General features: G+C 72.4%; 103 protein-coding genes, 8 pseudogenes and 3 CRISPR repeat arrays. Of the genes and pseudogenes, 58 read left to right on the top strand and 53 right to left on the bottom strand.

Translation table 11 applies throughout. The features are described 5' to 3' along the window. Window positions 1–266: 266 nt before the first annotated feature. The 8 genes from ACGFWJ_RS19985 to casA all read right to left on the bottom strand — a co-directional run bounded on the left by ACGFWJ_RS19985 (window position 267) and on the right by casA (window position 11520). A complete protein-coding gene (locus ACGFWJ_RS19985) occupies window positions 267–626 on the bottom strand; it encodes a hypothetical protein (protein WP_392951222.1) in 360 nt (119 codons plus the stop codon). 407 nt (window positions 627–1033) lie between these two features. Beyond that, a CRISPR array of direct repeats spans window positions 1034–2037; the repeat unit is 29 nt; unit sequence CGGCTGACCCCCGCTCGCGCGGGGAGGAC. Between the two features lie 21 nt (window positions 2038–2058). Beyond that, window positions 2059–2379 carry a type I-E CRISPR-associated endoribonuclease Cas2e gene (gene cas2e / locus ACGFWJ_RS19980; RefSeq protein ID WP_392951219.1) on the bottom strand — a complete coding sequence of 107 codons (321 nt, stop codon included), beginning with the start codon at window positions 2377–2379 and terminating at the stop codon, window positions 2059–2061. A 28-nt stretch (window positions 2380–2407) separates the two neighbouring features. Further along, complete coding sequence (cas1e, locus tag ACGFWJ_RS19975) at window positions 2408–3331, bottom strand: type I-E CRISPR-associated endonuclease Cas1e (protein WP_392951555.1); 924 nt, start codon at window positions 3329–3331, stop codon at window positions 2408–2410. A 68-nt stretch (window positions 3332–3399) separates the two neighbouring features. Beyond that, window positions 3400–4056, bottom strand: a complete 657-nt coding sequence (gene cas6e, locus ACGFWJ_RS19970; protein ID WP_392951216.1) for a type I-E CRISPR-associated protein Cas6/Cse3/CasE — start codon at window positions 4054–4056, stop codon at window positions 3400–3402. Beyond that, the gene (gene cas5e, locus ACGFWJ_RS19965) at window positions 4053–4862 is read right to left on the bottom strand and encodes a type I-E CRISPR-associated protein Cas5/CasD (RefSeq protein ID WP_392951213.1); all 810 of its coding nucleotides are present in this window, start codon (window positions 4860–4862) and stop codon (window positions 4053–4055) included. The genes cas6e and cas5e overlap by 4 nt, the downstream gene beginning before the upstream one ends. Continuing rightward, the gene (cas7e, locus tag ACGFWJ_RS19960; protein WP_392951553.1) at window positions 4859–6019 is read right to left on the bottom strand and encodes a type I-E CRISPR-associated protein Cas7/Cse4/CasC; all 1161 of its coding nucleotides are present in this window, start codon (window positions 6017–6019) and stop codon (window positions 4859–4861) included. The genes cas5e and cas7e overlap by 4 nt, the downstream gene beginning before the upstream one ends. Window positions 6020–6097: 78 nt before the next feature. After that, the gene (casB, locus tag ACGFWJ_RS19955) at window positions 6098–6886 is read right to left on the bottom strand and encodes a type I-E CRISPR-associated protein Cse2/CasB (RefSeq protein WP_392951210.1); all 789 of its coding nucleotides are present in this window, start codon (window positions 6884–6886) and stop codon (window positions 6098–6100) included. Beyond that, the gene (gene casA / locus ACGFWJ_RS19950; protein WP_392951207.1) at window positions 6883–11520 is read right to left on the bottom strand and encodes a type I-E CRISPR-associated protein Cse1/CasA; all 4638 of its coding nucleotides are present in this window, start codon (window positions 11518–11520) and stop codon (window positions 6883–6885) included. Before casA ends, casB begins: the two co-directional genes overlap by 4 nt. 579 nt (window positions 11521–12099) lie before the next feature. On the opposite strand from casA, the gene ACGFWJ_RS19945 reads away from it, so the two are divergent. The 6 genes and pseudogenes from ACGFWJ_RS19945 to ACGFWJ_RS19920 all read left to right on the top strand — a co-directional run bounded on the left by ACGFWJ_RS19945 (window position 12100) and on the right by ACGFWJ_RS19920 (window position 19593). Then, window positions 12100–12225 carry a hypothetical protein gene (locus tag ACGFWJ_RS19945; RefSeq protein ID WP_392951204.1) on the top strand — a complete coding sequence of 42 codons (126 nt, stop codon included), beginning with the start codon at window positions 12100–12102 and terminating at the stop codon, window positions 12223–12225. An 822-nt stretch (window positions 12226–13047) separates the two neighbouring features. Beyond that, window positions 13048–13251, top strand: a pseudogene (locus ACGFWJ_RS19940) (CPCC family cysteine-rich protein); the annotation flags it as partial. 129 nt (window positions 13252–13380) lie between these two features. Continuing rightward, a complete protein-coding gene (locus ACGFWJ_RS19935) occupies window positions 13381–13647 on the top strand; it encodes a barstar family protein (RefSeq protein WP_392951201.1) in 267 nt (88 codons plus the stop codon). A 482-nt stretch (window positions 13648–14129) separates the two neighbouring features. Then, a CRISPR array of direct repeats spans window positions 14130–15073; the repeat unit is 29 nt; unit sequence CTCCTCCCCGCGAGAGCGGGGGTCAGCCG. A gap of 262 nt (window positions 15074–15335) precedes the next feature. Continuing rightward, window positions 15336–16397: direct repeats of the CRISPR family, unit length 29 nt; unit sequence CTCCTCCCCGCACGAGCGGGGGTCAGCCG. A gap of 173 nt (window positions 16398–16570) precedes the next feature. Further along, complete coding sequence (locus ACGFWJ_RS19930; RefSeq protein ID WP_392951199.1) at window positions 16571–17554, top strand: hypothetical protein; 984 nt, start codon at window positions 16571–16573, stop codon at window positions 17552–17554. Window positions 17555–17872: 318 nt separating this feature from the next. Further along, window positions 17873–17998 (top strand): hypothetical protein, encoded by a 126-nt coding sequence (locus tag ACGFWJ_RS19925; RefSeq protein WP_392951196.1) that lies wholly within the window; start codon window positions 17873–17875, stop codon window positions 17996–17998. A 287-nt stretch (window positions 17999–18285) separates the two neighbouring features. Next, window positions 18286–19593, top strand: coding sequence for a hypothetical protein (locus ACGFWJ_RS19920; protein WP_392951193.1), 1308 nt, complete (start codon window positions 18286–18288; stop codon window positions 19591–19593). A 9-nt stretch (window positions 19594–19602) separates the two neighbouring features. On the opposite strand, the gene ACGFWJ_RS19915 is transcribed toward ACGFWJ_RS19920, so the two are convergent. Together ACGFWJ_RS19915 and ACGFWJ_RS19910 are read right to left on the bottom strand one after the other, a co-directional pair. Beyond that, window positions 19603–19776, bottom strand: coding sequence for a hypothetical protein (locus ACGFWJ_RS19915; RefSeq protein WP_392951190.1), 174 nt, complete (start codon window positions 19774–19776; stop codon window positions 19603–19605). Between the two features lie 67 nt (window positions 19777–19843). Next, window positions 19844–20032, bottom strand: a pseudogene (locus ACGFWJ_RS19910) (hypothetical protein); the annotation flags it as partial. On the opposite strand from ACGFWJ_RS19910, the pseudogene ACGFWJ_RS19905 reads away from it, so the two are divergent. Further along, window positions 20031–20741 (top strand): annotated as a pseudogene (locus ACGFWJ_RS19905) (serine protease); the annotation flags it as partial. The pseudogenes ACGFWJ_RS19910 and ACGFWJ_RS19905 sit on opposite strands and share 2 nt — an antisense overlap. Before the next feature lie 201 nt (window positions 20742–20942). After that, window positions 20943–21671: pseudogene (locus ACGFWJ_RS19900) on the top strand (putative Ig domain-containing protein); the annotation flags it as partial. Between the two features lie 275 nt (window positions 21672–21946). Here ACGFWJ_RS19900 and paaK read toward each other — a convergent pair. From paaK to ACGFWJ_RS19875, 5 genes and pseudogenes are all read right to left on the bottom strand, one after another. After that, the gene (paaK, locus tag ACGFWJ_RS19895; protein WP_392951187.1) at window positions 21947–23299 is read right to left on the bottom strand and encodes a phenylacetate--CoA ligase PaaK; all 1353 of its coding nucleotides are present in this window, start codon (window positions 23297–23299) and stop codon (window positions 21947–21949) included. Then, window positions 23296–23415, bottom strand: a pseudogene (locus ACGFWJ_RS19890) (phenylacetic acid degradation protein PaaD); the annotation flags it as partial. The pseudogene ACGFWJ_RS19890 and the gene paaK, both read right to left, overlap by 4 nt. A 261-nt stretch (window positions 23416–23676) precedes the next feature. Then, window positions 23677–24813: a 50S ribosomal protein L11 methyltransferase gene (locus tag ACGFWJ_RS19885; RefSeq protein ID WP_392951184.1), complete on the bottom strand. Its 1137-nt coding sequence runs from the start codon at window positions 24811–24813 to the stop codon at window positions 23677–23679. Window positions 24814–24825: 12 nt separating this feature from the next. Then, on the bottom strand, window positions 24826–25800 hold the full coding sequence (locus ACGFWJ_RS19880; protein WP_392951181.1) for a radical SAM protein: 975 nt from the start codon (window positions 25798–25800) through the stop codon (window positions 24826–24828). 530 nt (window positions 25801–26330) lie between these two features. Then, the gene (locus ACGFWJ_RS19875) at window positions 26331–26543 is read right to left on the bottom strand and encodes a hypothetical protein (protein WP_392951178.1); all 213 of its coding nucleotides are present in this window, start codon (window positions 26541–26543) and stop codon (window positions 26331–26333) included. Window positions 26544–27007: 464 nt separating this feature from the next. On the opposite strand from ACGFWJ_RS19875, the gene ACGFWJ_RS19870 reads away from it, so the two are divergent. The 7 genes from ACGFWJ_RS19870 (at window position 27008) to ACGFWJ_RS19840 (ending at window position 36321) form a co-directional block, all read left to right on the top strand. Next, on the top strand, window positions 27008–27841 hold the full coding sequence (locus ACGFWJ_RS19870) for a Scr1 family TA system antitoxin-like transcriptional regulator (protein ID WP_392951175.1): 834 nt from the start codon (window positions 27008–27010) through the stop codon (window positions 27839–27841). Continuing rightward, on the top strand, window positions 27831–28046 hold the full coding sequence (locus ACGFWJ_RS19865; RefSeq protein WP_387867828.1) for a DUF397 domain-containing protein: 216 nt from the start codon (window positions 27831–27833) through the stop codon (window positions 28044–28046). The genes ACGFWJ_RS19870 and ACGFWJ_RS19865 overlap by 11 nt, the downstream gene beginning before the upstream one ends. 322 nt (window positions 28047–28368) lie before the next feature. Then, window positions 28369–32451, top strand: a complete 4083-nt coding sequence (locus ACGFWJ_RS19860) for an AAA domain-containing protein (protein WP_392951171.1) — start codon at window positions 28369–28371, stop codon at window positions 32449–32451. Between the two features lie 36 nt (window positions 32452–32487). Next, entirely contained in the window at window positions 32488–33009 is a 522-nt protein-coding gene (locus ACGFWJ_RS19855; RefSeq protein WP_392951168.1) for a hypothetical protein, read from the top strand. After that, complete coding sequence (locus tag ACGFWJ_RS19850; protein ID WP_392951165.1) at window positions 33006–33389, top strand: transposase; 384 nt, start codon at window positions 33006–33008, stop codon at window positions 33387–33389. Before ACGFWJ_RS19855 ends, ACGFWJ_RS19850 begins: the two co-directional genes overlap by 4 nt. 283 nt (window positions 33390–33672) lie before the next feature. Beyond that, window positions 33673–35655, top strand: a complete 1983-nt coding sequence (locus ACGFWJ_RS19845; protein ID WP_392951162.1) for a PIG-L family deacetylase — start codon at window positions 33673–33675, stop codon at window positions 35653–35655. Window positions 35656–35919: 264 nt separating this feature from the next. Continuing rightward, a complete protein-coding gene (locus tag ACGFWJ_RS19840; RefSeq protein WP_392951551.1) occupies window positions 35920–36321 on the top strand; it encodes a helix-turn-helix domain-containing protein in 402 nt (133 codons plus the stop codon). A 47-nt stretch (window positions 36322–36368) separates the two neighbouring features. Here the strand turns inward: ACGFWJ_RS19840 and ACGFWJ_RS19835 are convergent, their stop codons facing one another. The 3 genes from ACGFWJ_RS19835 to ACGFWJ_RS19825 form a co-directional block, all read right to left on the bottom strand. Next, a complete protein-coding gene (locus ACGFWJ_RS19835; RefSeq protein ID WP_392951159.1) occupies window positions 36369–37190 on the bottom strand; it encodes an SWIM zinc finger family protein in 822 nt (273 codons plus the stop codon). Next, entirely contained in the window at window positions 37187–40063 is a 2877-nt protein-coding gene (locus ACGFWJ_RS19830) for a DEAD/DEAH box helicase (protein ID WP_392951156.1), read from the bottom strand. The genes ACGFWJ_RS19835 and ACGFWJ_RS19830 overlap by 4 nt, the downstream gene beginning before the upstream one ends. Before the next feature lie 74 nt (window positions 40064–40137). Continuing rightward, window positions 40138–40776: a PadR family transcriptional regulator gene (locus ACGFWJ_RS19825; protein ID WP_387640842.1), complete on the bottom strand. Its 639-nt coding sequence runs from the start codon at window positions 40774–40776 to the stop codon at window positions 40138–40140. Window positions 40777–40905: 129 nt separating this feature from the next. Between ACGFWJ_RS19825 and ACGFWJ_RS19820 the strand changes: the two genes are divergently transcribed. The 3 genes from ACGFWJ_RS19820 (at window position 40906) to ACGFWJ_RS19810 (ending at window position 43318) form a co-directional block, all read left to right on the top strand. Continuing rightward, window positions 40906–41844 (top strand): ATP-binding cassette domain-containing protein, encoded by a 939-nt coding sequence (locus ACGFWJ_RS19820; RefSeq protein WP_392951153.1) that lies wholly within the window; start codon window positions 40906–40908, stop codon window positions 41842–41844. Continuing rightward, window positions 41841–42635: an ABC transporter permease gene (locus ACGFWJ_RS19815; RefSeq protein ID WP_392951150.1), complete on the top strand. Its 795-nt coding sequence runs from the start codon at window positions 41841–41843 to the stop codon at window positions 42633–42635. Before ACGFWJ_RS19820 ends, ACGFWJ_RS19815 begins: the two co-directional genes overlap by 4 nt. A 281-nt stretch (window positions 42636–42916) precedes the next feature. Next, window positions 42917–43318, top strand: coding sequence for a hypothetical protein (locus tag ACGFWJ_RS19810; protein WP_392951147.1), 402 nt, complete (start codon window positions 42917–42919; stop codon window positions 43316–43318). A gap of 76 nt (window positions 43319–43394) precedes the next feature. Here the strand turns inward: ACGFWJ_RS19810 and ACGFWJ_RS19805 are convergent, their stop codons facing one another. The 4 genes and pseudogenes from ACGFWJ_RS19805 to hcp form a co-directional block, all read right to left on the bottom strand. Then, entirely contained in the window at window positions 43395–43823 is a 429-nt protein-coding gene (locus ACGFWJ_RS19805; protein WP_392951144.1) for a hypothetical protein, read from the bottom strand. Window positions 43824–44038: 215 nt separating this feature from the next. After that, window positions 44039–44368: a hypothetical protein gene (locus ACGFWJ_RS19800; RefSeq protein WP_392951141.1), complete on the bottom strand. Its 330-nt coding sequence runs from the start codon at window positions 44366–44368 to the stop codon at window positions 44039–44041. Between the two features lie 131 nt (window positions 44369–44499). Then, window positions 44500–45063 (bottom strand): annotated as a pseudogene (locus ACGFWJ_RS19795) (2Fe-2S iron-sulfur cluster-binding protein); the annotation flags it as partial. Beyond that, a complete protein-coding gene (gene hcp, locus ACGFWJ_RS19790; RefSeq protein WP_392951138.1) occupies window positions 45060–46736 on the bottom strand; it encodes a hydroxylamine reductase in 1677 nt (558 codons plus the stop codon). The pseudogene ACGFWJ_RS19795 and the gene hcp, both read right to left, overlap by 4 nt. A 356-nt stretch (window positions 46737–47092) precedes the next feature. Between hcp and ACGFWJ_RS19785 the strand changes: the two genes are divergently transcribed. Continuing rightward, window positions 47093–47743, top strand: a complete 651-nt coding sequence (locus ACGFWJ_RS19785) for a DUF4232 domain-containing protein (protein ID WP_392951136.1) — start codon at window positions 47093–47095, stop codon at window positions 47741–47743. Window positions 47744–47755: 12 nt separating this feature from the next. Here ACGFWJ_RS19785 and ACGFWJ_RS19780 read toward each other — a convergent pair whose 3' ends face one another. Both ACGFWJ_RS19780 and ACGFWJ_RS19775 read right to left on the bottom strand, forming a co-directional pair. Beyond that, window positions 47756–48958: a C40 family peptidase gene (locus ACGFWJ_RS19780; RefSeq protein WP_392951133.1), complete on the bottom strand. Its 1203-nt coding sequence runs from the start codon at window positions 48956–48958 to the stop codon at window positions 47756–47758. A gap of 165 nt (window positions 48959–49123) precedes the next feature. Beyond that, a complete protein-coding gene (locus ACGFWJ_RS19775; RefSeq protein WP_392951131.1) occupies window positions 49124–49795 on the bottom strand; it encodes a hypothetical protein in 672 nt (223 codons plus the stop codon). Window positions 49796–49889: 94 nt separating this feature from the next. Here ACGFWJ_RS19775 and ACGFWJ_RS19770 point away from each other — a divergent pair, with 94 nt between their 5' ends. Further along, a complete protein-coding gene (locus tag ACGFWJ_RS19770) occupies window positions 49890–51110 on the top strand; it encodes an MFS transporter (protein WP_392951128.1) in 1221 nt (406 codons plus the stop codon). A gap of 429 nt (window positions 51111–51539) precedes the next feature. On the opposite strand, the gene ACGFWJ_RS19765 is transcribed toward ACGFWJ_RS19770, so the two are convergent. After that, the gene (locus ACGFWJ_RS19765; RefSeq protein WP_392951125.1) at window positions 51540–52790 is read right to left on the bottom strand and encodes a hypothetical protein; all 1251 of its coding nucleotides are present in this window, start codon (window positions 52788–52790) and stop codon (window positions 51540–51542) included. A gap of 281 nt (window positions 52791–53071) precedes the next feature. Between ACGFWJ_RS19765 and cobF the strand changes: the two genes are divergently transcribed. From cobF to ACGFWJ_RS19750, 3 genes and pseudogenes are all read left to right on the top strand, one after another. Next, complete coding sequence (gene cobF, locus ACGFWJ_RS19760; protein ID WP_392951122.1) at window positions 53072–53833, top strand: precorrin-6A synthase (deacetylating); 762 nt, start codon at window positions 53072–53074, stop codon at window positions 53831–53833. Window positions 53834–53859: 26 nt separating this feature from the next. Then, a pseudogene (locus tag ACGFWJ_RS19755) lies at window positions 53860–54162 on the top strand (hypothetical protein); the annotation flags it as partial. Then, complete coding sequence (locus tag ACGFWJ_RS19750; RefSeq protein ID WP_392951549.1) at window positions 54107–54370, top strand: hypothetical protein; 264 nt, start codon at window positions 54107–54109, stop codon at window positions 54368–54370. The pseudogene ACGFWJ_RS19755 and the gene ACGFWJ_RS19750, both read left to right, overlap by 56 nt. 52 nt (window positions 54371–54422) lie before the next feature. Here the strand turns inward: ACGFWJ_RS19750 and ACGFWJ_RS19745 are convergent, their stop codons facing one another. Together ACGFWJ_RS19745 and ACGFWJ_RS19740 are read right to left on the bottom strand one after the other, a co-directional pair. Next, window positions 54423–54575 (bottom strand): hypothetical protein, encoded by a 153-nt coding sequence (locus ACGFWJ_RS19745; RefSeq protein ID WP_392951120.1) that lies wholly within the window; start codon window positions 54573–54575, stop codon window positions 54423–54425. 326 nt (window positions 54576–54901) lie between these two features. Further along, the gene (locus ACGFWJ_RS19740) at window positions 54902–55549 is read right to left on the bottom strand and encodes a CAP family protein (protein WP_392951117.1); all 648 of its coding nucleotides are present in this window, start codon (window positions 55547–55549) and stop codon (window positions 54902–54904) included. Window positions 55550–55734: 185 nt separating this feature from the next. On the opposite strand from ACGFWJ_RS19740, the gene ACGFWJ_RS19735 reads away from it, so the two are divergent. Together ACGFWJ_RS19735 and ACGFWJ_RS19730 are read left to right on the top strand one after the other, a co-directional pair. Further along, window positions 55735–56406 (top strand): SMI1/KNR4 family protein, encoded by a 672-nt coding sequence (locus tag ACGFWJ_RS19735; RefSeq protein WP_392951115.1) that lies wholly within the window; start codon window positions 55735–55737, stop codon window positions 56404–56406. Between the two features lie 409 nt (window positions 56407–56815). Then, window positions 56816–58087 (top strand): response regulator, encoded by a 1272-nt coding sequence (locus ACGFWJ_RS19730; RefSeq protein ID WP_392951112.1) that lies wholly within the window; start codon window positions 56816–56818, stop codon window positions 58085–58087. Here the strand turns inward: ACGFWJ_RS19730 and ACGFWJ_RS19725 are convergent. Together ACGFWJ_RS19725 and ACGFWJ_RS19720 are read right to left on the bottom strand one after the other, a co-directional pair. Then, window positions 58076–59443 carry a carotenoid oxygenase family protein gene (locus ACGFWJ_RS19725; protein WP_392951109.1) on the bottom strand — a complete coding sequence of 456 codons (1368 nt, stop codon included), beginning with the start codon at window positions 59441–59443 and terminating at the stop codon, window positions 58076–58078. The genes ACGFWJ_RS19730 and ACGFWJ_RS19725 overlap by 12 nt on opposite strands. Then, window positions 59440–60192, bottom strand: coding sequence for a TetR/AcrR family transcriptional regulator (locus ACGFWJ_RS19720; protein ID WP_392951108.1), 753 nt, complete (start codon window positions 60190–60192; stop codon window positions 59440–59442). Before ACGFWJ_RS19720 ends, ACGFWJ_RS19725 begins: the two co-directional genes overlap by 4 nt. A gap of 235 nt (window positions 60193–60427) precedes the next feature. Between ACGFWJ_RS19720 and ACGFWJ_RS19715 the strand changes: the two genes are divergently transcribed. After that, window positions 60428–61489 (top strand): hypothetical protein, encoded by a 1062-nt coding sequence (locus ACGFWJ_RS19715; protein WP_392951105.1) that lies wholly within the window; start codon window positions 60428–60430, stop codon window positions 61487–61489. A 34-nt stretch (window positions 61490–61523) separates the two neighbouring features. Here the strand turns inward: ACGFWJ_RS19715 and ACGFWJ_RS19710 are convergent, their stop codons facing one another. Together ACGFWJ_RS19710 and ACGFWJ_RS19705 are read right to left on the bottom strand one after the other, a co-directional pair. Next, the gene (locus ACGFWJ_RS19710) at window positions 61524–63125 is read right to left on the bottom strand and encodes a multicopper oxidase family protein (protein ID WP_392951102.1); all 1602 of its coding nucleotides are present in this window, start codon (window positions 63123–63125) and stop codon (window positions 61524–61526) included. Beyond that, the gene (locus ACGFWJ_RS19705; RefSeq protein WP_392951100.1) at window positions 63118–63570 is read right to left on the bottom strand and encodes a hypothetical protein; all 453 of its coding nucleotides are present in this window, start codon (window positions 63568–63570) and stop codon (window positions 63118–63120) included. The genes ACGFWJ_RS19710 and ACGFWJ_RS19705 overlap by 8 nt, the downstream gene beginning before the upstream one ends. Before the next feature lie 158 nt (window positions 63571–63728). On the opposite strand from ACGFWJ_RS19705, the gene ACGFWJ_RS19700 reads away from it, so the two are divergent. The 6 genes from ACGFWJ_RS19700 to ACGFWJ_RS19675 all read left to right on the top strand — a co-directional run bounded on the left by ACGFWJ_RS19700 (window position 63729) and on the right by ACGFWJ_RS19675 (window position 71724). Then, a complete protein-coding gene (locus tag ACGFWJ_RS19700) occupies window positions 63729–64610 on the top strand; it encodes a LysR family transcriptional regulator (protein ID WP_392951097.1) in 882 nt (293 codons plus the stop codon). Between the two features lie 89 nt (window positions 64611–64699). Next, window positions 64700–65257 carry a TetR-like C-terminal domain-containing protein gene (locus ACGFWJ_RS19695; protein WP_392951095.1) on the top strand — a complete coding sequence of 186 codons (558 nt, stop codon included), beginning with the start codon at window positions 64700–64702 and terminating at the stop codon, window positions 65255–65257. Between the two features lie 35 nt (window positions 65258–65292). After that, entirely contained in the window at window positions 65293–65808 is a 516-nt protein-coding gene (locus ACGFWJ_RS19690) for an SRPBCC family protein (RefSeq protein ID WP_392951092.1), read from the top strand. A 51-nt stretch (window positions 65809–65859) separates the two neighbouring features. Then, window positions 65860–68193, top strand: a complete 2334-nt coding sequence (locus ACGFWJ_RS19685) for an ATP-binding cassette domain-containing protein (protein ID WP_392951547.1) — start codon at window positions 65860–65862, stop codon at window positions 68191–68193. A 73-nt stretch (window positions 68194–68266) separates the two neighbouring features. Continuing rightward, on the top strand, window positions 68267–68584 hold the full coding sequence (locus tag ACGFWJ_RS19680; RefSeq protein WP_392951089.1) for a trypco2 family protein: 318 nt from the start codon (window positions 68267–68269) through the stop codon (window positions 68582–68584). Window positions 68585–68586: 2 nt separating this feature from the next. Continuing rightward, on the top strand, window positions 68587–71724 hold the full coding sequence (locus tag ACGFWJ_RS19675) for an NACHT domain-containing protein (RefSeq protein WP_392951086.1): 3138 nt from the start codon (window positions 68587–68589) through the stop codon (window positions 71722–71724). A 39-nt stretch (window positions 71725–71763) separates the two neighbouring features. Here ACGFWJ_RS19675 and ACGFWJ_RS19670 read toward each other — a convergent pair whose 3' ends face one another. Beyond that, a complete protein-coding gene (locus ACGFWJ_RS19670; protein ID WP_392951084.1) occupies window positions 71764–72753 on the bottom strand; it encodes a helix-turn-helix transcriptional regulator in 990 nt (329 codons plus the stop codon). A 92-nt stretch (window positions 72754–72845) separates the two neighbouring features. On the opposite strand from ACGFWJ_RS19670, the gene ACGFWJ_RS19665 reads away from it, so the two are divergent. Both ACGFWJ_RS19665 and ACGFWJ_RS19660 read left to right on the top strand, forming a co-directional pair. Next, window positions 72846–73244, top strand: a complete 399-nt coding sequence (locus tag ACGFWJ_RS19665; protein ID WP_392951081.1) for a VOC family protein — start codon at window positions 72846–72848, stop codon at window positions 73242–73244. A gap of 204 nt (window positions 73245–73448) precedes the next feature. Further along, window positions 73449–74012 (top strand): GNAT family N-acetyltransferase, encoded by a 564-nt coding sequence (locus tag ACGFWJ_RS19660; RefSeq protein WP_392951078.1) that lies wholly within the window; start codon window positions 73449–73451, stop codon window positions 74010–74012. Here ACGFWJ_RS19660 and ACGFWJ_RS19655 read toward each other — a convergent pair. The 6 genes from ACGFWJ_RS19655 to ACGFWJ_RS19630 all read right to left on the bottom strand — a co-directional run bounded on the left by ACGFWJ_RS19655 (window position 73985) and on the right by ACGFWJ_RS19630 (window position 78375). After that, the gene (locus ACGFWJ_RS19655) at window positions 73985–74503 is read right to left on the bottom strand and encodes a GNAT family N-acetyltransferase (protein WP_392951076.1); all 519 of its coding nucleotides are present in this window, start codon (window positions 74501–74503) and stop codon (window positions 73985–73987) included. The genes ACGFWJ_RS19660 and ACGFWJ_RS19655 overlap by 28 nt on opposite strands. Before the next feature lie 116 nt (window positions 74504–74619). Next, window positions 74620–75159, bottom strand: a complete 540-nt coding sequence (locus ACGFWJ_RS19650) for a hypothetical protein (RefSeq protein ID WP_392951073.1) — start codon at window positions 75157–75159, stop codon at window positions 74620–74622. A gap of 370 nt (window positions 75160–75529) precedes the next feature. Further along, complete coding sequence (locus ACGFWJ_RS19645; RefSeq protein ID WP_387640749.1) at window positions 75530–75706, bottom strand: hypothetical protein; 177 nt, start codon at window positions 75704–75706, stop codon at window positions 75530–75532. A 53-nt stretch (window positions 75707–75759) separates the two neighbouring features. Next, window positions 75760–76986: a hypothetical protein gene (locus ACGFWJ_RS19640; RefSeq protein WP_392951070.1), complete on the bottom strand. Its 1227-nt coding sequence runs from the start codon at window positions 76984–76986 to the stop codon at window positions 75760–75762. A gap of 769 nt (window positions 76987–77755) precedes the next feature. Then, window positions 77756–78019, bottom strand: coding sequence for a hypothetical protein (locus ACGFWJ_RS19635; protein WP_392951067.1), 264 nt, complete (start codon window positions 78017–78019; stop codon window positions 77756–77758). A 5-nt stretch (window positions 78020–78024) separates the two neighbouring features. Beyond that, a complete protein-coding gene (locus ACGFWJ_RS19630) occupies window positions 78025–78375 on the bottom strand; it encodes a winged helix-turn-helix transcriptional regulator (protein WP_392951065.1) in 351 nt (116 codons plus the stop codon). A gap of 87 nt (window positions 78376–78462) precedes the next feature. Between ACGFWJ_RS19630 and ACGFWJ_RS19625 the strand changes: the two genes are divergently transcribed. Both ACGFWJ_RS19625 and ACGFWJ_RS19620 read left to right on the top strand, forming a co-directional pair. After that, window positions 78463–79104 carry an NADPH-dependent F420 reductase gene (locus ACGFWJ_RS19625; protein ID WP_392951545.1) on the top strand — a complete coding sequence of 214 codons (642 nt, stop codon included), beginning with the start codon at window positions 78463–78465 and terminating at the stop codon, window positions 79102–79104. A gap of 303 nt (window positions 79105–79407) precedes the next feature. Then, a complete protein-coding gene (locus ACGFWJ_RS19620) occupies window positions 79408–80004 on the top strand; it encodes an SMI1/KNR4 family protein (RefSeq protein WP_392951542.1) in 597 nt (198 codons plus the stop codon). A gap of 35 nt (window positions 80005–80039) precedes the next feature. Here the strand turns inward: ACGFWJ_RS19620 and ACGFWJ_RS19615 are convergent, their stop codons facing one another. Beyond that, window positions 80040–80234 (bottom strand): hypothetical protein, encoded by a 195-nt coding sequence (locus ACGFWJ_RS19615; protein ID WP_392951063.1) that lies wholly within the window; start codon window positions 80232–80234, stop codon window positions 80040–80042. A gap of 362 nt (window positions 80235–80596) precedes the next feature. Between ACGFWJ_RS19615 and ACGFWJ_RS19610 the strand changes: the two genes are divergently transcribed. Further along, window positions 80597–81523: a hypothetical protein gene (locus ACGFWJ_RS19610; protein WP_392951061.1), complete on the top strand. Its 927-nt coding sequence runs from the start codon at window positions 80597–80599 to the stop codon at window positions 81521–81523. Window positions 81524–81708: 185 nt separating this feature from the next. Here ACGFWJ_RS19610 and ACGFWJ_RS19605 read toward each other — a convergent pair whose 3' ends face one another. Next, window positions 81709–82107 (bottom strand): hypothetical protein, encoded by a 399-nt coding sequence (locus ACGFWJ_RS19605; protein ID WP_392951058.1) that lies wholly within the window; start codon window positions 82105–82107, stop codon window positions 81709–81711. Between the two features lie 14 nt (window positions 82108–82121). Further along, complete coding sequence (locus ACGFWJ_RS19600; protein WP_392951056.1) at window positions 82122–82712, bottom strand: TetR/AcrR family transcriptional regulator; 591 nt, start codon at window positions 82710–82712, stop codon at window positions 82122–82124. Between the two features lie 90 nt (window positions 82713–82802). Between ACGFWJ_RS19600 and ACGFWJ_RS19595 the strand changes: the two genes are divergently transcribed. Both ACGFWJ_RS19595 and ACGFWJ_RS19590 read left to right on the top strand, forming a co-directional pair. Beyond that, a complete protein-coding gene (locus tag ACGFWJ_RS19595) occupies window positions 82803–83486 on the top strand; it encodes a histone deacetylase (protein WP_392951053.1) in 684 nt (227 codons plus the stop codon). Between the two features lie 62 nt (window positions 83487–83548). Beyond that, on the top strand, window positions 83549–84811 hold the full coding sequence (locus ACGFWJ_RS19590) for an FAD-dependent monooxygenase (protein ID WP_392951050.1): 1263 nt from the start codon (window positions 83549–83551) through the stop codon (window positions 84809–84811). A 9-nt stretch (window positions 84812–84820) separates the two neighbouring features. On the opposite strand, the gene ACGFWJ_RS19585 is transcribed toward ACGFWJ_RS19590, so the two are convergent. After that, window positions 84821–85705: a LysR family transcriptional regulator gene (locus ACGFWJ_RS19585; protein ID WP_392951048.1), complete on the bottom strand. Its 885-nt coding sequence runs from the start codon at window positions 85703–85705 to the stop codon at window positions 84821–84823. A 91-nt stretch (window positions 85706–85796) separates the two neighbouring features. On the opposite strand from ACGFWJ_RS19585, the gene ACGFWJ_RS19580 reads away from it, so the two are divergent. Then, entirely contained in the window at window positions 85797–86534 is a 738-nt protein-coding gene (locus ACGFWJ_RS19580) for an SDR family oxidoreductase (RefSeq protein WP_392951045.1), read from the top strand. Between the two features lie 12 nt (window positions 86535–86546). On the opposite strand, the gene ACGFWJ_RS19575 is transcribed toward ACGFWJ_RS19580, so the two are convergent. Next, window positions 86547–87485: a carbohydrate kinase gene (locus ACGFWJ_RS19575; RefSeq protein ID WP_392951043.1), complete on the bottom strand. Its 939-nt coding sequence runs from the start codon at window positions 87483–87485 to the stop codon at window positions 86547–86549. A gap of 237 nt (window positions 87486–87722) precedes the next feature. Next, a complete protein-coding gene (locus tag ACGFWJ_RS19570) occupies window positions 87723–88568 on the bottom strand; it encodes an SAM-dependent methyltransferase (RefSeq protein WP_392951040.1) in 846 nt (281 codons plus the stop codon). A gap of 53 nt (window positions 88569–88621) precedes the next feature. Between ACGFWJ_RS19570 and ACGFWJ_RS19565 the strand changes: the two genes are divergently transcribed. Both ACGFWJ_RS19565 and ACGFWJ_RS19560 read left to right on the top strand, forming a co-directional pair. Further along, window positions 88622–89131: a MarR family winged helix-turn-helix transcriptional regulator gene (locus ACGFWJ_RS19565; RefSeq protein ID WP_392951038.1), complete on the top strand. Its 510-nt coding sequence runs from the start codon at window positions 88622–88624 to the stop codon at window positions 89129–89131. Between the two features lie 94 nt (window positions 89132–89225). Continuing rightward, window positions 89226–89585, top strand: coding sequence for a PRC-barrel domain-containing protein (locus tag ACGFWJ_RS19560; protein ID WP_387649843.1), 360 nt, complete (start codon window positions 89226–89228; stop codon window positions 89583–89585). A 27-nt stretch (window positions 89586–89612) separates the two neighbouring features. On the opposite strand, the gene ACGFWJ_RS19555 is transcribed toward ACGFWJ_RS19560, so the two are convergent. Continuing rightward, window positions 89613–89993, bottom strand: a complete 381-nt coding sequence (locus ACGFWJ_RS19555; protein WP_392951035.1) for a cyclase — start codon at window positions 89991–89993, stop codon at window positions 89613–89615. A 197-nt stretch (window positions 89994–90190) separates the two neighbouring features. Between ACGFWJ_RS19555 and ACGFWJ_RS19550 the strand changes: the two genes are divergently transcribed. The 3 genes from ACGFWJ_RS19550 (at window position 90191) to ACGFWJ_RS19540 (ending at window position 92298) form a co-directional block, all read left to right on the top strand. After that, window positions 90191–91231 (top strand): RNA polymerase sigma factor SigF, encoded by a 1041-nt coding sequence (locus ACGFWJ_RS19550; RefSeq protein ID WP_392951033.1) that lies wholly within the window; start codon window positions 90191–90193, stop codon window positions 91229–91231. A gap of 145 nt (window positions 91232–91376) precedes the next feature. After that, window positions 91377–91730, top strand: coding sequence for an STAS domain-containing protein (locus ACGFWJ_RS19545; RefSeq protein ID WP_387649835.1), 354 nt, complete (start codon window positions 91377–91379; stop codon window positions 91728–91730). A 100-nt stretch (window positions 91731–91830) separates the two neighbouring features. Next, complete coding sequence (locus ACGFWJ_RS19540) at window positions 91831–92298, top strand: ATP-binding protein (RefSeq protein ID WP_392951030.1); 468 nt, start codon at window positions 91831–91833, stop codon at window positions 92296–92298. Between the two features lie 119 nt (window positions 92299–92417). Here ACGFWJ_RS19540 and ACGFWJ_RS19535 read toward each other — a convergent pair whose 3' ends face one another. From ACGFWJ_RS19535 to ACGFWJ_RS19525, 3 genes are all read right to left on the bottom strand, one after another. Then, window positions 92418–92711, bottom strand: a complete 294-nt coding sequence (locus ACGFWJ_RS19535; protein ID WP_392951027.1) for a WhiB family transcriptional regulator — start codon at window positions 92709–92711, stop codon at window positions 92418–92420. A gap of 126 nt (window positions 92712–92837) precedes the next feature. Continuing rightward, window positions 92838–93029 (bottom strand): hypothetical protein, encoded by a 192-nt coding sequence (locus ACGFWJ_RS19530; RefSeq protein WP_387649827.1) that lies wholly within the window; start codon window positions 93027–93029, stop codon window positions 92838–92840. A 461-nt stretch (window positions 93030–93490) separates the two neighbouring features. Further along, a complete protein-coding gene (locus tag ACGFWJ_RS19525; RefSeq protein ID WP_392951024.1) occupies window positions 93491–94408 on the bottom strand; it encodes an oxygenase MpaB family protein in 918 nt (305 codons plus the stop codon). A 167-nt stretch (window positions 94409–94575) separates the two neighbouring features. Between ACGFWJ_RS19525 and ACGFWJ_RS19520 the strand changes: the two genes are divergently transcribed. The 3 genes from ACGFWJ_RS19520 to ACGFWJ_RS19510 all read left to right on the top strand — a co-directional run bounded on the left by ACGFWJ_RS19520 (window position 94576) and on the right by ACGFWJ_RS19510 (window position 98568). Continuing rightward, complete coding sequence (locus tag ACGFWJ_RS19520) at window positions 94576–95913, top strand: hypothetical protein (protein WP_392951022.1); 1338 nt, start codon at window positions 94576–94578, stop codon at window positions 95911–95913. Window positions 95914–95974: 61 nt separating this feature from the next. Then, entirely contained in the window at window positions 95975–97195 is a 1221-nt protein-coding gene (locus ACGFWJ_RS19515) for an AAA family ATPase (protein WP_392951020.1), read from the top strand. Continuing rightward, the gene (locus ACGFWJ_RS19510) at window positions 97192–98568 is read left to right on the top strand and encodes a VWA-like domain-containing protein (RefSeq protein ID WP_392951017.1); all 1377 of its coding nucleotides are present in this window, start codon (window positions 97192–97194) and stop codon (window positions 98566–98568) included. Before ACGFWJ_RS19515 ends, ACGFWJ_RS19510 begins: the two co-directional genes overlap by 4 nt. A gap of 13 nt (window positions 98569–98581) precedes the next feature. Here ACGFWJ_RS19510 and ACGFWJ_RS19505 read toward each other — a convergent pair whose 3' ends face one another. The 4 genes from ACGFWJ_RS19505 to ACGFWJ_RS19490 all read right to left on the bottom strand — a co-directional run bounded on the left by ACGFWJ_RS19505 (window position 98582) and on the right by ACGFWJ_RS19490 (window position 101466). Then, window positions 98582–99442, bottom strand: a complete 861-nt coding sequence (locus tag ACGFWJ_RS19505; RefSeq protein WP_392951014.1) for a biotin-dependent carboxyltransferase family protein — start codon at window positions 99440–99442, stop codon at window positions 98582–98584. After that, complete coding sequence (gene pxpB / locus ACGFWJ_RS19500) at window positions 99439–100077, bottom strand: 5-oxoprolinase subunit PxpB (protein WP_392951012.1); 639 nt, start codon at window positions 100075–100077, stop codon at window positions 99439–99441. Before pxpB ends, ACGFWJ_RS19505 begins: the two co-directional genes overlap by 4 nt. A 266-nt stretch (window positions 100078–100343) precedes the next feature. Beyond that, the gene (locus ACGFWJ_RS19495) at window positions 100344–100847 is read right to left on the bottom strand and encodes a DUF6114 domain-containing protein (RefSeq protein ID WP_392951009.1); all 504 of its coding nucleotides are present in this window, start codon (window positions 100845–100847) and stop codon (window positions 100344–100346) included. After that, window positions 100837–101466 carry a DUF6230 family protein gene (locus ACGFWJ_RS19490; protein WP_392951006.1) on the bottom strand — a complete coding sequence of 210 codons (630 nt, stop codon included), beginning with the start codon at window positions 101464–101466 and terminating at the stop codon, window positions 100837–100839. The genes ACGFWJ_RS19495 and ACGFWJ_RS19490 overlap by 11 nt, the downstream gene beginning before the upstream one ends. A gap of 649 nt (window positions 101467–102115) precedes the next feature. Here ACGFWJ_RS19490 and ACGFWJ_RS19485 point away from each other — a divergent pair. The 6 genes from ACGFWJ_RS19485 (at window position 102116) to ACGFWJ_RS19460 (ending at window position 106873) form a co-directional block, all read left to right on the top strand. After that, a complete protein-coding gene (locus ACGFWJ_RS19485) occupies window positions 102116–103090 on the top strand; it encodes a hypothetical protein (RefSeq protein ID WP_392951003.1) in 975 nt (324 codons plus the stop codon). Between the two features lie 149 nt (window positions 103091–103239). Then, window positions 103240–103914, top strand: coding sequence for a Tat pathway signal sequence domain protein (locus ACGFWJ_RS19480; RefSeq protein ID WP_387649802.1), 675 nt, complete (start codon window positions 103240–103242; stop codon window positions 103912–103914). A 125-nt stretch (window positions 103915–104039) separates the two neighbouring features. After that, the gene (locus tag ACGFWJ_RS19475; RefSeq protein WP_392951001.1) at window positions 104040–104654 is read left to right on the top strand and encodes a Tat pathway signal sequence domain protein; all 615 of its coding nucleotides are present in this window, start codon (window positions 104040–104042) and stop codon (window positions 104652–104654) included. Between the two features lie 135 nt (window positions 104655–104789). After that, window positions 104790–105479, top strand: a complete 690-nt coding sequence (locus ACGFWJ_RS19470; protein ID WP_392950998.1) for a Tat pathway signal sequence domain protein — start codon at window positions 104790–104792, stop codon at window positions 105477–105479. Between the two features lie 103 nt (window positions 105480–105582). Next, entirely contained in the window at window positions 105583–106206 is a 624-nt protein-coding gene (locus ACGFWJ_RS19465) for a Tat pathway signal sequence domain protein (RefSeq protein ID WP_392950995.1), read from the top strand. 67 nt (window positions 106207–106273) lie between these two features. Then, on the top strand, window positions 106274–106873 hold the full coding sequence (locus ACGFWJ_RS19460) for a Tat pathway signal sequence domain protein (protein WP_392950992.1): 600 nt from the start codon (window positions 106274–106276) through the stop codon (window positions 106871–106873). Between the two features lie 66 nt (window positions 106874–106939). Here ACGFWJ_RS19460 and ACGFWJ_RS19455 read toward each other — a convergent pair whose 3' ends face one another. Further along, the gene (locus ACGFWJ_RS19455) at window positions 106940–107551 is read right to left on the bottom strand and encodes a helix-turn-helix domain-containing protein (RefSeq protein ID WP_387649792.1); all 612 of its coding nucleotides are present in this window, start codon (window positions 107549–107551) and stop codon (window positions 106940–106942) included. Between the two features lie 71 nt (window positions 107552–107622). Between ACGFWJ_RS19455 and ACGFWJ_RS19450 the strand changes: the two genes are divergently transcribed. From ACGFWJ_RS19450 to ACGFWJ_RS19435, 4 genes and pseudogenes are all read left to right on the top strand, one after another. Continuing rightward, window positions 107623–109308: an FAD-dependent oxidoreductase gene (locus ACGFWJ_RS19450; protein ID WP_392950988.1), complete on the top strand. Its 1686-nt coding sequence runs from the start codon at window positions 107623–107625 to the stop codon at window positions 109306–109308. Between the two features lie 214 nt (window positions 109309–109522). Beyond that, window positions 109523–109996: a hypothetical protein gene (locus ACGFWJ_RS19445; RefSeq protein ID WP_392950986.1), complete on the top strand. Its 474-nt coding sequence runs from the start codon at window positions 109523–109525 to the stop codon at window positions 109994–109996. Between the two features lie 135 nt (window positions 109997–110131). Further along, on the top strand, window positions 110132–110917 hold the full coding sequence (locus ACGFWJ_RS19440) for an electron transfer flavoprotein subunit beta/FixA family protein (RefSeq protein WP_392950984.1): 786 nt from the start codon (window positions 110132–110134) through the stop codon (window positions 110915–110917). 38 nt (window positions 110918–110955) lie between these two features. Next, a pseudogene (locus ACGFWJ_RS19435) lies at window positions 110956–111428 on the top strand (electron transfer flavoprotein subunit alpha/FixB family protein); the annotation flags it as partial.

Raw genomic sequence — 111428 nt, 5'->3', positions numbered from 1 at the left:
CCATCGATGCACCCCACCCCACACGGAGGAGGTCGCGCCGTGTGGGGTGGAGAGGCCGAACGCCGGTCGAGGAAACGACTCGCTCTGTAAAAAGTCGGATGAGCCTGCCTCGGTCCAGGCACCCGACACCGCCCCCACTGCGCAGAGCGGCGCGGTCCTCGCCGAGCAGAGCAATGAAGTGCGCCGACCGCCACTGATTCCGTTCCGCGATACTCCACCGCTGTCTCCTCACGCAATAGAGGGAGACGAGAGCACCAAGACCGCACTCACCTCGTGACCTCAAACCGGATCATCGAGTGGCCGTCGATACACCACTCCCTGGCGGACGTGACCCGGGACAGGGTGTAGCGAGCCGACCGTAGCCGTCCCGCCATACTTCTTCCGTCGTTGCTCAGCCCGGCCGTCTTCGGGCCCGGGCGGCGCCGGTTCGCCGCGCACCACCGCAGGAAGTACGTCCACTGCTCGTCGTAAGTCTTCGAGGTGCGCTCCGGTCGGGCTCCGGCCATGTCGGCGGCGGCGTCCTCGGACAGGTCCTCGTCGCCCAGCAGCGCAAGCTGCCGGTCCGGCTCGTCGTCGAGCAGTTCGCCGTCCAACACGTCCAGGTCGCCATCGTCGATGGCGGTCACCCGCGCGGGCGGCACCTCCACACCACACTCTCCAATCTCGGTCGCTGCAGTCGCTGTCCCCGCGCCCCTCCACGGTCCGCGCCCCGGCCGCGCGAGCGGGGCCGGGACGGGGCGACGAGCGCTCAGTCCTCGGGCCGGTGTTCGCCGGGTGCGCCGGCCGAGGCCGCGTGGCGGTTGGCGCTCCGGTCAGTTCGCGGGGGGCGGTGATGGTGGTTCGGCGGCGGCGGAGGAGGCGGGCGAAGCGGGGCAGGTGGCCGTTGCCGTCGAGCCAGGTGACGGTGAGACCTTGGCACGGGCAACGGGCCCGCGGCGCACTTCGGTGCGCACCACCGCCGTGTTGAAGGCGACCTTTGCCATCCGCAACGGCTGCTCGACGAGGCCCTGGTCGTCTACCCGCACGAGGACAGCGGCTGACCCCCGCTCGCGCGGGGAGGACCGTGCCGCTGCCTGCCATGTACGACTAGCCGCCGGCTGACCCCCGCTCGCGCGGGGAGGACCCGGCTGGCACGGCGACTGGCTCGGCCGTGTTCGGCTGACCCCGCTCGCGCGGGGAGGACGCGCACGGCTCCGCGCCGCGCGCTGTGGCCCGCGGCTGACCCCCGCTCGCGCGGGGAGGACGGTCCAGGCGCCGCGGCGGCCCTCGACCAGGTCGGCTGACCCCCGCTCGCGCGGGGAGGACGGAGACCGTGCCGCGGAGTTCGGCCATGTTGACGGCTGACCCCCGCTCGCGCGGGGAGGACGCGAGTTCGCGATACGCCCTCTCCACGTTGGCCGGCTGACCCCCGCTCGCGCGGGGAGGACGCGCCCCGTGCTGTCGTAACGACAGGACATAACGGCTGACCCCCGCTCGCGCGGGGAGGACCGGCCCGACGAGGAGTGCCCGCGCAAGCTCATCGGCTGACCCCCGCTCGCGCGGGGAGGACCATCACCTGATCTGTCCGAAAACTGAGGCAACCGGCTGACCCCCGCTCGCGCGGGGAGGACGAGTCGTTCCGGCGTATCACCGTGCCAATGTCCGGCTGACCCCCGCTCGCGCGGGGAGGACGAGGATTCATGGCTTCGACGCCCGAGAGAATGCGGCTGACCCCCGCTCGCGCGGGGAGGACTTGAAATCGACGCCGTGACCCTTCCCGTTGCACGGCTGACCCCCGCTCGCGCGGGGAGGACGAGTTCGCCCGCCACGCGCGTCACCCCCTCGCCGGCTGACCCCCGCTCGCGCGGGGAGGACCGGAAGCCGTAAACGAGATCGTCGTACTGGAGCGGCTGACCCCCGCTCGCGCGGGGAGGACATGTTCGGCCTCCGCGTGATCCGGCACCGCACCGGCTGACCCCCGCTCGCGCGGGGAGGACTCGACTCCCCGAAACCGCGGGCCGAGCCCGCACGGCTGACCCCCGCTCGCGCGGGGAGGACCCTTTTTGACCTGCGCTTTCTCTACGCCTTTGCGAGTTCTTGACCTTTTGCTGGCGCGGCCCGCGCTTGGGCGATGAGCAGCAGTCCGTCGAAGTCGACGGGCTGGCGTCGTTGGGGGCCTGCTGTTCGCAGCGTGAAGCCCTGCTCGTTGTCGGTGGGGTGGACGAGCACGGCGACTCCGTCCGCGATGCAGTGGCTGACGGATGTCCAGAGTTCTTCCCGGACCTTGGCGGAGATGGTGCCGACGTACAGCTGGGGTGTGACTTCCAGCAGCCATCGCGTCAGGGCCCCGCGGAGGTGGTCCGGGACGGCGGTCATCGACAGGACGGTCAGGGACGCCACAGCGGCTCCCTACCGATCTGTGGACAGTTCACAGAGCTTCTCCCGTGCAGTAGTTGACGCCGCCGGGGACTGTTCCGACCACCGGGTCCCAGAGGTCGACGAGTTGCTCGTCCGGGTCCGGGACGGCGATGTCGGTGTCGGGCGCGAGCAGGCGTTGGACGTCGGTGACGACCCTGGGCAGGAGTTTGAAGAGGCGAAGCCCTTCCCGGAAGCCGCGGCGGGCTTCGGCTTCCGGTTCGGTGGAGGAGTGGAGGGAGAAGGCCATAGGGATGGTCAGCTCGGCCTTGTAGAGGTCGGCGATGTCGTAGACGAAGGCCTGCTGGTTGCCGCTGTGAACGAAGCCGAGGGCGGGTGAGCAGCCGAGGGCGAGGATCGCGGCGTGGACGATGCCGTAGAGGCAGGTGTTGGCGGCGGACAGGGCCAGGTTGACGGGGTCTTGGGTGTCCCAGGAGTCGGGGTCGTAGTTGCGGCGGAAGCGTCCGATGCGGTGTTGCTGGGCGAGGAGGCGGTAGTGGGCCTTGACGCGTTGGCCTTCCATGCCGCGGAGTTTGTCGAGGTTGATGTCGGTGGGCAGGTCGGTGTCGCCGAAGCGTTGGCGGTACATGGCGACGGCGATGTCGAGGCGTCGGCGGTCGTCGGCCCAGGCGCGGACTTGGCGTTCGAGCCAGGTGGTGCTGAGGGATTCGGGGAGGGCGGCGGCGTAGCAGCGGACGCCGCCGGATCCGGCGATGACGACGGTGGTGCCGTGGCGGGCGAGGGTGGCCAGGGCGCGGGCGGTGATGGAGGTGCCGGGTCCGAGCAGGACGCAGCTGAGGGCGGCGGTGGGGAGGTAGACGGTCTCGGTGCCGCGCTGGGCGGTGTTGATCTCGACGCAGACGCCGGTGTCGTCCTGGACGATTCGAACGAGGTCGAGGTAGAGGAAGGAGAGGGAGTCGGCGATGCGGGGCAGCATCGCCACGGTGGGTGCGGCAAGTTTGCGCCGGGCGCCGGCCGATGTGCCGGCGCGTGGACGTGGGGGTGTCATGGGGCTTCCCTGCGGGGGGCGATGCTGAGCATGCCGCAGCCGTAGGCCTTGCCGCGGCCGATGCCTTCGTGGATGCGGGTGCGCAGGAGGTCGGGGTCGGCGATGCAGGCGGTGCCTTCGAAGAGGGTGCGGGCGTGTTGGACGCGCTGGTTGTTCTGGCGGCGGTTGCCGACGGCGGTGTCCAGGGGGGTCGAGTGCAGGGTGGTGAGGGCGAGGCCGGCGGCTTCGGCCTGGCGGGTCCACCATTCGTCGGCGTGAGGGCCGTTGAGGGGGACGACTTCGGGGAGGCTGTAGAGGGCGCGGGTGGTGGCGCCGGGCTTGCGAACGGCGTTGGCGGCGATGCGGTAGCGCACGAGCAGGCCTTTGCGCAGGGCATCGAGGAGCGGGGTGAGGGGTTTGGCGGCGGCGGGGCCGTAGCCGGCGGGGAGTTGGGTGAGGTCGGGCTCCCGGTTGCTCTGCAACAGGATCCGGTCGCCGTCGCGGCTGGTCTCGGTGCGGAAGAGGATGCCGAGGTGACGGCGGGGTTCGGTGCTGGGGATGTCGTCGGGGAACAGCGACATGATCCTGTGGTGGAGGTTGACGGCGTCGGCGCTGTCGCGGTGGACGTCGCGGTGGCGCTGGTCGGGGATGATGCGGGTCAGCCACAAGGTCATGCCGGCGAGCCTTCGGGACGGGGCGGGCGGGGGGCGAAGTGGGCGGCGAGGGCCTTGAGGTAGTCGGTGCCCAGGCCCTGACAGCGGTCGGCGGGCAGGTGCAGGGTGCGCTGGTAGCGGGCGCGGCTCTGGTGGGCGCGGCGCTGGGGGTGGAAGGACAGCGGGTCGTCGTTGACCTGTCCCACCGGGTCGCTGCCGTCGGGGCCCTCGCTCACCGTTGCCAGGTGAGTGAGGGGCCGATCGCCGTGGAAGACCACCGGCACCGTGCCCATCATTCCCTGACGGAGGCGGGCCAGCGGCAGCTCCAGCAGGTGCTGCTGGACGTCGTCGAACTCACCCAGTAGCACTGGCCCTTCGGGCGGGCAGGAGCGTCGGCCCAGGTACGGCGGCCAGAACGGCTCGCGCAGCGCGGCGGCGCACGCTTCCAGCACATCGCCGGGGCCGGTGAGCGCCGCGGTGAACACTGCGTCCGCGAGGTAGTAGCGGTGGGAGAGCAGCGTCGCCGCGGCCGCAGGGCGCTTCTTGCCCTCCGCGGTGGTCACCGTGTGCCGGGCGGGCAGGCCGCCGCCGACGGTGTGCAGGTCGCGCAGCCGCACCCCCGGTCGGTCGGCGCGCACCGTCAGCGACAGCCGGGCCAGGTCGCCGATGTCCTCGCCGCGGCGGCGGCCGAGCGCGCAGGCGAGCAGGCCGATCACTCCGGAGCGGGTGGGGAAGGGCGCGGTGTCGCGTTCGTTGAACTTGCTGCGCTCGCCCCAGGACTGCAGCGGGCCGGCCAGCCTCAGCAGCAGGCCCGCCTCACCGCTCACCGGTCCGCCTGCGGGTAGGCAGCGGCGATGGCGGTGTCGATCAGCGCGGGGAACGATGCGGCGCGCTCGCCCAGTTCCATCGGGCTCTTCGGGTCGATGCCGGCCCAGCCGGACGCGACGATGCCGCGGTTGCCGAGCAGCGTGTTCGCGGCCGCCGCGTACTCGGCCAGCGCGTTGCGGGAGGGCGCCGAGTAGCCGCCCTCCTGGCCGGCGCGCACCGGCTCCTCGAACGCGGCGGCGAACGACAGCGGCCGGTCCGAGCGCACCGCAATGTGCACCAGGTCGGGGATGGTGTGCGGCGCGGTCGCGGTCTTCTTCGCCTGCGGCAGCGACAGGACGAACGCCTCCACGAAGCCGGCCGCCAACTCCCTGGCGGCGGCCAGGTCGCCGCCGAGGTTGCCCGCGAGCTCCTGCAGGTCGATCGTCGCGAAGCGGTAGAACACGCCGGCAGAGAACTCGGCGTGCCCCATGTGCGCACTGCCCGTGGTGTCGTTCCAGAAGTCGGTCACGTCGTCGACGGCCGAGAAGTAGTCCAGCTCGATGTCGGTGCCGTGAGTGGTCAGCGCGTGTGCGACCTGGACCGCCCCGTCCACTCCGGCGTCGTCGACCTCCGCCAGCATCCGCCCGAACAGGTTGATCACCCCGTTGCGCGAACGCAGCACCGCATCCACCCGGCCCTTGGGCAGGACGCTCTTGTCGCTCGTCTTCTTGATGTCCTTCGCCGCCTCCAGCCCGGCCCGGAACTCCTCCGCGAGATCGGCGAGTTCGGCGACCGCGCTGCCCGGCACGTACACCATCGCGTTCGTCGTCACCGCCGCGCTGTCGCCGTCGACCTCGAACTTGATGCTGCTGCCCGCCGCCACGTGCTGTCCCGCCCGCGCCGCCAGGGCGCCCGGCCAGGCGCGTTCCTCCTCCAGCAGCCGCGCCACCCGCTCGCCGATCCGCCGCGTACGCAGCGCCGCGTCGCCCATCTGCTCCTGGAAGTAGGTGCGGGCCGCGCGCTTCCACGACTGGCTGCTGACACGTGTCCGTTCGGTTCCGCCGTAGGCGACCGTCTTCACCGAGTTGTTGTCGTCCCGGTTCAGGTTCGCGAACGGCACGCTCTGCACCACGTGCACGTCCACGAACCGCGCGCCCGTGTTCGACTTCGCCACCATGCTCTTCTCCCTCAAGTCGTTTTCATGAACCTGCATCGGTTGGGTGTCGCCGGCGGGCGGCACCCAGCCCTGCACCCGCTACTTGTCGCCGCCGACGTTTTCCGCGTTGTCCGCCTCCCGCGCCGCCCGCACACCCGACCGGTGCCGCTCGCGGTAGAAGTCCTGCAGCCAGCGCCGCTTCACCTCGCCCCCGTACTGGCGCCAGCCGGCCAGGTCCCGCAGCAGAAGCGCCCAGTCCACCGGCGCGCCGGCCTCCCGCAACTGCCGCACCGCCCCCGGAAGGTGCCGGTGCAGGCCGTCCACGCTCTGCCGCGACAGCAGGTTCAACCGCGTCTCCGCCGAACTCTCCCGCAGCCCTCCGGACGCGACCGCCTGCGCGAACGACCGACCCAGACTCTGCCGGGGGCGCCATCGCGCTTCCGGCACCCCGTCCTCCGGCCCCGCCACGGCGGCACCCTGCGGCGCACCCTCGGCGTCCCGCACCGCCTCGACCGCCTCGGCCGCCCCGACCGCCCTGGCCTCCACGACCTCGCCCTCTGCGCCCGCGGGCACCGTGTACTGGCTGCGCCGCTGCGCGGCGATCATCGCCGCCATCGTGTAGTACGCCCGGTGCACGTCGTCCCCGGCACCGTCCGGAAGCCAGCGCGCCACGAACCGGTGCATCGACGGCACCCGGTCCAGGCCCTTGCCCGCACCGCGCCGCAGCGCCGACCGCACCCCCGGATCCGCCGCACACCGCTGCTCCACCCACGCCGTGAACGCCGCCTCCGGCCCCCTCTGCCGGCGACTGCCCCGCTGCGCGGGAACGCCGCCCCCCGCTGGCGTCACCAGCAGTTCCTGCTCGACCACCCTCACCGCTTCGCTCACCTCGCCACCTCCTTGCTCGCACCCCGACGGGCAGAGCCGCCCGCCGCCGGGGCCGGGATGCTCTTGCGCCGGCCGCCGTACAACTCGATCCGCGCCGCCTCACAGGCCCGCGCGCCCCGCACCGACACCACCGCCCGCGCGGTCACCGCCTCGAACGCCTCCTCCGCCAGCCGCCGGAACACCACGCCCGCGCCCTCGAAGTCCCGCCTCCCGAACCGGTCCCAGAACTCCGCTTCCGCGGCCGGCCAGTACCGAGCACCCGCGTCCACCGCCCACGCGCAGTCCTTCAGCTTCGGGGCGTCGGTGAACTGCTGCCACGCCTTCTTCACCGCCAACTCCAGCCGCCGCCCGTACATCTCTCCGACCGCCCGCAACTTGCTCACCAGCGCGGCGGAGTCCGGTGCCCGGCGCTCCGACAGCCCCAACACGGGCGGCGTCGAGGCGTCGACGAACTGGACGTCCTTCGCCTGGCCGTCCTGCTCGAACCCCAGCGCCCGCACCCGCAGCCACTCCGAGACCTCCGGCGCCGTCCGGAACACCTCCGGCCGCCGCGGCCGGCTCTCCCCCGGCAGCTCACTCAGCAGCAGCGCGTCCACATCCCGCCACAACGCCCTGCCCGAATCCGCCGGCCGCGGATAGGAGTTCCCCTCCTTGGAGAGCTGCCAGATCAGATACGGATCGCCCTCCCGCGCAACCTTCTCCCGCCACGCCCACGTGATGAACGCATCCCGCACCCGCCGCCCGTCCCCGTCCGGCACCAGCAGCAGCGCATGCTGCGAGCGCCCCGTCAACGACGAACACGGCCCCTGCACCCGTGCCGGCACCCCCAGCGGGTCGCTCAACTCCGCCTGCTCCCACGGACACAGGTCCTCCTCCCGCCGCACCTGCCCGCCCGGCTCCACCAGATTCGCCAGCAGCGTCTCGAACAGGCTCGCCCCCTGCGGGTGGTACGACAGGGTGCTGCGCAGCGGCCCGGCCTTCGCGTCTGCGGCCTTCACCGCGCCCACCGTCCGGCTCGAACACCGGCCCGACGCCCCGAAGTACTGCCACACCAGCAGGTGCAGCACCGCCTCCGCCGTCTCCGGCAGCACCGGCGCGCCCGCCGCCACATGCTCGAACCAGGCGTGGTTGTTGCCCGACGGCCTGGTCGTCACCAGCTTGTCCACCCCCGCCGTGTTCGACGCGTCGCACTGCTGCGCCAGCCGCGGGTCCTGCAGGAACGGCCGCACCTCATCGAACACGTCGAACCGGTGCCAGTACCGGTCGAGATACGCGCCGACGGCCTCCACATCGAACCGCCCCCCGTCCTGGACCCGCTCGCGCCGGACCCCCCACAGCCCCGGCCCGCGCTCGTCCAGTCCCGTCACCCGCGCCGTGATCGCCGCCAGCACCCGGTACAGTCCGGCGAGAGCCGGCGGCAGGCCGACGGCGATCTCCTCGATCTCGTGCGCGTCCACCAGCAGCCGCCGCAGACCCACCGCAGCGGGACGCTCCCCGCCCTCCGCGAGCGGCGGCAGGCCTGGAAGCCACCGCACCGGGATCCACGGCTCGTCGACCAGGTTGAACACCGCTGGCGCCTCGGGCACCGTCACAGCCCTCTCCTTCCTCTTCTTCTCGCCGACCACCGGCTCCCGCCGCGATGCCGCGCGCTCCTCCTGTGCTTCTGGTCCTGCGGCGCCGTCCCGGGACGCCGCCGCAGCAGCAGCTTGCGGCCGCTCCCCGGCCGTACGCGGAGCTGCCACGGCAGCCATCCGCGGCAAGGTCGCTGCGGCCCGCCGTAGCGGCTCGTCGACCGTCCAGCCCCGCGTCACCCCGACATCGGACAGCTGCAGTTCCTGACCCCCGACCCGGCCGATCCACCGGCCCTCGCGGTCCTCGCGCAGCACCACCACCCGCAGGTCGTTGAGCATCGCCGTCCTCGCCCACGGCCCCGCGAGCCTGTCGCCCTCCGACTCCCCCGCCACCCAGCCCGCCGGCAGCGGCACCGAATGCCGCAGCACCTCGACCGCATCCGCCCGCCCAACGCCCCGGCCCCGCGACCAGCCCGGCACCCGCAACCGACCCTCGCGATCCAGACTCACCCCACCCCCCGACCGCGCATACACGAACACCACCCGCGCCGTCTCAGCTCCCAACCGCGTCGCCAGCAACTCCTCCGACACCCCCTCGGGAGCATCCGTCAGCACCGACCAGTCACCGTCCACATCCCCCGGCGCCGGAATCCGCACCAGCTCCGCGAGCTGCGCCTCCGCCAACTCCCCCGCCTCGCGCCGCACGTCCCACCGCTCGAACTCCCGCCGCGCCGACTCCTCCAACCGCCGCCCGAAGTCCTCCTCGTACACCGCATCGACCAGCCCCTGCACATCCCCCGGCACCGCCACCGCCCGCCCGCCCAAACCCGCCAGCAGCGTGCTCGTCCGCACCAGCAACGACGCGTCGTACACCGACCCCCACGACCCCGGCACCCGCACCCCACCGTGATCCCCCACCGGCTCCAGCACCACCAGCCGCAGCTTCCCGCCAGCCCACCCCGGCCGCTCACCGCGCTTGTGCCGCCACCCGCGCCCCGCCCGCTGCAGCAACTGCGCCAGCGGCGCCAGATCCGACACCACCAGGTCGAAGTCCAGATCCAGCGACTGCTCCACCACCTGCGTCGCCACCAACACCGAACCCGCCCTCACCCCCCCACCGCTCCCCTTCCCGAACGCCTCCTCGCACTCCCCCGAAATCCGCTCCCGGACCAGCGCCGGAAACCGCGAGTGCAGCAGCCGCAGACCCCCCGCACGCCCCACCAACCCGGGAAACTCCTCCCGCAGGAACAAGAGCGTCCGCTGCGCCTCCTCGACGGTCGTGCAGCACACCAGCACGCACCCGCCGCCGTCCACCACCGGCGCCACCAGCTCCACCAACGCCGCCCGCCGCGACCCCGCCGCCGGCGCGCCATCCTCGTGCACGTCCCACCGCACCGGCCGCCGCTCCACCACCAGCTCCCGCGCCCGGTCACTGTCCACCGCCCGCGGCTCGCTCACCCGACCCGTGGCCGCGTCCACGAACAACCAGCCCGGGTAGGACGGCTCGACCACCGCCCGGTCCTCGAACCCCGCCCCGCGCCGGTACGCCTCCACCAACGACGACGCCGCTCGCCCCGTCAACGTCGCCGACAGCAGCACCACCGGCGCCCCCAACGCCCCCAACCACTCCAGCAACCGCACCAACAGGCTTTGCATCCACGGCCCGTACGCATGCGCCTCATCCACCACCACCACCTTGTTCGCCAACCCGAACAGCCGCAGAAACCCGTACCGCACCGGCAGAACACCCGTCAGCGCCTGGTCCACCGTCCCCACCGCCAACGGCGCCAACAACCCCCGCCGCCCCGCCCACAACCACTGCGCGGCCTCCGTCGACGTGCCCTCCTGCGAGGAGATCCCCCTGCTCTCCCGAACCTCCTCCTCGCCCTCCCCCGACTCCTGCGCCGGCTTGAACAGCGGGCTGAGGCGCGCCATCCCGTGCACCGGCATCAACCCCCGATCACCCTCGAGATTCCTGTCCGCGAAATCCCGCACCCGCCCGAACATCGCATCCGCCGTCGCCATCGTCGGCAGCGCGAAGTACAGCCCCCCGGCCCCCGACGCCCTCGCCAGCACCGACGCCGCGAACAACGCCGCCTCGCTCTTACCGTCACCCGTCGGCGCCGTCACCAGCACCAGGCCCGGCCCCGACACCAGAGCCGGCAACTCCCTCGCCAAACTCTGCTGCAAAGGATTCGCCTTCTCGAAGTCGAACATCTCCTCGATCGCCCGAGCGGGGAATACCGCCTGCCCCAGACCGGCCTCCGCCACCCACCCCTTTGCACCGGAAACCGCCACGTCGAAGTGCGCCCGCAACGCCCCCTCGTCCGCCACCCACCCCTCAACCGGAGTCCGACCCTCGATCACCTCGACCTGGCTCACCAACCAGTCCGCCACCACCACCAGACCCAGCACCACCACCGCCGCCCACCCCGACAGCCCCGCCACCGGCATCGCACCACCACCGACGATCCCCCGCACCGCCTCCGCGTGCGCCGCCCGCTGCTCCGCCCACCGCTCCGCCGTCCCCAGCCCGGGCAGGTACGCCGACGGGTGATCCAGCTCCTTGCGCTGCAGCGCCCGCTCGAAGCAGCCGTGATGACCACCGAGCAGCTGCGCGACCTGGTGCGCCGGCCACGACCGCACCCGACGCCCCTCTGCCGGGTAACCCCACCCCTGCAGCAGCTCCACCAAGCCCCAGTGCGTCGCCGCCTCGTGCCGCACAGACGCCGGGCTCGAGGCCTCCGCATAGCGGGGGTCGGATGCCAGCTTCGCGAACTCCTCCTCGACCAGCGCCTGGAATGACGGGCTGATCTTCCCCATGTCGTGCAACCCCGCCCACACCATCACCAACCGGCGCGCCTCGGCCTCCTCGACCCCCAGCTCCTCGGCCAGACGAACCCGCAGCGGAGCCCCCAGCACCGCATCCCACAGCGCGCCGGCCACCGCGGCGGTGTCGAGAAGGTGGCAGATCAGCGGATACGCCTTATCCAGCCCGTCTTCCTTCCCCCACAACAAAATGTCGATACCGCAGAACGGGCGGGCCTCGAACTCATTGCTCATGCCGAAGGAGGTATCAGCCCCCACTGACAAACCGCGAGCCACTCATAGAAATCGATCATAAATTGTCAAAGCTGATCAAAACAAATCAAACTTGCATGGCTACAGTTAGAATTCTCTCAATGTCCGCCAAGGTCTACTGAAAACAGCTGCGGGCTGCATTTGCCCCCCCGTGATGCCGCGCGGCGCGCGAAAAATCCGATGATCAGCCGCCAGTTCCGGGGATCTGACACCTTCTTCGGGCTTGGGCTTCCATGCCACCGTCAACGTGAGCGCCTTAACGGGAGGGTGACTATCCCGAGGGCCATCAGGGGCGCGATCTCCGCGCGGCACCATTCGGTCGGAGGTTGGCCTCCATGCGCAATCTCCCATCCGGGGCGCAGAATTGCTCCAGGCCAACACGGATCGGCCAAATTCGAACATCCGCCCCTTTTTGCAGATGCAAGCTCGGAAATATGATTTACGGCCCGCGAGTCGAGGCCTTCGTGCCGTAACCTCCGGTTGACCCTCGCCCAACCGCCCACCAGATGAGCCTGCCGACACCTGGATGGGAAACCGCGACGACAGGGAAAGGAGGGTGCCGTGACCGACTGGCTCACGCGCCTGTGGGAGGTGGTCCAACAGGCTGCCACCACCGGATATCCGGTGGTGGCCGTCGCGTACTACCTGATTTGCCTCACTGAGATGGTGTACCAGCACCTTCAGTGAACATCCCCGAGGGCCGCCCTGGAATCAACATACGGCGGCTCTCGGGCCCCATCCGGTGCGCCCGGGACAGGTGCCCCCTGTGGGACTGTGCGGACTGGACGAAGTCACTCCACAACCGTACGTGCTAAAGCGATCTCCCCGCCCATGGGCCCCTTAACTTGGCCTCTCGGCCTGCGAAACCAAAACCCTTGCGCTTCGCACAGAACCTTACGACTGCGATAACCTTCTGTCGTCATCGCTCACGCGTTGGTCTGCCCGTTCTGTGCGAAGCAGCAAGGGTCAGAGAACCTTCTCTCCGCGCAAGCGGAGGTCATCCGAGTTCATCGTCCGCCACTCGTTTGAGTGTCGGACTTTGCACAGGCGGCAATCAATCACCGGTCGAGCTCGTGCCAGCAGGTGCACACAAGAGGCTTCGGCCGTGCGCTTCTGGGAGCCCCTTCCTGCGCGAGCGGCACCAGCCCGCACGGGCGGGGCCTTGCCGACGTCTTGCAGGGCTTCTCCCCTGGCGAGCGCTTGCCGTCGGCGGATGCCGCAGTGGAATCCGCCGCCGAGTCCTCCCCGCGCGAGCGGGGGTCAGCCGCCGAGGTAGAGGGCATGGCGAAGCCGCGCCCCGTCCTCCCGGGATGTTCACGAGTGGTGCTGACCGGCGGCGTACCGAGCCGATCGAAGATCGTTTCCTGAGCGGCTGGTGATCGTTTCCCGAAAACCAGGTCGCCACGGGCCAGCTCTCCGGACCAAACTGCACCGGCAAATACCCGCCGGCCCTGCCCCTGCTGCGGTCACCTCGTCTTTGACCTCGACGACGGGTGGCCCGGCTCGTTCGCCATCTGTCCGGTCTGCTTCTGGGAAGACGACGCACAGCAGTTCCGCTGGCCGTTGATGCCTGGCGGTGCGAATCGCGTCTCGCTCGTCGAAGTCCAGGAGAACTTCCAAGCCTACGGAGCCTGCGATCACCACGGCCGTCGCTTTGTGCGACCGCCCCTCGAAGACGAACCCGTTGATCCAGCATGGCGCCCATCGACCTGACCCGGGACAAGGGACGACCAGGAGCAGGTGGGGCCCCGCCCCTGGCCCGACAACAAGTCAGTGATGTGCTGGTGGCTCCCGAGCTTCTGGGGACCATGCGACCAGCCGGAGCCGGGTGCGGATCGGTGTGTGGTGATCGACCTCGGTTCTGTCTGCAATGAGCGCGATCTCCATGCCCTCGTGAAGCGGGAACTCGGCTTCCCTGCGTTCTACGGCATGAACTGGGACGCTTTCTGGGACGCGATCACCGGTCTGATCGAGATGCCCGACGAACTGCGCTTCGCGTACTGGGCCGAGCTGGAACTTCGAGTACCGCAGGCAGCTTCTGCGCTTCGCCGCCAGTTTGCCGGATGCCACGCGGAGACGCACGGCTTCAACGTCGTCTACGACCGGTAGCGCCGGATTGCCGACTGCTGACAGACAGCCGGACTGCCTACTCGGGCGCACCGACGCCCGCACGTAGCGGACACGATGGCGCTCAGCCCTTGATCAGCAGGTCGTGAGGCTCGTCCTCGGGCGTGAAGATCAAGACGAAGGTCTGCCACCTGCCCGCCGACGTCCCGAGGGCGCCTCTCCGTCCTCCCTGCGCGAGCGGGGGCAGTCGCCACGGTCCGTGCGATGGCTGGCTTGCACGATGTCCTCCCCCGGGGGTCGGCTATTCGGAGGCGGGCGACTGCTGAAGCGCGAGGTCTTCTCTGTTGCCGGCAGGGGCGGCCGTAGGCGGGCGGCCGGGGTGACGACCGGAACCGTCCTGCTGCGGCGTCGTACCGCCGTGGCAGGATGCATCCGCGCACCGTTCCTTGGTATCTGAACCTCCACCAACAGCCGGACATGGCAAAGAAACTGCAAAGCCGTCATAGCGCTGCAGGTCGCGAAGTCTCCTCCCCGCGAGAGCGGGGGTCAGCCGGCGGTGTACTCCTCGCCGGCCACGGTGATGGACTCCTCCCCGCGAGAGCGGGGGTCAGCCGTTGGGCGCGCCCGCGACTTCCGGGCGCAGCGTCTCCTCCCCGCGAGAGCGGGGGTCAGCCGCCCTCGACGCTGGTGATCTCGGCCTGGATGGCCTCCTCCCCGCGAGAGCGGGGGTCAGCCGGACGGTCGGCTGCTGTACGCGGTGCCGGGGCACTCCTCCCCGCGAGAGCGGGGGTCAGCCGGCGATCAGGGCGCCGACCGCGAGGGCGGAGGGCTCCTCCCCGCGAGAGCGGGGGTCAGCCAGTAGTCCGAGCCGTAACGGGCCTCGTTCCACGCTCCTCCCCGCGAGAGCGGGGGTCAGCCGGTGACGCCCCGGCCCTCGCCGCGCTTGCGGTACTCCTCCCCGCGAGAGCGGGGGTCAGCCGCGCTTGCCCTGCCGTACGCCGCCCACCCCGACCTCCTCCCCGCGAGAGCGGGGGTCAGCCGGTCGCCCGCGCGGTCGGCCTGGTGGCGGCGGTCTCCTCCCCGCGAGAGCGGGGGTCAGCCGCTCCCCGAACGCCCCCCGGCCGGCCCCCGGTCCTCCTCCTCGCGAGAGCGGGGGTCAGCCGTGCTAGCTGCCGCCGGTGGGCAGGGCGCAGGCCTCCTCCCCGCGAGAGCGGGGGTCAGCCGGTCGCTTCCACGGACGACCGGACGTGCTGGACCTCCTCCCTGCGAGAGCGGGGGTCAGCCGCTGACGCTGGTCATGGAGGACGACGCCCAGCTCTCCTCCCCACGCGAGCGGGGGTCTGCCGCTGTCTATTCTGGGGCTCTGGGAGAACCCACGGTCCTCCCCGCGTGAGCGGGGGTCAGCCGTCGTACGCGCGGGCAATGCGTGTCTTCACCTCGTGCTCCCGGCGCGAGCGGGGGTCTGCCAGTCGGACGGCTGCGGTGCGGCGGGTTCTCCCTGCTCGCGTGGGGGCAGCCGGCGACCTGGTGCACGCAGCACTGTCCTCCCGGTTATCGGCAGGGGCGCCTGCAGGAGGGTGCCTGGGGCGACGACCAGAATCGTCCTGCTGCAGCGTCGTACCGCCGCGGCAGGATGCACCCGCGCACCGCTCCTTGATGTCTGAGCCCCACCAACAGCCGGACATGGCAAAGAAACTGCAAAGCCGCCATAACGCTGCAGGTCGCGAAGCCTCCTCCCCGCACGAGCGGGGGTCAGCCGAACCCGCCGCCGCACTGGCCCGACCCGGCTCACTCCTCCCCGCACGAGCGGGGGTCAGCCGTACGGGCTCGGCCCGCGGTTTCGGGGAGTCGACTCCTCCCCGCACGAGCGGGGGTCAGCCGGCGGAGGCCGCCAGCGCGATTGCGGCGGCGAACTCCTCCCCGCACGAGCGGGGGTCAGCCGGTGATGTTGGCGCCGACGGTGCGCGCGGTGTCCTCCTCCCCGCACGAGCGGGGGTCAGCCGGGCCGGCCCACCCGGGTGACGGGGTGTCCGGCCTCCTCCCCGCACGAGCGGGGGTCAGCCGGTCGCGGGCCTCGCGCAGGTGGGTGTCGGTGGCTCCTCCCCGCACGAGCGGGGGTCAGCCGCCGTACCCGCCGTACTTGACGCACGTCGCCAGCTCCTCCCCGCACGAGCGGGGGTCAGCCGCGGCCGGGCCGGCGGGGCGGGGGCCGGTCATCCTCCTCCCCGCACGAGCGGGGGTCAGCCGCGGCTGGCGGTGCTGGTGGGCACCCCGGACCGCTCCTCCCCGCACGAGCGGGGGTCAGCCGGCGGACGCGTTCTACCTGCAGGGGACGGCATCCTCCTCCCCGCACGAGCGGGGGTCAGCCCTTTTACGTGTTCGAGGCGCGGCAGGATGGCAACTCCTCCCCGCACGAGCGGGGGTCAGCCGCAGGAAGACCGGCCGCGGACCCGGACGTGCGACTCCTCCCCGCACGAGCGGGGGTCAGCTGCGGGCGCGGGGTCGGCGCCCGGAGGCGGACGACTCCTCCCCGCACGAGCGGGGGTCAGCCGCGGTCGTCGGCGGGGGTGTTCCTCGGTCATCGCTCCTCCCCGCACGAGCGGGGGTCAGCCGGCAGTCAGTTCGACACTTTGGCCACTCTGCCCCTCCTCCCCGCACGAGCGGGGGTCAGCCGCCGGCCTCGACGGGAGCGGCGACATTGCGCTGCTCCTCCCCGCACGAGCGGGGGTCAGCCGGCCTCCCACTGTCGGCGACGGCTTCGAACTCCTCCCCGCACGAGCGGGGGTCAGCCGGCTGTGGTGTTCGATGTCGGCTCTCGGTGCGGTGCCCATCGCCACCGGAACGCACGGGGACCCGCATGTCTCGGCTCATCCTGGCGGAGGATGCCCGTACGACCCGCGCACGATGCGACGGGGCGAGGCGGTGGATGAAGGTGTGGTTCCCACGACTGAGGAGGGAACCCGCGGTGGATCGATTGGACCGGGTGGGTCGGCCGGCTGCGTACGGGGCGGCGCTGGTGATGGCGCCCTATCTGTTGATCAAGGTCTCGTGGGTGGTCGGCGCGATCGCCGGACTCCTGCCGATCGGCGAGGGATTCGGCCTGGCCGGCTGGGTGGTGCTCAACACCGTGACCATCGTCATGGCAGGCACCGGGATCGTCATGGCCCTCGCCCTCGTGCGGCCCTGGGGAATGCGGATACCGGGGCCGCTGGTGGCGTTCGCTGCCTGGGTGGGTTCGGGATTCCTCGTGGCCATGCTGCCGTATGCCGCCCTGGCCTCGCTGTTGGGCGGGTCGGACGGTGAGCAACCGAGTGGCAGCGATGATCAATCGATGCCGGGCTGGGAAGCGGTGCTGATCGAGATCAGCTTCGTGGGGATGGGGCTGGGCCTCGCGGTCGCCCTGCCCGCATACCTTCGACGGCGTTGGCCGGATGCGTTCGCCGGCCGGGTCGGCGGGAACGGCGAGGTCGGCCCGCGCCGTGTGCTGTGGGCGGTCGGCGTCGGGGCGGCGGTCGGAACGGTCTGGCTCTACTGGGCGGCCGGCGGTCCGGCCGGTGTTGCGCACCCGTCGGCGCGGGACGCCAACTGGCACTTGCTGAACGGCGTCTGCGGACTGTGGGCGCTCACCGCTTCCGCTGCCACCTGGGCGGTCGGTCGAGGCCACCTCGTGCGGCTGCCCCGTTGGGTGCCCCTGACGTTCGGCTGGCTGGGAACGGGCTCGCTGTTCGCTTGGAGCGCGTGGAAGCTGCCGCTCACGTCGTACGTGGCGCTGGCAGAGCGTGCCGACACGTTGCCGCCGGAGAGTCTCGCGGTCGCGGCCGTCCTGCACGCCGCCGCAGTGGTGGCGGGGGCGGTCATGGCGCTGGTGCTCGTCCGCGCTTCGACTGCAGGGGGGATCCCGGGTTCGGCGGTCGGAGCTGGTCGGCCGCAGCCAATGCGAGGCGGATGACCCCTCAGCCTGCACGTCCTCGTCGACCACTTCACCGGGCCAACTGTCCTGCCACCACCTGGTGTTGTTCCGCCACGGGTACGTGACCCGGCCGCGAAGAGCCTTGTGGCTGGCTGCGCGGGCCCGGTCTGCCTTCGGCGAGCCCCTTGAACGGCGGACACTGCTGCTGCACAGCCGCGCAGCGCGGTAATGCGCGCGGTGGTCAGCGCCGCAGGTGTTCCTGACGGGAGGCGTGCGGCTCGATCGTGCTCGCCGCGCCCAGGTATGGGGTGGACCCTTTCAGAAAACGCGTCGTTCCGCTGGAGGATTGATTATCTGATGGCCAGTCAGAAACTCGCGGCCACCTGCACCGAGGCCTACGTCGAACGGGCCGCCTCCCACGCCGAACGCTGGTCCGACCATGCTCCCGTCACCGCAGTCTTCGACTTCGGCCAACTCCCGTAGCGCTGACGGCAGATGGCGAGCGCCCTGGTTAGGCCCCTCGGCCACAGCCACATCCGACCGGGGCAGAACCAGGGCGCTCGCCTGCCCATCACCCCACCGCAGACCACACAGCGGAGGTCGCACAGTTCACACCCGACGGGCCGGACACCGGCAAGGGAAACGACTCGATCTGTAAAAACTCGGAGCCTGCCTCGGTCCACCGCCCTCACCGCGCAGGAGGGCGTGTGGGTGGCTGCGTAGGTGAGAACGAAGAAGGTTTGTCGGCGGCATCCGAAAGGATGTCCGGCATGACGCTGCTTCCTGTTACCGCGCCCGCCTCGCTGGTCCGACGCCACGGCCTCGACCCGGAGGCCCACGACTGGGGCATGAAGGCGGAGCACGCGGTGGCGACCCCCGCCGGGGACGCCTACGTGCTGAGCATCCTGTGGCGGCACGACCGGTACCCCCGCGATCCGGCGGTGCCCCGCTTCAGCGAGCGGATGATCACCCGTTACGACGCCGACGGGACGCCCGTCGCCACCGCCGTGCTGGAGCAGCACTCGGACGGCCGGGTGGGGGCCGTCGGCTGGGGCAGCGACGCGAACCTGGCGGTGCTCCCGGACGGCTCGCTGGCGGTGAGCACCAGGCCGGGCAGCACCCACCTGGTCTCCCCCGGGCTGGACGAGGTGCGGGCCGGCTGGCCGATGCCCACAGCGGGCGTGCTCGCGGACGGGCCGGCGGGCGACCCGTTCGCCGCGTCGGTCGCGGTCACGCCCGGCGGGCGGCTGCTGTGCACGACCTCCGAATACAAGGTGGACAACTGGGCGGGCGCGATCCTCAACCTGGTCGCCGTCACCGAGCCCGGCGACGTGCTCGCCCCCGGGCACAAGCCGCAGCTGCGCGCGATCGCCACGCTGGCCTCCCGGACGCCCCGTCAGACCGGTGCCGACGCCCAGTCGCACGTCGTGTTCGGGGACGCGCCGGTGCTGGGGGCCAACCGCCCGTCGCCGTCGCTGGCCGAGGCCCTCACCGAGCTCACCGGGACGCACCGCAGCCTCTACGGCTACGACCGGTCGTTCATGACCCGGCCGTCCGCGCTCGGCGACGACCTGTTCGTCGTCCCGGTGTACGGCCACACCTTCCGCTCCGGCAGCCGCGGCCAGGAATTCAGCTTCGCGCTGCTCGACGACCGGGGCACGGTCCGCGGCCGCCTCGGCGGCCTGCATCTCCACAACGACAGCCCGTTCACCGGTTTCGACTTCACCGTCGCCGCCGACCCGTACCGCGCCCGCGCCTTCCACCTCAACCGCTACGGCCTGTACGCCTGGACCGCCGACGGAGCGCTGCGGGCCCGGGTGTCCACCGCCGACAAGCCGTTCAAGCCGCTGGTGCACTTCACCCTGCTCGACTGCACCCCTGCCGGCGAACTCCTCCTCGCCCACCGCAAGCAGCACTTCGTGCTGCGCGTCCCCGTCCCCGCCGACCTCGCCGACCTCCCCACCGCCGTCGAGGCCGCGCTGTCCGGCATCGCCAAGGCCCGCAACGCCGCCAAGAAGCGCTACCAGCCGGTGAATTGGCTCTGGGCGGAGGAGACCTCCACCGTCCACCGCCTGTGACCCGGTCGTTCAGGCCAGCTTCCCGACCGGCCCCGCCGTCGTGGTCTCGACCCAGTTCATCGTCCGGGCCGTCTCGTAGCCGAGCGCGTGGTTGATGCCGGTCATGTGGGTGCTGGTGGTGGTGCAGATCAGCTCCAGGTCCGGCCGTTCGGCGGCGATCAGCCACGTCTGACGGACCTTCACCCCCCAGGCCCAGCCCGCGCCCGCGGTGCGCGGCGAGCACCGAGGTGTCGTGGATGTAGCCGATCTCCCGGCGGTGCGGGTAGCTGCGGACGACGTGCACGCCGACCACCTGCCGGGTGCTGTCGTCGACGGCGACGACCACCCGCTGTTCGGCGCGCGGCCACGGGTTTCGGTCATGCGCGATTTGACGGTGCGTCAGAAGTCCGGCCCGACGGGGGCGTCTGCGGAGGGCTTCGATTGCGAGTTCCGTCGACATGGTTGACCGCATTGAAGTGGCCATGGCATTTTCGTGCGGCGCAGGCGTGCACCAACCGGTCGCACGTCCGCAATCCCCCACGAGGAGAGCCATGTTCAAGAGATTCGCCGCCGCGCTCGGCGCGGGCGCGGTCGTTGCGGGTGCCCTGACCTTCGGTGCCGCTCCCGCGCAGGCCGTTCAGGCGGGCGACCTGACCTCCACCATCGCGCTGAGCAACTGCTCCGCCTCGCTGGTCCGTTACCCGAGCTCGGTGGACACCGACCGGGCGATGATGCTGACCAACGGCCACTGCCTGCCCACCATGCCGTCGGCCGGTCAGGTCATCCAGAACGTGAGCGCCAGCCGCAGCGGCACGCTGCTCGACTCCTCCGGCACCTCGCTCGGCACCGTCCAGGCGGACAAGGTGCTGTACGCGACGATGACCGGCACCGACGTCGCGCTGTACCAGCTCACCGACACCTTCGCCGCCGTCACCTCCAAGTACGGGGCGACTGCGCTGACGATCAGCGACACCCACCCGGTCGACGGGTCCTCGATGTACATACCGTCCTCGTACTGGAAGCAGGTGTGGAACTGCTCGATCAACGGGTTCGTCGGCACCCTGCGCGAGGACCAGTGGACCTGGCACGACTCGCTGCGCTACAGCACGGGCTGCAACACCACGCACGGCACGTCCGGTTCGCCCATTGTCGACGCCGCCAGCAGGAAGGTCGTCGGCATCAACAACACCGGCAACGACGACGGTGCGATGTGCACCATGAACAACCCGTGCGAGGTGGCCGCGGACGGCACCACGACCGTCACCAAGGGCCAGAGCTACGGTGAGGAGACCTACTGGTTCACCACCTGCCTGGGCACCGGCCGGGTCATCGACCTGAACGTCAGCGGCTGCCTGCTGACCAAGCCGGCCGGCACGGCCGTGTCGGTGACCAACCCGGGTAACCAGTCCACTGCGGTCAACGGTTCGGTCAACCTGCAGATCCAGGCGTCCGGCGGCACCGCGCCGCTGAGCTACTCGGCCACCGGCCTGCCCGCCGGCCTGTCGATCAACGCCTCCACCGGCCTGATCAGCGGGAGCGCCACCACTGCGGGCGGCTCCTCGGTGACCGTCACCGTCAAGGACGCGGCCGGTAAGACCGCCTCCGTCACGTTCTCCTGGACGGTCACCACGAACCAGGGCACCTGCACCCCGGCGCAGCTCCTCGGCAACGCGGGCTTCGAGACCGGCACCGCGGCCCCGTGGACCACCACCTCCGGCGTGGTCGACAGCTCCGCCTCGCAGGCCGCGCACAGCGGTTCGTGGAAGGCGTGGATGGACGGCTACGGCTCCAGCCACACCGACAGCATCTCGCAGACCGTCACCATCCCGGCCGGCTGCAAGGCGTCGCTGAGCTTCTGGCTGCACATCGACACCGCCGAGACCACCACGTCGAGCGCGTACGACAAGCTCACCGTCACGGCGAACGGCACCTCGGTCGCCACGTACTCCAACCTCGACAAGAACACCGGCTACACCCAGAAGACCATCGACCTGTCGGCCTACGCCGGCCAGTCGGTGACGGTGAAGTTCAACGCCGTCGAGGACGCCTCGCTGCAGACCTCCTTCGTGATCGACGACACCGCGATCCAGACCAGCTGAGCCCCACGGCCCGGCGGATCCACCCGAACGCTTCCGGTGGATCCGCCGGGCTGAGTCCTCAGCGCGGCGGGGTCCGGGTGTCATGGCGCCCAGCACGGGGTGCGGCCCACGCCCAGCACGGGGTGCGGCCCGCGCCACGCCGAGCGACCCAACGAACCCCGTCGCCGGGCCCCGTCGCCGGGCCTCGGCGGGGGTCCGGTCGGGGACGGGGGCGCCGGGCCGGGGACGCCGTCGGACGGAGGACGGGTCATGCCATCAGGGTCCCGGACGTGTGGTCACGACTTCCGCGAGTCGACGACCCGGCGCAGCTTGCCGAGCGAGCGTTCCAGGGTGTCCTGGTCGACGACATCAACGCCGACGGTCATGCCGACGCCGTCCTTGACGCCCTTGGCGAGGGCTGCGGCACCGGCCTCGCGCTCGTCGGCGGTCGCGTCCGGCCGTGCTTCGACACGCACGGTCATGTGGTCCATGCGTCCGCGCCGGGTCAGTTCCAGCTGGAAGTGCGGGGCGAGGGCGGGGATGCGCAGGACGATCTCCTCGATCTGGGTGGGGAAGACGTTGACGCCGCGCAGGATGATCATGTCGTCGCAGCGGCCGGTGACCTTCTCCATTCGGCGGAAGGCGGGCCGCGCGGTGCCGGGCAGCAGCCGGGTGAGGTCGCGGGTGCGGTAGCGGATGATCGGCAGGGCCTCCTTGGTGAGGGAGGTGAAGACCAGCTCGCCGCTGTCGCCTTCGGGCAGCGCCTCGTCGGAGAGGGGGTCGACGACCTCGGGGTAGAAGTGGTCCTCCCAGATGTGGAGGCCGTCCTTGGTCTCGACGCACTCGCCGGCCACCCCCGGGCCGATCACCTCGGACAGGCCGTAGATGTCGACGGCGTGGATGTCCAGGCGCTCCTCGATCTCACGGCGCATCTCCTCGGTCCACGGCTCGGCGCCGAAGATGCCGATCTCCAGGGAACTGGTGCGCGGGTCGATGCCCTGGCGCTCGAACTCGTCGAGGAGCGTCAGCATGTAGGAGGGGGTGACCATGATGATCCTGGGCCGGAAGTCCTGGATGATCTGGACCTGGCGGGCCGTCATGCCGCCGGAAGCCGGTATGACGGTGCAGCCCGCCCGTTCGGCGCCGTAGTGGGCGCCGAGGCCACCGGTGAACAGTCCGTAGCCGTAGGAGTTGTGCAGGATGTCGCCGGGGCGGCCGCCGGCCCCGCGGATGCACCGGGCCACCATGTCCGCCCACATCGACAGGTCGTTCGCGGTGTAGCCGACCACGGTGGGGCGGCCGGTGGTGCCGCTGGAGGCGTGGATCCGGCGAACGTCCTCCCTCGGGACGGCGAACATGCCGAAGGGGTAGTTGTCGCGCAGGTCGGCCTTGGTGGTGAACGGGAAGCGGACGAGGTCGGCGAGTGTGCGGCAGTCCTCGGGCCGGACGCCGGCCTCGTCGAACTTACGGCGGTAGAACTCGACGTTCCGGTAGGCGTGTTCCAGGGTGCTCCGGAGCCGGGTGAGCTGGAGTGCCTTCAGCTCCTCGGGGTTCAGGCGCTCGCCCTCGTCCCGCAGACCGGTCGGGAGTGCGTCGCCCAGTCGCCGGGGCCCGCCGACGGGACGCGTCGTGCCGGTGGTCGTGCTCATCGTGTCTCCTTCACGTCCTTGAGGCTGCGGCTGCGGCCGCGGAACTCCGCGATCACCTCGTCGCCGCGCAGGACGGTGATGTCGTGGATGCCGCTGCGGCCGAATCCGGTGCGCTCGTGCCACTCGTGTCGCCCGACCGAACATTCGGTTACTGTCTCGATTTCGGCCAAGTAATCCAGCATCGGCAGTGCCTGTCAAGAGGTGAGCGCATGTCGCCGAACCTGGTGGTTCTCCTCGGCCCGATGCGCCACGTCCGCGCAGTCCTTCGCCTGTCCGACCTACCGTTCACCGGCAGTACAGGTCCCCAGGAAACACCGCCAAGCGTTCCTGGGGCCCTGCCCGGTCCGCGGTCACTGCCGGCGGACGCTCAGGGCGGCTCAGCCGCCGATCGTCTCCGACCAGCGGCCCCGTGACAGGTGGATCACGCCGTCGGGGTCGATGCGTGCCGTGCAGCCGAACAGCGGCAACCCGCCCTCGACTTCGCGCCAGTTCCTGATCCGCTCCAAGTCGTTCCACAGCCGGCGCGGGCCGCTCTGGTGGACGGTCGGCGGCTCGTAGCGCTCCGCCTCTGCCCGTGCCCACGACCCGTCAGGGTGCACGAGGTGGGCCACACGCATACCCGGTCGCTCTTCGAAGTCGATCTCGATGCCCGGCACCGTGATCGTGAGCATTGACCACGTTTCCCAGTGCTCACGGATGTCCGCCACCGGGTATCGGTACGTTCGTACCTCTTCACCCTCGGACTCCCGAGCGATCTTGAACAGGTGGTCCGGACCGGCGGGGTAGTTCGGACCGTGACGAGTGACCATGAACCCGGCCCAGTCCCGTTGGACATGGCCGGTGGCTCCGCCGTCCGGGTCCTTCCACGCGGTCAGGATCAGGGCGGTGTCGGCGATGGTGGTGACGAGCCGCCCGCCACGGCGGAGCGCCTTGAGCCACGAGACCGGTACGGGGCGTGCGGCCACCGTGGCGACGATCCGGTCGTAACTCCCGGGAATGGGCCCTGTGGCGTCCAGCGTGAGGAACTCCGGTGCCAACCCCATCGCGGCGAGACGGTCCGTCGCCGCACGGGTCAGGTACTCGTCCACGTCCACGCTCGTCACGTGCTCGGCGCCCAGCCTCCGACAGGCAATCGCGGTCAACCCGCCTGCCCCGGTGCCGATGTCGAGCAGGTCGTGTTCGGCGTTGATCCGGGCGTGCCTCAGCATCTTGACGACCAGCTCCGTGAGCGTGGCAGAACTCGTCGCGCGGCCCGTCGGAACGTCGTCCGGCGCCGCATGGTCCGCGTGGAGTCCACCCACACTGGTAACGACGGAGGTACTGCCGTACGCCCGCCGGAACCACAACTCCGGGTCCTGCGCGCCAACCTGGAGTCCCCAGCCACCCGCTTCGACCGGCTCCCACCATCGCGGCATCAGCAGATGCCGGGGCACCTCCGACACCGGCCGTCGCCAGCGGGAGTCGGGGTCGGTTGTCTGCTCGGCCAGTTCCTGCGCGTATTTCGTCCAGCTCATCAAGTGCCCCTTCTACAGACCGAACTGAGGGTTGCACGCCGGCTCGGTCGGGGCACAGGACTGGCTGTCGTTCGGCGGGCAGTGGCTCAGCGTCGTCGGCCCCGGTGCGACGTCGTACTTCGGGGCGCAGGCGGGCGTGTTGGACGGGTCGCAGTCGTTGCTGTCGTTCGGCGTGCAGGCTCCCGTGACGGTGCTGCGCTTCGGCGGGATGCCGGCAGCGATCTGCGCCCACGCCGGGCCGCTGAGGATGCGTCGGAGCCCGCCCGCGTCCTTGACGTTCTCCTTTCCCAGCCACCGGCCGATGACGCACGGGGCAACGGTCCCGTCGGGGAGGATGGCCACCCGGCCACGCGCGCAGTTGCCGCACAGCGCGTCCATGGTCGGCGCCTGCCCGTTGCCGGCCCGGCCGATCCCACGTGCGTCGTCCACGGTGATGTGGTGAACGCCCAGCGCAAGCAACTCCTGGCGAGCCTGCTCCACGAACTGCTCGTCGTGGCAGCGGACGATGCCGACCCGGAGTGGGATTCCGCGGTTCAACGCCGTGACGATGTTGGCCCTGGTCCGCCTGTGGCTCCCGGGAAGGCGGGTCACCCGGTCGTGCTCCCCGGCGTTGATGGAGTAGTACGAGGTGGCCAGCCGAACGCCAGGACGGGTGACGGTCTCCCACGCTGTTTCGGTGAGGTGGTAGAGGTTGGAGAAAACCTCCACTTCCAGGCCCAGGCTCAGCGCGTGGTCCACAAGGTCTCGCCACCCGGGGAAGGCGGTGGGCTCTCCACCGATCAACTGAACTACCGTTACTCCGAGTTCGGCGCACTCGGCGACCACCTTCATCCAGTCGTCGAGCGTCATCGTGCCGTGCGACTGGTGCGGGCCGGAGTCGTTGAAGCAGTGGCCACAGTTCAGCTGACACTTGTTGGTCAGCTCCAGCTCCACCGACTCGGGCACGATGAGCGCCATGCTCTGGGGACGTTCCATGATCGCGGTCACGGGGGACCTCCTTCGCGGTTGTGTGTGGGAAAGCCCCGCCCCGGCAACTGACTGCCCATCAACCACCGGGGCGGGGTACTGCCGATCCGGGCTGTCCGACGGCCGGATCGGCGCCGCCCGGCTCAACCGGGCGGAGTCTGTGGTGTGTGACTACGCGCTCAGGTCAACGAACGGGGGCGGCGGACCCACAAGGTGCACCGCCCACCCACTTCGCGCCGCTGACGGAATCCGGGAGCGTCGTCGTACTCACAGGCCCACCCGGCCGCGGATCGCGTCCCGGCACAGTGCCGACCCGTGCCGGCAGGCGCTACGAGTACGGACGCAGCCCCGCCTTCGACGCCACCGAGCAAGCCAGTCAGAGCCATACGCGCCGCCGATCATGGCGAGCGCGATGCCGCTGCACGCCCACACCCACCGACGGTCAGGGTCGCTGTCCACCAGGAAGAGCAGCGCAGCCGGCACAGCGGGGCCGGCGCTCACCGCGACCGTCACAGCCCGATCTGCGAGTGCGCGGCCGGTTGTTGCGGGGTTCACGTCGTACCTTCCGGTTCGGCGGACAGCTGCGCGGCCAGGATCGGGCGGACCGACGCCATCGCTTTCCTGTCACAGCTGTCGCAGCAGCCCAGCGGCCTCCACCCGGCCCGCATCCCGACCGGAGCTGCCTTGGCCGCCTTCTCGGGGCTGTAGTCGGACAGCGGGTCGTAGTTCGGGGGGAGGACGTACCTCTCCCACTTGGCAGTCACGACGCTTCCCGCCCCGCCGCGTTGATCCGGCTGCCGAGCGACCGGGCCCGGAGTTGCTGACCCAATCCCGACGCCGCCGGCTGCCCGGCCAGCCTGCACCTCGCGGGATCGGCGGACCACTCCCGGCCGCCACGCGGCGGGCGCAGCCAGACCTCACCGTCAAGTTGGCCGGCGTACTCGCCGATTCGGCCGTCGGGGTCCTGCACGAGGGTGCCCTTGGCCAAGCCGTCAGGGAGTTCCGAGAGCGGCGGACCCAAGGGATCGGGGCTGGACTGACTGAACGTCATGACTGTTGCTCCGTACTGCGATTGCACTCCGCGATGGTCACCGTCTGTGCATCAAGCGTCGCGGTTCGGCGCTACCCTGAACAGGCGCGGCACGTTCCAACCGGGTCTCGGAACGCACTGGGGCTCTGGGCCCCGGCGCGTGGAACGTGTGGAACATGAAGGGGAGAGGGAGCGGCCATGGCCTTTCAGAAGCAGCGACCTGATCCGACTCGGAGTGCGCGCCACTTCTACGGGTCCGAGGTCTTGAGGCTTCGGGAGGAACGTCGTTGGTCCCTCGCTCGTCTGGCAGCTGAGGCGCACTCCTCCCCCGCCTCCCTGTCCCGGGTGGAGAGCGGGGATCACCGCGTCCCGGAGGGCCTGTCCGAAGAGCTGGACAGGGCATTCGAGACAGGCGGTCACTTTGTACGCCTGCTGCCGCTGGCCCGCCAGGAAGACCACCCTGCGAAGTACCGCGAGATCCTGACTCTTGCCGACAGGGCCACGGTGGACGAGTCCTACAGCCCTGGTATTCACGGCCTGCTCCAAACCGAAGCGTGCGCCCGGCACATCCTCCGCTCCGGCATCCCCTACGGTCCGGAAGAAGAGGTTGAGCAGCGGGTACGCGCGCGGATCGGGAGGCAGATCCGCATGCGGGAGAGCACAGAGTGCCGGTACTGGTTCATCCTCGACGAAGCCGCGATCCGTCGCCAGGTCGGCACCCCGGCCGAGATGGCGGAGCAGCTGCACACAATGCTCGCGGCAATGCGGCTTCCGAACGTCGTGGTGCAGGTGCTCCCCTTCGCCGCCGGCATCCACTCCGAGACCTCATCCATGTCCATCCTTGAGCTGGAGGACGGCCAGCAGGTTGCGTACGAGGAGAGCACGCGGACCGGAACGCTCTTCGTGGAAAGCCATGAGGTTGCAGAGCGCAGGGCACTCTACGATCTGCTGAGGGCTCAGGCGCTGTCCATGGCCGAGTCCGAGCGACTGATCAGAGCTGCGCTGGAAGGACGAGCCCCCGATGGCCCATGACGACCCCAAGTCACCTGCTGAACGCCGCTGGCGTAAGAGCAGCTACAGCAATTCCGACGGCGGCCAGTGCATCGAGGTGGACGACCTGCACCCGGGCCATGTCCGGGACTCCAAGGACCCGAGCGGACCGCACCTGGAGTTCGCCCCCGCCGCCTGGGCGGCCTTCGTAACTGCCACTGTGGCCGGCGAGTTCGGCGACGTCTGACCGCGGACCGCTCTGGAGACCCCACTACCCACCCGAGTAGTGGGGTCTCATCGTGTCAGGAAGCACTTACCCGCTCGCGCCGAACTCCGCACCCGCACGGGCGGGTTGACGGGAACGGCCGCGATCCGGCCGGCCAGCTCGGCCGCCACGCTGTTGAAGATCTTGGCAGGCAGAGGCGCGGCCTGCGACGAGAGCAGGGTCTCACGCGGTGGGCCAAGGCCCCACGCGCGACGATCCGTACAGTGACCGTCCGGTAGATTCGGCAGGCAGCTGATCGACACAGGGGCGGCCACGTGCCGCACGTTCAACGCGGGGGCAGTGGGTGCGGAGCGGACACGCGCAGGACCGTCGCCGGGAGGCCCTGCTGGAGTGCTGGCGCGCGATCGAGCTGTTCAGCCCGCCGGCCATCCCTGCGCTGCCGCGCCGGCGCCGCGCCGCACGCTCGGGGCCCGCGGACGAATACGTCGTCGACACGGATCCCCAACCGGGCCGGGAACGGCTGCCGTTGCCGTGGGATCCGCAGCACCCGGACACCGCCAAGCGCCGGGCCCCGTACGGCAAGATGTGGCGCCACGAGGTGTACGGGGGCGTCTTCGACCTGGAGCTGCTGCGCCAGGCAATGATCGCGATGCTGCCCGAAGGAACCGACCCGGATCCCGGGGTACCGCAGGCCGAGCTGGTGTTGCCGGGGCAGAGTGCGATGTTCGCGTTGGTCCTGGACGACGAGGGCCGGCCGATCGAGGACACGTCGGTGATCTCCGCGTGCGCGTGGGCGACCGGTCGACTCTTCGATCCCGGACCGTCCGTGCCGGGGTGGCTGGACGGCTTCGAGGAGCTGAATGACGCCTTCGGCAACGCGATCGACGCGCTGGCCGCCATCCCCGTTCCCTACACCTCGGGCTCCGGACCGGTGCCTGAGCACCAGCCCGACCCGCAAGCCCCGGCGGCTCCCGCACCGGCGTCGACGGCCTCCGGATGGCGGGAGTTGCTGGCCGAGATCCTGGGTGGCGCCGCCGTGGGCGCGGTGGGGGCACTGTTCGGCGAGGTCGCCGGCGCCGCGCTGAAGGGCGCGACCGAGCCGCTGGTACGGCGCGCCGCCGACTGGGCTGCTGCCCGCCGTGTCGCCCCGGAGTGCACGGACGACGGCCGACCGGGCCAGACCGAGCGCGGCTCCTCCGTCGTGCCTGCGGCACCCGACCCTGCGGCACCCGCCCCTGGCCCGCCGGCCGGGGAGGATGCCCCGGGTCCCAGGCCTGTGGGTCTTGCCGACCTGGTGGCACTGACCGCGCAGATCGCGGACCTGTGCGGGGTGGAAGCACACCTGCGTCCGCGGGTGATCCGCGTGCGCAGCCGGCTGGTCCACCGTCCGCGTGATCCTCGGGCAAAGGTCGCCGCCGCCGCGCCGTTCCTGAACAGCCTTCTTCCGCCCGACCTGGCCCGGGTGCGCGCGGCGGCCGGCCAAGGGCTCGGGCCTGCGCTGGACGCCTACCTGACCGAACAGGGTTCGGTGGACATGGCGGCGCGCACCGATGTACGGCAGGTGCGCGAGGCCGTCCTGGCCGGGGTGGCTCCGGCTCTGGTTCCGGCCGGGCGGTGGCCCTCACCGGCTCGTTTCCCCCTCGCGTTGAGCCAGCAGTTCGCCGTGGACCGGATGCTCGCCGACCGCGACGGCACCGAGGGCGGGCTGTTCTCGGTGAACGGTCCGCCGGGCACCGGCAAGACCACGATGCTGCGCGACCTGGTGGCCGCCCTGGTGGTCGAGCGTGCAACGGTGATGGCCGGCTTCGACCGACCCGGGCAGGCATTCACCGGCCGTACCTGGCGGGGCCTGGACCGGCAGGGCAAGCACCGGCGTTACGTCGCCCGGCTGGACCCGCGGCTGACCGGGTTCGAGATCGTGGTCACCTCTTCCAACAACGGCGCGGTGGAGAACATCACTGCGGAATTGCCAGGGCTGGACGCGCTCGCCGAGCCCTGGCGGGGCGGCCCGGACCACTTCTCCGATCTCGCCTCGGCACTCCTCCGCGGCGCTCCGGCATGGGGCCTGGTGGCAGCCGTGCTCGGCAACAAGACCAATCGCAAGGAGTTCGGCGAGCGGTTCTGGTGGGGCCGCCTGCCGGAGAACGAATCCGATGCCCGCACCGCTGCCGGCCTGCCGCCGCTCAGCGGCATGAAGGCGATCCTCAGCAGCTGGATCCCGCCGAACTCGCCAACCCCCGGACAGCGCCCGGCCGCTGGGACCGGCGCTGCCGCGACCGCGGCCCCGACCATGGCCCCGGCCCCGACCATGGCCCCGGCCCCGGCCCCGGCCCCGGCCCCGACTGCAGCCTCGACCGCGGCCCCGGCCCGGCCCGTGCCGTCGTGGAGCGAGGCCGTCGCCGCGTTCCGCGCGGCCGAGGCCGAGGTGGAGCGCCTGCGCGGTCAACGAACCCGCCTGGCCACCGAGTTGGAGGCCGTCGAATCCCCGCGCGCCCGGCAGCGGATCACGGATCTGGACGCCGCGATCGCGCCGGCCGACGAACGGGTGGCCACCTCCGTGACCCGCCTGGCTGCGGCCAACGCCGCCGTCGCCTCCGCCCGTGCCGCCACCGCGACGGCCGAGGCCGAGCTCCGCGCGGCCGGCGGACTGGTACCCGCAGCCCGCCAGGAGCTGGCAGCCGCCCGCGCACGGCTGTCCGGCGCGCGGGAACGGGCCGCGCACCACCGCGAGTACATGGACGCGCTGACCACCCGCTACGACGCTCCCCCGACCGTCGAACGCGGTGTGCGCGGCGGACTGCGCCGACTGCTGCAGAGCACCGCCGACCGGCAGGCCGCCGAGCAGCATCGCGACCGCACCCAGGCCGAGATCCTGGACCTGCTCGTCCAGCAGCGCCGCGCCCTCGACGACGCCGTGGAGCAGGTCGCCGACGCCGTCCGCTCCGAAGCCCTGGCCGCCGGCCTGCACGCCGACGCCGACCGCGTGGTCGCCGACGCCGCGACCGCACTCGCCAACGCACAGACCCGCGAGCAGGCCGCCCTCGCCCGGGAGAACGCGGCCACCACCGACCTCGCGGGCGCCCGCACCGCCGCGACGGCGGCCCGGCGCGACCTGGACGCCGCCGTCGCCGACCTCAGCGTCCGCCACCGCCAACTGCGGGGCGCCGCGTCGACCTTGCCCTCCCTGCCGCTCGGCTGGCTCCACCTCGACGAGCGCGAGCAGGAACTCGGCTCGCCGTGGTCCGACGAGGCCTGGTCGATCGCCCGCAGTGACCTGTTCCTGCGTGCCCTCGACCTGCACCGCGCCCTCGTCGCCGGGGCAGCCAAGCAGGTCCACGGGAACCTCCAGGTCCTCATGGAGCTGATGACGAACACCAACGGGCCGATCCCCGACGAGGAGGTCGAGCGCGCCTGGCAGACCCTCTTCCTCCTGATCCCGGTCGTCTCCACCACCTTCTCCTCGATCGGCAGCATGTTCGCCCGTCTCGGCCAGGGCACCATCGGCTGGGTCCTCGTCGACGAAGCCGGCCAGGCCACCCCGCAGGCCGCCGTCGGTGCCCTGTGGCGCGCCCGCCGCGCTGTCCTCGTCGGCGACCCCCTCCAGCTCGAACCCGTCGTCACCATGCCCACCGTCCTGCAACGCCGGCTGCTCGGTGCCTACGGCGTCGACGACCAGTGGCTGCCCTCGGCCACCTCCGCCCAGGCCGTCGCCGACCGGACCAACCGTTACGGCACCTACCTGCCCGCTCCTGACGGCGACGACGAACACGTCTGGGTCGGCTCACCCTTGCGCGTCCACCGCCGTTGCGGGGAGCCGATGTTCACCATCAGCAACGAGGTCGCCTATGGCGGCCTCATGGTCTACGGCACGCCACCCAAGGCCTTCCCCGACGAGGAACGCGACGGCCTGCTGCCGAGCCGCTGGCTCAACACCGACGACCCCACCCGGCCACCGGACGCCCCCTGGGGAGAACGCGACCGCCGTGCCTTCGAGTTCGTCCTCGACCGCCTGGACCAGCACGGCATCGATCTCACCCGGCTGCGCATCATCGCCCCCTTCCGCTCACTCGTCTCCGAGTGCAAGAAGATCTGCGGCGATCGCCCCGGCTGGACCTTCGAGGTCCTCGACGAACGCTGCGCCACCGTCCACCGGGCCCAGGGCAAGGAAGCCGACGTCGTCATCCTCGTCCTCGGCGGCGGCCGGCCCGGCGCCCGGGGCTGGGCCGCCCGCACCCCACACCTGCTCAATGTTGCCGCCAGCCGCGCCAAACACCGCCTGTACGTCATCGGGGAACGGACCCTGTGGGCCCCACTCCCCCACTTCGACGTCCTGTCCGGCGAGGTCGAGGAGTTCGACCACATCCGCGACCGAACCGCCTGGCCTTCGGGGGCAGTCGGCCAGGGGCTTGTCGGTGGGACTCGCTAGCGTTCGCCTCTTGATCATCAGTTCGAGGAGAGGGGCGTGCCTGTGCGGCGCTCGGAGTTCGTCGAGGGCGGCCCGGACAGGGCCGTCGGCCCCGAGGACGAGGACGTCTTCGTCATGCCGGACGCCTGGCGTCGGGCCCTGATCCCGCGCCGGGGCGGCATTCCCCGGAAGCCGTCCGCGCCGGGGAAGAGCCCGGTGACCTCGTACCGCGACGGGCTGCGGCAGACGGGGGACTGGCTGGAGCAGGCGCTCACCTCGGAGCACAGTGACCCGGAGCTGGTCGCGGCCGCCCGCGCCCACCGGTCCGGCAGCCGGGACCCGCTCGGTGCGGCAGTGCTCGCCGCCGTGTTCTCGTATCCCCGCTGCAACGAGGTCGGCGTGGCCGTGGACGCCTGGGTGGCGGAGTTCGGCCTGCCGTTCGCGGCCAGGGCCACCGTCGAGCTGTTCACGACGGCTGAGGAGGTGTCGGATGCGGAGTGGGCGGTGGTGCGGCCGCTGCTGTCGTTGCCGGGCTGGGTGCGCGGGCCGAGCAGGATCCGGAGCCGAGCGCGGGCGTGATCGACTCCCAGTCGGTCAAGGCGGACGCCGTCGTCGGCCCTGACAGCCGCGGCCTCGACGGCGGCAAACGGGTCAACGGCCGCAAGCGGCACGCGATGGTCGAAACCCTCGGCCTGCTGCTGGGGGTGATGGTCACCGCGGCGGACATCGGCGACCGCGCCGCCGCCCGGGTGCTGCTCGGCCGAGTCGCCGCCGCGCACCGCCTGCTGGCGCTGGTCCGGGCCGGCGGCGGCTACCTCGGCAGCCCCCGGCGGGCGGTGGGCGACGTGCGCGGGAGTCCTTTCGCCGGGCGCAGAGAAACCCTTTGCCCGCATGGTTCGCGTGACGAAGAAAATGGCGGCGCTCCGTTTCCCGGAGGAGGAGAGCCGGGAATGCGCTGAGAAATCCAGGAGCCCGCTCGCCATCCGCCATGCAATCACCTTCGGCCCGCATTCCGCCAGGAGGAACATCAGGCGGAAACCATGGGGAAGTTCCAGCAGAAGCCGCACTGAACAGGAAAGATCGGCGAGAAACAGCCGGAGTGGCTTGATCGTACGTCAGTTGACTGTCGCGCCTGACGGGATTTGCGATATACCGTCCCGGGCACTTCCTGCCCGGCAATCCGCCAATCTCCTCCTGGCGTGATCACCTGCCGACCTCGAATCTCGAATGAGGGGAAATCACATGGCAATCGGACGACGGCAACTCCTCACCTCCGTCGCGCTGACCGCCCTCGCCGCACCCGTCCTGGCCAAGGGGAACACGACCCGCGCCTCCGCGGCCACGGCCACGGATACGGGCATGGGTACGGGCACGGGCATGGGTACGGGTACGGCCGCGCGGATGGCCGCCGGCTCCGGGCCGCTGTTCATGCAGGTCGTCGCCCACGAGGACGACGACATCCTGTTCATGAACCCGGACCTGTCCAACGCCCTCGCCAACGGCACGCCGTCCGTCACGGTGTTCGTCACCGCAGGGAACATCACCGGCGACCCGTGCGCGGGCGGCTGCTGGGACCCGGCCGGCGACCCGCTGCGCACCTGGAACCGCCAGATGGGCGCCGTCAACGCCTACTCCCGGATGAGCGGGGTCGGCGACAACGACCCGGCGACCGACGAGATCGGGCACTGGGTGGTCGAGGCGTGGACCGTCGCGGGCAAGCAGGTCGAGCGGTACATGCTCAGGGACCGGTCGGTTCACCTGATCTTCCTCAACCTGCACGACGCCGGGCTCGCCAACGTGCTGAACGGCGGCACCGACACCACGGTCGTCCCGAAGGACAGCCCGCTGTCCGGGCCGTCGGCCTACACGGCGGCGGACGTCGTCGAGGTGCTGCGGCAGATCATGGTGACGTACCGGCCGACCGTGCTCCGGGCCCAGGACGAACTCCCGGACACCCGCTACAAGGACGACCACTCGGACCACATCGCCGCCGCGAAGTTCGCAGGCATGGCGGCGAGCCAGTACGGCGGCTCGCTGATCCAGGTGAACTACCGGGACTACAACATCAGCGACTGCCCGGTGAACCTCGACCCGGCGACGGTCGGCGCCAAGGGCGTGTTCGTCTCCGAGTACGCCAGCCACGACCACTCGGGGAACTACGAGACCGCCTGGTTCTCCCGGATGTACTACCGCTGGTCGCGGGGCACCTCCTGGGCCGGACTGAACCAGGACGGCCGGCCGCAGGTCTTCGTCGTCCGGGCGGGCTCCCTCTACACGTACTGGCGCCAGGGAGACGGCAGTTGGGGCGGCCCGGCGCGGTTCGCCGACCCGGGCGGACGGCTGGCGCCGGGCATCGCCGTCGGCACCAACGCGGACGGCCGGATGGAGGTCTTCGCCCGCCGCCTGACCGACCACCACATCGTCTCCGTCCCGCAGACCACGCCCAACGGCGTGTGGCGGGACAGCTGGGCCGACCTCGGCAACCCCAACGCCGGACTCAGCAACGCGGGCCAGGTCGGCGTGCCCGCGGTGGTGGCCTCCCAGGACGGCCGGCTGGAGCTCTTCGTCAAGAACGGCGGCGGCGGCCTCAGCGCGATCCGGCAGACCAGCCCGAACGGCGCCTGGACGACCACTTGGGACGACCTGCACGGCACCGACATCCAGGACCCGGTCACCGCGATCCGCAACGGCGTCGGGAGGATCGAGGTCTTCGCCAGCACCCGCGACGGGGTCGTCAACTGGTGGCAGACCGCTCCGAACGACGCCTTCAACGGCCCGGGCCCGATCCCGAACTCCCGGCCGGCCAGCCCGCCCAGGGCCGCGCTCGACCAGGACGGCCGCATCGAACTCGCCTACCGCGAGGCCGGCACCGGCGCGATGCTCGTCAGCTACCAGACCCAGCCCGGCGGACCGTGGAGCCAGTCCCCGACCAGCCTCGGCGGCCACCAGGGCGTGGGCGAGCCGGCGATGGCCAACCTCGGCGGGCGGGTCGTCCTGTTCGAACGCAACGGCGGCGGCGGCGTGAGCACCACCGCCCAGACCGCCCCGAACGCCGGCTACGGCGCCTGGCAGGACCTCGGCGGCACCGTCCTCGACTACCCGACCGCGCTCGTCGACGGCGCCGGTGTCCTGTACGTCTTCGCCATCGGCACGGACGGCCGCGTCTACTACCGCACGGGCACGACGCCCACCAGCCTCGGCGGCTGGCAGGCCATGCCCCTGTGACCGCCGGTCCCGCCGACCGGTCGGGCACCTTCCCGACCGGCCGGCGGGCCGGGTCCGCGGAAGCGCCGGTGGGAGCGCTCTCACCGTTGCTGAGAGGCCGTCACGTCCCGTTGTTCCTTGCTGAACCAGTGGCGCGTGTCGCGGCTGACCTGGACATTAGGTGCTGCTACGCTCCCGATCCGTGTGGGATCGCTCCCATACATCACCAAGATTCTGGGGGGTGACGTGTCGAAGGCACAACAAGGGGATTCGGCATTCGGGGGCATGCTGAGGGCGCTCCGTCGTGAAGTGGGATTCACACATGAGGAACTCGCCCGGCGTTCCCGGGTGAGTGTGAGGACGATCAGCGACATCGAGCGGGGCCGGGTGCGCCGACCGCAGCGCCGCTCCGTCCAGCAGCTCGCGGAGGCGCTCGGCCTGGGGTCCTCGCGATTGGAATGGTTCCTCCGCGCCGCACGAGCCATTCCCGGCAGCGGGCTCGATCAGCCGGACGGGAGCCGTCACGAGACCCCGGCCGCCGGGGAGGTCGGCGAACAGCCGTCCGCAGTGGTCGTGATGGTCCTGCCGTTGAACGCGATCGGCGAGAGCGGTCCGTGCTGTCGGCGCCGCCGACGCTGTCCGCAACCCCGCCCGGCCGGCCCCCGCCACCTGCGCCGGGCGGGCTGACGGCCGTCCACGACCTGGAGTGGGCAACTGAAGCGCCCCGGCCGTGGCTACCCGGGGGCCCCGGCCCGGTCGTCCAACCCGTGGGCGTACGCCAGCAGTTCGCGGGCCCGCACCGCCGCGTCGGCGACCAGCCGCTCCAGCGGGTCGGCCGCGTCCTGCCGGGCGGGCGGGGCGGGCAGCGGCGGCAGGTCGGGCAGCGGTGCCGGCCGGCGGCCGAACACCTCCTCGGCCGGCGTACCGTCCGGCAGCTCGACCTCCGTCTCTTCCTCCCCCAGGCTGCCGACGATCGCCTGCATCAGCACGGCGGCCCGGACTTCCTCCCGCACCTGCTGCGCGCCGCGCCCGCGCAGCAGGAGCAGCAGCGTCGGGTCGTCGTCCAGCAGCCAGGACAGCTGGTAGCAGAGCGCGGCCGTGTGCTCGCAGGGGTGGTCGAACGCGTCGCAGTCGCAGTCCGCTTCCAGGTCGCCGTAGCCGGGCAGCAGCCGGACCCGGGCGTCCTCGGCGGCTTCCAGCAGGTCGGGCGGCAGGTCTCCGGCGAGCAGCTGCTCGATGACGTCCGGCCGGTCGGCGGCCTTCTCCCAGAGCAACTCCCAGTCGTCTTCGTCGAGTTGCTCCAGGGTGAGCACCGTCGTGAACGCGGTGTCGCCGTCGTGGCCGGTGGTGGAGAGGCGCCCGGGGCTGACGGTGATCGGCCCGAGCCGGCCGGTCCGCGCGCAGGCCCGGCCCTTCTTCAACGTGCGTTCTCCGAGGGAGGTGTCCTCCAGCGCATCCGCCCAGGCCCGGCCCCACCAGGACTGGCCGCGTACCTGGCTGCCCCGGCGCGCGGTGAAGGCCGGGAAGCCCCGTGCGCCCGTGTCGTTCCCGCTCATCCCGCACTCCTCAGTTCGACCAGGTCGGCCAGCTCTTCGTTGGTCAGCTGCGTCAACGACTGTTCCCCGGAGCCGAGTACCGCGTCCGCCAGGCCCTTCTTCGCTTCGAGCAGGGCGGCGATCCGGTCCTCGACGGTGTCCTCGGCGATCATCCGGTGGACCTGGACGGGGCGGGTCTGCCCGATGCGGTGGGCGCGGTCGGTGGCCTGCGCCTCCACGGCCGGGTTCCACCAGCGGTCGTAGTGCACGACGTGGTCGGCGCGGGTGAGGTTGAGTCCGGTGCCGGCGGCCTTGAGGGAGAGCAGGAAGACCGGCACCTCGCCGTCCTGGAACCGGCGGACCATCTCCTCCCGCCGCGGCACCGGGGTGCCGCCGTGCAGCAGCAGCGTGGGAACGCCGCGCTCGCGCAGGTGTGTCTCCAGCAGCCGCGCCATGGTGACGTACTGGGTGAAGACGAGCGCTGCTCCGCCCTCGGAGATGATGGTGTCGAGCAGTTCGTCGAGCAGTTCCAGCTTTCCGGAACGGCCGGCCAGTGGGGTGCCGGCCGGTTCCTTGAGGAACTGCGCGGGGTGGTTGCAGATCTGTTTCAGGCCGGTGAGCAGTTTGAGCACCAGTCCGCTCCGGGCGATGCCGTCGGTGGCCGCGATCTGTGCCATGACCTCGCGGACCTGGGTCTGGTACAGGGTCCGCTGCTCGGGGGTGAGGGCGACCGGGCGGTCGGTCTCGGTCTTCGGCGGGAGTTCGGGGGCGATACCCGGGTCCGACTTCTTGCGGCGGAGCAGGAACGGCCGGACCAGTTCGGCCAGCCGCTCGGCGGTGGGACCGTACTCCCCCGGCTCCGCCTGGTACTCCCCCGGCTCTGCCTGGCACTCCCCCGACTCCGCCTGGCACTTCGCGCGTTCGGCGTCGATGGCGGCGATCCAGCGCCGGCGGAACTGGCCGTGGGCGCCGAGGAGTCCGGGGGTGGTCCAGTCGAGGACGGCCCAGAGTTCGGAGAGGTTGTTCTCGACCGGGGTGCCCGTCAGCGCGATCCGCGCGCCACCGGGGATCAGCCGCAGCGCCTTCGCGGTGTCGGAGTGCGGGTTCTTGACGTGCTGGGCCTCGTCCGCGACGACCGCGCTCCAGCGGTGCGCGGCGAGCCGCCCGGCGTCCAGGCGCATCGTGCCGTAGGTGGTCAGGACGAAGCCCGAGTCGGCGCCGTCCAGCGTCCGCTCGGGGCCGTGGTAGCGGCGGACGGGCGTGCCGGGCGCGAACTTCTCCACCTCGCGCTGCCAGTTGCCCAGCAGGGAGGCCGGGCAGACCACGAGGGTGGGGCCGGCGCTGTCCGGGTGCTGCTGGCGCAGCAGGTGCAGCGAGATCAGCTGGACGGTCTTGCCGAGGCCCATGTCGTCGGCGAGGCAGCCGCCGAGGCCGAGCGAGGTGAGGCGGTCCAGCCAGCGCAGGCCGCGCAGTTGGTAGTCGCGCAGGGTGGCGGCGAGCGCGGCGGGCGGCTCGACCGGCTCGGTGCCGCCGTCGGGTTCGGCCAGCCGTCGGCGCAGCGCGAGCAGCCAGGGGCTGGACGCGATCCGCACCTGCGTGCCGCCGATCTCGGTGTACCCGGTGAGGGCGACGGCGAGTGCCTCGACGGCGGTGAGCGGCGGTAGCTCGCGTTCGCGGATCTTGCGGGCGAGGTCGGCGTCGATGAGTACGCACTGGCCGCGCAGCAGGGCCAACGGCCGTTCGCTGGTGGCGAGTTCGGCCGTCTCCTGCTCGGTGAGGGGTTCTCCGTCGAGGTCGAACTGCCAGCGCAGATCGACCGTGCCGTCACCGCCGAAGAAGGCTCGCGGGTCGGTGGGCGCGGCCCGCTCGCCGCCGAGGACGGCACGGGCGGTGAGGGAGCGGACGGCGTGCTCGGGCCACTGCACCTCGACGCCGTGGGCGCCGAGCAGCTCGGCGGTGTCGCCGAGCAGCTCCTGCACCTCGTGGTCGGCGAACTCCACGGCGGAGGGCACCGGCAGCAGGCGGGCGAGCGGCTGCCAGGTGTCGGCGGCCCGCCGCAGGGCGAGCACGGTGTCGGCCTGTGCCCGGGGCCCGAACCCGGCCGCCCCGACCCCGGTGAACAGCTCGTGCACGTCGGCGCGGACGGTCGGATCGGCCAGGCTGGACACCTGCGGCACCACCCGCAGGCCGGTCTCCCCGCCGCCGGACACCACGTCCAGGCGCAGCGTCAGCCGGATTCCCGAGTCGAGGCCGGCGGAGATCTCCTCGGCCCAGCCGCGCAGTTGGGGCACGTACTGCGGTTCGACGGCGGCGAACGCCCGGCGGCCGGCCAGCGCGGGTGCGTCGGCGGTGCGCGGCAGCGTGTCGGCGACCGCGTCGACGAAGGACCGCAGCAGGCCGTCGATGTCGGGCAGCAGCAGCGGCCCACCGGGCGGCACGGGCAGCGGAACGGCGAGCGCCTCCGCCGGTGCCGCCGCGGCCAGTTCGCGCAGGCGCCGGACGTCCTCCGGGTCGAGCGGGCCGACCCGCCAGGTGTCGTAGCCGGCTTCGGACACGCCGGGGAGCAGCCGTTCGCGCGCGACGAGGTGCAGGGCGAGGGCGGTGGCGGCGCCCCAGAACGCGGCGCTGGGCGTGCTGGATTCGCCGTGCGGCCGGCGGGCCAGGGTGAGCGCGGGCAGCGCCTCGGCGACGGTCAGGCGCAGCACCGGGCAGCGGCGCACCGCGAGCGCGCCGCCGTCGTCCGTGACCAGGTCGGCCTCGCCGGGCTCTCCGAACGTCGGCCGCGCACCGGCGTACCGGTACACGAGCCTCCCGGTGCGCGCCGGATCGCCCGGCTCGAAGGCCACCGCGCACTGCGCCAGCAGCTCCGCCTGCTCGCGCGTCATCCCTGTCATCCGTTCCGCCCCCTGGTTCCTTGCGACATCAACTTCCACCGCCCGCACAGCGGTTGGCCCTTATCCCGGCCCGGTTACTGCGGGTCCTCGGGGTGCGGACCGGTCGCGTACGGGTTCGGCTCGCCCTCGGCGAGCACCCCCACGAACGGTTCGCCCTCCCCCGCGAAGGTGTACGCGCCGCCCTCGATCCGCCCGATCAGGCCGTGCGTCCATTCCGCTTCGCTGTCGGCCGAGTGCACCCACATGTTCATGATTTCGCCGATGTGGCCGAGCTGTTCGGGCCCGTCCTGCGGCACGTAGTACCCGGTGACCTCGGCCCGCCACCGCTCCAGCCCCGCGATCCGCTCCCGGAGCAGCGCGACGGCCTCGTCCCGCGGCAGGTCGACGATGAATCCGATGGCGGCCGAGAGCACGTCGAGCTTCTGGTCGTACGAGGTCAGCGCCTCGCGCAGCAGCTCGAAGTACTCCGCGGTGCCCTGCTCGGTCATCTCGTACTCGACCCGCGGCGGTCCGCCGACGGCGCTCGGCGCGACCTCGTGCGCGACCAGCAGCCCCTGCTTCGCCATCTGCTTGAGCGCGTGGTAGATCGAGCCCGGTTTGGCGCTCGACCACTCGTGCGCCCCCCAGAACTCCAGGTCGTTGCGCACCTGGTAGCCGTGCGCCCGTCCGTGCTGACGGACCGCACCGAGCACCAGTAGCCGGATGGCGGACATGAGTGGCTCCTTCCTCGCCGGGACCAGACTAATCAAATTTGACCAGCTGCGCGCAACAGATTACCGTCCCGGGCTAGTCAAGTTTGATTACTGCACTACTGCCTGGATCACTTGCTGGAGGGGAACGCTTTGAACGACCACGACCCAGCGATCGCCGTCGAGGACCTACGGAAGAAGTACGGACCCAACCAGGCTCTCGACGGCCTCGACCTCACCGTCCACCGGGGCACCGTCCAGGGCATCCTCGGCCCGAACGGCGCCGGCAAGACCACCGCCGTCCGCATCATGTCCACCCTGCTGCGCCCCGACACGGGCCGGGTCCAGGTCGCGGGAATCGACGCCCTGACCCGCGCCGCCGAGGTCCGCTCGCGCATCGGCCTCCTCGGCCAGCACACCGCCGTCGACGAGGAACTCAGCGGCCGGCAGAACCTGGAGATGTTCGGCCGCCTCCACCACCTCGGCACCCACCGCGCCGCCGCCCGCGCGGCAGAACTCCTCACCCGGTTCGAACTCACCGACACCGGCCCGAAGGCCATCAAGCACTACAGCGGCGGAATGCGACGCCGCCTCGACCTGGCCGCCTCCCTCATCCGCGACCCCCAGGTGCTCTTCCTCGACGAACCCACGACCGGCCTCGACCCCCGCGGCCGCACCGAGGTGTGGAACGCGGTCCGCTCCCTGGTCGACGGCGGCACGACCGTCCTGCTGACCACCCAGTACCTCGAGGAGGCCGACCAACTCGCCGACCGCATCGCGGTGATCGACCACGGCAAGGTCATCGCCCAGGGCACCCCGGACGAACTCAAGACCACCACCGGCGGCGACCGCATCGACGTCGTCCTCCGCGACCCCGGCCAACTCGCCCTCGCCGCCGCCCTGTTGCCCGGCGAGACCACCGTCGACGAGGACCGCCGCCTGCTCAGCGCCCCGGTCCGCGACCGGATGGCCGCCCTGACCGAGGCCGTGCGCGCCCTGGAAGCTGCCGGCATCGTCGCCGAGGACATCGCAGTACGGCGGCCGACACTCGACGAAGTCTTCCTCCACCTGACCAGGACGGAGACGGCATGAGCACGGTAACGAACCTCCACTGGGCCACCGCCGACTCCTGGACCATGACCAGGCGCGAACTCGCCCACTGGGCACGCCAACCCGTGCGGGTGGTCGTCGGGTTGGCCTTCCCGGTGATGATGCTGCTGATGTTCCACTACCTGATCGGCGGCGGCCGGGGTGTCGAGGGCGAGTTCAAGAACTACCTGCTGCCCGGCATGCTCACCATGACCATGGCCTTCGGCCTCGAATCCACCATGCTCTCCGTCACCCAGGACCTCGGCAAGGGCATCATCGACCGCTTCCGCTCCATGCCGATGACGCCCGGCGCCGTCCTGATCGGCCGCAGCATCGCGGACATGCTCCAGTCCGCCCTCGGCCTGACCGTCATGCTCGCCGTCGGCTACGCAATCGGCTGGCGCCCGCACAGCACCCCCGCCTCGTCCCTGGGCGCGGTGGGCCTCCTCCTGCTCCTCCGCTTCGCCATGCTCTGGATCGGCATCCACTTGGCCATGCTCGCCGGCAAACCCGAACTGGTGCAGGCCGTACAGATCCTGGTGTGGCCCGCCAGCTTCCTCTCCAACGCCATCGCCTCCCCCGACTCGATGCCGGCCTGGCTGGGCGCCACCATCGAATGGAACCCCATATCCGCCACGGCCACCGCAGTCCGCACCCTGTTCGGCACCCCGCCCGGGGCGGACGGCTCCTGGGCCACGACCCACGCCGAACTGCTGGCGGTGGCCTGGCCGTTGGCCCTGATAGCGGTGTTCCTCCCGCTCGCGGTGCGGCGCTTCAGGGGCCTGAACCGGTAACTGCCCGACAGGGGGACAGTGACGGGCCCTCGGAGTACCCCGAATACCACGAGGCCCGTTACTGTCCGCACTTCGCCTCTCTTACTGCGGCGCGGGCTGCCGACCGCGCGCCGCTGTCCCCACTGGCCGTCAGCCCTGTTAGCCCGGCCAGGCAGCGGTGTTCCACCGACCGAGTCACCGCCGCGGCCGTCCTCGCAGCCGGGCGGGCTTCCGGGTACGCATCGGGCTCGACGGGGACCGCCCCGTCCGACACACCCCACCCAGAACCTCAGGAGGCCGCCATGGCCCGCACCAAGCCCCGCGTCCTGATCGCCCTCGCCGCCCTCGGCGTCCTGGCCGCAGGCGCCGCGACCGCCGCCGTCGCCGGGGCCGTCGACAAGCCCGCCGGCAAACCCGCCATTGCCGCCCCCGACACCCCGGCCGCCCGGGATCGCTCGGCCCAGGCCAGGTACGACCAGGTCGTCAGCGACTTCGTCGACGTGGCCGGTTCCCACGGGAACGCATTCGCCACCGCGACCTGCCCGCCCGGCGAGGTACCCATCGGCGGTGGCGCCGCGACCAGCGACATCGACATCTTCCTCACCGACTCCCACCCGAACGGCGACTCCTGGATCGTGGCGGGCACCAACACCAGCTCCCAGACCGAGTCCATCCGCGCCTTCGCTGTCTGCACCACTCCCTGACCCACGAGTCGGACCGCCCCGGGCCCGACGCCCGGGCCGTCCGCCAACCGCGCAGGCCGAACGTGCACCGGCACGGTCAGCGAGGACCGGCGACCGGCTCCAGGCAGCCGGTCTCCAGGTCCATCAGGTAGGACAGGGCACGGCGGTCGGCGCCGAGCACACCCAGAAAGAGATCGACCGCGCCGTCGACGTCCTCGTACGAGCGCTCCACCGCGAGCTCGACAAGCTGGTCGGGATACATCAAGCGGCTGACCATGAACTTGACGCCCTTGATCCCGAAGCCGGCGCCCTCCACCTCGCCGAGGTCGTCCCAGCCGTGTTCCAGCGTCAGCCGCAGGCGCTGGACGACTGCCTCCATCGGCACCCGCAAGCACGCCACGAGCCGGTAGTTCCGGGAGGCGAGGACCAGCAAGCTCTGCTGGAACGCCGGATTCCTGCCCGGGTAGGGGCCCCGAACGGCCGGCTCCCACTCCCGTTTCGGCCCGGGAATCTCGATCTCCGCCATCGCCAGGCTCCCCCTTCTGCGACCTGCTCCAGCTCAACGCGCCAACGGTAGCCGTGAGCCGGCATTCCACGACAGGTCAGCCTGCCGGACCGGCCGGGCAGCCATCCCCGCGCTCGTCGGCATTGCTCCCTCGACGACGAGACTGCCCTGGAGTGCCTGCGGCCACCTGACGCCCCGGGCTGTGGGTGCCGGGCCCGTCAGGTGGCCGCGGGCTTTCAGGTGGCCAGGAAGCGTTCGTGGAAGACCTGGCAGTCGGGGGCGGCGCGGCGGACCGCGTCGACCATGGGTGGGGGGCCGCAGGCGTAGAGGTCGGGGGCGGGGCCGGTGTGTTCGGCGAGGGCGGCGGCAAGCAGGTCGGCGGGGGTGCCGACCGGGCCGGTCCAGGTGGGGTCGGGCTCGCGGACGCAGAACTCGTGGCGGAACGCGGGGAGTTCGGCGGCCACTGCCTTGAGCTCGTCCTCCCCGAACAGCTCCTCGGGCGTGTTGGCGCCGAGGAACAGCCGGGCCGGCTGCGGGTCCTGCCACTCGGCCATCTGCCGGGCCATGGCGAGGAGGGGGCGAGGCCGGTGCCGCCGGCCAGCAGCCAGCGCGGGCGCAGCCCGGTCTCGTGGAGGCCGAAGGCGCCTTGCGGGCCGTGCACCGTCAGCGGGTCGCCGGGGCGGACGCGTTCGGCGAGTGGTCCGGAGAACGCGCCGTCGGGGCGGAGCCGGATGTAGAACTCCATCCGGCCTTCCCAGTTGCCGTTGTTGGCGAGCGAGTAGGCGCGTTTGACGCCGGTGCCGGGCAGTTCGAGTTCGGCGAACTGGCCGGCGTCGAACTGGCAGTCGGGGCTGTCGGTGAGGGTGACCTCGAGCCGGACGGTGTCCCGGGCGACGGTGGTGATCGACGCGACCTCGGCCAGCCGTTCCGGTACGCCGCCGTACAGGATCCGCGACTGCGGGTACGGGAGTTCGGCGGTGAGCGGCCCGCGCGGAACGGTGCGGCACAACAGGACGCCGCGGCAGGCGAGTTGGTCGGGCGGGAGGGCCTGGTCGCTGTGCGGGCCGAGGTCGTACTCGCCGGAGGTGACGGTGGCGTGGCAGGAGCCGCAGGTGCCCTGCTTGCAGGAGGCGGGCAGTGCGGCCCCTGCCTCGGCGGCCGCCTCCAGGACGGTGCCGCCGGGCGGGCAGTTCAGCTCCAGCCGGGCGCCGTCGGTGGTGGTCAACACCACTTGGTGGCCTAGAATCTGACGGTCAGTCATTTTGCGGCCGGTTCCAGCGCGGCGGCGAGGTCGGCGGCCGGGTCGCCGATCAGCCGCAGGTCGAAGCGCTGGACCAGCGCGTCCACCAGGTTCGGGGTGAGGAAGCCGGGCAGCGTCGGGCCGAGGTGGATGTTGCGGATGCCGAGGGCGAGCAGGGCGAGCAGTACGGCGACGGCCTTCTGCTCGGTCCAGGAGAGGACCAGGGTCAGCGGCAGGTCGTTGAGCTCGCAGTCGAAGGCCTCGGCGAGGGCGGCGGCGATCCGGATCGCCGAGTGGGTGTCGTTGCACTGGCCGAGGTCGAGCAGCCGCGGGATGCCGTCGATGTCGCCGAAGTCGTGCCCGTTGAAGCGGTACTTGGCGCAGCCGAGGGTGAGTACCACGCTGTCGGCGGGCGCGCCGACCGCGAAGTCGGTGTAGTAGTCGCGTCCGGGGGTGGGCCCGTCGCAGCCGCCTACCACGAAGAAGTGGCGGATGGCGCCGCTGCGCACGGCGGCGGTGACCCGGTCGGCGACGGCGAGCACGGCGTCGGCGGCGAAGCCGACGGTGAGCATCCGCTCGGGCTCCTCCTCCGGCGAGGCGGGGAAGCCGGGCAGTGCGCGGGCGGCTTGCAGGACGGGGCCGAAGTCGCCCTGGGCGAGGTGGCGCACACCGGGCCAGCCGACGGGGCCGGTGGTGAAGATCCGCCGCCGGTAGCTGCCGTGCGGTTCGATGATGCAGTTGGAGGTCATCAGGATCGGGCCGGGGAACGCGGCGAACTCGCGCTGCTGGTCCTGCCAGGCGCCGCCGTAGTTGCCGACCAGGTGCGGATAGGCCTTCAGCAGCGGATAGGCGTGCGCGGGCAGCATCTCGCCGTGGGTGTACACGTTGATGCCCTGGTCGGCGGTCTGCTTGAGCAGCTGCTCCAGGTCGTGCAGGTCGTGGCCGCTGACCAGGATGGCCTTGCCCGCGACGGGCGTGGTGCGCACCGCGGTGGGCTGCTGGGCGCCGTACGCGCCGGTGTTGGCGGCGTCGAGCAGTTCGATGGTGGCCAGGTTGAGCCGGCCCAGGCCGACGGCGCGCTCCACCAGGTCGGCGACGTCGGTGGGTTCGCCGGCGAGGTGGGCGAGGGCGCTCTCCACGCCGCCGAACACCTCGGCGCTCTCCTTGCCGAGGACGTGCGCGTGGTGGGCGTACGCGCAGATGCCCTTCAGCGCGTACAGGTGCAGCGCGCGCAGGCCGACCACGTCCGGTCCGACCAGGGCCAGGCCGGCGTCCACGCCCACCTCGGCGGCCTGCCGCAGCAGCGCGTCCGGGTCGTCGGCGGGCTGCCAGGCGGCGGGGCCGGTGAGTTCGCGCGGTTCCTGTCCGGCGGCCCGGGCGGCCTCCTCGTAGGCGGCGCGGGCGCGTTCGCGGTGGGCGACGGCCTGCTGGATCAGCGCGCCGAACCGCGACGGGTTGAAGTTCACGTTGGTGAGCGTGGTGAACATCGCGTACAGCACGAACCGCGACGCCTCGTCGTCCGCCGCTCCGAGGGTGCGAGCCTCCGCGGCGTACTGGGCGATGCCCTTCGCCGCGTGGATCAGCAGATCCTGCAGATCGGACGTGGCGGCGTCCTTGCCGCAGTTGCCGATCGCGGCCGCGCAGCCGGGAACCGTCCCGGTGCGGTCGGTCTGCTCGCACTGGTAGCAGAACATGCGGTCCTCCTGGACTCTTGCCTCGCGCCCCGGGGCCGACGGACCCCACGCACGGTCGTGCCTCCACGCTACGAACCCCGCCCGCGCCGCCGCAGGTCCCGTACGTCCCCGCGCCCCGGGCCTTCCGGCCCCTTTCGGCTGGCTCGGCCGGGCCGCAAGTCCCTTGCCGCGAACGGCCGGTGGCAGCCGTTCGATTCTTCCCGGGCCGGGCGTCCGATCGCTGTTGATCCGTTGTTGATCGGCGGGGGCCAGCATGGGGGACGTGCCGGTCCCGGGGGTGGGTTCGAGTGGTGATCGGCCATCAGTTTCGGCGCGGCCCCGCTGCGGGGCCGCCGAGATCACGGGTGGAACAGATCATGCGTGTCCGTCAGCTCTCCGTCGCCGCCGTGGTGGCGGCCCTGGGTGTGTCCCTCGCCGCGTGCGCCGACGACCGGCCGTCCGGCCCCGTCGCCCCGGCCGCGCCCGCCGGGCCCGCCGCCCCGGTGGCGCCCGTCTCGGCGGAACTCCCGGTGTCGCCCGTCCTGGCGAACGCGCCCAGCACGCCCGCCACGCCCGCCACGCCCGCCACGAAGGGGACGCGCCCGTGCGCGGCGGCGGACCTGCGGGCGACGGTGGCGGCGGGCTCGGTGGTGTCGGCCGCGGACCGGCCCGCGGTGGAGCGGATCGAGCTGGCCAACCGCAGCGCCGCCACCTGCACCATGCAGGGCTTCCCGGGCGTCGACCTGGTGAGCGACGGGACGACCTGGAGCCTGCCGCGCTCCCGTTCGACGCAGGCCCGGCAGGTGACGCTGCCGCCCGGCGGGACGGCGTACGTGCTGATCGACTACCAGCCGTACCGGGGTCGCGGGCAGCGCGGCCAGTCCGAGTTCAAGGTCACCTCGATGGTGCTGACCCCGCCGAACGACACCGGCAGCCTCACCGTCCACTGGGAGGGCGCCAACCCGCAGGACCACCGCACCACCACCCAGCCGGACACCCAGGTCCGTCCGGTCACCGCCACCCGCTGAACCCGCAGCCGGTCAGGACGCGGACGGGGACTCAGGGTCCGGACGGACCGCGCCGAGGATGGGGAGCATGGTGATGGGCGCGAGCTTGATCACCGTCCCCGGGTGCGGGGCGTGCACGACGGTGCCGCCGCCCACGTAGAGCGCGACGTGGCTGGCGTCGTTCTGGTAGATGATCAGGTCGCCGGGCCGCAGGTCACGCAGCGGGATCCGGTGCAGCGCCGCCCACTGCTCCTGGCTGGTGCGCGGGACGGGGACGCCGGCCGCCAGCCAGGCCTGCGAGGTGAGGCCGGAGCAGTCGAACGCGTCGGGGCCGGTGCCGCCCCACAGGTACGGCTTGTCGCGCTGGCCGAGCGCGAAGGCGATGGCCTTGCGGCCGGCCTCGGACGCGCTGCCACCGGGGCCGAACACCCCTGCGGCGAGCATCTGCTGACGGGACTCGTCGGCGCGGTCGTAGTCCAGCTGCTCCAGCAGTTCGAGCTGGTCGGCGGGGGTGGAGTCGAGCAGCTGGGCGGTCCGGGCGGCGGCGGTGCGGGCCTGCTCCACGGCCTGCTGGGAGTCCTGCGCGGCGGCGGCCGCCGCCTCCTCGGCCTGCCGTGCCTGCTCGGCGGCCAGCACCAGCCGTCCGCGGGCCTCGCGCACTTCGTTCAGCACGTCGGCGGCGCTGTGGGACCGTTCGAACGCCTGGTGCTGGTGGCCGAGGAAATCCTCGGCCCGCTCGGAGAGGAACAGCCGGGCCAGCGGGCCGAGCGACCCGAGCGGACCGTTGCGGTACTGCTCGGCGACCAGCCGCGCGGCCTGCGTCTCCGCCTCCTCGACCCTGGCCCGCTGATGGTCGGCCTCGGCCGCCGCGTCCGCCGACTCCTTCTTCCTGCGCTCGAGTTGGACGCCCGCTGCGGTGGAACGCTGCTCCGCCGTCTCGGCCTCGTGCCGGACCTTGGCGAGGTCCTTGCCCAACTGGTCGAGCGCCGCCCCGGCCGGCTGACCGGCCACCTCCTCCCCCGCTGCCTCGCCACCGGCCACCTCCTCCCCCACCGACTGGCCGGCCTCCTCGCCGGCCTGCTCGCCCGCCGTCTCGCCGTCGGCCGACTCCTGGACGGTCTCGTTGTCCGGAACGGGCAGCGGCTCGGCGACCGCGGGTGCGGCGATCGTCAGCAGCAGCGCCACGACCAGCGCCAGCACTGTCGCTCGCCAGGACCGGGAGGTGCCACGGGACATGAGAGTCCACCGCCCTCGTTCAACTGCACCGGACGCGCCACTGACCGGTCGGGCCCCCTGAACCCACCGGCCGCCGCACATCCATCGGATGATCGGAACCCGGCCACTCTGCCACCCGCCCCACCCAGTCCCCCGCAGGCCGGGCCCCGAATCCCCGAGTCTCACTCACCCGGCGGCAGCCTCCCCCACGACGGCCCAACCCAGCTCGCGGGCCTGCCCGGCGACGATGTCGAAGTCCGCCGAAGCCCGGAGCGACGCGACGACGGCCCGGGTCAGCGGGGCGCCCGCCAGGACGGCTGCCACCGTGTCCCGATCGACGGACCGCTCGTAGTAGTCCTCGGCGAAACCCACGAAGGCGTCCGGGCTCCCGTCCACGACGAGGTCGAACAGCCAGCCGCCGCCGTCCGACTCGTGGGGGCCGAACTCCACCGGCCCGCACCGCCAGGCGCTGTCACCGGCCTCGCGCCACGCGCACACCGAGGCGTCGAAGAACCCCTCGAACTGGAACTCCGGCTCCTTCGCGTAGCGGGCGAGCGAAGCGGGCAGCCCGTCGAGCAGCCCGGGCCAGTGCGCGCGGTCCTCCTCCCGCCACGGCGTCGCGTCGCTCTCGTGGTCGAAGCCGTAGAGGAACACCCCGGCCGGGTCGAACACGATCGCGTACAGGTCGCCCCCGCCGTTCTCCATCCGCGCCAGATCCACGCCCTCCCGCCAGCCGGGCACGAACGTGTGCATGAGTTCGTACCCGTCGAGGATCACGTCGAGCATGGCGATCGCCCGGCAGCGGTCGCGCAGCACAGCGGGTTCGGGCAGCGCGGACACCAGTTCACGAACAGTCATGGCGCCCATTCAACAGTGCGTCACCGACACCCCTGACCTGCGCCTTCGCTCCGCCCGGGAGCGGGGGCGGCGGGCCCGTGGTTTCGTGGGGCGCATGACCGGTCGTCAGCGTTGGGGGTACCTGGGGGCGGCGGGCGCGTTCGCCGTCTGCATGGCGGGCACCACGCTGCCCACGCCGCTGTACGGGCTGTACCAGGAGCAGATCGGCTTCTCCGAGCTGATGGTGACGGTGGTGTTCGCCGTCTACGCGTTCGGGGTGATCGGCGTGCTGCTGCTGGTCGGCAACGTCTCGGACGCGGTGGGGCGGCGCCCGGTGCTGCTGGTCGGGCTCGGCTGCGCGGCGGCGGCCGCGGTGGCGTTCCTGGCGGAGGGGGGTCTGCCGCTGCTCTTCCTGGGCCGGCTGCTGTCCGGACTGTCGGCGGGCCTGTTCACCGGCACCGCCACCGCGTACGTGCTGGAACTCGCCCCGCCCGGCCGCCGGGCCCGCGCCGGGTTCGTGGCCACCGCCGCGAACATGGGCGGCCTCGGCCTCGGCCCGCTGCTGTCAGGGCTGCTCGCCGAGTACACCTCCCACCCGCTGACGCTGCCGTACCTGGTCCATCTGGCGCTGCTGGCCGCCTCGTTCGCCGTCACCTGGTCGCTGCCCGAGACGGTGCCGGACGCCGAACCGCTGCGTGCGGCGCGCCCGCGCCGGCCGAGTCTGCCGCCGCAGGTGCGCGGGGTGTTCGTGCCGGCCGGGATCGCCGCGTTCGCCGGGTTCTCGCTGCTCGGGGTGTTCACCTCGGTCAGCCCGGCGTTCCTCGCCGAAAACCTGGACGTGCACAACCACGCCGCGGTCGGCGCGATCGTCTGCCTGGCGTTCTTCGCGTCCACCGGCGGCCAGCTGCTGGTGCCCCGACTCGGCGCGGCCCGGGCGATCCCGCTGGGCTGCCTGGTGCTGATCGCCGGACTCGGCCTGCTCGCCCTGTCCCTCGCCACCGACACCCTGACGCCACTCGTCCTGGCCGCGCTGGTGGGCGGCACCGGCCAGGGGATGGGGCTGCGCGGAGCCGTCGGCGAAGTGGCGGACGCGGCCCCCGCCGAGGAGCGCGGCGGGGTGCTGTCGGCGCTGTTCGTGGTGGCGTACTTCGGCATCTCGGTACCGGTGATCGGCATCGGCCTGCTCAGCGGCCCGCTCGGCCTCACCCACGCCGGCCTGGTCTTCGCCGCCTGCATGGCCGCCCTGGCGGCCGCCTCCGGCATCTACCTGCTGCGCCGCAACGTCCGCCCGCCCGCGGTACTGCGGAATCACCGCGACGAGGACGCCAGGCGATGAGCGGTCGGGGACAAGCGGTGGCGGCGGCGCCACCCGCCCGACGCCCCGTCAGTGAACCGCCTCCGGGAAACCCTCAAGACGCTCGCCGACCCGCTTCCCGCGGCATCGGCCCCGCCGGACAACCGCCAGCAGGACCCGACCTGCCGCTGACCACCGTCACCACCCACGCCGGCACAGCCCCCGCCGCACCGCCAGCCCCTCGGCGCAGGCGAACAGCGGCTCCGCACGGTCGACGACGACACGCGCGGACGTCAGCACCAGCCGTCCGCCGTCCGCCGACCGCGTACCAGGACCCGGGGCCGCCCGTCCCGTTCACTCCGGTGAGCCGAAGCCGTTCCACTCATGCCCGCTGAAACCCGTTCCCGCTGTGGGAACCGTGGACCCGCGCGCCGGCCCCGCAGGTGAGAGACCGGCGCGCGGGGCGGAGGGTCAGGAGGTCTTGGTGATGAGCAGCACGGTGTACGTCCCGCACTGGGAGCCGTTGACCTGGTTGCTGACCACCCAGCCGACCGGGATCGGGGACGGGCCGCAGACCACCATGCTGGTCTGGGTGGTGACCTTCGTCAGCGTGTACACGGTGTAGACCCCGCACAGCCCGGAGTTGCCGAACGCCTGGGTGATCACCCAGCCGGCGGGGATCGGCGACTGTCCGCAGACGGTCAGGCTGGTCTGGGTGGTGACCTTCGTCAGGGTGTTGACGTTGTAGGTGCCGCAGGCCGAATTGTTGCTCTGCACCTGGGTGATGACGTACCCGGACGGGATCGCGGACTGGCCGCAGACCTGGAGCGTCGTCTGGTCGGCGACCTTGACCAGCGAGTACCCGGGGTAGCTGCCGCAGCCGGCGCCGCTCTGCATCGTGGTGATCACCCAGCCGTCGGGGATGCGGGAGTTGGAGCACACCTGGAGCGAGGTCTGGGTGGTCACCAGCGTCACGGTGTACGTCCCGTAGGTGCCGCAGGCGGGCGAGTTGGGCTGGATCGCGGTGATCACCCAGCCGGGGAGGATCGCGGACTGGCCGCAGTCCTGGAGCGTGGTCTGGGTGGTGACCTTCAGCAGGGAGTACTGCGGGTAGTTGCCGCAGCCGGCGCCGTTCTGCGAGGAGGTGATCACCCAGCCGTCCTGGATCGGCGACATCGCGCAGGCCTGGTACGAGGTCGCCGTGGGCGGGATCAGCGTCACGGTGTACGTCCCGTAGGTGCCGCAGGCGGGCGAGACGGTCTGGACCGCGGTGATCACCCAGCCGGGGAGGATCGCGGACTGCGCGCAGTCCTGGAGCGTGGTCTGGGTGGTGACCTTCAGCAGCGAGTACAGCGGGTAACTGCTGCCGCAGGTCGGGCCGGTCTGCATCGCCGTGATCACCCAGTGGTCGGGGACGAGCGAGTTGGAGCAGGCCTGGATGGTGGTGGCGTCGCCCAACTCCGTGATGGTGAACAGCCCGTAGCCGCTGCACCCGGCCCAGTTCTCGCTGGTGATCACCCAGCCTGCGGGGACGGGGGTGTACCCGCAGATGGTGGTCGTCGCTCCCTGCGACACTGCCGGAGCGGCCGGTGCCACTGCCGGAGCTCCCTGTGCCACTGCCGTGGCGGCCTGCGCCGTCGGCGCGCTCACAAGCGTGACGGCGCCCAGCAGGACGGCCATCACCGCGATCCATCTGGTCAGTATCTGCCGAAGTCCTGTCATCTCCGTTGCCCCTCCTGGTCGGTGTCCGGCGCGGTGAGCCTGGCAGGCCGCCGGGTCCGTGAACAGACCGCGTCCCACCTGCGGCGTTACCGCCGGATCGGGGCCGAAAACCGTTCGCCCACCCCTGCACCGCCGTGGTCCACCGCGCCCCTCGGGATCGGCCCCCGCGGAAGGACGACACCCGGCCGAGCTCGAAGGCGGCAGCTGGTTGACGGGGCATCCGTTCCCCAACGTGCCTCCCACCTGCGGCTGCGCGGGAGGGACCAGGCAGAATCGGCGTCATGCGTACCCTTCTCGTCATCGGCATCGGCGCGGGCGATCCCGACCACCTCACTCTGGAGGCGGTCAAGGCGATCGGCCGCACGGATGCGTTCCTGCTCCTGGACAAGCCCGAGGAGCGCCAGGACCTGATCCGGTTGCGGCGACAGATGATCGCCGAGCACGGGCGGCCCGGGCACCGGGTGGTCGAGTTGATCGACCCCGCGCGCGACCGGAGCACTGCGGCGTACCGGGAGGCCGTCGAGGAGTGGCGGGAGCGGCGGGCCGATCTGGTCGAGCAGGCGGTGACGGAGGAGCTGGCGGACGGCGAGACCGGTGCCCTGCTGGTCTGGGGCGACCCGGCGCTGTACGACAGCGTGACCGCCGTGCTGGACCGGATCCTGGCGCGCGGCCGCACCGAGTTCGAGTACACCGTCATCCCCGGCATCAGCAGCATCTCGGTCCTGGCCGCCCGCCACCGCACCACCCTGACCCGCACCGCGCGGCCGGTGCGGATCACCACGGGGCGCCGCCTCGCCGCCGAGGGCTTCGGGCCGGGCTCGGAGGACGCGGTGGTGATGCTGGACGGGCAGGCCGCGTTCACCAAGATCGACCCGGCGGGTGTGCACATCCACTACGGCGCCTACCTGGGCACCGAGGACGAGATCCTGGCCTCCGGTCCGCTCGCCGAACAGGCGGACCGGATCGCGGAGTTGCGCGAGCAGGCGCGCGAACGCAAGGGCTGGATCATGGACAGCTACCTGCTGCGCCGCACCGAGGACTGACCCCGCACACCCCATCGAGCGGACGGGTGCGGAGCCCAACTCCCTCACCCGTCCGCTTCCTGGACGAACCGGCGCTCGTCCAGGACCGCACCCCGGCCGAACTGAACGCCGCCGCCCGCGCGTTCCGCGACTCAGCGCGCCGACGGACCGTCCGAAACTGCTGGTCGCCTCGTACTCCCGACCGACTCGGCGAGGCCCTGCCGGTACTTGCCGAATCCCCGGTCGAGGGTCTGGCGCTGGACTTCACCGGACCGGCCCCCGGCAACCTCGCCGATCTCGCCGCGGCCGGCGGCCTGCCCGGCAAGCGGCTGGTCGCGGGCGTCATGGACGGCCGCAACGTGTGGATCAACGACCTGGAGAAGTCGCTGGCCACCCTCTCCACCCTGCTCGGCCTGGCCGAGCACCGCCGTCCCCGCCGAGCACCTGTGGGTCAACCCCGAGTGCGGCCTGAAGACCCGCGGTTGGCCCGGGACCCGCGCCGCGCTCCACAGCCTGGTCGCCGCCGCCCACACCCTCCGCGCGGAGCTGACGGGCTGACGGCCCGTCCGGCTGACGACCCCGGTGGTTCAGACGTCGAACCGGACGCCGGTCAGCCGCTCCGACAGCTCCCACAGCTCCCACAGCCGCCGTCCGGCCTCGGCGTCCACGGCCGGCGGGCGGCGGCGAGCGCCGTCGGCCAGCCGGCGCGGTGGAGGTGGGCGAGCAGTTCGCGGTGCAGGTGTTCGAGCACGGGGGTACGCACCCAAGGCCGCCGTGCACACGCTGGTGCAGTCGCTGCGCTACCAGGTGCAGGCCGACACGCCGTCCGTGCGGGTGCAGGAGGTGGTGTTGCCCTGGTCGACACGGCGATGACGGCTGGCCGGACGGGCGCGGTCCGCAAGCTGTCGGCCGCCGAGGCCGCCACCGCGATCGTCCGGGGCATCGAGCGTGGCCGCCCCGTCGTCGCGGTGGCGCCTCCCGCGCCCTGCTGGCGCTGCTGCGCGTGCACCCGCCGATCGCCCACCGCATCCTGCGGGACGGCTGAACACCGCCCTGGTTCTCGGCCGGAATTCAGCTCTGACGACCGCCCTACGACCTCACCACCGGCAGGACGTTCTCCCGGTACGACTTGCCCGGGTCCTTCGGATCCGTCGCGGAGTTCCCGCGCGGTGCGAAGTCGCACGCGATGTACGTGTCGAACCAGAAGTAACCGTCCTTGTCGGGGCCGCCGGCGCGCAGTCCGCCCACCCGGGCGCAGCCGATCTTCGTGGTGGACTTCCACACCAGCTGGGTGAAGTTGCCGGTCTCGCGGGAGAAACCGGGCTTGCTGTAGTCGTAGGACGCGGCCCCCGCGTACCAGGAGTCCACCGCGTCCTTGCAACCGTCCGGCGTATAGCCGCCTTCGGGGTTGTCGCCGGCGAACGAGCTCCAGCTCAGGGTCTCGCCGTACGCACGGGCCAGGCCGTCGTGCTGGAAGCCGCCCGGCTCGGAGATCTTCTGTGCGCGGGACTTGGCGTACTCCACGATCTCCGGATCGATTGCGAGCGGAGGCGCCTGGTGCTTGGCGCGGTACGCGTTGATGGCCGTGAGGCAGTCGCTCTGGAACCCGTTGTCCGTCCGGTCGGCGAACGCACGCCGCACCGGACCGGCAGCCGTCGCGGGCTGCATCACCGTCATCATCGCCACGGCCGCCGCAGCCGCCGCCAGGGCAACCCTGCGGACCTGAGGTGCAATCAAGGAGTCCTCCTACTCACGCTGATCCAGCTGCCCTGCTTAACGCCCTCACCTCCCCCAGGGCACGGCACCCGGCCGACGGTGCGGCGCGCACCCGGACCTGCGCAATCGTTGTTACAGCCTCGGTACGTCCGCCCAGTGTGTCGGTGGCGGGCGCTACAGTCCGCCCGTCGTCGAGTAGGAGCGTCGTGAACAGCAGGATCGACTGGTCGTCAGTCCGGGAGCGGGTCATCGCCGTGGAGGAGGCGGCTCGGCGTGCGCGTGGCCTCGCGCCATCTCGGCATCCGACGTTCGAACCCGTCCTGACTCCCGACGAGATCGCGGAGGTCGAGGCGCAGTGCGGTGTCGAACTCCCCGCCGACTACCGCTCGTTCCTGGCCGAGGTCGGGGTGAACGGCCCAGGTCCGTGGTTCGAGCTCACCTCGTTGCGCCGAGTCGACGGCAGGTGGGGGTGGGTCTGGGACGACGACGAGACCTTGCGCTGGCTGCTGGACTCCAGCGGGCCGTTCGTCGAGACCGAGGACTGGCCGACCCGCCAGGCGGAAATCCTTCGAGCCGCCGGATACGAGCCCACGCCCCAAGGCGCAGACGACGGCTCCGACTTCCGCAGGGCCTTCGGCAGGGCCGGCGACGAACGCCGGTACCGGGAGCGCGGGCGGGGTGCGATCCACATCAGCAACGACGGGTGTGGGGCAACCGGCTGGCTCATCGTCGTCGGCCCGCATCGCGGGGAACTCCGCGACCGGGAGCAGGGCATCAACCCGCCCTTCGAGCCGTACGTCGACGCGGCGGGAAACCGCCACACCTTTGGCACCTGGTACCTCGAGTGGCTCGAGCGGTGCGAGTCGGCGGCTCAGTGATCAAGGGCACCCTGGACGCACTGGGGTGTTTACAGGTGACGTGCATTCCGGGGCTCGGGAAGGGCGGTGCGGAGCGGGCGTTGATCGAGGCGGTGCGGGTTCGGGCGGAGCCGCGCCGCTCACGTGAACGGCCTCGCAGGCTCTCCGCCCTCGCCCGTACGGATGAACACGCGGGGCGCGGAAAGCGGCGGACCCGACAGCTGGTTGACGGCTCGTCAATCTGACACCGCCTCAAAATCGCGGGACACCAGTCCTGTTGCCGGTCCGGCGCGTCCGCGTGTTGCGGGGCGCGCAACACCCTCACGATCCGGCATGCTGCTGTCCACCCCGGCGCAGCGGCGGCCGGGGTTGGCGCGACCGGCCCGTGATGGGCCGGCGGGTACGGGTGGAGGATTCGGGTGCGGCGTACATGGCGACCCGGCGGATCGACGAACGGCCGACGGGGGTGTGGAGCGTGATGGCGGGGCCTGTCCGGGACGGCGGGCTCCTGCCGCTGGATCGTGAACTGAACAGGGAGTGCCGGGAGTTCGCGGAGACGTTGCGGGAGCTGTTCCTGGAGCTCGGTATCTCGGTGCGCCGGTACGCCACCCGGTGCTATCTCAACCCGGGCACGCTGTCCCGGTATTTGGCGGGGTCGCGGATCGCGCCGTGGCAGTTCGTCGAGGAGTTGCTGCACCATCTCGACGAGGACTGCGGAACCCGGCTCGACCCGCCTGCCCTGGAGGGGCTGCGCCGCAGGCATGTGGCGGCGCTGAAGACGGCGGCGTCGATCGGCCGGGCGGTGCAGCAGTTGGAGGGCCAGTTGCAGGCGGCGGACCGGGAGGCCCGCCGGGCGGGGGCGCGCGAGGAGCAGCTGGACCACGCGCTGGACGACACCCGGCAGACCATCGCCGATCTGGACGCCCGGCTGGTCCGCCTGGAGTCCCGGCCCCTGCTGCCCGCACCGCCGGACCGCCCCGAGCCGTCCGCGCCGCAGGAGCACACCGAACCACCCGCGACGCCCGACCGCGCCGACCTGCTCGCCGAGCGCGACGCGCTGGCCCAGGAGGTGGAGCGGCTGGCCGAGGAGCTGGCCCGCGCCCGGGAGCGGGCGGCCTGCGCGGAGACCCGGTGCGACCTGTTCGAGCGTCAACTCGCCCTGGTGGAGCAGCAGCAGGGCCTCGCGGACATCCCCTTGCAGCCGGCCTGCCCGCTGGAGGAGGGTCCGCCGCCGAAGGTGCTGCTGGTGGACGACCGTCCGGACAACCTGATGGTGCTGGAGGCCGTCCTGGGGCCGAACGGCCACCGGCTGGTGCGGGCCGCGTCCGGCCCGGACGCGTTGCGGGCGCTGCTGGAGCCGGACGAGTTCGCGGTGATCCTGTTGGATGTGCAGATGCCGGGGATGGACGGCTACGAGACCGCTGCGGCCATCAAGCGCCGGGCCCGGACCCGCGACATCCCGATCATTTTCGTCACCGCGATCGGCACGGATCCGGACCATTCGATGCGCGGTTACGCGGCGGGCGCGGTCGACTTCATCCCGAAGCCGGTCGATCCGTGGGCGCTGCGCGCGAAGGTCGCCGTGCACGTCGAGCTGCACCGTGAGCGGCGCCGCCACGCCACGCTCCCCGCACCGACCCGGCACACCATCGCGAGCACCACCGCCGTGATCCCGAAGGCCGGTGCGCCGTCAGCGAGTTGATGGTCTGTCAGGTAGCCAGTTGCCGTGCAGTCCGAGCGGCACCCGGACGGGCAGGTGGATGCGGGCGACGGGTTCGCCCGCGAAGTCCTGCGCGGCGAGGATGACCAGGTCGGCCGCGCCGCGTTCGGGGTCGTGCGCGTACGCCATGAGGTAGCCGTCGTCCTCGGCGGTGGGTGATTCGGCGGGGACGAACATGCCCTCGCCGACGGCGCCGAACCGGCCGAACTCGTGGGCCTCGACTGTGCCGCGCAGCAGGTCGTGCTTGAGCAGGGCGCTGCTGAACCCCTCGTTGGGGCGCGGGTCGTCGGGGCCGGTGGGTGCGGCGTACAGTTCGGCCGCGGCGGCGTACCCGTAGCGGTGCGGGCGGCCGACCCGGCGGGGGTCGACGCGCGGGAACTCCTGGGTGCGGTCGTCCAGTCGCTCCTCGCGGATCCTGCCTGCCGCCAGGTCGATCCGCCAGCGGTCGAGGGTGGGGCGGCTGCGGCCGAAGTCGCGGATGGTGAAGTCCTCGGGGTGGCGGACCACGTCGATCACCACCTCGGTGCCGTCCTCGTACGCGTTGAGGGTGTGGCCGACCAGGCAGGGGGCGACGTCGAACCAGCGCACCGGCCCGCCGCTGCGCGGCATGATGCCGACGCGGGCCTGGTGGGTGTCGTCCCAGGTGAACGGCACGCCGGTGGGCAGGTGGGCGGGGCTGAACACCACGGGGGCGTCGAACAGGACGACGTGGTGCTCGGTGAGCGCGAAGTCGTGCATGTACGGGTTGCCGGGGGTGTGGATCAGCGTGGTGCGGCGTACGGTGCCATGGTGGTCCATCACGATGTGCTGGACGTGCTCGGTGCCGTACCGGAATGCGAGCGAGTGCAGTTCCCGGGTGTGCGGGTCGTAGACGGAGTGCGCGTTGGCGCTGTAGCCCTCGGGGGTGGCGCCGAGGTCGCAGGGGCCCAGGGTGTCGAGTTCGTAGCCGAGTTCGTAGGGGCGGATGCCGCCTTCGATCAGCGCGAAGGTGCGGCCGTCCAGCCCGGCGACCTGGACGTTGGGCGCGAAGTCCAGCCGGGGGTCGACGGGGGTGCCGCGGCGCGGTTCGCCGAGGTGGTCGGCGACGGCGGCCGAGCGCACCCAGCGGTTGCGGTACCACTCGGCGCGGCCGTCGCGGATCCGGACGCCGTGCACCATGCCCGGGCCGAGGGTCCAGATGTGCGCGGCGGGGTCCTCGATGCCCAGCGCGTTGGGGCCGTTGCGCAGGTAGCGGCCGTTCAGGTGGGCCGGGATGCGGCCGGTGACGGGCAGGTCGTGGGCGGTGATCTCTTCGGTGACCGGGGCGAAGCTGCCCGTCAGATAGCGGTTGATCGTCATGCCGGCTGTCCTTGTCCGTGCGGTTGGGCGGGGGGATCTTCGACGGCGGAAGGTCCGTATGCCGGCCGTCCTTGTCCGTGCGGTTGGGCGGGGGGATCTTCGCTGGCGGAAGGTCCGTTCGGGCCGCTCGGAAACCGTCCGTGCGGTTCGGCGAGGAACGCCCGGCCCACCGCCGCCATCAGTGCGTCGAAGCGGTGGGCGGCGCTCTCCGGCGGGAAGTGGCCGGCGAGTTCGAGGCTCACCGCGCCGTGGGCGGCCGCCCAGAGGAGCTTGGAGATCTCGTTCGCGTCGCCGGGCGCGAAGACGCCGGCGTCGATGCAGTCCTGGACGGCCGCGACGGAGGCGTCGAAGGCGTGGTCGGCGTCGGCCAGCGCCTCCGGTCCGGGCCGGTAGCCGGGCACCGCCTGCTCGAACATCACCCGGTAGTAGGCGGGTTCGGCGAGGGCGTGCGCACGGTAAGCGGCGCCGAGGTCGTTCAATACGGTCAACGGGTCGGCGGCGCGCGGGACTTGCTGCTGAGCGCGGCTCAGCCGGGCGAACCCCTCCCGGTAGAGCGCGTCGGCCGTGCCCTCCTTCCCGCCGAACATGGTGTACAGGACCTTGGTCGAGGCACCGATGCCGGTGGCGATCCGGCGCATCGTCAGCGCGGCGGGCCCCTCGGTGACCAGGAGGTCGATGGCGTGGTCGAGGATCGCGGTCCGCACGGCACTCTGGCCGATGCGTTGGGCGTCCTGGTAGGGCGTGTTCACGGGCAACACCGTAGCCCGCCGGTAACAGCGTTACCCACACTTTCCGACAATCCGTTGCGTCGTCAGCCTGCCTTTCCCGTACGGCAGTTCGCGGTGGCGACTTATCCGGACTTACTGGTAGGAAACTTTCCTTTCACCTAATCTCCGAAGGAAACGGCTCGGCGCGGCCCACCCATGGTGTAGGGCCGCATCCCCTCACCGCCGGCCGGCGCATCCCGCCCGAAGGGAAACCCTCATGACAACCGAGACCACACCAGGGGACGTATTCGACGCCACCCAAGACACCGGCTCCGCACCGGACTTGACGGAGCGGCCGACGGCCGCGGCCCGCCTGGTGGTCCTGGTGGTGGTCGTGGTCACGACGCTCGGCGCCGCACTCGGGTTCGCCCTGCACACCTGCCACCGCGACGGACCGCACCGGATCGTCCCCGCCGACGCCACCTTCACCCTCGACGAACCCGGCCTCTACTACCGTGACGCCGCCTCCGGCCGGATCGCCCGCACCCCGCGCGGCGGCGACGGCCCGACGACGGTCGGCGGCCCGTCCTGCGAACGCTTCTACGCCGCGGGAGACCGCGCCCTGTGCCTGCGCATCAAGCCCGGCCGGCCCGCCTGCACGGAAGCGGTGATCTACGACCGGCACTTCCACCGGCTGCACACCCTCGTCCTCCCCGGCGTCCCGAACCGGGCCCGGGTCTCCCCGTCCGGGCACGTGCTGTCCTGGACGACCGTCACCCGAGGCACCCACGCCACCGCCGGCTACGCCAGCCGCACCTCGATCCTCGACCTGCGCTCCGGCTACCTGGCCAAGTCCGTCGAGGACATCCGGCTGACCGTCGACGGCGTCCCCTCCCACGCCACCGACCTCAACTACTGGAGCGTCAACGTCGCCGCCGACGACAACCACTTCTACGCCACCGTCTCCGCCGACGGCCACACCCACCTGGTCGAGGGCGATCTGAAGACCTGGACGGCACACACCCTGCGGGAGAACGTCGAATGCCCGACGCTCTCCCCGGACGGCACCCGGATCGCCTTCCGCAAGCGCGTCTCCGCCGGCCCCGCCGACCCCTGGCGCCTGTACGTCCTCGACCTCGCCAACCTGCACGACCACCCCGTGGCCGAGACCCGCGCCGTGAATGACCACGCCACCTGGCTGGACGCCCGAACGCTCGGCTACGCCCTCCCCGCGAAGAGCGGCCACGGCACCGACCTCTGGTCCGTCCCGGCGGACGGCACCGGCCGACCCCACCTGCTGGTGGCCGGTGCCTCCTCGCCCGTGATCATCGCCAACTGACGCCCACCGGCTCCCTCCGCTGCCCGCAGGCGTCTCACCGCACCTCCAGGTTCGCCATCATCCCCATGTCCTCGTGCTCCGCGTTGTGGCAGTGGAACAGGTACCGGCCGCGGTAGCCGTCGAAGCGGGTGATGATCTCGGCGGCCTCGCCCGGCCGCAGCGAGACGGTGTCCTTGAGCCCGGCGTCGTGCGGCAGCGGCGCGCGGCCGCCCCGGCTCAGGATGCGGAAACCGACCAGGTGCAGGTGGATGGGGTGGTGGACGTCCGCGATCAGGCGCCAGACCTCCAGATCGCCGAGCCGGACGCCGACGTCCTCCCGCGCCGGGTCGAACGGGCGCCCGCCGATCAGCCAGCCGTGGCCCTCGCCCATCCGTCCGGCGCGGAACGCGAACTCCCTTGTCCGAACGGCCTCTTCGCGCCGCCACTCGGGCAGGTCGGTGGCCAGCGCCTGCGGCACCCGGGTGTCCTCCCGCTGCGCCCGGACCACCCGGAACGCCATCACCTCCCGGGTCCGGCCGCTGCCCAGGCGGTTCAGCAGCCGGACCGTCCCGCCGACCGGCACCGGGCCGAAGTCGACCAATAGGTCGTACCGTTCGGCCGGCGCGAGCGGCAGTCGGCGGTGCGTCACGGGCGCGGCCAGCAGGCCCTGGTCGGCGCCGATCTGCACCAACTCCAGTGCCCGCCCGTCCTGGTCGACCGCCTCCAGCTCGTAGTGGCGGGCGTTGGAGCCGTTGAGCACGCGCAGCCGGTGCCGCACCGCCGCCACCTCGTGCACCGGCCACGGCGCGCCGTTGACCAGGACCACATCGCCCAACACCCCTGCCATGTAAGGCTCTTGCACCCCGGGGCGGTCGCGCAGCGCCGGGTCCAGAGACGGGTACACCAGGCTGCCGTCGGCGGCGAACGCCCGGTCGGTGATCACCAGCGGCAACTCACGCTCGCCGTCCGGGAGTTCGAGCGCCTTCTCGCTGTCCTCGCGGATGATGTGCAGCCCGGCCAGTCCGCGCCAGATCGCGGGGGCGGTGTAGTCCATCCGGTGGTCGTGGTACCAGAGCATGGTGGCGCGCTGCTCGTTGGGGAAGGCGTACTCGCGCACGACGCGGCTCTGCACGGCCCGCGGGTCCGCCATCCCGCCACCATGACCGCCATGTCCCCCGTGGCCGCCGCTCTCGGGCCAACTCGCGGGCAGCACAAGGTCGGTGGGGTAGCCGTCGAACTCGGCGGGGGTACGTCCCCCGTGCAGGTGGACCACGGTGGGGACGGGCAGTTCGTTGCGGTGCGTGACCACGGTGGGGCGGCCGCGGCGGGCCTCGATGGTCGGGCCCGGGAAGCTGCCGCCGTACGTCCACACCGGGGTGCGCACGCCGGGCAGGATCTCGGCGACGGCCTCCCGCTGGGTGATCTCGTACCGGTCGACGCCCCCGCTGGTGGACACCGGCGCCAGCACCTGCGGCCTGGGCAGCGGCACGTGGAACGCGGGCGGCAGCCCGATCCCGCTGCGCAGCAGTCCGCCCGTCCCGGCGGGCCGGTGCGCGAGCGCCGCGGCCGAGGCCAGGCCGCCCGCCGTCAGCAACCCGAACGCGCCGCCCAGTGCGAGCAACCGCCGCCTGCTGACCATGAGTTGGCGCTCACTCACCGGACACCTCCGGCGCCCGGCCGGGCAGCGGGGCGCGCAGCAGGCCGACGGTGAGGACGGTGAGGCCGGCGATGGTGGCCACGCCGAGCGGCAGGTGCAGCCACAGCGCGCCGTCGATCCCGGCGAAGTACTGGACCGTCTCGGCGATCACCACCAGCGCGGTGCCGGTCAGCGGCCAGCCGACCCGGCGGCGGTACCAGAACACCATGGCGGCGATCAGCTGCGCATAGCCGAGGCTGGTGACGGCGTTGGCCCCGGCCAGGTGCCAGCCCAGGCCGTCGTACGAGCCACTGAGGTAGACGCCGGCGAACACCGGCTGCCCGTACACGGCCACCATGTGCACGGCGGCCAGCACGCGCAGCACCTGCCCGGCGGGACCGGTCCGGTCAACACGGCCGGCGCGGTCGGCCGGTTCGGCGTGTTCGGGGACGGCTGACACAGCCATGACGGTGTACTCCCTCAATCCTGGTACGGGGTACGGAACTTGCACCTCCTCGACGCTATGTCCCCGCGGCTATCCCGTCTAAGATCAATATTGCTATGGGGTTATGCCGTTCCCGGCATGGAGGGCGATGACCCGTTGCAGCAACACGGGGGGCGGCCATGGACCTGCACGCACTGACCCAGTTCCTGGTGGTGGCGCGGCTTGAGCACCTGAGCCGGGCCGCCGAGGAACTCCGGGTCGCCCAGCCCTCGTTGAGCCGCACCATCGCCCGGCTGGAGGACGAGCTCGGCACCCCGCTGTTCGACCGCGGCGGCCGGCTGCGCCTGAACGAGGCGGGCCGGCTGTTCCGCGGCTACGCGGAGCGGGCCCTCGGTGAACTGGAGGCCGGGCGCCGGGCCGTCGCGGAGGCGGCGGGCGACGGTTTCGGGACGGTCCGGCTGGCGTCCGAGACCTTCCTGACCTTCACCGCCCCGCTGGCCGCGTACAAGCGCGCCCACCCGGCCGCCGAGATCGACCTGCGGCAGCTCCCGGCCGACATGATGGGCCGTCAGCTCCGCGCGCACGAAGTGGACTTGTGTGTCGCCTCGCAGCCGGTCCGCACCGAGGGCCTGCAGAGCGCCCAACTCCTGGACGAGCCGGTCTGGTTGGCCGTGCACCGTGACCACCCGCTGGCCGGCCGCGGCTCCGTCGCCCTCCCCGACCTCTCCGCGCTCCCGTTCATCACGGCCCGGCCCGGCCACTGGAACCGCCGCCTGCTCGACCAGCTCTTCGGCCCGCTGGGCCACCCGCCCCGGATCGTCTGCGAGAGCGACGAACTCGCGGCCATCGCCGACCTGATCACCGCCGGCCTCGGCGTCGGTCTGATCCCCGCCGTCGGCCGCCAGATCGCCACCCGCCTCCCCCTCGCCCTCCTCGCCGTCGACCACCCCGCGTGCCGGCGCACCCTCACCCTCCACTGGTCCGAGTCAGCCCGCCTCTCCCCCGCCGCCACCCTGATGCGCGACACCCTCCTCAACTGGCGCTGGCCGACCGGCCCCTGAGGATTCCGCTACGGCTGTTGCGTAATGACGCCGCTCCCACTAGCCTCATCCTCATTACGAGACACGCGTAGCGGAATCGAGGTGGGGACATGGCCAGGCCGCGGGACACCGCCGTCGACGCCAAGGTGCTGGAGGCGGCGCGCGTGCTGCTGCGCGAGCGCGGCTACGCGGGGTTCGCGCTGGACGAGGCGGCCGCCCGCGCCGAGGTCGCCCGCACCACCGTGTACCGGCGCTGGCCCACCAAGGACCACCTGGTGGTCGCCGCCTTCGCCACCATGTTCGAGACCGCGCCGATCCGGGAGACCGGCGACGTCCGGGCCGATCTGACCGCCACCCTCACCGCGATCGCGGCCGGCCTGCGCCTGCCCGCCACCCGCGCCCTGGTGGCCGAGCTGATCGCCGCCGGCACCCGCCACCCCGAACTCGGCGACGCGCTGCGCCCGTTGTGGACGCAGCGCCGCACCGCGGCCGCCGAACTGCTCGTCCGGGCCACCGCCCGCGGCGAGTTGGCGGCCGACGCCGACCCGGCGCTGATCATCGACCAGCTGGTCGGCCCGCTCTACTACCGGGTGCTGATCAGCGGCGACCCGATCGACGACCGGTTCGCGCGCGCCCTGGTGGACACCACCCTCGCGCGCCACCACTGACGCCCAACGACCGAATCACCACGGGGGAAACCATCATGAGCCTGTTCACCTGCGAGGTCAGCGCCGAAGCCGAGTTCCCGGGCACCCCGGAGACCATCTGGCAGCTGCTCACCGACCACGACCGCTACCCGCAGTGGCACCCGGTGGTGGTCCGGGTCGAGGGCGAACTCGCCGCCGGCGCCCGCCAGACCGAGGTGGTCCGCACCGCCTCCGGCCGCGAGCTGACCTTCCACCCGGTGCTCACCGTGGTCGACCCGGGCCGCGAACTCTCCCGCGCCGGACGCCTGTTGGCGCCCGGGCTGCTCGACAACAAGCACTCCTACCTGATCACCGACCTCGGCGACGGCCGGGTCCGGGTCGTCCAGTCCGAACGCTTCACCGGCCTGCTCGCCGCCTTCTTCCACGGGCGCACCGCCCGCGACACCCGGGCCCGCTTCGCCACCGCGCTCGCCAACCTCGCCCCGCTCGCCGCCGTCGGCGTCACCGTCGCCGCCGCCTCCGACCAGGCGGCCCCGGTGGCGCAGCCCGCCGCGGGGTGCGTCGCGGGGTAGCGTGGCACGGTGAACGGCACGGAGATCTTCAGCGGCGGCAACGACGACGGCATGGTGCGGGTGCGCGGCGCGCGGGTGCACAACCTGCGGGACGTGGCGGTGGCCGTGCCGCGCGGGGCGGTGGTGGCGTTCACCGGGGTGTCGGGTTCGGGGAAGTCCTCGCTGGCGTTCGGGACGCTGTTCGCGGAGGCGCAGCACCGGTACCTGGAGTCGGTCTCGCCGTACGCGCGGCGGCTGTTGCGGCAGGTGGAGGCGCCGCAGGTGGACTCGGTGACGGGGATGCCGCCGGCGGTCGCGCTGGAGCAGCGCCGTTCGGTGCCGTCCTCGCGTTCCTCGGTCGGGACCATCTCCACCATGTCGAACCTGCTGCGGATGCTGCTGTCGCGGTGCGGCGACTACCCGGCGGGCGCGGCGCGGCTGGATTCGGACGCGTTCTCTCCGAACACGCCGGCCGGTGCCTGCCCGGAGTGTCACGGGCAGGGGGTGCTGCACCGGGTCACCGAGCAGTCGCTGGTGCCGGATCCGTCGCTGTCGATCCGGCAGGGCGCGGTCGCGTCCTGGCCGGGCGCGTGGCAGGGCAAGAACCTGCGGGACATCCTGGGCGCGCTCGGCCAGGACCTGGACCGGCCGTGGCGGGAGCTGCCGGCCCGCGACCGCGAGTGGATCCTGTTCACGGACGAGCAGCCGGTGGTGACCGTCCATCCGGAGCGCGAGCCGGGCCGGATCCAGCGTCCGTACCAGGGCAAGTACAGCAGTGCGCGCCGCCTGGTGCTGAAGGCGTTCTCCGAGTCCCGCAGCGAGGCGACCCGCGCCAAGGCAGCCGCGTTCATGACCCAGTCCCCGTGCCCGACCTGCCACGGCCGCCGCCTGCGCCCCGAGGCCCTGGCGGTGACGTTCGCGGGCCTGCCCATCACCGAGCTCGCGGCTCTGCCGGCCGACCAACTCGCTGCCCTGCTGCGTCCGTTCACCGCCGGCGAGGGCCCGACCGGTCTGCTCACCACCGACCTGACCGACCGGCTCGCCGCCCTGCGACGCCTCGGCCTCGGCTATCTCTCGCTCGACCGCGCCGCCCCCACCCTGTCCACCGGTGAGCTCCAACGCCTGCGCCTGGCAAGCCAGTTGCGCTCCGGCCTGTTCGGCGTGGTGTACGTGCTGGACGAGCCGTCGGCGGGCCTGCACCCGGCGGACACCGAGGCGCTGCGCGAGGTCCTCACCGAGCTGCGCGCCGCCGGCAACACCGTCTTCCTGGTCGAGCACGACATGGCGGTGGTGCGCGGCGCGGACTGGCTGGTGGACGTCGGCCCGGGCGCGGGCACCGGCGGCGGCCAAGTGCTGTACAGCGGACCGGTGGACGGCCTGCGCGAGGTGCCCGGCTCCGCGACCCGCCGCTTCCTCTTCGACCCGCCGCCCCCGCCCGCGTCCCGGGGCCGCACCCCAACTGGCCTGCTGCGCCTGCGCGGTGTGACCCGGCACAACCTGCGCGACGTGGACGTGGACGTGCCGCTGGGCGTCCTGACCGCGGTGACGGGCGTCTCCGGCGCGGGCAAGTCGACGCTGCTCGGCGCGGCCGCCGACGCGGCGGCCACCGACCCGTCCGTGGGCCGGGTGGTGACGGTCGACCAGACGCCGCTGGGCCGCACCCCGCGCTCCAACCTGGCCACCTACACCGGCCTGTTGGACACCGTCCGCAAACTGTTCGCCGCCACCGACGAGGCCCGCCGGCGCGGCTACGACGCGGGCCGGTTCTCGTTCAACGTCGCCTCCGGACGCTGCCCGACCTGCGAGGGCGCGGGCGCGATCGAGGTCGAGCTGCTGTTCCTCCCCACCGCCTGGAACCCGTGCCCCGACTGCCACGGCAGCCGCTACAACCCGCAGACCCTGGAAATCACCTACCGCGGCGCCACCATCGCCGACGTCCTCGCCCTGACCGTCGACGCCGCCGCCCCGTTCCTCGCCGACGTCCCCGCCGCCGCCCGCATCCTGACCGTCCTCCGGCAGGTCGGCCTCGGCTACCTGCGCCTCGGCCAGCCCGCGCCCGAACTCTCCGGGGGCGAGGCCCAACGCGTCAAACTGGCAGCGGAGTTGCACCACGCCCGCCGCCACCACACCCTCTACCTCCTCGACGAACCCACCACCGGCCTGCACCCCGCCGACAGCGAAGTCCTCACCGCCCAACTCCACCGCCTGGTCGACGCCGGCGCCACCGTCCTCCTCGCCGAGCACCACCTCCCCCTGATCGCCACCGCCGACCACCTCATCGACCTCGGCCCCTCCGGCGGCGAGGCCGGCGGCCGCATCCTCGCCACCGGCACCCCGCCGGTGGTCGCCGCCACTCCCACCAGCCCGACCGCGCCCTACCTCGCCGCGTACCTCGGCTCAATTTGACCCAACCGCACCACCGTTGACATCCTCACCCCCTACGCTCGGCCCCGAACACTCCGAGCCGTGGGGGCGAACAATGGACCGTCATGACATCGAACTGGCCGACGCGATCGAGGCGATCCGGCTCGAACTCCTCGACGCCTCCGAACGCGGTCGCGGCCAGGCCATCCAGTTCGAAGTCGGCCCCGTCACCCTCGACTTCACCGTCGAACTGAAGCGCGACGCCCGCGCCAAGGCCGGCATCAAGGCCTGGGTCCTCTCCGCCGACACCGAGGCGGGCGTGGCGGGCACGCGGACCCACAAGGTGTCCGTCACCCTGACCCCGAAGGACGCCGACACCGGCGGCAGCGTCAACATCTCCAACGACGACCTGGGCAGCCGGGACGGATTCTGACCTTGGCTCTTCGCCCCCACCACGTGGCGGCCGTCCGGGGCGCCACCCAGGGCAGCGGCTTCCTGCTCAGCCCGAGGCTGATCCTGACGGCGGCCCATGTCGGCGGGCCGTCACCGGAGGCCGCCGTTCTGGGCAGCGGCACCGGCTGGACGCCCTGCACCACCGTCTGGCGGTCCGCCGGCTTCGACGCCGCCCTGCTGCTCGCCGATCGCGACCTGCTCCCCGCCGACGCGGCAGCACGCTTCAGACCACTGCGCTGGGGAACCCTCGATACGCTCGATCCCTTACTGGGCTGCCATCTGACAGGCTTCCCGCTGGCAGGGCGTGACCAGGAGGGCCGCCTCGACACGGTCCAGGTACTGGCCACCCTGACCCCGGCCGCCGGAACGCGAACCGGCCGCCAGGTCCTGGTCGTCCAGCAGCACCTGCCGCGGGCCCGACGCGGCATCGGCTCACCGTGGCTGGGCCTGTCCGGTGCCGGCGCGGTTGCCCGGGACCACCTGCTCGGCATCGCCGTCCAGGACCGAATGCCGGCCATCTGGGAACACTCCCAGTTCGAGCTCGTCACGGTGACGGCGTTGCTCAGCCACCCCAGTTTCTGCGAGGCGCTGTACGAACACTTGGGTGAACTCCCGCGTGCGGAAGGCCTCTCCGTGACCGAGATCGCCGACCGCAGGTTCGAACGCGACTACGCGAAGGCCATCGAGGCGGACTACGGCCGCATCCGCATCTTCGGCCTTCGCCAGGCGACCGGCCACGGCCGCCGCGGCTGGGACCTCACCACCTCCTACCTGAGCCTGGAGATCCGGTCCACGACCACCGGTCCCGACCTCGGCCCCCAGCGCGCCGAGCGGATCCTCGCGGGCCGCCGCCGGGTGCTGATCCGCGGCGAGGCGGGTTCCGGCAAGACCACCCTCGTGCAGTGGCTGGCCGTCGGCGCGATGAACGGCACCCTCGGCAACGACCTCGCCGCGTTGAACCACCGCATCCCGCTGGTCCTCCAACTCCGCAAGCTGCACCGCAAGGGCGTCATGCAACCCCGGCCCGAGCAGTTCCTCGCCCTCGACGACCGAATGTGCGCCGACCGCCAACCGGCCGGCTGGACCGACCGCCAGCTCCGCCGCGGCCGCGCCGTCCTGCTCGTCGACGGCCTGGACGAGGTGCCGAACGAGCAGCGCGACGAGGCACTGAGCTGGCTGGAACGCCTCCTCGACCACTACCCCGACCTCCTGACGGTGGCCACCGTCCGCCCCTCCGCCGTCCCCCGCGACTGGCTCGCGCACCTCGGCTTCGACGAACTGCTGCTCTGTCCGATGAACAGTCAGGACCGCCGCGAGTTCATCGAACGCTGGCACCGAGCCGCCCTGCGCGAACTCCTCGCCTCCCCGCACAGCGACGCGGAGGAGCGGCGCTGGCAGCAGGAGGTCGAACAGGACCAGGCCGATCTGCTCCGCGCACTGGAGTCGGTGCCGGAACTCTCCCTGCTCACCGACAGCCCACTGCTCTGCGCGATGATCTGCGCCCTGAACCGGGAGTCGGACGGCGCACTGCCGCGTCACCGGATGGCGCTGTACCGCGACGCGATGGCGATGATGCTGGTCAAGCGCGACGAGGGCCGCAAGGTGCAGGGCGCGGAGCAGCTCCAGGCGTCCGAGGAGGAGCAGCTGGCGATGCTCCGTCGGATCGCTCACTGGCTGGTGCGCAACAACCAGTCCGAGGGCCATCGCCGCGACGCCGTCGCCCAGCTCGCCAAGGCCCTGCGCGACCTGCCCGCCGTCGCCCGGCACACCGACGCCGAGCCGGCCTACATCCATCTCCTCAACCGCACCGGCCTGATCACCGAAACCGGCCCCGAGACCTTCCAGTTCATCCACCGCACCTTCCAGGACTACCTGGCCGCGATGGAGTTCCGCGAGGAACGCGACTTCGGCCTGCTGGCCGGCCACGCCGCCGACGAGCAGTGGGGCGACGTCATCCGCATGACGGTCGGCCACTGCGGCCGCCGCGAACGCGCCGAACTCCTCACCGCCGTCCTCGCCGCCGCGAAGGCCGCCCCCGACCATCTCAGGCCCGCCATCCATCTCCTCGCCGCCACCTGCCTCCCGAGCGCCCCGGAACTCGACGGCGAGGTCCGCGACACCGTCCTCGCCCGGCTCCGCGACCACCTCCCCACTCTCCTCACCGGCGAGGTCGCCGCCCTCCAGCTGGCCGGCGTCGGAGAGGAACTCGTCCCCCTGCTACGGGAGATCGCCGAGCACGACCCGGATCTGCTGGCCGAAGCACACCCCCTGGTCCCGAACGTCCTGGGTCTCATCGGCGGGGCCGACGCACTCGCCCTGCTGGCGACCCTGGCCGAGCAGGAGGACCCGCTGCCGAATGTGATCGACCAGTGGCCGCACTTCGAGGTCGACACCTTCGCCCGGCAGGTGGTGGACCGGGCCGATCTCTCCGGCGTCCCTGTGCAGCTCCGGTCGCCCGCGCAAATCGACGCACTGGTCGGCCACCCGACACTGCGTCACGTCTGGCTCGGCGGACCGGCCATGCCCGTCGATCCACGGCGATGGAGCCAACTGGCCGACCGGATCGAATACTTGACCCTGTCGACGCTCCCCGGGCTGCGGGACATCTTCTTCCTCCGGCAGTGGACGCGCCTCAGCAGTCTCGGCCTCTACCAGTGCCCGGAGCTGGACGACCTGACTCCGCTGCGCAGCCTGCCACTTGAGGCCCTCGCCATTCGCTCCGTCCGGGCCGAGCAACGGTTCGACGAGCTGTGGGCGATCCTGCGGAACATGCAGAAACTGCTGGTCCTCACCCTGCTGACCCCCGACCCCGCCGCACTGCCCGGACGAGAACCACTGACCGGTGTCGGTCACCTGACGCTGATCGACGTCCCTTCCGGCTACCCGATCGCCCACCTTCGCCGCCTGTTCCCCGACCTGGAACAACTGACCCTGGTGGCCGACCACAACTGCACCTCGCTCGACCTGACGCAGCTCCCCCACCACCTCCGGCTGCACCTCACCATTCCCGACGCGACGGCCCCACCCCACCTGGCGGGCCGGGAACACTTCCCGCCCGACCACCTCACCGTCCACCAACTGGGCAGCCCCGCACACCTGCCCAGGCCCGGCCGTGGCTGATGCCCATCCACACCTGCGGCTGAGAAGATGCCTCAACTGTCAGGTCTGGCGGGCGTGGGACGCGAGGCGGTCGGCGAGCGCGATGACGCGGTCGCGCAGTTCGTCGGGGCGCTCGATGACGAATGGCCGGTCGAGCACGGCCAGTGTCCGCGGCACCCAGTCGAGCCGCTGCGCCCGGATCTCGACGCGCCACCAGCGCTCGACAGCCGGGTCCTGGCCGGCCGTGGGCTCATGCTCCTCCAAGCTCGCGACGGCGGCGGGGAGGTGCGCGCGGATCTGCTCGGCTGTCCCGTGGATCCGCAGGGTCACCTCGTGCCGGTACTCGGCCGTGGCGAATCCTGACAGCACCCGCTGTACCGGCTCCGGACCAGCCGGTGCTTCGAACGAGCCGGGCAGGGTCCTCGCGGCGGCGATGCGATCGAGTCGGAGGGTCCGGTCCTCGCCGATCCGGGCATCCCGGCCCGTCACGTACCACCGGCCGCCATGGGCGACGATCCCGTACGGGTGCAGTGTGCGTTCGCTGTGCCGTCCCTCGCGGTCGGTGTAGCGGATGGCGACGGGTCGGCAGTAGCGCACCGCGTCCGCGAGGGTGAGCAGGATCCCGGCGTCCGGACGGTCCGGCTCGCCGGGCTCATCTGTGAAGGCGAGGGCTTCCAGAAGTGCGTCGAGCCGGTGGGCGGTGTGTTTGGGCAGCACCCGCCGGATCTTCGCCGACGCCGTCTCGCTCGCCGTACGCTCCGCCGTGGTGAGTCCCGCCCGGCGGCCGGCGGCCAGGCCGAGCAGCACGGCCAGCGCCTCGTCTTCGCTGAGCATGAGCGGAGGCAGGCGGTAACCGGGCGCCAGCCGGTATCCGCCGTAGCGGCCTCGCACCGATTCCACAGGCACGTCCAGGTCGATCAAATGGTCCACGTACCGCCGTACGGTGCGCCCTTCGACGCCGAGACGGTCGGCGAGTTCGGCCACCGTGCGGGTGCCGCCCGACTGCAGTAGTTCCAGGAGTGTCAGCACGCGGCCGGTGGGTCGGGGCATGTCCGCAGCCTAACGCGAATACAGGACCGATTCTGTCCACTATTTCTCCTAGCCTCCGACGTGCACGCCTCAGCACGGCCAAGGAGATTTCCATGAACTTCGTCTCGATCCGCATCATCACCGGCGACGTCGCGCGACTCGTCGGCTTCTACGAGCGGGCCACGGGAGTGCGGGCCGTATGGGCCACCGAGGACTTCGCCGAGCTCACGACCGCGGGCGCGACCCTCGCGATCGCCGGCACCCGCACCGTCCCACTGTTCGCCCCCGGCTCCGCCCGCCCGGCGGACAACCACAGCGTGATCACCGAGTTCCTCGTCGACGACGTGGACCGTGTCCACCGGAACCTGACCGGCTTCGTGACCGACTTCGTCAGCGGCCCCACCACAATGCCCTGGGGCAACCGGTCGCTGCTGTTCCGCGACCCGGACGGCAATCTCGTCAACTTCTTCACCCCCGTCACCCCGGAGGCCATCGAGAAGTTCGCGCGCTGACGCCACGCGCAGCCGCCGCTCAGCCGGAGCTCCCGGCCGGCACCGCCCGAAACGGTGCCGGCCGCCGGCGCCACCGCGTCCGCGCCCACCGCGTCCGCGCCCACGGCGTCCGCACCCACCTCCCCCGCCTTGACCCCTCGCGAACGACATCGGCATCACCCCCGAGGAGATCCTCGCCTGCCGCCGCATGGTTAAGTCACCCGCATGTCACCCACTTCACCACCACCGCCCATTCGACTCGCCACACCCACCGACCTACCGTCGCTGCCCGCCCTCCAACTCGCCGCCGGCGAAGCCTTCCGCAGCATCGGCATGGCGGAGATCGCGGACAACCCGCCGCCCCGCGCGGAGGACTTCGCCCCGCACCAGCAACTCGGGCAGCTGTGGGTCACCGTGGACGACTCCGACCGCCCGCAGGGGTTCGTACTGGTCCGGCTGCTGGACGGCTGTGCCCACGTCGAGCAGGTCAGCGTCCATCCGGCGGCCGCCGGCCGGGGGTTGGGCCGCGAGCTGATCGACCACGTTGCGGGGTGGGCGGCCGGGCGCGGGCTCGCCGCTCTGACGCTGTCGACGTTCCGGAGCGTTCCGTGGAACGCGCCGTACTACCGACGCCTCGGCTTCCGCGAACTCCCGCACGAGGACCTCACCCCCGGGCTGCGCCAAGTCCTCACCGAGGAGGCCGCGTTCGGCCTCGACCTCTCCGACCGGGTGTGCATGCGCCGCCCGGTGACCGCGGCCGGTCAGGAGTCCGTGCGGAGCAGCGAGTAGATCACCTGGTCGTGCCACCCACCGTCGCGCCACTGCGCGGAACGCAGGACGCCCTCGCGCGAGAAGCCCGCCTTCTCCAGGGCCCGCTGTTCTGCAAGGTTGGCGCAGTCCGTCCAGGCCTGGAGCCGCTCAGCACGCGTGTGGGCGAACAGGTAGTCGGCGAGCAGACGTTGGGCCCGGGTGCCGACACCACGCCCCTGCGCCGCCGGGACCAGGCCGATGGCGAGCGTCCAGCACGCGGACGTCTCCGGCCGCCCCCAGCTCCCGGCGAACCACTCGACCCGCCCCACCGTCCGCCCGGCCTCGGCAACGGCGAGTACGCCACCGTCCGCACCGAGCAGGCCGTTCTCCGCGAAGCGCCGCCGCAACCCGTCCGCCGAACGGAAGCCGAACCACTGGTAGGCGCCGACACCTTCCGGCCCACCGAACTCACGCTCGAACAGGTCGAGGTCGTCGGCGGTGACGGGGCGCAGCGCGATCTCGTCCGGCATGGGGTCAACTCCTTGATCGTCTCGGCTCGCCCTCACCTTACGACGGCCCATCTCCCGCCCTGGCAACCGGTCCTGGCCACACTCCGGAAGCCCCGAGCCCGGACCCGCAGCAGACTTCAGTCGACCGTGAAGCCTCCATGGGCCGCCGTCTCGCGCAGCCACCCGAGCCACTCGCGCCACAGATCGCCGGTCTCCAACTCGGCTCGCTCGTCGGCCGGTTCCTCCTCGTAGCGGTCCAGTGCCTGCGTGATCTCCTGGGAGCCGACCAGCCACGGGCCGTTGCCCAGCAGCTTGAACTCCGGAATCCCGGTGTGCCCGGCCACGGTCTGGGCCGAGGCGGCCCGCTCGGCCGCGTTGTAGGCGTCCCGGCGGGCCTGGTCGGCCGACCGCCAGTCCTCGATGTCCTTGAACGGCCAGGCGGGAAAAGGCTGTTGCTCGGCCGGGTAGGTCATACCGGTGCGGCGCATCACGTCCCGGCAGACCGCCATCCCGGCGAGGTTCAGCTGGAACTGAAACGGCGCCGTGAGCGAGAAGTAGGACTCCGAGCACCTCGGAACGTGATCGCAGGTCAGACCACGGGCGGTGCAGGACTCCCACCGAGTCCGTGCTTCCGCTGCCGCTTCGGGCAACTCCACCCACTCCAGGTCATAGCTCATGTGTTCCCCATCGGACGGTCCAAGGCGGCCCGCACAGAATGCCAGGCCATGACCTGCCACGACGACCAAAAATCGCCCCTGGCCGCAGCCCGCCAGGGCGCCTCAGACCTTCCGGCCGATCTGCGGCGTCGTTCGCACCTCCAGCGCGGTGAGGAGTTCACCGACCGGGTCGTCATGCTGCCGCGGTGCGGAACTTGCGGTGGCACGCAGCCCTGCGGCGACGCGGCGGTGGGGGCCGGCCGGGGCGATGCCGCCCGGAACCGCGTCCGCACACCTCGGCCCGGACGCCGCGCTCGCCCGAACTGCCGCAGGAACGCGGGAGGCCCGCACCGTCCGACGGTGCGGGCCTCCAACCTCCGTCCGCGGGGCCTCAGTTGGCGAGGCCGAAGTCGCCTGTCACGGGGGCAGCGATCTCGTTGACGCCGACGACGGTGACCTTCTCGAGTTCGGTCCCGGGCAGGTCGGCCACCGAACTCTGGCCGCTCCTCGGCGAATTGGCATTGCCGCCACCGAACTGCCCGTCGGCGTTGCCGCCCCGAACCCGCATCCGCAGGTCCCCGGCGGCTCCTCCGTGGACGGGACTACCGGGCGGCCAGTACGTCAACGGCCGGGCGCGGCGGCGGCACGCTCGACGGGTTCGCCGTGGACGAGTCGGCCGGGCGGCGGCAGCGCGGGGTAGACCTTGTCAACGGGCCGGAGCGCGACCGGCGAGCTGACCTGCTGGCTCCCGGGAACGCCACCCGCGACGGGCGCTCCGCCGGGCGTAGCAACCTCACCGGCCATCGGGACGCCACCAGGGGTGGCCACGTCTCCCGGCCGTTGGATGCCGCTGGGGGTCTTGACACCGGCGAACTTGAAAGCGTCACCGAACCCGGTCGAGTGACCGGGCTTGATGCCCATGATGTTGTCCAGCGACATGCCCGGATTGAGGTTGTTCTTGGCGGGCAACAGGTTCGGCTTGGAAGCAGTGCCGTTGTTGGGCGACATGCCCGGCTTGGCGGCCGTCGTGTCGGCCGGCTTCGCGCCGGGCTTGGCGGCGGTCGTGTCGGCGGGCAACTGGTTCGGCTCGGCGGCCGTGGTGCCGGCAGGAGCCACGCCCGGCTTCCCGGCCGTGGTGCCGGCCGGCTTCGCTCCCGGCTTCGCTGCTGTCGTGTCGGCCGGCTTCGCACCGGGCTTGGCCGCGGTCGGACCAGCAGGCTTCGCAGCCGTCCCGTTCGCCGGCTTCGCACCCGGCTTCGCCGCCGTCGTGTCGGCCGGCTTCGCGCCGGGCTTGGCGGCGGTCGTACCAGCAGGCTTCGCAGCCGTCCCGTTCGCCGGCTTCGCACCCGGCTTCGCCGCCGTCGTGTTCGCCGGCTTCGCTCCCGGCTTCGCCGCGGTCGTACCAGCAGGCTTCGCAGCCGTCCCGTTCGCCGGCTTCGCACCCGGCTTCGCCGCGGTGGTCCCGGCAGGAGCCGCACCCGGCTTGGCGGCAGTCGTGCCGGCAGGCTTCGCAGCCGTCCCGTTCGCCGGCTTCGCACCCGGCTTCGCCGCCGTCGTGTTCGCCGGCTTCGCACCCGGCTTCGCCGCCGTCGTGTTCGCCGGCTTCGCACCCGGCTTCGCCGCCGTCGTGGTGCCCGCAGGAGCTGCGCCCGGCTTGGCGGCCGTCGTGTTGGCCGGCTTGGCAGCCGTCGTGTTGGCAGGGGCCGCGTTCGGCTTGGCGGCGGTGGTGTCGGCGGCGGTGGAGTCGGAGGGGCTGACCGGGGCGCCGACCGCGGCGGCGGTGGGGGCAACGAGCAGGGTGATTGCGGCGGCCGCGAGCATCGCGGTGCCTCGGAATTGTGGTGCCATGGAAGTTCCTCTTGATCCCGGCCGGGCGGCACACTCGGTGGCGGCGGGCCCGACTGCAGTGGACGGGGTTGAGTGGACTGCCCTGATACCTAACCGCCCGTCAAAAGGTTCCTGCCGACTCGGCCCGCATTCCATACCGACGGACCATCAGTTAGTTCACCCTTCTCCCGCTCGGTCCGCGCCGCCCGCACCGCACCGCCCGGCATGGCGCTCGCCGCGAAACCCGGGGCTGCTGGTCGAATCCGTGCTCCACGTCCGCACACGTCGCTGCGGGGGGGTCACCCGAACGGCCCCGGCCCGATGTCGCTGAGGCCGGGGAAGTGCCCGCGCGACCAGGGCATTTCCCCGGCCCCGGCAGACGCCGGGGACCTCACAATTGACGCCGTACACCGCCCCCTTCCCTTCCCTGCCCGAACACGGCGACGGCTGGGTTCCGCACAGCCAGGCCCAGTTGATCACCGCGCTGCCGATCAGGACGATCGCGCCGCTGACCTCCCGCAGCATCTGGCGGCACGTCAGTGAGCACCAACGGGAGGTCACCGCCCGTCGCGCGAACACCAAACGCAGCGCCCCGGACCGTCACCGCTCAACGCCTCGGCGCAGCGTCCTGCTCGCCGGGACCAGCACAGCCCCAGCTTTCAGCGGATCGCCACTCGACGACTACCCGCCCACCACGCCGTCACCGAACCCGGGTGCACCACTCGGTGGACCGTCGCCCGGTGAAACGTGAGCAGCGCTCAGGGGTGGGCAAGCAGGCCGAACCTCACTCTCACTCCCCCGCGCGAGCCCCCCGCTCCACCAACTCCACTGCCCAGCCCCGCACTTGCTCATCATCGTGCAGGTACGGTTCACCGGGCCCGGAACGCAGATCGATGCCGAACAGCTTGGTCAGCCCCCACCAGGACGCCTCGTCCCACTCCAGCGCATCGTCCAGCACCCACCGCCCGGCCCACCGGTCCGCCGTTTCCCGGTCGACCCGGCCCTCGGCGACGGCGTTCAGCCAGTCCGCGATCTCCGCAACTCCTGGTTGCATCTGGTTCACGATCGTCCCTCCGCCGCTTCCTGCGCGGTCAGTACCTCGTCGCCGTGCTCGAACGCCCAGGCCCCGAAGGCGTCGATCGGGGCCAGCAAGGTACGGCCCAGTGCGGTCAGTTCGTATGCTACGCCGGGGCGTTGCGGGTGACGTTCGACCAGGCCGTGGTACTGCAGGCGGCGCAGCGTCTCGGTGAGCACCTTCGCGCTGATGCCGCCGATCCGTTCCCGCAGTTCGACGGGGCGGCGCGGGCCGTCGCGCAGGGACCAGAGCACCACGGCGTTCCAGGTGTTGGAGAGCAGGTCGAAGGCGAGCCGGGCTCGGCAGTCGGCGAGGAAGTCGTTGGTCGTCGTCACGTACCGAATGGTGCCTGGCCGGCTCCGTACTGTCGAAGGAGATCAGTCGAACCCCGCACAGAATGGAACCAGTCGATGAATTCCTCCCTGAAGATCGGCGTTCTCGGGACCGGCCGGATGGCCGACGCGCTCGCCACCCAGTGGGCGCGCGCCGGTCACCGGGTCACCATCGGCGGCCGGGACGCGGCCAAGGCCCGCCGGCTCGCCGACCGGATCGGCCACGGCGCCCGCCCGGCCGGTCTGCGCGCGGCGGCGGAGGCCGGCGAGGTGGTGCTCGCGGCGCTGCCGTACGGCCCGGGAACCGGCGTCGTCCGCGAGCTGCGCGACGCGCTGGCCGGCCGCACCCTGATCGACTGCGCCAACCCGGTCGGCCCCGGCTTCCAGCTTCTCACCGGCCAAGGACCGTCCGCCGCCCACCAGTTGGCCGAGGCCGCACCCGACGCCCGGGTGGTGAAGGCGTTCAACCTCTGCCACGAGGACGTCTGGCGCCGGCAGCCCCCGGTCTTCGACGGCCGCCCCCTCGCCGTCCCCCTCTGCGGCGACCACCCGGACGCCCTCGCCCACACCGCCACCCTGGTCCACGACCTCGGCTGCACCCCCGTCCACGCCGGCCCCCTCTCCCGCGCCCACCTCCTGGAGGCCACCGCCGCCCTCTTCATCGGCCTCTGGCTCGGCGAACACGCCGACGCCCAGGCCATCGCCCCACCCCTCGCCCACACGGCGGGCTGACCCGATCGCCCACCAACCTGACGACCGCCGCCACAACGACCATCCAGCACACTGGAGTTCGGCGGCTCCTCGGGAGGGCGCACGTCGAGCAGGTCGGCGCCCTCAGCCTCTGGCAGCTGTACCGGCGCACAACCGTTTCACGCGAGCACCAGTTGGTCCTCAGCAACAGCGGGCCGGCCTCTCCAGGAATCGTTCGTTCGACGCGCCGCACAGGCCACTGTGCTCACGTCGAGCGCCAGGGCGACGGTCTACCCAGGCCGCAGCCACAACGAGCACCCACTGTCCCGCACCCCGCCCGCTCCGCTGAGTGTCGGTGCCGTCCGCTATTCATGCCCCACGCACACAGAACACCCTGACCCCGCCGAACTCGCCGCCCTCCGCGACGATTTCGCCGCCGCCGGAGGCAGTCGCGCTCTCGGCTGGGCGGGGGTGCACGCCTTCGAGGCGGAGCACGGCGTCGTCCTGCCGGAGCCCTACCGGACCTTCGTCGCCGAGATCGCCGACGGCTCGCCCGTCGGGTCGCCGTTCTACGGGCTGGTGCCGGTCGCCGAGTTGCCCACCGACTGGGGGGCCGACCGGCGGAAGCGGGTGCTGGCGCGGGCGTTTCCGCTCGTCGAGCAGTGGGCGTGGGAGGACGACGAGGACACTCCGGAGGAGGAACTCGACGACACGATCGAGCCGGTCTTCAACCACGGCTCGGTCGTGCTCGGCACCGACGGCTGCGGTATGTTCTGGCATCTGATTGTCACCGGACAGCACCGCGGTCACGTCTGGTTCGTCGACGGCGAGGGCGCCACCCCGTTCGGCGCACCGTTCGGCGGGACCACGGCCACCCCGGGCTTCGCCGGCTGGGTCGCCCACTGGGCGGAAGGCAAGGAGTGGTTCGACGCCAAGGCCTGAACACCGCCCCGGGGCGGCGTCAACTCAAGGCCGCATCAACGCAGTTCAACAGTGACACCGTACTTCCGCAGCAGTTCCACGGTCACGTCGAAATAGGTGTCACCGGTCCGGTGGTCCAGCACGTGCCCGGCGAGTGGGCCGCGGGCGATGTCGGCGCTGTGCCAGACCAGGGTGACGGTACCGAACCGGGAACTCCCGCCCCCACGCCGCCTGTTCCTCGCTCCGCACACCTCTCCCCCGCTCCCGGGCACTCTGGCCAGGCGCAGCCTGTGGCCGGCGGAGGGCGGGCGGCATCGCGTTTTCCCGGCGCCCCCGCTCGGCGTGTCCGCTCGGCGTGTCCGCTCGGCGTGTCCGCTCGGCGTGTCCGCTCGGCGTGTCCGACGGTCCGGTGCAGGTGGGGACGGGGCAAAGCAATCCACTGGATCCTCCGCCGTGAACGGGGCAAAATCCCGGGGAACCGCAGCGAGAGGGAGCTTGTTTGGACGTGTTCGCGTGTGCCGGGTGCGGCACCGAGCTGACGGCGCCGATGTCCCGGGTCGCACTGCCCGTTCACACCCACCACGGGGGCTGGGAGGAGCTTCATCCTCCGCTGATGGAGCCGGCGACGTACGCCGTCGAGCCCCGGCCCATCGGGCCGCCCTGGCGGTTGTGGGAGGACGTCGGGGCTGAGGCGGCAGCCCGGCAGGGGGTGTACGCGCCGGTGTACTCAGTGTCCTTCGGCGCGCGGAACCAAATCGTCATCGCGCCCGGCGACTCCCGGTCCATGACGCTGATCCTCGAGAAGTGCGAGGGGTACTGCCGGGGCGTGGATGGCCGGGACGGGCCCAATCTGGCCTGCACGGGGTGCGGACGGGCCGTGGCGACCCGGATCGACGATTGCGGCTCGTGGCAGACGGTGTGGCTGGAGCCCGACGCGGTCGTACGCCGCCCCTCGGGGCTTCCGGCCCAACCACCGCCCGGCTGGGCGGACTTGGAACGTGCCGAGCATCGCGTCCCGCCCGTCGAACCCGACGGGTCGTGGAGCCGCCGCTGGGAGGCCGCGGTCGGCGTCGCGCTGGCCCACCTCGTGGTGGCCACCGGGAACCGGCCGGTGACCCTCCCCGCCGGCCCCGTCGCCGACTTGCTCGGCCACGCCGTGGCGCGCTACCTCCCGCCCGGGCCCGACACCCGCTCGGTGGGGCTGGCCGGCCCGGGCCTCCCCGAGCCCCGGCCCCGCCCGGACGTCCTGCTCGTCCCCCGCCACCCCGGCACGGGCGAGCCGTGGCAACCGTCCGACAGCGGTGCGACGGTGGTGCCGCTGGACAGCGGAGTCTGGGCGTACCTCGCCGGACCGGGCGAGACCTCGCCGACGCCCGCCACGGGAGTGCTCCCGCCGGGCGTCCTGCGCGACGACTACCCACTGCCACCGCACCCCTGGTACCCGCTGCCGGCCCACCACCGGGCCTTCCTGGACACCCTGGTCCGACTGCCCGCGATCCGCTCACCCCGGCTGCGCCGGTTCCACGACGCGTGCCGATGACGAACGCCCGACGGGCGGGCACGCCCCTGTGGGCCGTGGTGCCTGCTCAGCGTTCGAGTCACGGAGCCACTTTTTCAGGCCGATCACCTCAGCCGGGTCCTCGACCTCGCAGGCCGTCGGGCCCGCCTCGCCCGGGGACTTCACCAACTGGGGCTCCCACTCCCGAATGCGCGCGGCAGCGAGTCTCACCCCACCGGCGGCCGCACCCACGGCGCGTGGCGCTCGTCCGGACCCAACTCACCGCGCCAGTACCGGAATACCGTCCCCCGGACGATGGTCAGCCGACCGGCCGCGATCAACCCGTCAGCCGGATCCGCGCCGCCCGCGTCGGCTGTGAAGGCGACCAACACCGGTGGCAGCGAGCCAAGTTGGCGCTGGACGCGCGCCATCTCAGCCGGTGTCGGGTCGCGGAAGGCCGGGTCCTGGAAGGTTGCGGGGCAGGTCACCAACTCGGGCTCGTCGAAGCGCAGTTCGAGCAGGTGGTGGTACGTGAGGTCGTGGCCCGTGCCCAGCACCAGGCGGGACGGGTCCCAGGAGACCACGTCCCAGTCCCACCAGGATCCTTCGGGCAGTTCGACGGCCACCGGACGTCCGCCGCTCAGCCGTCGAGCAGGGCGGCCAGGTAGCGTTCGGCGTCGGCCGCCAACTCGGCGCGGCCGGGCGGGTGCGCGTGGCCGCCGCCCGCCGTCGCGTTGAACAGCACGCCCTCGCACCAGCGCACCAGCCGCCGCGCGTCCGCGAGCGGCTCCGCCGAGCCGCACGCCCGCAGCAACTGCACCGCGACCTCCACGAAGCCGGCGCCCAACCGGTCGTAGACGGACCGGAGTTCGGGCCGTCGGGCGGCCTCCAGTGCCAGCTCGATCCGGGCCACCGTCAGCACTCGCCCGGCCGGGGTGAGCGCCTGGTCCAGCCCGTCCGCCACCACCTGCACCAGCAGTCGCCGGGCCGCCGCGCCGTCCCCGACCGGCCGGGTCGGCACGTCGCCCACCATGCCGACCGTCTCCACCTCGGCGATCCGCACCAGCGCCACCTCGAGCAGCGCCGAGCGCGTCCGGGCGACGTTCGACGTCGAGCCCACCGGGAGGCCTGCGGCCTCGTCCACCGCCCGGTGCGTCAGGCCGCGCAGGCCGCGCTCGGCAATCACGGCGATCGCCGCATCGGCAATCCGGGTCGGTCGCGCCACAGTCATGGTGCCGATCATCCCGCGCCCCGACCGCAACTCCCAAACCCCGCCGCGCCGTCGCACACATACTGTCAGCAGGACGCTACCGTCTGCGACATGGACGAGACCCGCCCCCGACCTGCACCGATCGGCCCCGGCGCGCTGGTGTGGTACGCGGCGTACGGGTCGAACATGAGCGCCGACCGCCTCGCGCGCTACCTCACCGGCGGTCGCCCGACCGGCGCCGCCCGCACGCACCGGGGTTCTCGCGACCGCACACCGCCCGCGCGGTCGCTGCCGATCCGACTGCCCGGGATCCTGTACTTTGCGCACGAGTCGCCGCTGTGGGGCGGCGGCATCGGGTTCTACGACCCGTCCCGCCACGGCGAGATGCCGGCCCGGGCCCACCTCCTCACGGCTGGACAGTTCAGCGACATCGCCGCGCAGGAGATGCGCCGCGAATCCGGCGCCGGCCTGGACCTCACCCGGGCTCTGACCACCGGTCGCGACCAACTCGGCCCCAGTCACTACGAGATGCTGCTCCGCCTCGGCAGCATCGACGGGATCCCCGTCCTCACCTTCACCTCCCCGTGGACGGTCACGGACGCCGACCTCAACCCGCCCTCCGCCGCCTACCTGATCGCCATCGCCACCGGCCTCGCCGAATCCCACGGCTGGACGCCCGCCCAATCAGCCGTCTACCTCGCCACCCGCCCGGGCGCCACCGTCCGCTGGACGCCCCGGTCCGCCCTTCGGGCCATCGGCTCGGCCTTCGCCGACCCCAGCAGACTACATCCGTAGTACGCTCTGCCTCAGCACCCGGAACTACAGATGTAGTCCAGTCGGCCGATCGGAGCTTCGCCATGCCGTCCGCCTCGCACCCCGCCCACAACGCCCGCCCCGCAATCGTTCTCGGTGGTGGCATCGGCGGCCTCGCCGCCGCTCTCGCCCTGCACCGGCGCGGCATCCCCGTCACCGTGCACGAACGCGCCGCGAGCCTCGAACCGGTCGGCGCGGGGCTGGCTCTCGCTCCAAATGCCTTGCGGGCACTGGATGTTCTCGGTGTCGGCGCGCGCCTGCGCGCCCTCGCGGTGCGGCACCCTGCCGTCGGTCTGCGCCGCCCGTCCGGCCGGTGGCTGGCCCGGACCGACACCGAGGCCGTGCAGCGGCACTTCGGCGATCCGGTGCTGGGCGTCGCCCGGGCCGAGCTGATCGCCGCCCTGCTGGACGCCCTCCCGCCCTGCACCGTCCGCACCGACTCGCCGGCCACCCTGCTCGACGCCGGCGACGCACACACTCCCGCCCTGGTCGAGACCGGCGACGGCCGGCACGAGGCCTCGCTGGTCGTCGCGGCCGACGGCATCCGCTCCGCCACCCGCACCCAGCTCTTCCCCGACCATCCCGGGCCGCGCTACTCGGGATTCACCACCTGGCGCACCGTCATCGACGACCCCGGCCACCCGCCGACCGCCGTCGGCGAGGTGTGGGGACGCGGGGCGCTGGCGGGCATCGTGCCGCTCGCGGGCGGGCGGGTGTACGTGTACGCGGCCGCTCTCGCACCGGCGGGACAGCACGCCGATGACGGCGACGAGCACGCCGAAATGCTTCGCCGGTACGGCAGTTGGTGCGCCCCACTGCCCGAACTGCTCGGCCGCACCGACGCCGGACGGGTACTGCGGAACGACGTCTGGGCGCTCACCGACCCACTGCCGGCGTTCCACCGCGGACGGGTCGCGTTGCTCGGCGACGCCGCGCACGCCATGTCACCGTTCCAGGGTCAGGGCGCCTGCCAGGCCATCGAGGACGCGCTGGTCCTCGCCGCCGCCCTCCCCTCCCCACACCACGCCTCGGACCCACTCGCCGCCCTCCCCTCCCCACACCACGCCTCGGACCCACTCGCCGCCCTCCGCGCCTACTCCGACGCCCGCCTCCCCCGCACCTCCCGCATCGTGGCCGGCTCCCACACCATCGGCCGCCTGGTCGCCACCCACACCCGCCCGGGCGTCCTCCTGCGCGACGGCATACTCACCCTCGCCGGACGCCTCCCCGCGAGGGTCCTGCTCGACCGCTCCGCCCCCACCTACACCTGGCAGCCGCCCGCCCTCGAGAACCTCGCCGAACGCTGACCGATCCGGTCAACTGCCTTCGCCAACACCCACGTTCGCATCGCCGAAGGCCACGCTCGCCGCCCGGACCAGCCCGGCCAGCGGGCGGGACCGGCTGGCCTGGGCCCAGGCCAGTACGGTCGTCACGGTCGGGGCGTCGAGCACGGGGACGACGGCAACTCCCGGGCGCAGCAGGCTGCGAGAGGACTCGGGGAGGACGGCGCGGGTCCGGCCGAGGGCGACCAACTGGGAGAGTTGGGTGTGGTCGCGGATTGCCGGGCCGGGGCCGTCGGGGTAGCTGCCGTCGTGGCGCGGGTAGCGCGGCGCGGGCAGTCCGGGCAGGTCGGCGAGGTCGGCCATCCGGAGCGAGGTTCGGCCGGTCAGGTGGTGGCCGGCCGGGAGCAGGGCGATCTGGCCTTCGGTGTGCAGTTCTTCGGTGTCCAGTCCGGCGGTCGAGTCGAACGGCAGGTGCAGGAGCGCCGCGTCCACCTCGCCCTCGCGCAACAGCCGTCCCTGCTCGCCGAATTGGCACAGCCGGACGTCCACCGGCACGGGGCTCGCTTCCGGGCCGGTCCCGGCGGCGTACGCGTCGAGGAGCGCCGCCAGCAGCTCGGTGGACGCGCCGGCCTTCGCCGCCACCACCAGCCCGGGCGGCTGCCCGGCCCGCCGGGTGCGCGCCTCGGCCGCGGCCACCGCGGCCAGCGCGGTGCGGCCCTCGCGCAGCAGCACCCGCCCGGCGGCGGTCAGTGCCACACCCCGGCTGTCGCGTTCCAGCAGGACGGTGCCGAGCCGCCGCTCCAGTTGCGCGATCGCCCGGGACAGCGGCGGCTGCGCCATTCCGAGCCGCCGCGCCGCCCGTCCGAAGCTCAACTCTTCCGCCACGGCCACGAAGTAGCGCAGTTCCCTGGTCTCCACCGGACCAGCCTACGGCGATACCCGCACGGTATTGCCGGGCAACCGGATCGGTCTTTGCCACCGGACCGGACCGGACCGGAGCATGGACGGCATGAACGAGAACACGAACGGGCGGACCGTGGCGCTGGTGACCGGCGCGAACAAGGGCATCGGATACGAAATCGCGGCGGGCCTCGGCGCGTTGGGCTGGCAGGTCGGCGTCGGCGCCCGCGACGCACAGCGGCGCGAGGACGCGGTGCGGACCCTGCGTGCCCGTGGCGTGGACGCGTTCGGGGTGCCGCTCGACGTCACCGACGACGACTCCGCGACGGCCGCGGCCGAGCTGCTGACGGAGCGCTTCGGACGGCTCGACGTCCTGGTCAACAACGCTGCGGTGGCGGGCGGTTGGCGCCAGGAGCCGACCACGGCCGACCTGGCGGGAATCCGGCAGGTACTGGAGACCAACGTGCTCGGGGTGATCCGGGTGACCAACGCCGTCCTGCCGCTGCTGCGCCGCTCGGCCGCCCCGCGGATCGTCAACATGTCCAGCGGCGTCGGGTCGTTGACGCTCCAGTCCGACCCCGAGGCGTTCACCGGCCCGACCTCGGCCGCCTACGGCCCGTCCAAGACCTTCCTGAACGCCGTAACCGTGCAGTACGCAAAGGAGTTGAGCGACACCGACATCCTGGTCAACCTGGCCTGCCCCGGCTACTGCGCCACCGACCTCAACGACCACCGCGGCACCCGCACCCCCACCCAGGGCGCCACGATCGCCATCCGCCTGGCCACCCTGCCCGCCGACGGGCCGAGCGGCCAGTTCTTCAACGAGGACGGCCCACTGCCCTGGTGATCGAGGCCTGGCTCAAAGCTCCCCCGCCCACGGCGGGTTGGCGCCCGCCACCGCCACCGTCCGGGCCGCGACCCGCGCCGCGAAGTCGCAGGCCCGCCCGAGGCCGTCGAGTGTCAGCGCGTCCAACCTCCCGCCCAGGAAGCCCTGTTCGGCGAGCGAGTGGAGCAGGCCGGCGGTGAACGAGTCGCCCGCGCCGACGGTGTCCACCACGGTGGTCGGTGGCGCGGGCACCCGGATTCGTCGGCCGTCCAGGGAGGCGAGCGCGCCGTTCTCGGCCAGGGTGATCACCACCAGGCGGGCGCCGGCCTCGTGCCAGTGGTCGCAGGCCTGTTCGGGGGTGGTGCCGGGCAGCAGGTGGGCCAGGTCGTCGGCGCTCAGGCGCAGGATGTCGGCGAGCGAGCACCAACGGGCCATTCGGCGCCGGTAGTTCGCCGGGTCGACCAGCAGCGGGCGGACGTTCGGGTCGATCGAGACGGTGGCGCCGTCCCGCACCTCGGCCAGCAGGTCCTCGATCCGCGGTCCGCCGGGCTCGCGTACCAGCGCGAGCGAACCGGTGTGCACGCACACCGCGCCGTCGGCGCGCGCCGACGCCAACTCCCGTTCCGTCCAATGCCAGTCGGCGGTTCCCTCGGCGTGGAACGAGTAGTCGGCGTGGCCGTCGCCGTCGAGCGCGGCCAGTGCCAGGGTGCTGGGCTCGGTGGCCCGCACCGTACCCGACAGGTCCACGCCGGAGCCGGCCAGGTGAGCGCGGAACAGTTCGCCGAACGGGTCGGTGGAGATCCGCCCGAGGAACCGCGTCGGCGTGCCCAGCCGGGCCAGCGCCACCGCGGTGTTCGCCGGACCGCCGCCCGGCAGCACCCGCAGTGCCAGCTCCCCCGGCCGCGCCGCGCCGCGCTCCACGAACGCGTCGGCGACGCACTCCCCGACCACGGTGATCGACCGACCCGCCATCGAAACCAGCCTCCCATCAGGGCAGACGCACATCGGACCCGGTCCGGACTCCATCACCGCGACCCGCCCCGCGTCAATGCGGACCGGCCCGGGGGTGTCACCACCGGGCTCCTCGGCGGTGGCCACCGCGACGCCTTCCAGCGCCGCGCGACCTCCCGATCGGATCAACCCGCCTGCGGCATCGGTCTGTTCGCCCGCCCGATGGCGAACGCGCGGATGCCGCAGCGGCGTTGGCGGTCAGGTCCGCACGGCCTCCAGGAAGCCGTTGAGGGCGGCGCCGGTGGCGGGCGGCAGGGTGCGGCCGTGGGTGGCGGCGATGTCCTCGAGGGAAGTGAAGCGGGTGGTCCAGCCGTGGGCGTCGAGCCAGTCCGCCGTCCCGGGTCCGAGGCCGCCGCGCCACAGGGCGGTCATCTCGGTGAGGCCCTCCTCGACGGGCGTGCGGCTGACGTCACGGCCCTGTTCGACCAGCAGGCGGCTGCCGGTTGCGGACAACTCGCCGACGGTGGTGAGCAGTTGGGCTGCCTGGTCGGCGTCGAGGTAGACCAGCAGCCCTTCGGCGAGCCAGGCGGTGGGTTGCTCGGGGTCGAAGCCGGCGGCGCGGAGCCGTTCGGGCCAGTCGGGGCCGGTGAGGTCGGCGGGCAGCGCGGTGCGCTCGCACTGCGGTCGGGCGCCGCGGGCGGTGAGGACCTGCTCCTTGAAGGCGAGGACGGGCGGCAGGTCGATCTCGTACAGGCGGGTGCCGTCGGGCCAGGGCAGTCGGTGGGCTCGGGTGTCGAGGCCGGCGGCGAGCACGACGACCTGGCGGGTGTCGGCGGCGAGCAGCCGGTCGTCGTAGTGGCGGGTGCGCAGGATTCCGTGCATGAGCAGGCGGCGGGCGAGCGGTCCGAGCGGCTTGCCGTTGCCGGGGCGCGGCGGCTGGCCGGCGGCGGTGACGAAGGCGAGCGCGTAGGGGTCGACGAACAGCGGGTCGGGCTGGGCGCTCTCGTAGGCGCGGCCCCGGGCCACGGCAAGGGCGGTGCGGGACACGGGGCTCAGGTGATCGGCGGCGGGCAGGCCGGGGGTGACCGGCTCTTGGGTCGTCATGCCGGAAAACTACATCGGTACCGATGCATCTGTGAAGATGTATTCTGCCGCGCATGGACGGCGTACGACTGCTGCGGCTCGGCAAGCGACTGACCGAGCTCGGCCGGGAGATGGTCACCGACCACGCCTCGGCGACCCTCTCCCCCGGCGAGATCGCGGTGATCTCCGACGTGTACCGGCACCCGGACACCTCGGTGCAGGACATCCGGGTCCGCACCGGCTTCGCCCAGAGCCACGTCTCCACCTCGGTCGCCCGGCTACGCGAACGCGGCCTGCTGGACGCCGCGACCGACCCGGCGGACGGCCGCCGCACCCTGCTGCGCGCCTCCGAACTCGCCCGCGGCTACATCAGGGCCCGGGTCGCCCGACCGGCCGAACCCGTCATCGCCAGGGCCGTCCCCGACCCGGAGCAGGCCCGCCGGGTCGCCGAGCTGCTCGACGAACTGGCCGCACTGCTGCTCCCGCAGGACACCGAGGCGCGCACGCCCGCGCCGGACACCGATGCGCGCATGCCCGCGCCGGACACCGACGCGCGAACGGGCGGACCCGGCCACCGTCGATGACCATGGACGGGTCGGGAACCCCTCGTCCCGCCATGGTCCGCACCGCCGAACAGGCCGTACCCCCGGCGGACCGTCCAGCCATCGGAGGCCGTCAATGATCAAGATCACCGAAATCCGCGAGTGGCGCGGGCACGACGTGGTCGACCAGGAGAGCAAGAAGATCGGCACCCTGGAGAACATCTACGTCGACACCGCCACCGACCTGCCCTCCTTCGCCACCGTCACGGTGGGCCCGATGTTCAGCAAGCGCCGCCTGGTGTTCGTGCCGGTCGCGGACGCGGTGGTCGGGCCGGACTACGTGCGGGTCCCGTACGACCGCAACCTCGTGAAGGGCGCACCGTCCATCGACCCCGACGGCATCCTGGCCGCCGAACAGGAACCCGAGGTGTTCTCGCACTACAACCTCGACTACGCCACCGGCGCGGGCGGCGAACGGCGCCTCGCCCGCCGCTGACACCGCTGCGCGGGCAGCGGAAACGGCTCAGGCGGCCAGGCCCGGCCGGTGCCGCTCGACGTCCGCCTTGAACGCGGCGAGTTCGTCGATGACGTGCCGGTCGGTGAAGCCGAGGCCCTCCACCAGGTGGTCCCAGAGGCCGTGCGGCTCGGTGTCCAGCTGCAGCATCACCCGGGTGCCGTCCTCCATGTCGGCCCCGGCGCGGTGGAACGTGACCACGCCGGAGTGCCCGGTCCGGTCCTCGCCGCCGCTCCAGGCGATCCGCTCCAGCGGCACCACCTCGGTGGCGGCGGCCCCGCGGCCCGCTCCGCCACGCATGCAGGCGGGTAGCGACACGCGATCGGTCCACGCGCGGTAGACCGCCTCGATCGGGGCGTCGATCTCCACGGATTCCTCGATCCGGCCCATGGTGTTCTCCTCTCCTCACCGAATGCGGCCGCCCGGCTGCGGTCCGCGTCCGGGCTGCGCCTGCCCCGTCCGCCGGCCGGCATGCACCGGCAGCCGGGGGGGGTGCAGGCACGGAAACTTCACACGTTTGCCAGGCATGACCCTCAGCCGATCGGGTACCCGGGGACGGACCGGCCGGAGACGAGGCAAGGAAAGGCATGCCTGTGCCCACTGATGAACTTCTCCTGTCCGCACCCGCCGGGGCGACCTCCGAGCCGCTCGGAGCGCCCTCGGCCGCCCAGGCCGACGCCCTCGCGGACCCGACCCACGCGAACCGCGTTCTCGCGGACCCCGCCAGCGCCCTCGCGGACCCCACCCACACGGACCGCGTTCTCGCGGACCCCGCCAGCGCCCTCGCGGACCCGACCCACACGGACCGCGTTCTCGCGGACCCCGCCAGCGCCCTCGCGGACCCCACCCACGCCACGCCCGCCGACGCCCGCGAGCTGAGCCGCGTGCTGCTGCGCCGTCTGGCGGGCCTGGAGGAGGGCACCCGGGAGTACTCGTACGTCCGCAGCACGCTGGTGGAGCTGAACCTGACGCTGGTCCGGTTCGCGATCCGCCGCTTCGGCCGCACCAAGGAGCCGTACGAGGATCTGCTGCAGGTCGGCTCGGTCGGCCTGATCAAGGCCATCGACCGCTTCGACCCCGGCCTCGGGGTGGAGTTCACCACGTACGCGGTGCCGACCATCGTCGGCGAGATACGGCGCCACTTCCGCGACACCACCTGGTCCGTCCATGTGCCGCGCCGGCTCCAGGAGTTGCGCCTCGACCTGGCCAGGGCGCAGGACGCGCTGGCGCAGACGCTGGACCGCGAGCCGACCGTCGCCGACCTCGCCGCGCACCTGTCGCTGCCCGAGGAGCACGTGATCGAGGGCCTGGCCGCCGCCAACGCGCACACCGCCGGCTCGCTCGACCTGACCGTCCCCGGCGAGAGCGACGGGCAGCAGCCCGCCGAACGCCTCGGCCGGGTGGACGGCGGGTACGGGCTGGTGGAGCACCTGGTCGCGCTGAAGCCGCTGATCGCCCAACTCCCGGAGCGTGAACGGCTGATCCTCTCGATGCGATTCACCGAGGACCTCACCCAGTCGCAGATCGGCGCCCGCCTCGGCCTGTCCCAGATGCACGTGTCCCGGCTGCTGTCCCGCACCCTGGCCAGGTTGCGCACCGGCCTGACCGCCGACGGCGACGAGATCTGACGTTACGTCAACTCCGTGTAGCGCAAGGGCTTTTGACCCCGACCACCCCACCGCACAGCGCACCCGGCCTCGACCGTCGCGCCCGCCGTGCGTATGGTCGAACCAGACCGGTCGAGGGAACAGGACGAGGATGCCAGCCGAGAACATGCCCGTGGCCCCCCTGGCGGTGGAGGTGCGGCACACGCCGTCGAACGCGGCGGTGTGCACGCTGTCGGGCGATCTGGACATCGAGACCCTGGAGCCCGCCCGAGAGGCGCTGGACCAGCTGCTGGCCCAGCGCCTCCGGACGCTCGTGATCGACCTCGGGCGGGTCGACTTCTGCGACTCGTCCGGGCTGAACCTGCTGTTGCAGACCCGGATGACCGCGGCCGACACCGAACTGCCGTTCCGGCTCGCGGCGCTCTCCGGGCCGGTCCGGCACTTGCTCGAACTGACCGGCGCGAAAGCCGTGTTCACCATCCACGACACTGTGGACGCGGCCCTCGACGCCGACCGGTGAGACCCTCCGTCCGCGTACCGTCCGCCGCACCAGGCATAATCCGGCCCCGGCCGGGCAACCGACCCGTGAGCCTGCCGTCGAGACCGAAGGGAACCCGCCCGTGACGCCCAGTCGGGGAACCCTGGACGGCGACCGCCCGGACGCCGGCGCGGTCCTGCCCCCCGGCGGCCAGCGCCGCCGGCTGCGGCTGGCGGGCATCCCCCGGCCGGTGGCCCGGGCCCGCGCGTTCACCGCTGAGGCGCTCGCCGACTGGTCGTGGTCCACCCCGTCCGACGCCGACCTCGGCGAGGACGTCGTGCTGCTGGTCGCCGAACTCGTCGGCAACGCCATGCTGCACGCCGGCGGCCCGCTCGAACTCGTCCTGGACGCCACCCCGGCCCGCCTGCGGGTCGAGGTCTCCGACGCCTCCTCCGTCCTGCCCGCCCTGCGCACCCCCCACCGCCCCGGTCTCCCCGGCGGTCACGGCCTGTACATCGTGCAACGCACCGCCGACCGCTGGGGCGCCGACCCGCACGCCCGCGGCAAGTCCATCTGGGCGGAAATCGACGCCTCCCGGCTACGCGCGTAGGCCGCGCGCGCCGGCAACCGCGAAGGCGGCCCCCTGCGATCGGAGGCCGCCTCTCTCTGCGCCGCTCACCGGCCGCGACTGCCTCACCGGCCGCGATTGCGTTGCCGGCCGCGACTGCCTCACCGGCCGCGATTGCGTCGCCGCCGGCGCAGCATGTGCCGCCGCTCCTCCTCGGTGCGGCCGCCCCACACCCCGTAGCGTTCCCGGGTGGCGAGCGCGTGCCGCAGGCACCGTTCGCGGACGGGGCAGCGGGCGCAGACCGCCTTCGCGGCCCGGTCGCGGTCGTCGTGGGCCTGGCCGCGCTCGCCGGCCGGGTGGAAGAACAGCCGGGAGTCGGCGGCCCGGCAGGCGCCCTGCAGCTGCCAGTCCCACTCCTCCTCGATGGCGGCGGGCAGACGGGAGATCACGGTCATCGGCTTCCTCCTGGCGATCAGACAGTCGGATCGACGGACGAACTGGTGTGCCCGTCCGTGTAACCGCGATCCGCCGCCCGAACCGCCCTCGGCGCCGGTTCCTGCGAGGCTTGGGGGCCGCTCCGGTCAGTCCTCCTCGGGCTCCGGCGGCGAGGACACCGGCACGGCGAACTCGGGACCGTCCTCCGCCGTCTTCTCGCTCTCGTCCGGCGGCGGCGAGCCCTCGGCGGTCATCTCGGCCTCCGGAGTCTCGGTGGGCGGCCACTCGTCGGCCGGTGCGTCGTGCGTTCCGTGCGTTCCGTGCGTGTGATGCGACATCTCGCCTCCCGCAGCAGTCGTCGCCCCCTCGTCTCCATGGTGCGTCCCGATCCGCCGCCGCACCCGGCCATCGCGCTCCGCGTTCTTCCCGCAACGGACCGTCCCCGGCGCCCGGTTGGCACCATCGCGACGACAGGCGCACGGTGGACGGGGGGCCCGTTGTCCGCTGTCGCGAGAGGAGAGTGTGGCCATGTCGTCCAAGCGACGCCGCAAGAAGAAGGCCCGCGCCAGGCACAAGGCGAACCACGGCCGTCGGCCCCAGTACTGAGGCCCACCCGCGTTCCCCAAGTGCCCAGCACCGAACGCCGACGATCCCGAAACGGCCGCCAATTCCGGACCCAGCCCCGGACGGCGGCCGCTTCCACGCTCTGCCGGCGCTCAACTCACCGCGCTTCCCCGCCCACCCGACGTCGCCCGCCCGACGTCACCCGCCCGCCCGACGTCACCCCGCCCGCCCGACGTCATCCCGCCGTCCCGACGCGGGCCTCCGCCCGGGCGTGTGCGGCAGCCCTGATCGGGGACAGGCCGCAGGCCCACACCATCACCGCGCCGAGCAGCCGGGCCAGTGGGCGGTCCCAGAGGCGGCGTACCAGCCAGGGGCGGCGGATGCCGAGTTCGTTGCGGGCCCAGCCGGGCAGCAGCCCGACGGCCGCGTCGGTGAGCACCCGCACCGCGAGCCGCTCGCGCCGGCTGCGCCCGAAGCCTCGCAGGAGCGCGACGGCCTCCAACGCCTCGGGGCCGGCCCGCAGTTCGCCCCGCACCCGGGCCAGGTAGGCGGCGACCTCGGCGCGCGAGCCGGGCACCCCGTCCGCGCCGAGCAGCTCGCCGATCAGCGCCACCTCGGACAGGTACGCATCGCACCCGGCACCGGTCAACTTCCGCTGCCCGGCAAAGACTTGGTGCCCCAGCAGGAAGCAGGACACCTCCGCGGTGTGCACCCAGCAGAGCAGTTCGGGATCGTCGGCCCGGTACGGCCGGCCCGTCGCGTCGAAGCCCCGGACGTACCGGTGGATGCGGCGCACGCCCGCGATCGCGGCCTCCGCGGCCGCGGAGGAGCCGAGCGTGGTGGTGGAGACGAACCGCGCGGTGCGGTGCAGCCGCCCGGTGGGGTCGGTGCGGTAGTCGGAGTGCTCGGCGACGGCGCGCATCGCCACGGGGTGCAGCGATTGGAGCATCAGCGCGGCGAATCCGCCGACCAGCATCCCGGCGGGGTGTTCGTGCACCCGCCACACCACGCTGGACGCACCGAACAGCCCGGGGTCGCCCAGCGGCCGGTCGTAGCGCTCCATATGAAGGTCGGCGCCGTGCACTGTCGCGTTGATCTCCCGCAACAGCCTCCGCCGCAGCACCTGAACCGGCCGCCGCCACCCGCCTGTCACCGCCGTGCACCTCCCGGCCCCTGATCTTCCCTGGTTCTCCCTGCCGCCACCCTACGCCGCGCGGCCCCGCCACCGAACGGGGCTGACAGCACACCCGGCGACCAGCTAGGATCACCGGCGATGACTACTCATGGATTGGAGGTCCCGTCCCTTCGAAGTGAGTGCTGATGCACGACACTTCGCTGATGGACGAGGACACTCGTACCTGCTTCTGGCCGCGCGTACGGCAGTTCGCCGTTCCCCCGGCCATGATCGATACCGCCACCGCCCGCCGCGAGGCCGGCGACTGGGGCGGCGCCTGCGCTGCTGCCCGGTTCGACGTGGAATTCGACGTCCGGGCTGTCGCCCGCGCGTACGGTTCCGAGCTTGCCGGTCAACTGCGCTCCGACCTACGCCACTTGGCTCCGGACCTGCTGCGCTGGCACCTGCCGCGGACGGCCCCTGACGGGCTGCTGCGGCCGGGGCTGCGCGCCACGCTCGCCCGCTACCCGCGGGACGGACCTGCCGCGTTCCACCTGGTGGCGCACACCGCGCCGCGCCACGCGGCGTCGGACCAGCGGATCGGACTTTCGCTGTGGCACGCGGATGCCCCGGCGGGCCGCCCTCAGCCACGTTTCCGCCTCGACCTGCACCGACACCTCTGGGACGCCCGCCGCGCCCCCGAACTCGCCGACCGGACAAGTGATCTGACGTACAGTCAGTTCGCCGACACCGGATGGGAGTTCGAGGCACGGCTGCTGCGCACGGCGGACGGGCTCCCGCCCGACACGCCGGTCGCGGTGCGGCTGTCCTCCCGCCAGTTCCTGCTGCTCGACCCCACCGGCGGGGCCGTCGGCGCGGAGCTGCGTGCGGCGCGCGGCCTGCCGGTGCTCCCGGACGCCGCCACCTGGGCCCCGCCCGACGTGTGGCTGCTGCGCTCGGGGGCGCTGGACGCCGACCGGTTGCATCCGCTGGTCGCGGCGGCGCTCGTCCCGGGCCACCGCCCGGCGCGCGCGGCGCCGCCGTCCTCGGCGGATCCGCTGCTGGTGGACTGCCGGGGCGCCCGGCACCGGCTCGCGCTGGTGGACGGCCGGCTCACCGCACTGGACCATCCGCCGGAGCAACTGCGGCGCGAGGAACTGCTGTTGGCGTTCGGCGGCCCACCGCTGCCCTGCCTTCAGGCCATCGACCGCGCGCACCGGCAGCCCGACGACCTGGACGCCATCGTGCAGCGGCTGCTGCACGGCGACCGGTCCGGCGCGCTCACGGCCGTCCGTCAAGTGATCGGCGGGGAAGCACCGTTGCTCCCCGGACCGCTCGCCGACCGGCTCGCCGAGGACGACAGCCAACGGCAGACGGCCGCGCTGCACCGGGCCGGGCTCGACCCCGGCCGGCTTCGCCGTGCCCGCACAGCCGCACTCGCGCTGTCCGAACCGCTGCCGAACGGCCGCCCGCACCGTCCCCGCCCGCCACGCGGCCACCGGTGGTGCCTCCGCACCGACTGCGCCTTCGCACACCGGCACTGACCTTCGCCCGGCGCAACCCGAAGCACCGGCATCCGACTCTTCCCTCCCCAGGTGATCACCCATGCCTTCCACCGCCCAACTCGCCGTCGCTGACAACCTGTTGACGCTTCTCGCCGAGTCCACCACCGAACCCCGCCAGGACCTCCAGATCGAGGCCCTGACCCTCGCCGTCGCCGCCGATCTCCCCGTCCTTCTCTGGGGCGAACCGGGCATCGGCAAGACCGCCGCGCTGAACCAGCTCGCCGCCGAACTCGACCTGCCGCTCACCACGGTGATCGCCAGCGTGCACGAGCCGTCCGACTTCTCCGGCCTGCCGGTGATCGGCGCGGACCCGGCCACCGACGGTGTGCCGCTCGCCCCGCCGGACTGGGCGGTGCGCCTGGTCCGGCAGGGCCGCGGGCTGCTGTTCCTCGACGAACTCTCCACCGCCCCACCGGCCGTGCAGGCGGCGCTGCTCCGCCTGGTGCTGGAGCGCCGCATCGGGGCGCTCCAACTCCCGCCGGGCGTAAGGATCGTGGCGGCGGCCAACCCGCGCGCGTCGGCCGCCGACGGCTGGGAGCTGAGCGCACCGCTCGCCAACCGGTTCGTCCACCTCGACTGGATGCACGACCCGCAGGTGGTGGTGCGCGGCCTCGGCGGGGTGTGGCCGCGCGCCGAACCGCCCCGGCTGGACGCCGAACGGCTGCCCGCCGCCGTCGAGTTCGCCCGCCGCGCGGTGTGCGACCTGCTGACGGTGCGACCCGAACTGACCCACCGGCTGCCGTCCGCCGAAACCCGGCGCGGCAGGGCCTGGCCCTCGCCGCGCAGTTGGGAGATGACGATGCGGCTGCTGGCGTTCGGTTCGGCCGCCGGCTCGTCCCGCGAGGTGCTGTCGATGCTGGTGCGCGGCACGGTCGGTGACGGGCCCGGCCTCGAACTGCTGGCCGTCGTCGACCGGATGGACCTGCCCGCCCCCGAGGACCTGCTCGCCGACCCGGACAACGCCGAACTGCCGGCCCGCGGCGACCTGCGGCAGACCGTGCTGGACGCGGTGGTCGCCGCCGTCCGCTCCCGGCCGACCCGGCAACGCTGGGACGCCGCCTGGGCGTTGATGACGCGGGCGCTGCAGACCGGCACCGCGGACGTGCTGGTGGTACCCGTCACCACGCTCACCTCACTGCGCCAACCCGACTGGGAGGTACCGGCGTTGATCGAACGGTTCGCGGGCGCGCTGGAACTGTCCCGCCGGGCCGACCGGGCCGCCGCCCGGGTCAGCGCCGCCGCCGGTGCGGGCCGCCGATGAGCACGCACCGCCCGGCCGCCAGCCCATCGACACCGACCCCACCCGCGTCGACCGCGCCGAAGCCGCGCCCGCCGAAGCCCCGCCCCGCACCCGTCCCGCACCGGCCGCACGACCCGAAACAGTGCGCACCCCACCCGCGCGCGCCCCGCCCGGCCGGGCCGCCGCTGGACCTGGAGAAGCTGTACGCGGCCCGCCTGCAGGCGGTCCGGGCCCGCCCGTACCTGGCCACCGCGCTGTTCGCGATGCAGGTGGTCGAATCGGTACAGGTGCCGACCATGGCGGTGGACCGGTACTGGCGCTGCTACGTCTCCCCCGCGTTCGTGGCCGCCCGGTCGGAGGAGGAACTCGCCTCGATCTGGGTGCACGAGGTCTCCCACCTGCTGCGCGACCACGCCGCCCGCGGCGACCGGGCGATGCGCAAGTACCGGCTGTACGGGCCGGAGGGCCGGCTGCGGATCAACCTGGCGGCGGACTGCGAGATCAACGACGACGTGTTCGGCGACGGCCTGGTCCGCCCGAAGGACGCCGTCTACCCGGAGACCCTCCGCCTGCCGCCGGGCCTGCTGATGGAGGAGTACCTGACGAGGTTCACGCTCGGCCCGCAAACCGACCTCACCGGCTGGGTGGAGTGCGGAAGTTGCGCGGACGGCCTGGACCGCGCGTGGGAGCTCGGCCCGGACGGCAGCCAGGGGCTCCAGCCGCACGAGAGCGACCTGGTCCGGTTCCGGGTCGCCGAGGGCATCCTCGGGCGGCCGGGCGAGACCCCGGCGGGCTGGCGGCGCTGGGCCCGGGAGGCGTTCCATCCGCCGCAGCCGTGGCGGGAGTTGCTCGGCGCGGCGGTCCGCTCGGCGGTGGCCGGCGCGGGCGCGGGCTCCGACTACACGTACGGCCGCCCGGCGCGCCGCGCCACCGCCCTTCCGGGCGTGGTACTGCCCGCGCTGCGCCACCAACTGCCGCGGGTGGCCGTGGTGGTGGACACCTCCGGCTCGGTCAGCGACCAGGAGCTGGGCACCGCGCTGCTGGAGATCGCCGCGATCGCCCGCACCCTCGGCGGGCGGCGCGAGCTACTGTCGGTGATCTCCTGCGACGCCGCCGCCGGGCAGGTCCAACGGATCGGCGGCGACGGCATGTTGACGCTGGTCGGCGGTGGCGGCACCGACCTGCGGGAGGGCTTCGCGGCCGCGCTGCGCCTGCGCCCCACCCCGGACGTGGTGGTGGCGCTGACGGACGGCCAGACGGCGTGGCCGTCCCGCCAGCCGGCCTGCCGGACGGTGGTCGGCCTGTTCCGCCGCCCCTCCCACATCAACGAGGACGATCCGAACTATCGGCCGGAGCGACCGCCGGAGTGGGCGCGGGTGGTGCAACTCGGCTGAGCACCACAGAAGTTCAGCTCAGCCGGAAGTGCAGGGTGTCGCCGGGGCGGGCCTGCGCGGCGGCACCGAGGTCGGCCCGGCGGACCACCGCGATGACGGGGTAGCCGCCGGTGACGGGGTGGTCGGCCAGGAACAGGATCGGCCGCCCGGACGGCGGCACCTGCAGCGCCCCGCCGACCATGCCCTCGGAGGGGAGTTCGCCGGTGCGGGCGCGCTCCAGGGCGGGCCCGTCCAGCCGCATGCCGACCCGGTCGCTGTCGGGGGTGACGGTGTACGGCTCGGTGAGCAGGGTGCGCAGCGCGCCGGCGGTGAACCAGTCCTCGCGCGGGCCGGGCAGTACGTGCAGCACGGTGCGGTCGGCGGGGGCGGGTCGCGGGGCGTGGTCGGCGGTGGGCCAGCCGGTGGCGGCGTCGCCGAGGGGCAGCAGTTGGCCGGCCGCCAGCCGGTCGGGGCCGATTCCGGCGAGTGTGTCGGTGGCACGCGAGCCGAGCACCGGGGGGACGTCCAGGCCGCCGCGGACGGCGAGGTAGACCCGCAGGCCGCGGGTGGGGGTGCCGAGGCGCAGCCGGGCGCCGGCGGGGACGCGCAGCGGGGTGCGGGCGGGAGCGGCGCGGCCGTCGATCCAGGCCGGGCAGTCGGCGCCGGTGAGCGCGCAGGTGGTGGCGCGGGGGAAGGCCAACTCGAGTCCGCCCATGGGCGCTTCGAGGCCGGCGGCATCCTCGGGGTTGCCGACCAGCCGGTTGGCCAGCCGCAGCGCGTCGCGGTCGGCGGCCCCGGCCCGGCCGACGCCGAGCGCGGCCAGCCCGGGGCGTCCGAGGTCCTGCACGGTGGCGCCGAACCCGGCGCGGACGACCAGCAGTTCGGCGCGCGTCATGCCCCACTCCCCGCACTCTCCGACACCTCGACGAAGCGGACGGCGGTGCCTGGGCGCAGTCGGGTGGGCGGGTCGGCGGCGGGGTCCCACAGGGTGAGTGCGGTGCTGCCGAGCAGGTGCCAGCCGCCGGGCGAGGGGCTGGGGTAGATGCCGGTGTACTCGTCGGCGACGGCGACGGATCCGGCGGGCACCCGGGTGCGGGGTTCGCTGCGGCGGGGCAGGCGCAGTTGCGGGTCGAGGCCGGTGAGGTAGGCGAAGCCGGGGGCGAAGCCGCAGAACGCGACGCGGTAGTGCGCGGCGGTGTGCCGTTCGATCACCTGGCGTTCGGTCAGCCCGGCGCGGGCGGCGACCTCCGCGAGGTCGGGTCCGTCGTAGCGGACGGGCACGCGGACGGCGTCGGGCTCGTCGGCGGTGCGGGCGGCGGCGGTGCGCGGCAGGGCGGCGAGGGCGGCACGCAGGCGGTGCGGGTCGGTGACGCGGGGGTCGTAGCGGACCAGCACGGTGCGGGCGGCGGGGACGAGTTCGGTGACGCCGGTGGGTGGTGCGGTGCGCAGTGCACCGTGCAGCTGCTGGACCTGGTCGGCGGTGTCGACCTCGACCAGGACGGCGTCGCTCCCGCATGGCAGTACTCGCACCGGACCGTCCTGTTCCGTTCGCCCGGCCACTGCTGGGCCGTCCTCGGCTCAAGCTACCAAGCGTGCGACGGGTGCGGTGCGTACGCCGTACACCGGAGCGCGGTCCGCGCCGGACGGAGGCCGCGGCAGGCGGACGCGGCAGGCGGAGGCGGCGACATCAGGCGGACGCGGGAATGCCGTCCGCGGCCCCCGACCGCTCGGTGTGCGGGGGTCGCGGACGGTGCGCACGGCGCAGGCCACGCTCCCGCGCCGTGGGCCGCCCCGGTCTAGGCCGGGGTCGCTTCGCGTTCGGCGAGACGGCGCGCCTTGCGCTTGCTCAGGGGTTGGTCGGGGAGCCAGCCGAAGGCCAGGGTGCTGCCGACCAGGCCGAGCAGCAGGCCGATGAAGAACCCTCCGATGTTGGAGGTGATCCAGCTGCCGAGGGTGGCGAGGACCGCGACCAGGGAGTAGAAGAGCCGCTGCACGGGGTGGAAGATCAGCAGCAGTCCGCAGAGCACCATGAGGGTCGGGATGACGTAGCCGGCCAGGCCGAGCAGGCCGATGCGGATGACCATGTGCATCGGGGCTTTTTCGGTGAACAGGATCTCGGCGCCGGCCAGGGTGACCAGCAGGCCGCCCCAGAACGGGCGGCGGTCGCGCCAGCCCGCGAAGCCGGTGCGGGCGGGAACGGCCGGCGGGGCGTCCACGACGGGGTCTTCGGAACCGGTGGGCCGGGCGGCCGCGGTGTTCTCGGCCGCCCGGTCCGGTGCCGAGTCGAACTCAGCAGCCATCGGTGCTGAAGCTGAGGTGCATGTTGGGCAGCCGGAACACTCCGGCGGTGGTGGCGTAGTTCCGCTGGCGGAAGTGGTCGACGGTCACCTCGTCGCCCTGCTGGCCGAACATTCCGGGCGGGCCCTGGACGGGGCCCTTGTCGAAGGTGCTGGCGTCACGGCCGACTTCGAGGCCCTTGAACTCGGCCTCGCCGCTCATCAGGTCGGAGTCGGTGGTGAGGTTCTCCGCGTGCACCGGGGTGCCCTTGTCGCCCGCCGTGATCAGCAGGTTGATGCCGCCCAGGTTGACGCTCTGGCAGAGCTTGGTCAGGTCGGCCGACTTGACGGCGGTCTGGATCAGGAACAGCTGGCCGCCGGTGTCGCCGGCGTTCGGGCTGTTCTCGATCATGTTGTCCAGTACGCCGAACTGCGCGACCCCGGTGCCGTGCAAACGGTCGGCGGTGACCTCGAACGCCATGCCGGAGATGGCGAACTGGTTGGCGAGGACGTTCTGCGCGGTCAGGGTCACCAGGACGCCGGCGGTCACGCAGGCGGGTATCGCCATCAGTGCGGCGCGGCGCAGCCGGACCCGGCCACGCCCGGAGGGGGTGACTGCGGGTTGTTCTGCGGGGTGGGGCATGTGCAGCTCCAGAGGGTTCGAGTGGGGGTGCGCTGCTCGCGGGCGGTGAGGTCCTGGCGTGGACGGATGCGTCAACGAGCTTTTCTTGCAATGAAGTTGACGATCTTTCTCATACCTGTGAGCTGTCTGGAAGTTACCCCGGGGTACATGGCGGGTCAATACTTCGCGCACCGTCCCCACACATCTGAACGTCAGTCAACTCCTGTGACTGGAATGACCATTGGGGCGAGGAATCACTCGAACTCCGCTCACCGACCTGCCAACTTCCGCACATCTCCTTGACGTTGCCGTCCGACCCCCCATAGAACTTGGCGATGTACCCGGCGGTAACCCCGCGCTGTCAGGGCGCGGCCCCGGGTGATATTCCGCCTCGAATGTCGGCGCCCTCGTGACCCCGGGCGCCGCGCCCGACACCACGTCCCGCCCGGCACCACGTCCCGCCCCGGTATCACGTCCCGCCCCGGCGGTACGGACCGGCCCCGGTACCACGGACCGCCCGGCGGCAGGTGCGGTCGTACGCCTTCGGGCCAGTCGCTCGTGGCGTCGAGCGACCCACCCGCTCGCCGAACACCCGCACGCCGCACCACTGTTGAAGCGTCCAGCACCGGCCGCCACCCCCCGACCCCTTGCCGTGAGGAGTTCCCCCACCATGCGCCGTACCCAGCCGGACCTCTCCGCCAGCAGCTCCGACCGCCCCGCCGCCCGCCGCGGCTCCCGGCGGCTGCTCGGCCGCCTCGCCGTCCCGGCCGCGCTGGCCAGTGCCGCGCTGCTGGCCGGCACCGTCCCGGCCTCCGCCGCCGCACCGGGCGGGCCGTACACCGGCATGGGCAACTGCCCGCTGACCGCGCCCGCCATGACGGACCCGGCGAACCTCCAGGTCGGCTGCATGGTGTCGATCACCAATGGCGGCAAGTTCACCCTGGGCAGCACCGTGGTGCCGTTCAACTCCCCGATCAAGCTCCAGTTCGGCTTCTACTGGGACAAGTCCGGGCCCACGGTGACCTTCCCGGACGGCACCACCGCCAACCAGTACACCGTGGTGCCGCCCACCAACGGCCCGCTGATGAGCGCGCCGATGGTGGAGATCACCATCCCGGGCATCGCGAACTTCCTGCCGGGCATCACCAGCGTCTTCGCCCAGGTCGAACTGGCGGGCCCCGTCACCAAGTTCACCCCGATGGCGACCGGCGAGCCGTACCCCGTCTTCCAGCTGCCGATCAAGCTGCACCTGTTCAACGCGCTGTTCGGCCCGGACTGCTACGTCGGCTCCAACTCCGCGCCGCTGGTGCTGAAGCCCACCACCGGCACCACCGCCCCGCCCGCGCCGACCGCCCCCATGACCGGCGACCCGGGCACCGTCGACCTCAACATGGACCCGAACGGCCACAACGCGCTGGTGATCTCCGAGAACAACGCGAACCTGGTCGACAACACCTTCTCGGTACCCGGCGCCAACGGCTGCGGTCTGCTCGGTTCGCTCAACCAGATCATCAACTGGACCATGAACCTGCCCGCCACGCCCGGCAAGAACTCGGTGAGCTTCCAGCAGACCAACGCCAACTTCGCGCTGGACGAGAGCCTCTCCGACCTGACCGCCGCGATGGCCGCCAGCGCCGCCCACTGACCCGTTCGTGAAGCGGCCGCCGGCCGCTCCCCCACCGACTCGTGCCCGCCCCCGCGGGCGGGCACGCGCTCCGCACCCCCGGAGCAGCGCCCCGGCCACCCGGCCGCGGCCACCCTCACCGGACGCCCCACCCACCGGAAGGAACCCTCATGCGCAACCGTCTCGTCGCCGGCGCCGGCGCCCTGATCGCCGCCACCGCCCTGGTCGCCCTCCAGACCGGCACCGCCAACGCCACCGTGGCCGGGCCCCTCCTCTACACCAGCAGCGGCGTCGCCGTGAACGCCGGCGACGCGCTCTCCGCCGACCTGGTCACCGGCACCGCGGCGACCATGTTCAATCCCGGCACCACCACCGGCGTCACCTGCACCGCCTCCCACATCGGCGGCACCGTCGGCACCAACCCCCTCGTCTCCCCGACCACCAGCGGCACCGCGTCCGGCCCGGTCAACACACTGACGTTCAGCGGCTGCACCTCCAACGTGCCCGGCGTCACCGGGGTGATCAGCCTGACCATGAACAACCTGCCGTACACGCTCGCCATCTCCGACACGGCCGGCTACCCGGTGGCTCTCACCCCCTCCGCAGGCGTGATCCAGGCCACCGCCGTCCTCAAGACGCTTGCCGGAACCGCCACTTGCGTCCTGCACGCGAGCGTCCTGAACGGCAACGCCACCAACGTCCCGCCGCAGATCAACCTGGTCAAGCAGCTCCTCACCAAGACCTCCGGCCCGAGCATCTGCTTCCCGAGCATCGAGTTCACGGCCTCCTACGGCCCGGTCACCGACACCGCTCCGGGCAACGGCCAGGTCGTCCTCGTCAACTGACGCTCCGCACCCGGCACTTCGGCGCCGCGCCCTCCCCGGGGCGCGGCGCTCCGCCATAGCGGGACGTCAACTCTCCCTGCCCGTGGTGCGCGCCTGCACCCGCTCCCCCACCGGAAGGAACCCTCGTGCGCAACCGCCTCTTCGCCGGAGCCGCCGCCCTGGCCGCCACCACCGCCCTGATCGCCCTCCCCGGCACCGCCGACGCCACGACCCGAACCCCGGCTCTCCACACGATCAACGTCGGCGGCCCGCTGTCCACGGACCTCGCCTACGGCACCGTGGCCACGATGTACAGCCCGGGCACCACCACCGGCGTCAAGTGCACCGCCTCCCACATCGACGGCACACTCGCCGCCAACCCGAACACACTCACCCTGTCCGGCCCGGTCAACGTGCTGACGTTCAGCGGCTGCACCTCCAACGTGCCCGGCGTCACCTCGGTGACCAGCCTGACCATGAACAACCTGCCCTACACGCTCAGCATCTCCGACACGGCCGGCTACCCGGTGGCTCTCACCCCCTCCGCGGGCAGCGTGATCCAGGCCACCGCCGTCCTCAAGACGCTGGCCGGAAACGCCACTTGCGTCCTGCACGCGAGCGTCCTGAACGGCAACGTCACCAACGGCCAGACGCAGATCGACCTGGTCAAGCAGGTACTCACCAAGACCTCCGGCCCGAGCATCTGCTTCCCGAACATCGAGTTCACGGCCTCCTACGGCCCGGTCAGCCTATTCAACTGACGCTCCGCACCCGGCACTTCGGCGCCGCACCCGCCCCGGGCCGCGGCGCTCCGCCATGCCGGACCGTCAACTCTCCCTGCCCGTGGTCCGCGCCCGCACCTGCACCCGTTCGCCCTGCGGAAGGAAGGAACCCTCGTGCGCAACCGCCTCCTCGCCGGCGCCGCCGCCCTGGCCGCCGCCACCGCCCTGATCGCCCTCCCCGGCACCGCCGACGCCGACGCCGACGCCTACGCCAGCGACGGCGCCGTTCTCTACACCGCCAACAACGTGCCCGTCAGCCCCGGCGACCCGATGTCGATCGACCTGACCAACGGCACCGTGGCGACGATGAACAACCCGGGCACCACCACCGGCGTCAAGTGCACCGCCTCCCACCTCTCCGGCTACGTCACCTCCAACCCCGCCGCCACCGGCTCCGCCACCGCGTCCAGCCAAATCGACGCGCTGACCTTCAGCGGCTGCACCTCCAACGTGGTCGGCGTCACCGGCGTGACCAGCCTGACCATGGACTACCTGCCCTACACGCTGAGCGTCACCGACTCGCCCGGCTACCCCGTCACGCTCGCCCCGGTGTCAAGCACCCAGCCCAAGGTCACCGCGATCCTCAAGACGGTGACCGGCACCGCCACCTGCATCTACCTCTCCACCGGGTCGGCCATTTACGCCAACGCCACCAACGTCCCGCCGCGGATCAACCTGAGCCTCCAGCGCTACGTCAAGATCGCCGGGCCGAGCATCTGCTCCGCGAACATCGACTTCACCGCCTCCTACGGCCCGGTCACGGACACCGCCCCGGGCAACGGCGGCATCGTCCTCGTCCAGTAACACCCCGCACCAGCCACCCCGGTGCCGCGCCCTCCCCGGGGCGCGGCACCCCGCCGCACCCTGGCCGGCACACGCCCCCGCTCCCCCTGCGGAAGGAACCCTCGTGCGCAACCGCCTCTTCGCCGCCGCCCTCGCCGCCACCACCGCCCTGATCGCCCTCCCCGCCGGCAGCGCCGGCGCCGCGCCCAAGACCCCGGCCCTCCCCGCCGTCGGCAACCCGCTGTCCGCGGACCTCGTCCCCGGCACCGTGGTGACGATGTACTCCCCGGGCTCCACCTCGGGCTTCAAGTGCACCGCCTCCCACCTCGGCGGCACGCTCGCCGCCGACCCGAACGCCCCGGGCACCTTGTCCGGCCCGGTCGACACGCTCACCTTCGGCGGCTGCACCACCAACATTCCCGGCTTCGTCTCCGTGACCAGCCTGACCATGGACAACCTGCCGTACACGCTCGCCGTCTCCGACGCGCCCGGCAACCCGCTCGTTCTCCTCCCGACCTCGGCGGGCTACCTCCAGGCCACCCTCGTCGCCAGGACGCTGGCCGGAAACCTCACGTGCGTCTTCCGCGCGAACGTCCTGAACGGTAACGCCACCAACAACCTGACGCAGCTCAACCTGAGCGCCCAGAACCTCACCAAGGCGGCCGGCCCGAGCCTCTGCTTCTCGTCCATCGACTTCTCCGCTTCCTACGGACCGGTCACGCAAGGCGCCGCCGCTCTCGTCAACTGACGTTCCCGACCCGGAAGTTCGGCGCAGCGCCCGCACCTGCACCTTCTCCCCAACGGAAGGAACCCCCGTGCGCAACCGCCTCTTCGCCGCCGTCACCGCCCTGATCGCCCTGATCGTCCTCCCGGCCGGCACCGCCGGCGCCATGCCCGCAACCCCGGCCCGCCCCACCGTCGGCGGCCCGCTGTCCACGGACCTGGCCTACGACGATGCGACGCTGTTCTACCCGGGCACCACCAGTGGCACCAAGTGCGCCGCCTCCCACCTCGGCGGCACGCTCGCCGTCAACCCGAGCAGCCCGGGCACCCTGTCCGGCCCGGTCAACGTGCTGACGTTCAGCAGCTGCGTCTCCAACACCATCGGCGTTACCGCCGTGATCAGCCTGACCGTGGACAACCTGCCGTACACGCTCGCCATCGCCGACACGGCCGACTCCCCGCTGGTTCTCGCCCCCACGAGCGGCTCCATCCAGACCACCGTCGTCCTCAAGACGCTGGCCGGAGTCGCCACCTGCGTCTACCGCGCGAACTTCCTGAACGGCAACCTCACCAACAACCTCACGCAGATCACCCTGGTCAAGCAGCTGCTCACCAAGTCCTCCGGCCCGAGCATCTGCTACCCGAGCCTCGAATTCACGGCTTCCTACGGCCCGGTCAACCTCTTTAACTGACGCTCCACACCCGGCACTTCGACTCCGCCCCCGCTCCCGGAGGCGGCGCTCCGCCCTGACGGCCCGTCAACTCTCCTTGCCCGTGGTCCGCGCCCGCACATGCACCCGCTCCCCCTGCGGTCCGAACAGGCTCAGGAACTCCACCGGCGTCGAGCCCGCGTTGGTGAACACGTGCGGCGTGCGGGTGTCGAACTCGGCCGCCTCGCCCGCCTTCAGCACCACGTCGTGCTCGCCGAGCCGCAGCCGCAGCTGACCGGACAGCACGTACAGCCACTCGTGGCCCTCGTGGGTGCGCTGCTCGGCGTCCTCCCGGGTCCCCGGCGGGACGATCGTCTTGTACGCCTGCATCCCGCCGAGGTTGCGGGCCAGCGGCAGGTACGTCCACCCGTGCCGGACGAACGGACGCAGCCGCACCCGCGGATCGCCCGTCGGAGGTGCGTCCACCAGCTCGTCCAGCGCGACCCCGTGCGCCCGGGCCAGCGGCAGCAGCAGCTCCAGGGTCGGCCGGCGGCCGCCCGACTCCAGCCGAGACAGCGTGCTCACCGAAATGCCGGTCTCCTCGCTGAGCTGCGCGAGCGTGGTGCCGCGCTGCTGCCGGATCGCCCGCAGCCGCGGCCCTACCGCCGTCAGCACCGCCTCGAAGTCCTCACTCAACTCGGCACTCCTCCCGTTCGACATCCACTCACCCTCCATTTGCCACCTCAGCAACATTGTTTGTCAATCCGGCCACGGCGCCGCACCATCGATCCATGACCGCCACCCACCGCGATTCGCACCCGCACCCTGCCCGCCACCACGACGTCCTGGTCGTCGGCGGCGGCGCCGCCGGACTGAGCGGCGCCCTCGTCCTGGCCCGGGCCCGCCGCTCCGTCCTGGTCGTCGACGCCGGCCGGCCGCGCAACGCGCCCGCCGAGGGCGCCCACGGCCTGCTCGGCCAGGAGGGCGTGCCGCCCACCGAGCTGCTCGCCCGCGGCCGGGCCGAAGTCGCCTCGTACGGCGGCGAGTTCCACGACGCCGAGGTGCGCGGCATCACTCGGCAGCCGGACGGCGCCTTCCGCGCCGAGCTCTCCGACGGCAGCGCCGTGCACGCCCGCCGGGTGCTGCTGGCCACCGGCACCACCGACGTCCTGCCCGAACTGCGGGGCCTGGCCGAGCGCTGGGGCCGGCAGGTGCTGCACTGCCCGTACTGCCACGGCTGGGAGGTCCGCGACCGCCGGATCGCGGTGCTCGCCACCGAGCCCGCCGTCGCCGTTCACCAGGCGCTGCTGTGGCGCCAGTGGAGCTCCGACGTCACGCTGCTCGCCCACAATGCCGGCCCGTTCACCGAGCAGCAGCGGCGCGAACTCGCCGCCCGCGGCATCACTGTGCACACCGGCGAGGTCGTCGCCGTCCTCCCCGAGAACGAGGCCGACGCGCTCACCGGCGTCCGGCTCGCCGACGGCACCGTGATCGACTGCGACGCGCTCGGCGTCGGCACCGGCCTCGCCGTGCGCGCACCGTTCCTGGCCGGTCTCGGGCTCACCCCGACCGCGCTGGTCCGCGACGGCGTCAAGCTGGGCGAACGCCTCGCCACCACCGACCCGGCCGGCGCCACCGAGGCCCCCGGCGTGTGGGCGGTCGGCAACCTCACCGACCCGATGGCCCAGGTCGCCGTCGCCGCCGCCGACGGCCTGCGGGCCGCCGCCGCCATCAACGCCGACCTGATCGCCGAGGAGACCCGACTCGCCGTCGAGGCCGTCCAGTTCTGGGAGAACCGCTACGGCGAGAGCGAGCAGATCTGGAGCGGCCGGCCCAACGCCTCGCTCACCCACGAGGTCACCGGCCTCGCCCCCGGCCACGCCCTCGACCTCGGCTGCGGCGAGGGCGGCGACGCGATCTGGCTGGCCCAGCAGGGCTGGCAGGTCACCGCCGTCGACATCTCCCAGGTCGCCCTGGACCGGGCCGCCGCCCGCGCCGCGGCCGCCGGCGTCGCCGACCGGATCAGCTGGCAGCGCACCGACCTGGCAAACGCTTTCCCGTCCGGCTCCTACGACCTGGTCTCTGCCCAATTCCTGCACTCCCCAGCCGAGTTCCCGCGCGAGCGGGTGCTGCGCCGCGCCGCCGACGCGGTCGCCCCCGGCGGTACCCTGCTGATCGTCAGCCACGCCGTCGCCCCCGCCCGGCACCAGAACCACGCCCCCGACGAGGCGCACCCGCAGGACGGCGCGCACACCCACGACCACGCGCACAACGACGACGAGCACAACCACAAGCACGCCGGGATGACCTTCCCCACCCCCGCCGAGGTGCTCGACTCCCTGCACCTGGCCCCGGGCGCCTGGACGGTGGAGCGCGCCGAGGAGCACCCCCGCCGCGACCACCCCGAGCACCCCGTCACCGACCCCGACGCCCGCCCGCACCGCGACTCCACGGTCCACCTGCGCCGCGCGGCCTGACCCACCCCGCACTCCCCCTCTCTACGGCCGCCCGCGCACGCACGCGGGCGGCCCCTTCTCGTCCACCCGCCCGTTCTCGTCCACCCGCCCGACGCGCCACCCACCCGACCAGCCGTCCGCCCGACCAGCCACCCGCCCGACGCGCCACCCGCCCGACCAGCCACTCACCCGCCGAGCCACCCGCCCGACCGGCCGTCCGCCCTATGATCACGGCGTGCCCGCAATCCGCCCCGCGTCCCGTCCCAGGTTCCGCCCCGGCTTCCGCAAGGCCCTGGCCAACCACGAGGGCGCGGTGCTGCGTTGGCTGTCGATCGCGTTCCGCGTCGCCGCCGTGCTGCTCCTGCCGTGGATCGTCGACCTGGCCCTGAACGTCCGCGGCCACTTCGGTGCCCGCAACCTCTCCAACTCCTGGGTCTGGCTGGACCTGATCGAATCCGCCGCGCTGCTCTCGCTGGCCTCCCTGGTCCACCGCCGCCACCGCGCCACCAGCCCGATCGCTTCGGCCACCGCCGTCCTGCTGGCCATGGACGCGTTCTTCGACCTCTGGTCCGCCCACCGCGGCGACGCCTTCCGCACCGCCGAGATATTCGCCTACGTCGCCGAACTCCCCAGCGCCGCCCTGCTCGCCCTCCTCTCCTGGTACTCCCTGCCCTGGGCCGCCGCGCTCCGCCCGACCCCGATCACCTGACACTCAGTTCCCTCAGCCAGGACACCGAGTCCCCTATCACTCCACTTGACCCCGCCGAAGAGTGGATCTGTGGCACGGAGTGTGGTCTAGTGGGGGTACTGAGTTCCCTCCGCGCCGTGAAAGGACAAGGTGGCCGTGAGCTTGAGGATCGTTGTCTGTGTGAAGTACGTGCCCGACGCGACCGGTGATCGTCGCTTCGCGGACGATGCGACCACCGATCGGGAGGGCGTGGACGGCCTCCTGTCGGAGCTGGACGAGTACGGCGTCGAGCAGGCGCTGCGGATCGCGGAGGCGAACGACGGCGCCGAGGTGACGGTGCTGACGGTGGGCCCGGACGACGCGAAGGACGCGCTGCGCAAGGCGCTGTCGATGGGCGCGGACAAGGCCGTGCACGTCAACGACGACGACATCCACGGCACGGATGTGATGGGCACCTCGGCGATCCTGGCCGCGGCGCTGGAGAAGACCGGGTACGACCTGGTGGTGTGCGGCATGGCGTCGACCGACGGCACGATGGGCGTGCTGCCCGCGCTGCTCGCGGAGCGCCTGGGTGTCGCGCAGGCCACTCTGCTGTCGGAGGTCTCGGTCTCGGGTGGCACGGTGACCGGTCGCCGGGACGGCGACGCGGCGACGGAGACGGTGCAGGCGGCGCTGCCGGCGGTGGTGTCGGTGACCGACCAGTCCGGTGAGGCCCGCTACCCGTCGTTCAAGGGCATCATGGCCGCGAAGAAGAAGCCGGTGACCTCCTTCGACCTGGACGACCTGGGCATCGACGCCGACGCGGTGGGTCTCGCGGGCGCGTGGACGAAGGTCGCGGACATCACCGCCCGCCCCGCGCGGAGCAAGGGCGTCATCGTGACCGACGAGGGCGACGGCGGCAAGCAGCTCGCCACCTACCTCGCCGAGCAGAAGTTCATCTGACGGGCCGCCAGGAACCATCGAAGGATACGGAGTTAGTCATGAGTGAGATCCTGGTCCTGGTCGACCACGCCGACGGCGCGGTGCGCAAGCCCGCCCTGGAACTGCTGACCCTGGCCCGCCGTCTGGGCACCCCCTCCGCCGTGGTCCTCGGCGCCGGCGACAGCGCCGCGGGCATCGCCGCCAAGGCCGCGGAGTACGGCGCGGCGAAGGTCTACACCGCCGACGCCGACGAGTTCACCACCCTCCTCGTCGTCCCCAAGGTCGACGCCCTCACCCAGATCGCCAAGACCACCAATGCCGCCGCCGTGCTGGTCACCTCCAGCGGCGAGGGCAAGGAGATCGCCGCCCGCACCGCGCTGCGGCTGGGTTCGGGTCTGATCACCGACGCGGTGGACCTGGAGGCCGGCGAGAGCGGTCCGGTGGCGACGCAGTCGGTGTTCGCGGCGTCGTTCCAGGTGAAGTCGGCCGTCACCACCGGCGTGCCGGTGATCACGGTGAAGCCGAACAGCGC

Origin of the sequence: Kitasatospora sp. NPDC048407 (genome assembly GCF_043200475.1) — a bacterium.
Classification (GTDB): Bacteria; Actinomycetota; Actinomycetes; order Streptomycetales; family Streptomycetaceae; genus Kitasatospora.
The sequence above is the reverse complement of the archived record's forward strand: the minus strand, read 5'-3'. Positions and strand labels throughout refer to the sequence as shown.

What these genes read in the sequence shown, in the direction of transcription:
- cobF (WP_392951122.1), top strand. Translation starts at nt 53,072, where the DNA reads ATGCGTACCCTTCTCGTCATCGGCATCGGCGCGGGCGATCCCGACCAC.
- ACGFWJ_RS19640 (WP_392951070.1), bottom strand. Translation starts at nt 76,986, where the DNA reads ATGGCACCACAATTCCGAGGCACCGCGATGCTCGCGGCCGCCGCAATC.
- ACGFWJ_RS19650 (WP_392951073.1), bottom strand. Translation starts at nt 75,159, where the DNA reads ATGAGCTATGACCTGGAGTGGGTGGAGTTGCCCGAAGCGGCAGCGGAA.
- ACGFWJ_RS19660 (WP_392951078.1), top strand. Translation starts at nt 73,449, where the DNA reads ATGTCACCCACTTCACCACCACCGCCCATTCGACTCGCCACACCCACC.
- ACGFWJ_RS19510 (WP_392951017.1), top strand. Translation starts at nt 97,192, where the DNA reads ATGAGCACGCACCGCCCGGCCGCCAGCCCATCGACACCGACCCCACCC.
- ACGFWJ_RS19580 (WP_392951045.1), top strand. Translation starts at nt 85,797, where the DNA reads ATGAACGAGAACACGAACGGGCGGACCGTGGCGCTGGTGACCGGCGCG.
- ACGFWJ_RS19845 (WP_392951162.1), top strand. Translation starts at nt 33,673, where the DNA reads ATGGCAATCGGACGACGGCAACTCCTCACCTCCGTCGCGCTGACCGCC.
- ACGFWJ_RS19635 (WP_392951067.1), bottom strand. Translation starts at nt 78,019, where the DNA reads ATGCAACCAGGAGTTGCGGAGATCGCGGACTGGCTGAACGCCGTCGCC.
- ACGFWJ_RS19450 (WP_392950988.1), top strand. Translation starts at nt 107,623, where the DNA reads ATGACCGCCACCCACCGCGATTCGCACCCGCACCCTGCCCGCCACCAC.
- ACGFWJ_RS19685 (WP_392951547.1), top strand. Translation starts at nt 65,860, where the DNA reads ATGGTGCGGGTGCGCGGCGCGCGGGTGCACAACCTGCGGGACGTGGCG.
- ACGFWJ_RS19780 (WP_392951133.1), bottom strand. Translation starts at nt 48,958, where the DNA reads ATGTCCCGTGGCACCTCCCGGTCCTGGCGAGCGACAGTGCTGGCGCTG.
- ACGFWJ_RS19550 (WP_392951033.1), top strand. Translation starts at nt 90,191, where the DNA reads ATGCCTGTGCCCACTGATGAACTTCTCCTGTCCGCACCCGCCGGGGCG.
- ACGFWJ_RS19590 (WP_392951050.1), top strand. Translation starts at nt 83,549, where the DNA reads ATGCCGTCCGCCTCGCACCCCGCCCACAACGCCCGCCCCGCAATCGTT.
- ACGFWJ_RS19835 (WP_392951159.1), bottom strand. Translation starts at nt 37,190, where the DNA reads ATGAGCGGGAACGACACGGGCGCACGGGGCTTCCCGGCCTTCACCGCG.
- ACGFWJ_RS19800 (WP_392951141.1), bottom strand. Translation starts at nt 44,368, where the DNA reads ATGGCCCGGCAGATGGCCGAGTGGCAGGACCCGCAGCCGGCCCGGCTG.
- ACGFWJ_RS19695 (WP_392951095.1), top strand. Translation starts at nt 64,700, where the DNA reads ATGGCCAGGCCGCGGGACACCGCCGTCGACGCCAAGGTGCTGGAGGCG.
- paaK (WP_392951187.1), bottom strand. Translation starts at nt 23,299, where the DNA reads ATGAGCACGACCACCGGCACGACGCGTCCCGTCGGCGGGCCCCGGCGA.
- ACGFWJ_RS19765 (WP_392951125.1), bottom strand. Translation starts at nt 52,790, where the DNA reads ATGACAGGACTTCGGCAGATACTGACCAGATGGATCGCGGTGATGGCC.
- ACGFWJ_RS19600 (WP_392951056.1), bottom strand. Translation starts at nt 82,712, where the DNA reads ATGACTGTGGCGCGACCGACCCGGATTGCCGATGCGGCGATCGCCGTG.
- ACGFWJ_RS19810 (WP_392951147.1), top strand. Translation starts at nt 42,917, where the DNA reads ATGGCCCGCACCAAGCCCCGCGTCCTGATCGCCCTCGCCGCCCTCGGC.
- ACGFWJ_RS19555 (WP_392951035.1), bottom strand. Translation starts at nt 89,993, where the DNA reads ATGGGCCGGATCGAGGAATCCGTGGAGATCGACGCCCCGATCGAGGCG.
- ACGFWJ_RS19665 (WP_392951081.1), top strand. Translation starts at nt 72,846, where the DNA reads ATGAACTTCGTCTCGATCCGCATCATCACCGGCGACGTCGCGCGACTC.
- ACGFWJ_RS19655 (WP_392951076.1), bottom strand. Translation starts at nt 74,503, where the DNA reads ATGCCGGACGAGATCGCGCTGCGCCCCGTCACCGCCGACGACCTCGAC.
- ACGFWJ_RS19715 (WP_392951105.1), top strand. Translation starts at nt 60,428, where the DNA reads ATGACAACCGAGACCACACCAGGGGACGTATTCGACGCCACCCAAGAC.
- ACGFWJ_RS19565 (WP_392951038.1), top strand. Translation starts at nt 88,622, where the DNA reads ATGGACGGCGTACGACTGCTGCGGCTCGGCAAGCGACTGACCGAGCTC.
- ACGFWJ_RS19925 (WP_392951196.1), top strand. Translation starts at nt 17,873, where the DNA reads ATGGCCAGTCAGAAACTCGCGGCCACCTGCACCGAGGCCTACGTCGAA.
- ACGFWJ_RS19490 (WP_392951006.1), bottom strand. Translation starts at nt 101,466, where the DNA reads ATGCCCCACCCCGCAGAACAACCCGCAGTCACCCCCTCCGGGCGTGGC.
- ACGFWJ_RS19530 (WP_387649827.1), bottom strand. Translation starts at nt 93,029, where the DNA reads ATGTCGCATCACACGCACGGAACGCACGGAACGCACGACGCACCGGCC.
- casA (WP_392951207.1), bottom strand. Translation starts at nt 11,520, where the DNA reads ATGAGCAATGAGTTCGAGGCCCGCCCGTTCTGCGGTATCGACATTTTG.
- cas6e (WP_392951216.1), bottom strand. Translation starts at nt 4,056, where the DNA reads ATGACCTTGTGGCTGACCCGCATCATCCCCGACCAGCGCCACCGCGAC.
- ACGFWJ_RS19725 (WP_392951109.1), bottom strand. Translation starts at nt 59,443, where the DNA reads ATGACGATCAACCGCTATCTGACGGGCAGCTTCGCCCCGGTCACCGAA.
- ACGFWJ_RS19705 (WP_392951100.1), bottom strand. Translation starts at nt 63,570, where the DNA reads ATGGCTGTGTCAGCCGTCCCCGAACACGCCGAACCGGCCGACCGCGCC.
- ACGFWJ_RS19730 (WP_392951112.1), top strand. Translation starts at nt 56,816, where the DNA reads ATGGCGACCCGGCGGATCGACGAACGGCCGACGGGGGTGTGGAGCGTG.
- ACGFWJ_RS19670 (WP_392951084.1), bottom strand. Translation starts at nt 72,753, where the DNA reads ATGCCCCGACCCACCGGCCGCGTGCTGACACTCCTGGAACTACTGCAG.
- ACGFWJ_RS19840 (WP_392951551.1), top strand. Translation starts at nt 35,920, where the DNA reads ATGCTGAGGGCGCTCCGTCGTGAAGTGGGATTCACACATGAGGAACTC.
- cas7e (WP_392951553.1), bottom strand. Translation starts at nt 6,019, where the DNA reads ATGGTGGCGAAGTCGAACACGGGCGCGCGGTTCGTGGACGTGCACGTG.
- cas1e (WP_392951555.1), bottom strand. Translation starts at nt 3,331, where the DNA reads ATGCTGCCCCGCATCGCCGACTCCCTCTCCTTCCTCTACCTCGACCTC.
- ACGFWJ_RS19785 (WP_392951136.1), top strand. Translation starts at nt 47,093, where the DNA reads ATGCGTGTCCGTCAGCTCTCCGTCGCCGCCGTGGTGGCGGCCCTGGGT.
- ACGFWJ_RS19690 (WP_392951092.1), top strand. Translation starts at nt 65,293, where the DNA reads ATGAGCCTGTTCACCTGCGAGGTCAGCGCCGAAGCCGAGTTCCCGGGC.
- ACGFWJ_RS19645 (WP_387640749.1), bottom strand. Translation starts at nt 75,706, where the DNA reads ATGCGGGTTCGGGGCGGCAACGCCGACGGGCAGTTCGGTGGCGGCAAT.
- ACGFWJ_RS19870 (WP_392951175.1), top strand. Translation starts at nt 27,008, where the DNA reads ATGGCCTTTCAGAAGCAGCGACCTGATCCGACTCGGAGTGCGCGCCAC.
- ACGFWJ_RS19505 (WP_392951014.1), bottom strand. Translation starts at nt 99,442, where the DNA reads ATGACGCGCGCCGAACTGCTGGTCGTCCGCGCCGGGTTCGGCGCCACC.
- ACGFWJ_RS19595 (WP_392951053.1), top strand. Translation starts at nt 82,803, where the DNA reads ATGGACGAGACCCGCCCCCGACCTGCACCGATCGGCCCCGGCGCGCTG.
- ACGFWJ_RS19830 (WP_392951156.1), bottom strand. Translation starts at nt 40,063, where the DNA reads ATGACAGGGATGACGCGCGAGCAGGCGGAGCTGCTGGCGCAGTGCGCG.
- ACGFWJ_RS19480 (WP_387649802.1), top strand. Translation starts at nt 103,240, where the DNA reads ATGCGCAACCGTCTCGTCGCCGGCGCCGGCGCCCTGATCGCCGCCACC.
- ACGFWJ_RS19455 (WP_387649792.1), bottom strand. Translation starts at nt 107,551, where the DNA reads ATGTCGAACGGGAGGAGTGCCGAGTTGAGTGAGGACTTCGAGGCGGTG.
- ACGFWJ_RS19610 (WP_392951061.1), top strand. Translation starts at nt 80,597, where the DNA reads ATGGAGCCGGCGACGTACGCCGTCGAGCCCCGGCCCATCGGGCCGCCC.
- ACGFWJ_RS19495 (WP_392951009.1), bottom strand. Translation starts at nt 100,847, where the DNA reads ATGGCTGCTGAGTTCGACTCGGCACCGGACCGGGCGGCCGAGAACACC.
- ACGFWJ_RS19680 (WP_392951089.1), top strand. Translation starts at nt 68,267, where the DNA reads ATGGACCGTCATGACATCGAACTGGCCGACGCGATCGAGGCGATCCGG.
- ACGFWJ_RS19515 (WP_392951020.1), top strand. Translation starts at nt 95,975, where the DNA reads ATGCCTTCCACCGCCCAACTCGCCGTCGCTGACAACCTGTTGACGCTT.
- hcp (WP_392951138.1), bottom strand. Translation starts at nt 46,736, where the DNA reads ATGTTCTGCTACCAGTGCGAGCAGACCGACCGCACCGGGACGGTTCCC.
- ACGFWJ_RS19570 (WP_392951040.1), bottom strand. Translation starts at nt 88,568, where the DNA reads ATGACGACCCAAGAGCCGGTCACCCCCGGCCTGCCCGCCGCCGATCAC.
- ACGFWJ_RS19560 (WP_387649843.1), top strand. Translation starts at nt 89,226, where the DNA reads ATGATCAAGATCACCGAAATCCGCGAGTGGCGCGGGCACGACGTGGTC.
- ACGFWJ_RS19805 (WP_392951144.1), bottom strand. Translation starts at nt 43,823, where the DNA reads ATGGCGGAGATCGAGATTCCCGGGCCGAAACGGGAGTGGGAGCCGGCC.
- ACGFWJ_RS19545 (WP_387649835.1), top strand. Translation starts at nt 91,377, where the DNA reads ATGCCCGTGGCCCCCCTGGCGGTGGAGGTGCGGCACACGCCGTCGAAC.
- ACGFWJ_RS19885 (WP_392951184.1), bottom strand. Translation starts at nt 24,813, where the DNA reads ATGAGCTGGACGAAATACGCGCAGGAACTGGCCGAGCAGACAACCGAC.
- ACGFWJ_RS19520 (WP_392951022.1), top strand. Translation starts at nt 94,576, where the DNA reads ATGCACGACACTTCGCTGATGGACGAGGACACTCGTACCTGCTTCTGG.
- ACGFWJ_RS19535 (WP_392951027.1), bottom strand. Translation starts at nt 92,711, where the DNA reads ATGACCGTGATCTCCCGTCTGCCCGCCGCCATCGAGGAGGAGTGGGAC.
- ACGFWJ_RS19920 (WP_392951193.1), top strand. Translation starts at nt 18,286, where the DNA reads ATGACGCTGCTTCCTGTTACCGCGCCCGCCTCGCTGGTCCGACGCCAC.
- ACGFWJ_RS19700 (WP_392951097.1), top strand. Translation starts at nt 63,729, where the DNA reads ATGGACCTGCACGCACTGACCCAGTTCCTGGTGGTGGCGCGGCTTGAG.
- ACGFWJ_RS19770 (WP_392951128.1), top strand. Translation starts at nt 49,890, where the DNA reads ATGACCGGTCGTCAGCGTTGGGGGTACCTGGGGGCGGCGGGCGCGTTC.
- ACGFWJ_RS19775 (WP_392951131.1), bottom strand. Translation starts at nt 49,795, where the DNA reads ATGACTGTTCGTGAACTGGTGTCCGCGCTGCCCGAACCCGCTGTGCTG.
- ACGFWJ_RS19865 (WP_387867828.1), top strand. Translation starts at nt 27,831, where the DNA reads ATGGCCCATGACGACCCCAAGTCACCTGCTGAACGCCGCTGGCGTAAG.
- ACGFWJ_RS19825 (WP_387640842.1), bottom strand. Translation starts at nt 40,776, where the DNA reads ATGTCCGCCATCCGGCTACTGGTGCTCGGTGCGGTCCGTCAGCACGGA.
- ACGFWJ_RS19815 (WP_392951150.1), top strand. Translation starts at nt 41,841, where the DNA reads ATGAGCACGGTAACGAACCTCCACTGGGCCACCGCCGACTCCTGGACC.
- ACGFWJ_RS19575 (WP_392951043.1), bottom strand. Translation starts at nt 87,485, where the DNA reads ATGGCGGGTCGGTCGATCACCGTGGTCGGGGAGTGCGTCGCCGACGCG.
- ACGFWJ_RS19485 (WP_392951003.1), top strand. Translation starts at nt 102,116, where the DNA reads ATGCGCCGTACCCAGCCGGACCTCTCCGCCAGCAGCTCCGACCGCCCC.